This is a genomic window from Bacillus sp. G16, from assembly GCF_021282335.1.
GTDB lineage: Bacteria > Bacillota > Bacilli > Bacillales > Bacillaceae > Bacillus > Bacillus inaquosorum.
Window position 1 is genome coordinate 1 of record NZ_JAJSOZ010000001.1, and the last position, 115,343, is coordinate 115,343.

At 43.0% G+C, this 115,343-nt stretch carries 112 protein-coding genes (1 of these 112 running past the window's edge); 92 read left to right on the plus strand and 20 right to left on the minus strand.

The annotated features are described in order from the left end of the window. From LWH95_RS00005 to tagH, 3 genes are all read left to right on the plus strand, one after another. On the plus strand, positions 1 to 1,323 hold a 1,323-nt coding region (locus LWH95_RS00005; protein WP_232918655.1), incomplete at its 5' end, for a CDP-glycerol glycerophosphotransferase family protein. 174 nt (positions 1,324 to 1,497) lie between these two features. Continuing rightward, positions 1,498 to 2,325: a teichoic acids export ABC transporter permease subunit TagG gene (gene tagG, locus LWH95_RS00010; RefSeq protein WP_232918656.1), complete on the plus strand. Its 828-nt coding sequence runs from the start codon at positions 1,498 to 1,500 to the stop codon at positions 2,323 to 2,325. 19 nt (positions 2,326 to 2,344) lie between these two features. Further along, positions 2,345 to 3,928: a teichoic acids export ABC transporter ATP-binding subunit TagH gene (gene tagH / locus LWH95_RS00015; protein WP_232918657.1), complete on the plus strand. Its 1,584-nt coding sequence runs from the start codon at positions 2,345 to 2,347 to the stop codon at positions 3,926 to 3,928. Between the two features lie 38 nt (positions 3,929 to 3,966). Here tagH and galU read toward each other — a convergent pair whose 3' ends face one another. Next, positions 3,967 to 4,845, minus strand: a complete 879-nt coding sequence (galU, locus tag LWH95_RS00020) for a UTP--glucose-1-phosphate uridylyltransferase GalU (RefSeq protein WP_029316912.1) — start codon at positions 4,843 to 4,845, stop codon at positions 3,967 to 3,969. Positions 4,846 to 5,048: 203 nt separating this feature from the next. Here galU and wecB point away from each other — a divergent pair, with 203 nt between their 5' ends. The 3 genes from wecB (at position 5,049) to LWH95_RS00035 (ending at position 8,502) form a co-directional block, all read left to right on the plus strand. Further along, the gene (gene wecB, locus LWH95_RS00025; protein ID WP_232918658.1) at positions 5,049 to 6,191 is read left to right on the plus strand and encodes a non-hydrolyzing UDP-N-acetylglucosamine 2-epimerase; all 1,143 of its coding nucleotides are present in this window, start codon (positions 5,049 to 5,051) and stop codon (positions 6,189 to 6,191) included. A gap of 236 nt (positions 6,192 to 6,427) precedes the next feature. Continuing rightward, positions 6,428 to 6,733: a CalY family protein gene (locus LWH95_RS00030; RefSeq protein ID WP_232918659.1), complete on the plus strand. Its 306-nt coding sequence runs from the start codon at positions 6,428 to 6,430 to the stop codon at positions 6,731 to 6,733. A 278-nt stretch (positions 6,734 to 7,011) separates the two neighbouring features. After that, positions 7,012 to 8,502, plus strand: a complete 1,491-nt coding sequence (locus LWH95_RS00035; RefSeq protein ID WP_003235498.1) for an N-acetylmuramoyl-L-alanine amidase — start codon at positions 7,012 to 7,014, stop codon at positions 8,500 to 8,502. A gap of 287 nt (positions 8,503 to 8,789) precedes the next feature. On the opposite strand, the gene tagU is transcribed toward LWH95_RS00035, so the two are convergent. Further along, positions 8,790 to 9,710, minus strand: a complete 921-nt coding sequence (gene tagU, locus LWH95_RS00040; protein WP_232918660.1) for a polyisoprenyl-teichoic acid--peptidoglycan teichoic acid transferase TagU — start codon at positions 9,708 to 9,710, stop codon at positions 8,790 to 8,792. Between the two features lie 495 nt (positions 9,711 to 10,205). On the opposite strand from tagU, the gene tarQ reads away from it, so the two are divergent. From tarQ to LWH95_RS00090, 10 genes are all read left to right on the plus strand, one after another. After that, positions 10,206 to 12,110 carry a (poly)ribitol-phosphate teichoic acid beta-D-glucosyltransferase TarQ gene (gene tarQ / locus LWH95_RS00045; protein WP_232918661.1) on the plus strand — a complete coding sequence of 635 codons (1,905 nt, stop codon included), beginning with the start codon at positions 10,206 to 10,208 and terminating at the stop codon, positions 12,108 to 12,110. Positions 12,111 to 12,344: 234 nt separating this feature from the next. Continuing rightward, complete coding sequence (locus LWH95_RS00050; protein ID WP_003235493.1) at positions 12,345 to 13,004, plus strand: sugar transferase; 660 nt, start codon at positions 12,345 to 12,347, stop codon at positions 13,002 to 13,004. Between the two features lie 55 nt (positions 13,005 to 13,059). Then, complete coding sequence (tuaB, locus tag LWH95_RS00055) at positions 13,060 to 14,511, plus strand: teichuronic acid biosynthesis protein TuaB (RefSeq protein ID WP_029316911.1); 1,452 nt, start codon at positions 13,060 to 13,062, stop codon at positions 14,509 to 14,511. Further along, positions 14,508 to 15,677 (plus strand): teichuronic acid biosynthesis protein TuaC, encoded by a 1,170-nt coding sequence (gene tuaC, locus LWH95_RS00060; RefSeq protein ID WP_232918662.1) that lies wholly within the window; start codon positions 14,508 to 14,510, stop codon positions 15,675 to 15,677. The genes tuaB and tuaC overlap by 4 nt, the downstream gene beginning before the upstream one ends. Before the next feature lie 61 nt (positions 15,678 to 15,738). Continuing rightward, positions 15,739 to 17,124, plus strand: a complete 1,386-nt coding sequence (tuaD, locus tag LWH95_RS00065; RefSeq protein ID WP_232918663.1) for a UDP-glucose 6-dehydrogenase TuaD — start codon at positions 15,739 to 15,741, stop codon at positions 17,122 to 17,124. Between the two features lie 85 nt (positions 17,125 to 17,209). Beyond that, the gene (gene tuaE, locus LWH95_RS00070) at positions 17,210 to 18,676 is read left to right on the plus strand and encodes a teichuronic acid biosynthesis protein TuaE (RefSeq protein ID WP_232918664.1); all 1,467 of its coding nucleotides are present in this window, start codon (positions 17,210 to 17,212) and stop codon (positions 18,674 to 18,676) included. Positions 18,677 to 18,704: 28 nt separating this feature from the next. Continuing rightward, positions 18,705 to 19,385: a teichuronic acid biosynthesis protein TuaF gene (gene tuaF, locus LWH95_RS00075; protein WP_060399605.1), complete on the plus strand. Its 681-nt coding sequence runs from the start codon at positions 18,705 to 18,707 to the stop codon at positions 19,383 to 19,385. A gap of 23 nt (positions 19,386 to 19,408) precedes the next feature. After that, positions 19,409 to 20,167: a teichuronic acid biosynthesis protein TuaG gene (tuaG, locus tag LWH95_RS00080; RefSeq protein WP_019259613.1), complete on the plus strand. Its 759-nt coding sequence runs from the start codon at positions 19,409 to 19,411 to the stop codon at positions 20,165 to 20,167. A 28-nt stretch (positions 20,168 to 20,195) separates the two neighbouring features. Then, positions 20,196 to 21,389, plus strand: a complete 1,194-nt coding sequence (tuaH, locus tag LWH95_RS00085; protein WP_003235476.1) for a teichuronic acid biosynthesis protein TuaH — start codon at positions 20,196 to 20,198, stop codon at positions 21,387 to 21,389. 144 nt (positions 21,390 to 21,533) lie between these two features. After that, positions 21,534 to 22,610 (plus strand): MraY family glycosyltransferase, encoded by a 1,077-nt coding sequence (locus LWH95_RS00090; RefSeq protein ID WP_003235474.1) that lies wholly within the window; start codon positions 21,534 to 21,536, stop codon positions 22,608 to 22,610. A 71-nt stretch (positions 22,611 to 22,681) separates the two neighbouring features. On the opposite strand, the gene LWH95_RS00095 is transcribed toward LWH95_RS00090, so the two are convergent. Beyond that, a complete protein-coding gene (locus LWH95_RS00095; protein WP_133485809.1) occupies positions 22,682 to 23,803 on the minus strand; it encodes an LCP family protein in 1,122 nt (373 codons plus the stop codon). Continuing rightward, positions 23,803 to 24,456 carry a YigZ family protein gene (locus tag LWH95_RS00100; protein ID WP_232918665.1) on the minus strand — a complete coding sequence of 218 codons (654 nt, stop codon included), beginning with the start codon at positions 24,454 to 24,456 and terminating at the stop codon, positions 23,803 to 23,805. Before LWH95_RS00100 ends, LWH95_RS00095 begins: the two co-directional genes overlap by 1 nt. Before the next feature lie 217 nt (positions 24,457 to 24,673). On the opposite strand from LWH95_RS00100, the gene degS reads away from it, so the two are divergent. From degS to minJ, 30 genes are all read left to right on the plus strand, one after another. Beyond that, complete coding sequence (degS, locus tag LWH95_RS00105; protein WP_003235467.1) at positions 24,674 to 25,831, plus strand: two-component sensor histidine kinase DegS; 1,158 nt, start codon at positions 24,674 to 24,676, stop codon at positions 25,829 to 25,831. A gap of 82 nt (positions 25,832 to 25,913) precedes the next feature. Then, a complete protein-coding gene (gene degU, locus LWH95_RS00110; protein WP_003219701.1) occupies positions 25,914 to 26,603 on the plus strand; it encodes a two-component system response regulator DegU in 690 nt (229 codons plus the stop codon). 97 nt (positions 26,604 to 26,700) lie between these two features. Continuing rightward, positions 26,701 to 27,546, plus strand: a complete 846-nt coding sequence (locus tag LWH95_RS00115; protein WP_232918666.1) for a DegV family protein — start codon at positions 26,701 to 26,703, stop codon at positions 27,544 to 27,546. 107 nt (positions 27,547 to 27,653) lie between these two features. Then, on the plus strand, positions 27,654 to 29,036 hold the full coding sequence (gene comFA, locus LWH95_RS00120) for an ATP-dependent helicase ComFA (protein WP_232918853.1): 1,383 nt from the start codon (positions 27,654 to 27,656) through the stop codon (positions 29,034 to 29,036). 68 nt (positions 29,037 to 29,104) lie between these two features. Next, positions 29,105 to 29,401 (plus strand): late competence protein ComFB, encoded by a 297-nt coding sequence (comFB, locus tag LWH95_RS00125; protein ID WP_232918667.1) that lies wholly within the window; start codon positions 29,105 to 29,107, stop codon positions 29,399 to 29,401. Further along, the gene (locus tag LWH95_RS00130; protein ID WP_232918668.1) at positions 29,365 to 30,087 is read left to right on the plus strand and encodes a ComF family protein; all 723 of its coding nucleotides are present in this window, start codon (positions 29,365 to 29,367) and stop codon (positions 30,085 to 30,087) included. The genes comFB and LWH95_RS00130 overlap by 37 nt, the downstream gene beginning before the upstream one ends. Positions 30,088 to 30,159: 72 nt before the next feature. After that, positions 30,160 to 30,579, plus strand: a complete 420-nt coding sequence (locus LWH95_RS00135; RefSeq protein WP_003235455.1) for a TIGR03826 family flagellar region protein — start codon at positions 30,160 to 30,162, stop codon at positions 30,577 to 30,579. Positions 30,580 to 30,658: 79 nt separating this feature from the next. After that, positions 30,659 to 30,925 carry a flagellar biosynthesis anti-sigma factor FlgM gene (flgM, locus tag LWH95_RS00140; protein ID WP_003235453.1) on the plus strand — a complete coding sequence of 89 codons (267 nt, stop codon included), beginning with the start codon at positions 30,659 to 30,661 and terminating at the stop codon, positions 30,923 to 30,925. Between the two features lie 15 nt (positions 30,926 to 30,940). Continuing rightward, entirely contained in the window at positions 30,941 to 31,423 is a 483-nt protein-coding gene (gene flgN, locus LWH95_RS00145; protein ID WP_232918669.1) for a flagellar protein FlgN, read from the plus strand. A gap of 18 nt (positions 31,424 to 31,441) precedes the next feature. Further along, positions 31,442 to 32,959 carry a flagellar hook-associated protein FlgK gene (flgK, locus tag LWH95_RS00150; RefSeq protein WP_133485813.1) on the plus strand — a complete coding sequence of 506 codons (1,518 nt, stop codon included), beginning with the start codon at positions 31,442 to 31,444 and terminating at the stop codon, positions 32,957 to 32,959. A 9-nt stretch (positions 32,960 to 32,968) separates the two neighbouring features. Next, positions 32,969 to 33,865, plus strand: a complete 897-nt coding sequence (gene flgL / locus LWH95_RS00155; RefSeq protein ID WP_232918671.1) for a flagellar hook-associated protein FlgL — start codon at positions 32,969 to 32,971, stop codon at positions 33,863 to 33,865. Positions 33,866 to 33,911: 46 nt separating this feature from the next. After that, entirely contained in the window at positions 33,912 to 34,475 is a 564-nt protein-coding gene (locus tag LWH95_RS00160; protein WP_232918672.1) for a DUF6470 family protein, read from the plus strand. Between the two features lie 31 nt (positions 34,476 to 34,506). Beyond that, positions 34,507 to 34,938, plus strand: a complete 432-nt coding sequence (gene fliW, locus LWH95_RS00165; RefSeq protein ID WP_014115344.1) for a flagellar assembly protein FliW — start codon at positions 34,507 to 34,509, stop codon at positions 34,936 to 34,938. Next, positions 34,932 to 35,156 (plus strand): carbon storage regulator CsrA, encoded by a 225-nt coding sequence (gene csrA, locus LWH95_RS00170; RefSeq protein WP_003235443.1) that lies wholly within the window; start codon positions 34,932 to 34,934, stop codon positions 35,154 to 35,156. The genes fliW and csrA overlap by 7 nt, the downstream gene beginning before the upstream one ends. Before the next feature lie 144 nt (positions 35,157 to 35,300). Further along, on the plus strand, positions 35,301 to 36,140 hold the full coding sequence (hag, locus tag LWH95_RS00175) for a flagellin Hag (protein WP_232918676.1): 840 nt from the start codon (positions 35,301 to 35,303) through the stop codon (positions 36,138 to 36,140). Positions 36,141 to 36,385: 245 nt separating this feature from the next. Further along, a complete protein-coding gene (gene flaG / locus LWH95_RS00180; protein WP_084995351.1) occupies positions 36,386 to 36,715 on the plus strand; it encodes a flagellar protein FlaG in 330 nt (109 codons plus the stop codon). A 17-nt stretch (positions 36,716 to 36,732) separates the two neighbouring features. Continuing rightward, positions 36,733 to 38,229: a flagellar hook-associated protein 2 gene (locus LWH95_RS00185; protein WP_232918677.1), complete on the plus strand. Its 1,497-nt coding sequence runs from the start codon at positions 36,733 to 36,735 to the stop codon at positions 38,227 to 38,229. A gap of 21 nt (positions 38,230 to 38,250) precedes the next feature. Beyond that, entirely contained in the window at positions 38,251 to 38,652 is a 402-nt protein-coding gene (gene fliS / locus LWH95_RS00190) for a flagellar export chaperone FliS (protein WP_003235439.1), read from the plus strand. Then, positions 38,649 to 38,990, plus strand: coding sequence for a flagellar protein FliT (locus LWH95_RS00195; RefSeq protein WP_003235438.1), 342 nt, complete (start codon positions 38,649 to 38,651; stop codon positions 38,988 to 38,990). The genes fliS and LWH95_RS00195 overlap by 4 nt, the downstream gene beginning before the upstream one ends. 9 nt (positions 38,991 to 38,999) lie before the next feature. Then, positions 39,000 to 39,377, plus strand: a complete 378-nt coding sequence (locus LWH95_RS00200) for a hypothetical protein (RefSeq protein ID WP_019259597.1) — start codon at positions 39,000 to 39,002, stop codon at positions 39,375 to 39,377. A gap of 189 nt (positions 39,378 to 39,566) precedes the next feature. Beyond that, entirely contained in the window at positions 39,567 to 40,136 is a 570-nt protein-coding gene (hpf, locus tag LWH95_RS00205) for a ribosome hibernation promotion factor (protein ID WP_003235436.1), read from the plus strand. Positions 40,137 to 40,304: 168 nt separating this feature from the next. Further along, positions 40,305 to 42,830 (plus strand): preprotein translocase subunit SecA, encoded by a 2,526-nt coding sequence (gene secA / locus LWH95_RS00210; protein ID WP_232918682.1) that lies wholly within the window; start codon positions 40,305 to 40,307, stop codon positions 42,828 to 42,830. Between the two features lie 68 nt (positions 42,831 to 42,898). Further along, positions 42,899 to 44,000 (plus strand): peptide chain release factor 2 gene (prfB, locus tag LWH95_RS00215; RefSeq protein WP_232918683.1). Its coding sequence is split into 2 segments (ribosomal slippage): positions 42,899 to 42,970 and positions 42,972 to 44,000, totalling 1,101 coding nucleotides; the frame shifts between segments, so codons are not numbered across the junction. Positions 44,001 to 44,165: 165 nt separating this feature from the next. Beyond that, positions 44,166 to 45,011, plus strand: a complete 846-nt coding sequence (locus tag LWH95_RS00220) for a YitT family protein (RefSeq protein ID WP_019259595.1) — start codon at positions 44,166 to 44,168, stop codon at positions 45,009 to 45,011. Between the two features lie 48 nt (positions 45,012 to 45,059). Next, complete coding sequence (gene cccB, locus LWH95_RS00225; protein WP_019259594.1) at positions 45,060 to 45,398, plus strand: cytochrome c551; 339 nt, start codon at positions 45,060 to 45,062, stop codon at positions 45,396 to 45,398. A 234-nt stretch (positions 45,399 to 45,632) separates the two neighbouring features. Then, on the plus strand, positions 45,633 to 46,319 hold the full coding sequence (gene ftsE / locus LWH95_RS00230; RefSeq protein ID WP_232918684.1) for a cell division ATP-binding protein FtsE: 687 nt from the start codon (positions 45,633 to 45,635) through the stop codon (positions 46,317 to 46,319). Further along, positions 46,312 to 47,202: a permease-like cell division protein FtsX gene (gene ftsX / locus LWH95_RS00235; protein ID WP_232918685.1), complete on the plus strand. Its 891-nt coding sequence runs from the start codon at positions 46,312 to 46,314 to the stop codon at positions 47,200 to 47,202. Before ftsE ends, ftsX begins: the two co-directional genes overlap by 8 nt. Positions 47,203 to 47,342: 140 nt before the next feature. Further along, the gene (ctpB, locus tag LWH95_RS00240) at positions 47,343 to 48,785 is read left to right on the plus strand and encodes a carboxy-terminal processing protease CtpB (protein ID WP_084995359.1); all 1,443 of its coding nucleotides are present in this window, start codon (positions 47,343 to 47,345) and stop codon (positions 48,783 to 48,785) included. 383 nt (positions 48,786 to 49,168) lie between these two features. Further along, positions 49,169 to 49,522 (plus strand): swarming motility protein SwrAA, encoded by a 354-nt coding sequence (gene swrA / locus LWH95_RS00245; protein ID WP_015251121.1) that lies wholly within the window; start codon positions 49,169 to 49,171, stop codon positions 49,520 to 49,522. A gap of 78 nt (positions 49,523 to 49,600) precedes the next feature. Further along, positions 49,601 to 50,797 carry a cell division topological determinant MinJ gene (gene minJ / locus LWH95_RS00250; protein WP_133485830.1) on the plus strand — a complete coding sequence of 399 codons (1,197 nt, stop codon included), beginning with the start codon at positions 49,601 to 49,603 and terminating at the stop codon, positions 50,795 to 50,797. Positions 50,798 to 50,844: 47 nt separating this feature from the next. On the opposite strand, the gene LWH95_RS00255 is transcribed toward minJ, so the two are convergent. The 4 genes from LWH95_RS00255 to LWH95_RS00270 form a co-directional block, all read right to left on the minus strand. After that, on the minus strand, positions 50,845 to 52,179 hold the full coding sequence (locus tag LWH95_RS00255; RefSeq protein WP_225514474.1) for an MFS transporter: 1,335 nt from the start codon (positions 52,177 to 52,179) through the stop codon (positions 50,845 to 50,847). A gap of 34 nt (positions 52,180 to 52,213) precedes the next feature. Continuing rightward, a complete protein-coding gene (locus LWH95_RS00260) occupies positions 52,214 to 52,777 on the minus strand; it encodes a TetR/AcrR family transcriptional regulator (RefSeq protein ID WP_232918686.1) in 564 nt (187 codons plus the stop codon). 76 nt (positions 52,778 to 52,853) lie between these two features. Further along, complete coding sequence (locus LWH95_RS00265; protein ID WP_232918687.1) at positions 52,854 to 55,349, minus strand: PEP/pyruvate-binding domain-containing protein; 2,496 nt, start codon at positions 55,347 to 55,349, stop codon at positions 52,854 to 52,856. Between the two features lie 299 nt (positions 55,350 to 55,648). Then, positions 55,649 to 56,092 carry a hypothetical protein gene (locus tag LWH95_RS00270; RefSeq protein ID WP_232918688.1) on the minus strand — a complete coding sequence of 148 codons (444 nt, stop codon included), beginning with the start codon at positions 56,090 to 56,092 and terminating at the stop codon, positions 55,649 to 55,651. A gap of 272 nt (positions 56,093 to 56,364) precedes the next feature. On the opposite strand from LWH95_RS00270, the gene LWH95_RS00275 reads away from it, so the two are divergent. The 4 genes from LWH95_RS00275 to hag (LWH95_RS00290) all read left to right on the plus strand — a co-directional run bounded on the left by LWH95_RS00275 (position 56,365) and on the right by hag (LWH95_RS00290) (position 62,872). Then, positions 56,365 to 56,595 carry a CsbA family protein gene (locus LWH95_RS00275; protein WP_003228053.1) on the plus strand — a complete coding sequence of 77 codons (231 nt, stop codon included), beginning with the start codon at positions 56,365 to 56,367 and terminating at the stop codon, positions 56,593 to 56,595. A 185-nt stretch (positions 56,596 to 56,780) separates the two neighbouring features. Continuing rightward, complete coding sequence (uvrB, locus tag LWH95_RS00280; RefSeq protein ID WP_003235422.1) at positions 56,781 to 58,766, plus strand: excinuclease ABC subunit UvrB; 1,986 nt, start codon at positions 56,781 to 56,783, stop codon at positions 58,764 to 58,766. Positions 58,767 to 58,773: 7 nt separating this feature from the next. Next, complete coding sequence (gene uvrA / locus LWH95_RS00285) at positions 58,774 to 61,647, plus strand: excinuclease ABC subunit UvrA (RefSeq protein ID WP_232918690.1); 2,874 nt, start codon at positions 58,774 to 58,776, stop codon at positions 61,645 to 61,647. A gap of 355 nt (positions 61,648 to 62,002) precedes the next feature. Then, positions 62,003 to 62,872 carry a flagellin Hag gene (hag, locus tag LWH95_RS00290; RefSeq protein ID WP_003235420.1) on the plus strand — a complete coding sequence of 290 codons (870 nt, stop codon included), beginning with the start codon at positions 62,003 to 62,005 and terminating at the stop codon, positions 62,870 to 62,872. A 206-nt stretch (positions 62,873 to 63,078) separates the two neighbouring features. Here hag (LWH95_RS00290) and LWH95_RS00295 read toward each other — a convergent pair whose 3' ends face one another. After that, positions 63,079 to 63,309 (minus strand): hypothetical protein, encoded by a 231-nt coding sequence (locus LWH95_RS00295; protein ID WP_003235419.1) that lies wholly within the window; start codon positions 63,307 to 63,309, stop codon positions 63,079 to 63,081. 217 nt (positions 63,310 to 63,526) lie between these two features. Here LWH95_RS00295 and yvlA point away from each other — a divergent pair, with 217 nt between their 5' ends. The 4 genes from yvlA to LWH95_RS00315 are packed head-to-tail and all read left to right on the plus strand — an operon-like array spanning position 63,527 to position 65,538. Beyond that, positions 63,527 to 63,853 carry a protein YvlA gene (yvlA, locus tag LWH95_RS00300; protein WP_232918691.1) on the plus strand — a complete coding sequence of 109 codons (327 nt, stop codon included), beginning with the start codon at positions 63,527 to 63,529 and terminating at the stop codon, positions 63,851 to 63,853. A 24-nt stretch (positions 63,854 to 63,877) separates the two neighbouring features. Then, positions 63,878 to 64,975 (plus strand): DUF4097 family beta strand repeat-containing protein, encoded by a 1,098-nt coding sequence (locus LWH95_RS00305; protein ID WP_003235417.1) that lies wholly within the window; start codon positions 63,878 to 63,880, stop codon positions 64,973 to 64,975. A gap of 4 nt (positions 64,976 to 64,979) precedes the next feature. Then, entirely contained in the window at positions 64,980 to 65,177 is a 198-nt protein-coding gene (locus LWH95_RS00310; RefSeq protein WP_003235416.1) for a PspC domain-containing protein, read from the plus strand. 1 nt (position 65,178) lies between these two features. Beyond that, the gene (locus LWH95_RS00315) at positions 65,179 to 65,538 is read left to right on the plus strand and encodes a phage holin family protein (protein ID WP_003228066.1); all 360 of its coding nucleotides are present in this window, start codon (positions 65,179 to 65,181) and stop codon (positions 65,536 to 65,538) included. A 29-nt stretch (positions 65,539 to 65,567) separates the two neighbouring features. Here the strand turns inward: LWH95_RS00315 and LWH95_RS00320 are convergent, their stop codons facing one another. After that, positions 65,568 to 66,779, minus strand: a complete 1,212-nt coding sequence (locus LWH95_RS00320; protein ID WP_232918692.1) for an MFS transporter — start codon at positions 66,777 to 66,779, stop codon at positions 65,568 to 65,570. Between the two features lie 21 nt (positions 66,780 to 66,800). Then, complete coding sequence (gene pchR, locus LWH95_RS00325) at positions 66,801 to 67,310, minus strand: pulcherriminic acid biosynthesis transcriptional regulator PchR (protein ID WP_232918693.1); 510 nt, start codon at positions 67,308 to 67,310, stop codon at positions 66,801 to 66,803. A gap of 430 nt (positions 67,311 to 67,740) precedes the next feature. Here pchR and pchC point away from each other — a divergent pair, with 430 nt between their 5' ends. Together pchC and cypX are read left to right on the plus strand one after the other, a co-directional pair. Beyond that, complete coding sequence (gene pchC / locus LWH95_RS00330) at positions 67,741 to 68,487, plus strand: cyclo(L-leucyl-L-leucyl) synthase (protein WP_232918696.1); 747 nt, start codon at positions 67,741 to 67,743, stop codon at positions 68,485 to 68,487. A gap of 14 nt (positions 68,488 to 68,501) precedes the next feature. Beyond that, complete coding sequence (gene cypX, locus LWH95_RS00335) at positions 68,502 to 69,722, plus strand: pulcherriminic acid synthase (protein ID WP_232918698.1); 1,221 nt, start codon at positions 68,502 to 68,504, stop codon at positions 69,720 to 69,722. Positions 69,723 to 69,757: 35 nt separating this feature from the next. On the opposite strand, the gene LWH95_RS00340 is transcribed toward cypX, so the two are convergent. Next, entirely contained in the window at positions 69,758 to 70,231 is a 474-nt protein-coding gene (locus LWH95_RS00340; RefSeq protein ID WP_232918699.1) for a MarR family transcriptional regulator, read from the minus strand. A 164-nt stretch (positions 70,232 to 70,395) separates the two neighbouring features. On the opposite strand from LWH95_RS00340, the gene LWH95_RS00345 reads away from it, so the two are divergent. Beyond that, positions 70,396 to 74,265 carry a metallophosphoesterase gene (locus tag LWH95_RS00345; RefSeq protein ID WP_232918700.1) on the plus strand — a complete coding sequence of 1,290 codons (3,870 nt, stop codon included), beginning with the start codon at positions 70,396 to 70,398 and terminating at the stop codon, positions 74,263 to 74,265. Positions 74,266 to 74,283: 18 nt separating this feature from the next. Here the strand turns inward: LWH95_RS00345 and nagR are convergent, their stop codons facing one another. From nagR to nagA, 3 genes are read right to left on the minus strand one after another with little or no spacing between them, the layout of a single operon-like run. Further along, positions 74,284 to 75,015, minus strand: a complete 732-nt coding sequence (gene nagR, locus LWH95_RS00350; RefSeq protein ID WP_003235409.1) for an N-acetylglucosamine utilization transcriptional regulator NagR — start codon at positions 75,013 to 75,015, stop codon at positions 74,284 to 74,286. 23 nt (positions 75,016 to 75,038) lie between these two features. Further along, a complete protein-coding gene (gene nagB / locus LWH95_RS00355) occupies positions 75,039 to 75,761 on the minus strand; it encodes a glucosamine-6-phosphate deaminase (RefSeq protein ID WP_232918701.1) in 723 nt (240 codons plus the stop codon). Further along, entirely contained in the window at positions 75,758 to 76,948 is a 1,191-nt protein-coding gene (nagA, locus tag LWH95_RS00360) for an N-acetylglucosamine-6-phosphate deacetylase (RefSeq protein WP_148982516.1), read from the minus strand. The genes nagB and nagA overlap by 4 nt, the downstream gene beginning before the upstream one ends. A 181-nt stretch (positions 76,949 to 77,129) precedes the next feature. Here nagA and hprK point away from each other — a divergent pair, with 181 nt between their 5' ends. From hprK to hprF, 5 genes are read left to right on the plus strand one after another with little or no spacing between them, the layout of a single operon-like run. Further along, the gene (gene hprK / locus LWH95_RS00365) at positions 77,130 to 78,062 is read left to right on the plus strand and encodes an HPr(Ser) kinase/phosphatase (protein WP_003235406.1); all 933 of its coding nucleotides are present in this window, start codon (positions 77,130 to 77,132) and stop codon (positions 78,060 to 78,062) included. Positions 78,063 to 78,075: 13 nt separating this feature from the next. Beyond that, the gene (gene lgt / locus LWH95_RS00370) at positions 78,076 to 78,885 is read left to right on the plus strand and encodes a prolipoprotein diacylglyceryl transferase (RefSeq protein ID WP_148982517.1); all 810 of its coding nucleotides are present in this window, start codon (positions 78,076 to 78,078) and stop codon (positions 78,883 to 78,885) included. A gap of 23 nt (positions 78,886 to 78,908) precedes the next feature. Then, positions 78,909 to 79,847, plus strand: a complete 939-nt coding sequence (locus tag LWH95_RS00375) for a nucleoside recognition domain-containing protein (protein ID WP_232918702.1) — start codon at positions 78,909 to 78,911, stop codon at positions 79,845 to 79,847. Next, complete coding sequence (ppaX, locus tag LWH95_RS00380) at positions 79,844 to 80,494, plus strand: pyrophosphatase PpaX (protein ID WP_019259575.1); 651 nt, start codon at positions 79,844 to 79,846, stop codon at positions 80,492 to 80,494. Before LWH95_RS00375 ends, ppaX begins: the two co-directional genes overlap by 4 nt. A 3-nt stretch (positions 80,495 to 80,497) precedes the next feature. Then, on the plus strand, positions 80,498 to 81,016 hold the full coding sequence (hprF, locus tag LWH95_RS00385; RefSeq protein WP_003235402.1) for a heptaprenylglyceryl phosphate O-acetyltransferase: 519 nt from the start codon (positions 80,498 to 80,500) through the stop codon (positions 81,014 to 81,016). 21 nt (positions 81,017 to 81,037) lie between these two features. Here hprF and pelC read toward each other — a convergent pair whose 3' ends face one another. Continuing rightward, complete coding sequence (gene pelC / locus LWH95_RS00390; protein WP_232918703.1) at positions 81,038 to 81,703, minus strand: pectate/pectin lyase PelC; 666 nt, start codon at positions 81,701 to 81,703, stop codon at positions 81,038 to 81,040. Between the two features lie 254 nt (positions 81,704 to 81,957). Continuing rightward, on the minus strand, positions 81,958 to 82,701 hold the full coding sequence (locus tag LWH95_RS00395; protein ID WP_148982520.1) for a C39 family peptidase: 744 nt from the start codon (positions 82,699 to 82,701) through the stop codon (positions 81,958 to 81,960). 250 nt (positions 82,702 to 82,951) lie between these two features. Here LWH95_RS00395 and LWH95_RS00400 point away from each other — a divergent pair, with 250 nt between their 5' ends. The 21 genes from LWH95_RS00400 (at position 82,952) to LWH95_RS00500 (ending at position 103,792) form a co-directional block, all read left to right on the plus strand. Then, positions 82,952 to 84,127 carry an ATP phosphoribosyltransferase regulatory subunit gene (locus LWH95_RS00400; protein WP_148982521.1) on the plus strand — a complete coding sequence of 392 codons (1,176 nt, stop codon included), beginning with the start codon at positions 82,952 to 82,954 and terminating at the stop codon, positions 84,125 to 84,127. Next, positions 84,120 to 84,761 carry an ATP phosphoribosyltransferase gene (gene hisG, locus LWH95_RS00405; RefSeq protein ID WP_003219799.1) on the plus strand — a complete coding sequence of 214 codons (642 nt, stop codon included), beginning with the start codon at positions 84,120 to 84,122 and terminating at the stop codon, positions 84,759 to 84,761. The genes LWH95_RS00400 and hisG overlap by 8 nt, the downstream gene beginning before the upstream one ends. Continuing rightward, positions 84,758 to 86,041, plus strand: coding sequence for a histidinol dehydrogenase (hisD, locus tag LWH95_RS00410; protein WP_232918706.1), 1,284 nt, complete (start codon positions 84,758 to 84,760; stop codon positions 86,039 to 86,041). Before hisG ends, hisD begins: the two co-directional genes overlap by 4 nt. Further along, complete coding sequence (gene hisB / locus LWH95_RS00415; protein ID WP_003235392.1) at positions 86,038 to 86,622, plus strand: imidazoleglycerol-phosphate dehydratase HisB; 585 nt, start codon at positions 86,038 to 86,040, stop codon at positions 86,620 to 86,622. Before hisD ends, hisB begins: the two co-directional genes overlap by 4 nt. Beyond that, a complete protein-coding gene (gene hisH, locus LWH95_RS00420) occupies positions 86,623 to 87,261 on the plus strand; it encodes an imidazole glycerol phosphate synthase subunit HisH (protein ID WP_232918709.1) in 639 nt (212 codons plus the stop codon). Further along, positions 87,258 to 87,995 (plus strand): 1-(5-phosphoribosyl)-5-[(5-phosphoribosylamino)methylideneamino]imidazole-4-carboxamide isomerase, encoded by a 738-nt coding sequence (hisA, locus tag LWH95_RS00425; RefSeq protein WP_232918711.1) that lies wholly within the window; start codon positions 87,258 to 87,260, stop codon positions 87,993 to 87,995. Before hisH ends, hisA begins: the two co-directional genes overlap by 4 nt. Then, on the plus strand, positions 87,992 to 88,750 hold the full coding sequence (hisF, locus tag LWH95_RS00430; protein ID WP_232918713.1) for an imidazole glycerol phosphate synthase subunit HisF: 759 nt from the start codon (positions 87,992 to 87,994) through the stop codon (positions 88,748 to 88,750). The genes hisA and hisF overlap by 4 nt, the downstream gene beginning before the upstream one ends. Continuing rightward, entirely contained in the window at positions 88,747 to 89,370 is a 624-nt protein-coding gene (gene hisIE, locus LWH95_RS00435) for a bifunctional phosphoribosyl-AMP cyclohydrolase/phosphoribosyl-ATP diphosphatase HisIE (protein ID WP_003235384.1), read from the plus strand. The genes hisF and hisIE overlap by 4 nt, the downstream gene beginning before the upstream one ends. Before the next feature lie 256 nt (positions 89,371 to 89,626). Then, positions 89,627 to 90,364 carry a lipoprotein YvcA gene (locus tag LWH95_RS00440; RefSeq protein ID WP_232918714.1) on the plus strand — a complete coding sequence of 246 codons (738 nt, stop codon included), beginning with the start codon at positions 89,627 to 89,629 and terminating at the stop codon, positions 90,362 to 90,364. Beyond that, the gene (locus LWH95_RS00445) at positions 90,354 to 92,258 is read left to right on the plus strand and encodes a DUF6792 domain-containing protein (RefSeq protein WP_232918716.1); all 1,905 of its coding nucleotides are present in this window, start codon (positions 90,354 to 90,356) and stop codon (positions 92,256 to 92,258) included. The genes LWH95_RS00440 and LWH95_RS00445 overlap by 11 nt, the downstream gene beginning before the upstream one ends. A 14-nt stretch (positions 92,259 to 92,272) precedes the next feature. After that, positions 92,273 to 92,632, plus strand: coding sequence for a hypothetical protein (locus LWH95_RS00450; RefSeq protein WP_232918717.1), 360 nt, complete (start codon positions 92,273 to 92,275; stop codon positions 92,630 to 92,632). A gap of 164 nt (positions 92,633 to 92,796) precedes the next feature. Beyond that, entirely contained in the window at positions 92,797 to 94,566 is a 1,770-nt protein-coding gene (gene bmrA, locus LWH95_RS00455) for a multidrug resistance ABC transporter ATP-binding protein/permease BmrA (RefSeq protein WP_003235379.1), read from the plus strand. A gap of 124 nt (positions 94,567 to 94,690) precedes the next feature. Beyond that, positions 94,691 to 96,145 (plus strand): tetratricopeptide repeat protein, encoded by a 1,455-nt coding sequence (locus tag LWH95_RS00460; RefSeq protein ID WP_232918718.1) that lies wholly within the window; start codon positions 94,691 to 94,693, stop codon positions 96,143 to 96,145. A gap of 379 nt (positions 96,146 to 96,524) precedes the next feature. Continuing rightward, on the plus strand, positions 96,525 to 97,937 hold the full coding sequence (gene cwlO, locus LWH95_RS00465; protein WP_232918724.1) for a peptidoglycan DL-endopeptidase CwlO: 1,413 nt from the start codon (positions 96,525 to 96,527) through the stop codon (positions 97,935 to 97,937). Positions 97,938 to 98,157: 220 nt separating this feature from the next. Beyond that, entirely contained in the window at positions 98,158 to 99,108 is a 951-nt protein-coding gene (gene trxB, locus LWH95_RS00470; protein ID WP_003228139.1) for a thioredoxin-disulfide reductase, read from the plus strand. Between the two features lie 320 nt (positions 99,109 to 99,428). After that, the gene (locus LWH95_RS00475) at positions 99,429 to 99,905 is read left to right on the plus strand and encodes an 8-oxo-dGTP diphosphatase (RefSeq protein WP_014481002.1); all 477 of its coding nucleotides are present in this window, start codon (positions 99,429 to 99,431) and stop codon (positions 99,903 to 99,905) included. A gap of 24 nt (positions 99,906 to 99,929) precedes the next feature. Then, positions 99,930 to 100,817, plus strand: coding sequence for an RNase adapter RapZ (rapZ, locus tag LWH95_RS00480; protein ID WP_003235371.1), 888 nt, complete (start codon positions 99,930 to 99,932; stop codon positions 100,815 to 100,817). Between the two features lies 1 nt (position 100,818). Continuing rightward, positions 100,819 to 101,772, plus strand: coding sequence for a gluconeogenesis morphogenetic factor (gene mgfK / locus LWH95_RS00485; protein ID WP_232918854.1), 954 nt, complete (start codon positions 100,819 to 100,821; stop codon positions 101,770 to 101,772). Positions 101,773 to 101,795: 23 nt separating this feature from the next. Next, positions 101,796 to 102,746 (plus strand): DNA-binding protein WhiA, encoded by a 951-nt coding sequence (gene whiA / locus LWH95_RS00490; protein WP_232918726.1) that lies wholly within the window; start codon positions 101,796 to 101,798, stop codon positions 102,744 to 102,746. Between the two features lie 23 nt (positions 102,747 to 102,769). Continuing rightward, the gene (locus tag LWH95_RS00495) at positions 102,770 to 103,027 is read left to right on the plus strand and encodes an HPr family phosphocarrier protein (RefSeq protein WP_003219835.1); all 258 of its coding nucleotides are present in this window, start codon (positions 102,770 to 102,772) and stop codon (positions 103,025 to 103,027) included. After that, complete coding sequence (locus tag LWH95_RS00500) at positions 103,028 to 103,792, plus strand: arylamine N-acetyltransferase family protein (protein ID WP_232918728.1); 765 nt, start codon at positions 103,028 to 103,030, stop codon at positions 103,790 to 103,792. 35 nt (positions 103,793 to 103,827) lie between these two features. On the opposite strand, the gene LWH95_RS00505 is transcribed toward LWH95_RS00500, so the two are convergent. After that, the gene (locus tag LWH95_RS00505; protein ID WP_060399563.1) at positions 103,828 to 104,037 is read right to left on the minus strand and encodes a hypothetical protein; all 210 of its coding nucleotides are present in this window, start codon (positions 104,035 to 104,037) and stop codon (positions 103,828 to 103,830) included. Positions 104,038 to 104,181: 144 nt separating this feature from the next. Between LWH95_RS00505 and psdR the strand changes: the two genes are divergently transcribed. From psdR to psdB, 4 genes are all read left to right on the plus strand, one after another. Further along, positions 104,182 to 104,895 carry a two-component system response regulator PsdR gene (gene psdR, locus LWH95_RS00510; protein ID WP_060399562.1) on the plus strand — a complete coding sequence of 238 codons (714 nt, stop codon included), beginning with the start codon at positions 104,182 to 104,184 and terminating at the stop codon, positions 104,893 to 104,895. Then, complete coding sequence (locus LWH95_RS00515; RefSeq protein WP_232918730.1) at positions 104,889 to 105,959, plus strand: HAMP domain-containing histidine kinase; 1,071 nt, start codon at positions 104,889 to 104,891, stop codon at positions 105,957 to 105,959. The genes psdR and LWH95_RS00515 overlap by 7 nt, the downstream gene beginning before the upstream one ends. Before the next feature lie 82 nt (positions 105,960 to 106,041). Next, the gene (gene psdA / locus LWH95_RS00520; RefSeq protein WP_084993518.1) at positions 106,042 to 106,821 is read left to right on the plus strand and encodes a lantibiotic ABC transporter ATP-binding protein PsdA; all 780 of its coding nucleotides are present in this window, start codon (positions 106,042 to 106,044) and stop codon (positions 106,819 to 106,821) included. Then, positions 106,796 to 108,736: a lantibiotic ABC transporter permease PsdB gene (gene psdB, locus LWH95_RS00525; protein ID WP_232918732.1), complete on the plus strand. Its 1,941-nt coding sequence runs from the start codon at positions 106,796 to 106,798 to the stop codon at positions 108,734 to 108,736. Before psdA ends, psdB begins: the two co-directional genes overlap by 26 nt. A gap of 36 nt (positions 108,737 to 108,772) precedes the next feature. On the opposite strand, the gene LWH95_RS00530 is transcribed toward psdB, so the two are convergent. Beyond that, the gene (locus LWH95_RS00530) at positions 108,773 to 109,750 is read right to left on the minus strand and encodes a 2-hydroxyacid dehydrogenase (protein WP_232918733.1); all 978 of its coding nucleotides are present in this window, start codon (positions 109,748 to 109,750) and stop codon (positions 108,773 to 108,775) included. 393 nt (positions 109,751 to 110,143) lie between these two features. On the opposite strand from LWH95_RS00530, the gene LWH95_RS00535 reads away from it, so the two are divergent. Continuing rightward, positions 110,144 to 110,737: a beta-class carbonic anhydrase gene (locus tag LWH95_RS00535; protein WP_080010878.1), complete on the plus strand. Its 594-nt coding sequence runs from the start codon at positions 110,144 to 110,146 to the stop codon at positions 110,735 to 110,737. Between the two features lie 18 nt (positions 110,738 to 110,755). After that, positions 110,756 to 112,348, plus strand: coding sequence for a SulP family inorganic anion transporter (locus tag LWH95_RS00540; RefSeq protein ID WP_232918736.1), 1,593 nt, complete (start codon positions 110,756 to 110,758; stop codon positions 112,346 to 112,348). 27 nt (positions 112,349 to 112,375) lie between these two features. On the opposite strand, the gene LWH95_RS00545 is transcribed toward LWH95_RS00540, so the two are convergent. After that, positions 112,376 to 112,696, minus strand: coding sequence for a MazG-like family protein (locus LWH95_RS00545; protein ID WP_232918855.1), 321 nt, complete (start codon positions 112,694 to 112,696; stop codon positions 112,376 to 112,378). Positions 112,697 to 112,813: 117 nt separating this feature from the next. Here LWH95_RS00545 and LWH95_RS00550 point away from each other — a divergent pair, with 117 nt between their 5' ends. The 3 genes from LWH95_RS00550 to LWH95_RS00560 all read left to right on the plus strand — a co-directional run. Next, complete coding sequence (locus tag LWH95_RS00550; RefSeq protein ID WP_232918738.1) at positions 112,814 to 113,389, plus strand: TIGR00730 family Rossman fold protein; 576 nt, start codon at positions 112,814 to 112,816, stop codon at positions 113,387 to 113,389. 254 nt (positions 113,390 to 113,643) lie between these two features. Beyond that, complete coding sequence (locus tag LWH95_RS00555) at positions 113,644 to 114,594, plus strand: LacI family DNA-binding transcriptional regulator (protein ID WP_003235345.1); 951 nt, start codon at positions 113,644 to 113,646, stop codon at positions 114,592 to 114,594. 112 nt (positions 114,595 to 114,706) lie between these two features. After that, on the plus strand, positions 114,707 to 115,343 hold the 5' portion of the coding sequence (locus tag LWH95_RS00560; protein ID WP_232918740.1) for a glycoside hydrolase family 13 protein. It continues 1,133 nt past the right edge of the window; the window shows 637 of its 1,770 coding nt (coding positions 1–637); the start codon lies at positions 114,707 to 114,709; its stop codon lies off the right edge, out of view.

The window sequence follows — 115,343 nt, forward strand, 5'->3', positions numbered from 1 at the left end:
GATCTATATCATTCTTATGCAGCTAAAAAAGATTATATCTTTTATTATAATTATAAAAAATTAATGTTCGAAAAAAATAATGTTAAAAATAGATTTATAAAAGAGTTGCGTTTCTTAAATTCCCTTCATAAATCAGGGGGTAAATCAAAGAAACGAAAATCAGCTATTAAGAAAGCTATGCTGGCAAGAATGGCACACCATGTTTTCACTATTCTTAATAGAAAACCAGTGTGGTTATTCATAGATAGACAAGATAAAGCTGATGATAATGCCGAGCACCTCTTTAAATATGCAATCAATAAGAATGATGGTGTAAAAAAATACTTTATAATAAAAAAAGATAGCAAGGATTACGACAGAATTAAAAAATACGGAAAGGTTATACCATACAGATCTTTTAGACATAAAATTTTAACCTTATCCTCTTCCAAGGTAATATCGACACATGCAGATATATGGGTTGTAAATCCATTTTTCAATATGGAGATTTATTTTAGAGATTTATTTAATTTTGAGTTTGTCTTTTTACAGCATGGAATAACAATGGCGGATCATTCTGAATGGTTAAACAAATACAGCAAGAATATCAAATTATTAGTCACTTCGGCGAAACCTGAATATCGGTCTATTGTGAAAGGGAATTACAATTATAAAAAAGAAAATATCTTTTTGGGTGGATTTCCGAGATACGATAATCTTAAGAAGAGTGAAGGGGAAAAGCAGCTTCTAATAATGCCTACATGGAGAAAAGATATTGTATTACCTAAAGATCAGGCAAAAGGAGTAAGACCGTACAATCCGAAATTTAAAGAAAGTGAATACTTTGCTAGGTATAATGCCTTGATTAATGACGAACGGCTAATCGAATTTGCTAGGAATAATAATTATAAGATAACCTTTTTCCCGCACCCGGACATTCAACAACAGATGGTAGATTTTGAAAAGCATGAGTATGTAGAGTTTGCAGATTATAATAGCAGCTATCAAATGTTATTTAATTCTTCTAATATAATGATTACTGATTTTTCATCTGTTGCATTTGATTTTGCATACAAGAAAAAACCTGTGATCTATTATCAATACGAAAAGTCATACCATTTTAAACTTGATTACTATGATTATAAGAAAATGGGCTTTGGTGATGTAATAGAAGATCATAATAGTTTAGTTGATAAAGTTATCTATTATATGAAAAATAATAGTCGTATGGAAGATAAGTATAGAAAAAGAGTAAATAACTTTTTTGCATATACTGATAAAAATAATAGGGATCGTATTTATAATGCTATTTTGCAATTAGACAATAGTAAAGTTGCTAAATGAGTTTGGCTTTGCTCTATATTGACACTTCAAAATGTTGGGAGAAGTTCTGTGGGACTTCTCCCAACATTTTAAAAGTGAAAAAAAACTCAACATCTGTTACAATATTCACCGGTGCTTTCAAATTTCTTTAACCGAAAGATCCAAAAAATCATTTAAGTCTAAGGAAGATAAACAATGAATGCATTAGTAAGAATCGTAAAAGAGCAAGTGACATCGTTTCCTTTAATTTTGCGCTTGGCTTCGTATGAGACAAAGTCTCAGTATCAGATGAATTATCTTGGTGTATTATGGCAGTTTTTAAATCCTCTCATTCAAATGCTGGCGTACTGGTTTGTATTTGGAATGGGGATTCGCAACAGCAAGCCGATCATAACAGGTATCGGAGAAGTGCCTTTTATTGTTTGGATGCTGGCCGGGTTGATTCCGTGGTTCTTTATTAGCCCGACCATTCTTGATGGATCAAACAGTGTGTTTAAACGGATCAATATGGTCGCTAAAATGAATTTTCCGATAAGTTCACTTCCTTCTGTCGTGATTGCTTCAAATTTATTTAGTTATTTTGTAATGATGGGTGTTTATGTCATTGTCCTTTTAGCAAGCGGTATTTACCCTAGCTTGCATTGGATACAATATATTTACTATTTGATCTGCATGATTGTATTTATGTTTTCATTTAGTTTGTTTAACTCTACAATCAGTGTGCTTGTCAGAGATTATCAATTTCTGCTGCAGGCCGTAACCAGATTATTGTTCTTTTTACTTCCGATTTTTTGGAATATCTCAGAGCAGCTCGGGAAAAATCACCCGAACCTTCTGCCTGTGCTTAAGCTGAATCCAATTTATTATCTGATAGATGGATTCCGGAACAGCTTCTTAGACGGAAAATGGTTTTTCCAAGACATGAAGTACACGTTGTACTTTTGGCTGTTCACATTCCTTTTATTGTTAGTAGGTTCTATCCTGCATATGAAATTCAGAGATAAGTTTGTTGACTTTCTTTAATACGTAAGGAGATTGTACGATGAAACTAAAAGTTTCGTTTCGAAATGTTTCAAAGCAGTATCATTTGTATAAAAAACAATCGGACAAGATTAAAGGATTGTTTTTTCCGGCTAAGGATAATGGTTTTTTTGCTGTGCGGAATGTCTCCTTTGACGTGTATGAGGGAGAGACAATCGGCTTTGTAGGGATAAATGGGTCAGGGAAATCGACCATGTCTAACCTGCTGGCTAAAATTATTCCGCCGACCAGCGGTGAAATTGAAATGAACGGCCAGCCGTCGCTGATTGCGATTGCTGCCGGTTTAAATAATCAACTGACGGGCCGGGACAATGTCCGGCTCAAGTGTTTGATGATGGGGTTAACCAATAAAGAAATTGATGACATGTATGACAGTATCGTTGAATTTGCAGAGATTGGCGATTTTATTAATCAGCCGGTTAAAAACTATTCCAGCGGTATGAAATCGCGACTCGGTTTCGCGATTTCCGTTCATATTGACCCTGACATTTTAATTATTGACGAAGCGCTCTCCGTAGGGGACCAAACGTTTTATCAGAAGTGTGTAGACAGAATAAATGAGTTTAAAAAGCAAGGAAAAACCATATTTTTTGTCAGCCACTCCATCGGCCAGATTGAAAAGATGTGTGACCGCGTCGCTTGGATGCACTACGGCGAGCTTCGTATGTTTGATGAGACAAAAACTGTTGTCAAAGAGTACAAAGCGTTTATTGACTGGTTTAATAAGCTGTCGAAAAAAGAAAAAGAAACATATAAAAAAGAGCAAACGGAAGAGCGGAAGAAAGAAGATCCTGAAGCGTTTGCCCGTTTCCGCAAAAAGAAGAAACAGCCGAAATCACTGGCTAATGCTGTTCAAATTGCTATTTTGTCTATTCTGACAGTCTTCATGGCGGGAACGATGTTCTTTAATGCCCCGCTTCGTACAATTGCTTCGTTTGGCGCGATTCCGCAAAATGAAGTGAAGAAGCATCATGGCGATGCAAAGGGCAAGACAGAGGAACAATTAACCGCAGTCAATAAGCAAGGCTTTATAGCAGATGAAAAAGTGACTGTTTATAAGGGCCAGGATTTGAAACAGAAAGCTGGCGTTACACTGCCATTCGGTACCGAGGTGACGGTAGCTGCAAAAGGCAAAAAAGCAGCGAAAATAAAGTTTGACGGGCAGTCTTATTTTGTGAAACAGAGCGCTGTTGCAACAAACGTGAAACATGCTGAATTGCAGGCTGCGGCCTTTACGCCTTATGTTCCGCAAACAGCAGCGTCTTCCTATGAATACTTCCTGAAATTCCTGGCAGACAGCAGCGGCAGCATTCAATCGAAATTGAATGGATATACTGAAGGAGATACAGCTGACGGCAGAAAAACGTTGGATTTTGGTTATGAAAAAATCAGCTATGTGCTGGAGAATGATAAAGCATCAGAGCTTATCTTTCATAACATTTCTCCCGTTACTCCGGTGTCACTATCTTTAAGTGACAGCGATGTATTGTATGACAGCAGCAAGAATCGTTTTCTTGTAAATACAGCTGATCTGGTTTTTGCAGTTGATAATGAAGAGCATACGCTGACCTTGATGTCGAAATAAGAAAAGGCTATTGGATGAATCTCCAATAGCCTTTTTGTTTAGATTTCTTCTTTGTTTAGTAAACCTTCCATAAATGGAACGAGCTGCTCGCGAAGCTCTTTATCCTGCATCGCAAATTCAAGAGTTGTTGTGATAAAGCCGAGCTTTTCGCCAACATCATAACGCTTGCCTTCAAAATCGTAAGCAAACACTCTTTGAATTTCATTCAGTTTTTGGATGGCGTCTGTCAGCTGAATTTCACCGCCGGCGCCAACCTGCTGCTCCTCTAAGTACATGAAGATCTCAGGTGTGAATACGTAACGGCCTAAGATGGCAAGGTTAGAAGGTGCAGTGCCTTTAGGCGGCTTCTCAACGAAATTTTTCACCTGGTAACGGCGGCCCTCACTTGTCAGCGGGTCGATAATGCCGTAGCGGTGTGTTTCATCTTCAGGCACTTGCTGAACACCGATAATAGAAGAAAGTGTTCTTTCGTATTCATCCATTAATTGGCGCAACCCTGGTGTTTCTGCCTGTACAATATCGTCTCCAAGCAGAACAGCAAACGGCTCATCACCGATAAAGTTGCGTGCGCACCAGACAGCGTGTCCGAGTCCTTTAGGCTCTTTTTGGCGGATATAGTGAATGTCAGCCAGGTTAGAAGCTTTTTTCACTTTTTCAAGAAGTTCAGTTTTTCCTTTTTCTTCTAGGTTTCTTTCAAGCTCAGGAGAGTAATCAAAATGATCCTCAATCGCACGCTTGCTTTTTCCTGTTACGATAATAATATCCTCAATACCGGCTTCAACAGCTTCTTCAATTATGTATTGAATGGTAGGCTTATCAACGATAGGAAGCATTTCTTTCGGCATTGCTTTCGTAGCCGGAAGAAAACGTGTTCCTAAGCCTGCTGCTGGAATTATGGCTTTACGTACTTTTTTCAATGTCAAAGCACCTTCCTTATCAATAAATTTATAATTAATTTCTCTTTACCCGGAAATATAATTTTCACACATTTAATCATATAGGATAAGGCATTTTTAAACAAGTTTAAACGCAAATAGTAATTTTCAATTTAAACGGGATCTAATTTAATGTAGAATCGTATCTATACAATTAAAATTTTAGAGGATACAGGTGAATAATAATGAAAAGAATAAAGGTTATGACAATTTTCGGGACCAGGCCGGAAGCGATCAAGATGGCACCGCTTGTGCTTGAATTGAGAAAATATCCTGAAATAGATTCCTATGTGACGGTCACTGCACAGCACAGACAAATGCTCGATCAGGTTTTAGATGCGTTTCACATAAAGCCTGATTTCGATTTGAACATTATGAAGGAGCGGCAGACGCTGGCAGAGATTACGTCCAACGCGCTTGTGAAATTGGATGAGCTGTTTAAAGACATCAAGCCCGATATTGTGCTTGTCCATGGTGATACGACGACGACATTTGCCGGAAGCCTAGCCGCTTTTTATCATCAAATTGCTGTTGGCCATGTGGAGGCTGGGCTTCGTACGGGGAATAAGTATTCCCCATTTCCGGAAGAGCTCAACCGCCAGATGACCGGTGCGATTGCTAATTTGCATTTTGCGCCGACAGGCCAGGCGAAAGACAATTTATTAAAAGAAAATAAAAAGACAGACTCCATTTTTGTAACGGGCAATACAGCGATTGACGCACTCCGCACAACGGTAAGGGACGGCTATTCACATCCTGTCCTCGATCAGGTGGGCGAGGATAAAATGATTCTGCTGACCGCGCATCGCCGAGAAAATCTAGGTGAGCCAATGGAAAACATGTTCAAGGCCATCCGCAGAATTGTTGAGGAATTTAAAGATGTACAGGTCGTTTACCCTGTGCACCTGAATCCTGTTGTCCGGGAAGCGGCTCAGAAGCATTTTGGGGATTCTGACAGAGTGCATCTGATTGAACCTTTAGAAGTTATTGATTTCCATAACTTTGCGGCAAAATCCCATTTCATTTTGACAGATTCTGGCGGCGTGCAGGAGGAAGCACCATCTCTCGGGAAACCGGTGCTTGTGCTGCGTGATACGACGGAACGGCCTGAAGGAGTGGAAGCGGGGACGCTGAAGCTTGCGGGGACGGATGAGGAAAACATTTATCAGCTGGCAAAACAGCTGTTAACTGATGATGATGAGTACCAGAAAATGTCCTACGCTTCTAATCCGTACGGAGATGGAGAGGCTTCGCGCCGGATCGTGGAAGAATTGCTGTTTCATTACGGATATCGGCAAGACCATCCGGACTCATTTACAGGAAAATAAAAAAGAAGCTTTGCACACTGTGCGAAGCTTTTTTTTATTAAATTTTTTATATTTCCTTCAAACTTTTTTAAAATATCATAAAGGGCGCTTCAATTAGCTTGTAGAGTATTAAGGATTATTTATAACCTTTTTAATTAAGAAATAAATTTTGGGATAGTCGATTGAGCTTTGAAAAAGTTTTACTATGTTCTCAATTTTTCTTTAGATTGTGACGATAAAGACATTGAGGTGAAAAAATGAAAAATTGGATTGTTTTAATGTTCTTTATATTGCTACTTGCAGGTTGTGGGACTAATAATCAAAACCAAGGAGAAGATGTGTCAGAGCAGAGTAACATCGTGACAAAAGAAGGTGTTTTTGTGGGTTTAGCAGATACTCACACTATTGAAGTGATCGTAGATAGCGAACCTATTAGTCTGAATATTACTGACGAATCGATAAGTGATGTAAGTAATCTAGATAGTGGTGATGAAGTCACTGTTAAATACGAAAAAAATAATAAGGGTCAGCTTTTATTAAAAAAGATTCAACAAACTCATTAACTTTGATATTATTTTAAACTTTAAAGTCATATCAATTAATGAGTTTGTTTGCTGTGAAAAATAAAGCAACAAACTTAAATATTGCATACTAAAGAAAGCTCATAGATAAACTCTCATTATCGATACGTGTTTAAAAAAGAATTCAAGTCTTAAATTTATAGAATACACTTGCGATTGATGTTCCAGTTACTTGATTTAGATGATATTTAATAAAGTAGCTGTTTTCAATCTGCGGGATTGTTTTTTGCCTATTAAGGGCATTTAAGGAGGAGAATAAATTGCGTTCTTATATAAAAGTCCTGTCAATGTGTTTTTTCGGACTCATTCTTTTTGTGCCAATAGCATTGGCTGATAACTCGGTTAAAAGAGTCGGAGGAAACAGTAGATATGGGACTGCGGTTGAAATATCAAAGCAGACTTACTCAACAGCCAGTACTGCAGTAATTGTCAGTGGCAATGCATATGCAGATGCGATAGTAGCGGCACCTCTAGCTTATCAGAAGAATGCACCGCTTTTGTACACAACTACTGACAAACTTTCATATGAAACAAAAACAAGGTTAAAAGATATGCGTACAAAAAATGTAATTATAGTAGGTGGGACACCAGTTGTTTCTTCTAATACTGCAAATCAGATTAAAAGAATGGGAATTAGTATCAAACGTATAGCAGGAAGCAATCGGTTTGAAACATCTGCAAGAGTGGCAAAAGCAATGACCGCACCTTCAAAGGTTATTATTTTAAATGGATTCTTATATGAAGATGCTCCAGCAATTATCCCTTACGCAGCGAAAAATGGTTTTCCAATTCTTTTTACAAACAAAACTTATATAAACAGTGCAACAACAGCAGTGATCAAGGATAAGAAGATCAGAAGTTCTATAATTGTCGGAAGTACCAAAAGTATTAGCAACTCGGTAAATAAAAAATTGCCCTCTCCAACAAGGATCAGCGGATCAAATAGATACGAGCTGGCTGCAAATATTGTACAGAAGCTTAATTTGTCAACGAGCAAGGTATACGTAAGTAACGGATACAGTTATTCTGACGCCATCGTAGGGGCTCTATTAGCAGCTATGAATAAACAATCTCTTATTGTTACAGATGGTCAAAATTTATCTGTCGGGACTCGCAAAATCATAGGAAGTGAAAATGCGTCTAATTTTACAGTTATAGGAACCCCCCCCGCTATTAGCACTAAAGTTTTTAATCAGTTGAAGAATCCTGTTGTGGGTGAAACTATTTTTATCGATCCTGGTCACGGTGACCAAGATTCAGGTGCAGTCGCAAACGGTCTTCTCGAGAAAGAAATTAACCTTGATATAGCGAAAAGAGTCAATATGAAACTGAATGCTTCTGGTGCTCTTTCGGTAATGTCGAGGTCTAATGATACTTTTTATTCTCTACAAGAAAGAGTTAGTAAGGCTGCCTCTACTCAAGCAGATTTATTTATCAGTATTCATGGAAATGCAAATGATAGTTCATCTCCTAATGGAAGTGAGACGTTTTACGATACAACTTATCAGGCAACGAAAAGCAAAAGATTAGCTGATCAAATTCAGCCTAAACTTGCAACTTATCTTAAAACAAGGAACCGTGGAGTGAAACGAGCTGGTTTCTATGTTATTAAATATTCTAGAATGCCAAGTGTTTTAGTTGAAACTGCTTTTATTACAAACTCATCCGATGCAAGTAAACTAAAACAGTCGGTTTATAAGGATAAAGCTGCCCAAGCTATATATGACGGCACAGTTTCTTACTATAAATAAAAGCTTATGTGAAAAAACTCAAAAGCTTTATTTTTATTAGAATATATATCTTCTTATTATTATAGAGAGATTTCAAAGAAACGTTCTATATCTACCGCTTCTAACATCAACTTTTCTATTTGCAAAGATGAATTTGTTTTACGTGACCATTCGTTGAAGAAGATTGCAGATATCGAATTTAAACAGGTATATAGAGGAGAATTTTTCTGGTTTTAACTACGTGAAACAGTCAAGAAAACTAAAACAAAAAGAAGCTTTGCACACACTGTGCGAAGCTTCTTTTTGTTTTAATTTTCGAGGCTTTCCTTCAGCTCTTTTGTGATATTGGAAAGTGCGCTTTCATCAGCCTGGTAGTAGTAAATTCCGTTGATTTTCGTGCCTGTACCTTTTAGTTCGTGCTGTTTAATCTTTTTACGCGCGTCTTTGTAGTCGGACTGGATATCCCACATGTCATCGAAGGTCAAGTTCGTTTTCACATTATCTTCAACGACTTTAAACATATCTCCAAATTTCGTGATAGAAGAAATATTTGCGCCTTTATTAATGATTCCTTCGATCACTTGGCGCTGGCGATCCTGGCGGCCGAAATCGCCTCTCGGATCTTCTTTTCTCATCCGGGTATAGGCGAGCGCTTCTTTTCCGTTCAGCGTGATTTCTCCTTTGCCGAACGAATAACCGTCATAGCTGAACGCGAATGTACTGTTTACTGTGATGCCACCAAGTGTATCAACAACGTCTCTAAAGCTTTCCATGTTCACTTTCACAAAATAATCAACCGGAACATCGAGGAAGTTTTCAACCGTGTCAACCGTCATCTGCGTACCGCCGAATGCGTATGAATGGTTGATTTTATCTATTGTGCCTTTCCCGATAATTTTTGTATATGTGTCACGCGGAATGCTGACCATGTCAGTTGTATTCGTTTTTGGGTTAACGGTCATATAAATGAGCGTGTCGGCACGGCCTTTATCGCCGTCGCGTTCATCCACACCCATGATTAAGACGGAAAACGGATCTTTTTTATTGATGTTGACCTCAGTATCCCTCTTTTTAGATTTATCAATACTTTCATGAATACTTGCCACGGTTGAAGCTGCTTTATGCCATAAGTAGTATGCGTAGCCGCCTGTTCCGAGCACAAATACGGCCACAATGGCTAAAATGACAAGTAACGCTTTTCTTTTTTTCTTTCTTTTTTCAGCTCTCATATAAAGTCCTCGCTTTTTTGTAATCTAGTAAGATTATAAGTTTCTTAATATTTGAAAACAACTAAAATTTGTCTGATTCTTTACAATAGACGGCTGCTTGTAACAAATGTTTCGGTATTTTAAGAAAATCCGCAAAAATTTTTCGTTGTTTTGAAAAAAGTTTTAAAATACACTTGAAAGATTAGATAGGAAATTAAAATCGATAATTCGATGACCTACATGCTGTAAGTTTGTTAGTGTATACTAAATAGCTGAAAACTGATTAAGTTCAAAGACAAAAGTGGACAGAAGGAAATAGGCGAATGAAGAAAATAGGAAAATTGCCGGTGAAAATACAATTGTAGTAAAGAGACATTGATAGGAAAAATTTAAAACTACACATGCTATGTAAAAGTTTAACAAAATTTAAGGTCAGGCCTATTCTTATTGACAGATGTTTTTGATATAATTATCAGGCAAAAATATAACCGAACCATTAGGGTAGTGAGGTAATCGATGAAAATAAGCATTGTTATCCCTGTATATAATTCAGAAGATCTTATTTCCGAATGTCTTGACAGCTTAGTTAATCAAACGATGCCAAAAGAGGATTATGAGATTATATGTGTCGATGATAAATCTACAGATTCATCTTTAGACATTTTGAATCAATATAAAAAGAAATATGACAATATTGTTGTTGTTGAAAGAACGGTAAATTCAGGTGGTCCAGGTGCTCCGAGAAATGATGCAATAAAAATTGCCCAGGGTGAATACATTCTATTTGTTGATTCCGATGACTATATAGGCAATGAAGCATTGTTAAGGTGGTATAATTTCTCAAAAGAGAATCAATCAGATATTACTTTAGGAAAGTTAAAAGGGATAAACGGCAGAGGTGTTCCCAAATCAATGTTTAAGGAAACGAACCCGGATGTTGATTTGGTCGATTCCAAAATTGTTTTTACATTGGGACCCCAAAAACTGTTTAAAGCCTCACTTTTAAAGGAAAATCAAATAACCTTCCCTACTCACATAAAAGCAGCGGAAGATCAAGTCTTCACAATGAACGCTTATTTGAAAGCAAAGAAGATTTCTGTTTCAGCTGACTATGATTATTACTATCTGGTCAAAAGAGACGGTGAACATATGAGTGTTGCTTATGTTCCTCCAGAGAACTTTTATGGAGCAATGGAAGATATTATCTCTGCTATCAAGGCAAGTGAACTGGAAGAAGCGAGAAAAATTAAGCTGATGGCAGTATTTTTAAACAGGCATTTTGATTTTTCCCGGACAAAAAATGTTACGATTAAAATGAAAACCGACGAAGAAAGAGCTGAATGGTTTAAATACTTGTCATCATTTATTCATGCAGTACCTGAAGAGGCTGATCAATTTGTGCTTCCGCATATCAAATTGCGGCTGCTGTTTATTCGGAATAATGATTTGCAAGGATTAACCCAGTTTGAGCGGGAGGAACAGGACATTAAAAAGTTCTGTACTGTAAGTAATGGGGAGTTAATTGCACGTTATCCGAGCTTGGAGCGGTATCCAATTTCTGAAGAACTGTTAAAAGTGAATTATAAAAATAAGCTTGAACATTATCTGCAGAATATTGAATTTAGCGATAACAGCCTCAACATTCAAGGAACCATTAAACACAAATTGGTCAATGATGAAACGAATAATAATCAATCTCTGACGGGAGTATTTGTTCATCGCGATACAAAGGCGGAAAAGTACATTTCGCCGGCATCATATGAAAATTCAACATTTACATTTGAGTGCAAGTTTGATGAACTGGCATCTGCTGAAGAAGATTTAGGCGTGTGGGATTTCTTTATTGAATCGTCAATAGACGGCTATAAATTAAGGGCAAGAATAGGAAACAAGCGTGCTGCGTACAAGTATTCAACAAATACGGTGTATTTAGGGCATAACGCTTTGTTTGTCTACAGTGCCAGACCATACTTCACAATGAACTATGATAATCTTTCGATTGATATAAAGAAACATGCATATACAGAAGCTGAACTTTCTTATGAAACAGAATCAAAAGATTTATCATTTATTTTTAAAGATAAGCAAATCTGTTTGCCGAATGAATCAAAAATCATTGTGAATACCGGACAGTCTGAAATCTCATTACCGGTAAAACGCATTGATTTAGAGCCTAATTGTACGAAATTGACGGTAAACATGCAGAGTTTGCTTGAACAGCTAGCTCATGTAAAGAAAGAGCGATTAATTGATTTTGCGATAAACACTTCTCAAAATAAAATCAGTGCAAAAGTGGATAATCAAGCAATTATCCTGGACACAAAGAGCGTGGAACGAAAATCCATGTTATTCTTTAGTAAAACGGTTGAGGTTCAATATAAGCTGTTAACATCTAAATCAAAATTTTATTTTCAATATTAAATGCCTCGCAGCGAAAAGAGACAAATCTGTAAAATGGTTTGTCTCTTTTTTTATACAATATGCTTAATTTTTAAAAAAAGTGTCTAAAACAATAAAAAGTTTACGATTAAATGTCAGAAAAAATAACAAATTCACACTTCTTAACATACCATTTACATCCAATTAACATCCGTCTGCTAAACTGACTGGCATAGGTCATCATAACATCCCAAACAAATCGTGAGGTGTGTGTCAGTGAGTGCAGAGAAAAGCATGAATGTGAGTCGTGAATTCTCAGTTCAGCAAATAAATTCTTTTACATTATCTGAAAAGACGACTCGTTATTTGGCAGTAAAGCGCGTAATGGATATTTGGTTTGCGCTCATTGGATTGGCGATTGCGCTGCCAATGATTGCGGTATTTTCAATATTGATTTGTTTGGAGACGCCGGGGCCTGCCATTTATACGCAGGAACGCGTAGGGAAAGGCGGAAAACCATTTAAGCTTTATAAGCTTCGTTCCATGAAAATAGATGCCGAGAAGTCCGGGGCTGTTTGGGCGCAGAAGCAAGATCCGCGGGTGACAAGGATCGGAGCTTTTATCAGAAGAACGAGAATTGACGAGCTTCCTCAGCTATTTAATGTGCTGAAAGGCGATATGAGTATGATTGGCCCTCGTCCGGAACGTCCCGTGTTTACGGAAAAATTCCAGAATGAAATTCCAGGCTTTACACAGCGTCTGGCTGTTAAACCGGGATTGAGCGGCTGGGCTCAGGTGAACGGCGGTTACGATATGACGCCGAAGGAAAAGCTGATATTTGATTTATATTACATTCGCAATCTGACTTTCACTTTAGAATTAAAAATTATGTTAAAAACTTGTAAAGTAGTCTGGACAGGTGATGGTGCAAGATAAAACTGAATGCCTGCATTCACCATCAATCTGAGCTTAAAAAGAAGTAGGGAATATGATGCCAAGTATTACAAAACAAATCATGAGCGGGGCAAAGTGGACAAGTATTTCAACCATGTGTATTACAATCATACAAATTGTTCAGTTTGCTCTGCTAGGAAATATGATGACCTTAACGGAATTTGGACTCGTCGGCATGATCACAACGGTTACAGTATTCGCCCAGATTGTGCTTGATATGGGTTTTGGCGCAGCGTTAATTCAGAGAGATGATGCGACGGAGCGACAACTGTCAACACTGTATTGGCTTAATATTATGACCGGCGTTTTGCTGTTTGTTCTTTTATATGTGAGCAGTCCCGTCATTGCGGGATTTTATCAAAGGGAAGAGCTGGTGTTTCTGATTCGGATTTTGGCGATTATGTTTTTAATTGCGCCAATCGGACAGCAGTATCAGTATATGCTGCAAAAGCAGCTGCATTTTAATACGTTAAGTAAAATTGAGATTTTTTCAAATGTATTGTCCTTCGGATATTTAGCGATAGCGGTTTTTATGATGGATGCGATTTTGGCATACGTCATTTCTCAAGTGCTGCTGCAGTCCAGTAAAGGGCTTTTATATTGGGCCGTATACCGGAAAAAATGGCACCCCGCTTTTGTTTTTGACTTGAGGGGAATGAAGGAGTTCTTTTCCTTTGGAGCCTTTCAGCTTTCATCCCGTCTTGTGAACAGGCTGGGAGCGAATATCGATATGATTTTGATCGGACGGTTTATCGGTGCTGAAGCGTTGGGGATTTATAACCTTGCTTACCAGATTGTTACCATTCCGGTTTTGAAGATCAATCCGATTGTGACACGGGTGGCATTCCCTGTTTTCGCAAAAAACAAATATGAAAACAGCGTGATCAGAGAAGGATTTTTGAATATGACAAAAATGCTGGCGCTAGTGTCGTTTCCTCTGTTAATCGGGCTTGTGTCTGTGTCAGACGCCTTTATCGCAGCGGTATTTGGAGAAAAATGGCTTGCTGCTGTTCCGGTTCTAAATGTTTTGGCCATTGTCGGGATACTTCGAGTACTCATGAATCCAAATGGATCTGTACTTCTTGCTAAAGGAAGAGCGGATTTAGCGTTTTATTGGGATTCCGGTGTGCTGCTGCTTTACGGTTTGTCACTGTTTGCAGCTGTACAAACGGGAAATCTGCAGACAGTCGCATGGGTATATGCCATCATCAGCGTTTTCAATTTCCTGATCGGGCGCTGGCTCCTGTCATATGTCATTAAGCTTAACCTTTCGGCTTATTTCCAGTCTATTATGAAGCCGTTTCTGATCACAGCCGCGATGGGTATCATCGCGTTTGGTGTAAGTCTAGGTACAGAACACTTCAGTCTGCAGGCAGAAATGCGACTGGCCATTTCAGTGGCGGCCGGGGCGCTGTGCTATCTCTTTCTTTTGGTAAAAGCGTACCCTCAAACGAAAAGCAAACTACTAAGAAAAGGACGTTTGTCATGAAGATTTTGTGGATCACAAGCGTATATCCGAGCAGTCTGAAACCCGGTGAGGGTGTGTTTCATGAGACACAGGTGCAAGAGCTGCAAAAACTCGGGCTAGATATCACCGTGATATGCCCAAGGCCTTTTCATTCGGCCCCTGTCCGCACGCTGAAAAAGGCATATCGAAAAAAGGATGCCAGACCGGAGTATGAGATTAGGAAGGGGGTACCGGTTCACCGGCCTTTCTATCGAGCAGTTCCCGGCCAGCTGAAGTGGGCTCAGCCTCACCGGAGAATCGCATCAGCCGTTTTAAAAACGATGAAACAGCGCGACATCCATCCGGATCTGATCCATGCGCATTTTGCCATGCCATCGGGCGGGGCTGCGGCAGTCGTGTCGGAGTCAGAGCGAATTCCTTATGTTCTGACCTTGCACGGCAGTGATGTGAATGTCTATCCGCATTACAGCAAAGGGGCGTTTAAAGCCTTCAATCGTGCGGTTGGTTCCGCGTCAGCCGTTTTAGCAGTCAGCCACAAGCTCCAGGAAGAAACCAAAACGCTTTCCGGCTTTGACAGCTCGGTTCTGCCGATCGGCATACAGCTGAGCCGCTTTCAGGAGAATGAGCAAACAAAAGAAGAAATCAGAAAAAAACTCGGGCTTCCGCTCGATCAGCGTCTGGCGGTCTATGTAGGACGGCTCGTCAGGGAGAAAGGCATTTTTGAACTGTCTGAAGCCATCGAGTCGTTGAAGGAACCTCCTAAGGCAGTCTTTGTCGGGGATGGTCCTGCAAAATCATTGCTGATCCAGAAGGGACATATCGTCACAGGTCAAGTGCCCAATCATAAGGTAAGAGACTATTTGCTTGCGGCAGACATGTTCGTGCTTCCTTCTTACAGTGAGGGGATGCCGACTGTCGTGATTGAGGCGCTGGCACTAAGAGTTCCTGTCATCTGTACAGATGTTGGCGGTGTGGCATCATTATTCGGAAAGCATCAGCATTTGCTGATTAAACCGAAATCTGCTCAAGCCTTGGCGGAAGCGATCACTCTGTACGAACATGAGCAAATATGGAAACCGGAAGTTGCAGATGATTTGTATGAAATCGTGCAGGCGCAATTTGACGCCGGAAAAAATGCCAAGGCCTTGCATCATCAGTATCAGACGGTCATGAAAACGTCCGTTTAATCGTAAGAAACTGCGACCAATATAAATAAGAAGGTAATTTTACAGGAGAGGGATGAGCGCTGTGAAAAAAATAGCTGTAATTGGAACAGGTTATGTAGGACTCGTGTCAGGCACTTGCTTTGCGGAGATCGGCAATAAAGTTGTTTGCTGTGATATCGATGAATCAAAAATCAGAAGTCTGAAAAATGGAGTAATCCCGATCTATGAGCCAGGGCTTGCAGACTTAGTTGAAAAAAATGTGATGGATCAGCGTCTGTCCTTTACTAATGATATCCCGTCCGCCATTCGGGCGTCAGACATTATTTATATTGCAGTCGGAACTCCGATGTCCAAAACAGGTGAAGCTGATTTAACGTACGTCAAAGCGGCGGCGAAAACAATCGGTGAGCACCTCAACGGCTACAAAATTATCGTAAATAAAAGCACAGTCCCGGTCGGAACAGGAAAACTGGTTCAATCAATCGTTCAAAAAGCTTCAAAGGGAAGATACTCATTTGATGTTGTATCTAATCCTGAATTCCTTCGGGAGGGCTCAGCGATTCATGACACGATGAATATGGAGCGTGCCGTGATTGGCTCAACAAGTCATAAAGCCGCTGCCATCATTGAGGATCTGCACCAGCCTTTCCACGCTCCTGTCATTAAAACAAACCTAGAAAGTGCAGAAATGATTAAATATGCCGCGAATGCGTTTCTGGCGACAAAGATTTCCTTTATCAACGATATCGCAAACATTTGTGAGCGAGTCGGCGCAGATGTTTCAAAAGTTGCTGATGGCGTGGGGCTTGACAGCCGTATCGGCAGAAAGTTTCTAAAAGCGGGTATTGGGTTTGGCGGCTCCTGTTTTCCTAAGGATACAACCGCACTGCTTCAAATCGCAAAATCGGCCGGCTATCCATTTAAGCTTATAGAAGCTGTCATTGAAACGAACGAAAAGCAGCGCGTTCACATTGTAGATAAACTCTTAACTGTTATGGGAAGCATCAAAGGAAGAACCATTTCCGTTCTCGGATTGGCCTTCAAGCCGAATACAAACGATGTGAGATCCGCTCCTGCTCTAGATATTATCCCGATGCTGCAGCAGCTGGGCGCACATGTAAAAGCATACGATCCGATTGCTATTCCTGAAGCCTCAGCGATCCTTGGCGAACAGGTCGAGTATTATACAGATGTGTATGATGCGATTGAGGACACTGATGCATGCCTGATCTTAACGGATTGGCCGGAAGTGAAAGAAATGGAGCTTGTAAAAGTGAAAACCCTCTTAAAACAGCCAATCATCATCGACGGCAGAAATTTATTTTCACTTGAAGAGATGCAGGCAGCCGGATACATTTATCACTCCATCGGCCGTCCTGCTGTTCGGGGAGCGGAGCCTTCTGACAAGTATTTTCCGGGCTTGCCGCTCGAGGAATTGGCTAAAGACTTGGGGAGCGTCAACCTATAAAAAGAAAAAGTGTTACTTGGTTAAAGCTGCTGGCTGCTTAGGCTCGGCCGCCGGCTCCTGAAACATCAGGAAAGGGGTTAAACATGTGAGTATCAAACGTTCAGCGGTCCATACGCTTCCGTTACTGGCCGCTGCCATATTTGGAGTCGTCCTATTGCTGGGAGCCATCCGTACAGATATAGGTTTAATACAGATGGCTGCCGTGCTTGCGGTGTTGGCAATTGGTCTGTTTGTACTGACGCTTGCAACCGCATTTACAACAAAAGAACGGCTCTTTATGGCTGTAATCTATATTTTGATCGCCTGCACTTTTTTAAATAATGCATTTTTCGCGATTCATCTTGGATTTTTCAGTTTGTTTCTTTACAGGCTTCTGCTCATTGCAGCGGGGTGCCTCCATGTGATCGGTGTGGTGCGGAATCGAACACATATTGAAAGATGGAACGGACTGCAAGTGAAAGGGATTTTGCTCTTTTTCGCTTTTTGGTTTATATACGGCCTTGTTTCTCTGCTGTGGGCCAAATCGGTGACAGCCGGCATCAAATATTTGGCCTTGTTGGCAATGGGAATTTTCTTCATTTACCTCATTGTCATGTACGTGCAAAAAATGGAGCGGCTCATGGTTGTTTATACCATTTGGCTGGTGATGACAGTATTCCTGATGATCATTGGTTTTTACAATCATATGACCCATCATCATCTCCCGAGTTCAACGCTATACAGCGGACCGGAATATAAGCAGCATTATCCGACATCGGTCTTTTTTAATCAAAATGACTTTGCAACATTTTTATCGATCAGCTTCTTTTTTTACATTACATTGATGAAAAACATAAAGAATGGATACATCAAGGCGATTGGCCTTTTGCTCTCGCTCTGTGCGTTGTATTTAATTTTTGCTACCGGTTCAAGAGCCAGCCTTCTGGGCATTTTTGCCGGCGCTGCTGTCTACATCTTCATTGTATTGCCGCCTGTTCTAAAGAAAATGGCCATTTGGCTGTCTGCGGCAGGAATCACCATTTTTGCAGTTCTCTTCGCTGGCCGAATTTATTCAAAGTTTTGGGAGCTGTTTCTGGCACCGCAGACGCTGCATTCATTTCATGACATGCTTCCGTCAAATGTGGCCCGGGCCAATCTGCTGAAAAACGCATGGCACTTTTTCCTTGATTCATACGGATTCGGAGTCGGAGCAGGGAATGTATCCTATTATCTTGAGCATCATGCTTTATATGATACTGACAACGTGACAGAGGTGCACAACTGGCTTGTTGAAATCCTTGCTAACTTTGGCTTGTTCATCATGCTGGGATATCTGGCCGTTTATGCTTACCTCATTTGGGTGCTTTACAAATTTTATGAAAGAAAATTGGGAAATCAGTCAAAACTGATCACAGAAGGGCTTATTACGGCATTGGTCAGTTTCCTGGTATCCAGTATCAGCCCAAGTTCTGTTTCAAATTTATTTTTCCATTGGGTGTTTCTGGCGCTCGTCATCGCCGCCGTGAATGTGTTAAGGCGATCCAGACAGATGCCTGAACCGCTGTACAGATAAACTGACTACAAAAAGCAGGGAGACTTATATGAACGATATATTGATAAGAATAGCCCGGCGTATTAAAAAAAATATCATTTGGATCATAGCAGTGCCAATTATATTAGGTGCGGCCGGTTATATCCTGCCGTCACAGATCGCTGATCAAAAGAGCTATACAGCCGAGGACACTTTGGCCGTGGGGAGCTATGATCATCCGGTTTATAACAGTACAGAGGAGATTCCGCTTCTGCTCAAGAGTGACTCTTTTTTGAAGGAGGCGCTTCCTGACGAAAAGGATGAAGATTTGGCAGAGATCAAAGAGAAGCTTACCATCAAAACGGAATCTAAATCTTTACTGACCTTGAGCTATAGCGACGAGGATAAGGATAGAACGGAATCCATCTTAAACGGCATTACCTCCGCCTTTCTCAAAAACGATCAAAAGCTATATTCAGAAAGAGAAGCCGTCATCCGCCGCAGCATAGATGCACTCGAAGGTGAGACGGTAAGCGAGGATTCCAAAGTGGATAAAGAGAGATTTTTGTATGAGCTGAAAAACACGCAGCTTAATCTGAAACCGGCCAGTGTTACTGATTCTGAAACCGTAAGTGAGGCAGCAGGCGGCGGAATGTCCCCGAAAAAGAAAGCGGTTCTTGGCGTTATGATCGGCCTCACGATTGCCTTTATGTTCGTTGTCATTCCTGAATTTTTCAGGGAATCCTTTTAAAATCATACGATGGAGATGTGATCATGACCAATTGGAAACCTCTCGTATCTGTCATTACACCTTCTTATAATGCGCGTGACTATATTGAAGACACGATTCATTCAGTGTTAGATCAGAGCCATTCTCATTGGGAAATGATTATCGTGGATGATTGCTCAACGGACGGGACACGCGACATTTTAAAGCAGTATGAAAAAATAGATGAAAGAATTCATGTCGTGTATCTGGAAGAGAACAGCGGAGCTGCGGTTGCTCGAAACAAAGCATTGGAGCGCGCTCAAGGACGTTATGTAGCATTTTTGGACAGTGATGACAAATGGAAAAAAGACAAACTGGAAAAGCAGCTTGATTTTATGATGGAGCGTTCCTGTGCGTTTTCTTTTACAGGCTACAGCTTAATGGCGCAGGACGGAACCCCGCTCGATAAATTTATTCATGCACCGGAAAGTCTGACGTACGATGACGCTCTGAAAAATACGATTATCGGCTGCTTGACCGTGATGATTGACAGGGAGCAAACGGGACAGATCCAAATGCCGAATATTAGAACGAGACAGGACTTGGCCACATGGCTGTCTCTTTTGAAAAAAGGATTTACCGCCTATGGAATGAATGAATGTCTAGCTGAATATCGGCTTGTAGATAACTCGATATCCAGCAACAAATGGAAGGCTGCGAAAAAAACGTGGTTTGTCTACAGGGAGATCGAACGGCTTCATTTCATCAAAGCCACATGGTGTTTTGTTCAATATGCAAAAAACGCGGTGAAAAAAAGATTATAGCCGCAGACAGAGAGAAAAGGTGATGAAGGTGGAAACAAAAGAAGCAATCATTCATGTCATCGTTGCCACTGCTGAATGGGGAAAAGACCAATTGAGATACAGAAGGCACCGGCTGGCGGAATTTTTAGCCGCTCAAGAGGAAACGAAGGAAGTCATTTGGGTGTGTCCGGCTCCGCGCCCCCAAGGAAATGAATTTCAGCAAGTTCATTCAGGCATCAGGCAATTTGCTGTCAAAGACCTGCTGGAGAAAAAAATGTTTCGTTTCGGACGATATACAGATGTCTTTTACAGGCATAAGCTCAAACCTTTACTTGATGAGCTGACATCTGCTTCTGCAAACGGTGAACGCTGCTGTTTATGGTACACGTTCCCTGGATTCCCGCTGCTGTCTTCGCTGTATCCCTGGGATCAGGTCATTTATGATTGCAGTGATTTATGGGCAGCGCCGATCAGCGGCCGTTCAAATCTGCTGTCTGAGTTCCGGCGAAAAGTCATTAAATCGGCGGAGCTGAGAATTATAGACCGTGCAGATTCCATTACCTGCTCATCGGATTATCTTCACAAAGAAGTAGACAAAAAACTGACAGCAGGACGAGAAAAGGTTCATACAGTCGAAAACGGTGTTGAATATGAGCTGTTTTCTGCAAATAAACAAGCTCCCGATCGCAGCATATTGCAGGGAAGAGAAGGAACAGTATTAGGTTTTATCGGCGGGATCAAACCTAAACTCGATTTTAAAATGATTGAAGAAGCTGCGCTGCAAAAGCCTGATTGGACATTTTTATGGGTTGGTCCGGATGCCACCAACGGCGATGTCTCGTTTCAAGAGCTTTTGAGGCTTCCCAATGTCATATGGACCGGCCCGGCAGATCCAAAAGAAGTTCCGCATTATATGGAGCTTATCGATATCGGTATCATGCCATATAAAAAATCATCGTATAATCAAGCTGTGTTTCCGCTGAAACTATTTGAATTTTTGGCGGCTGGAAAGCCTGTCGTCGGCTCTAATCTTCCGTCAACCTCAAAAATGAAACAGCCGTATGTATACGAATATGTAGAAGGCGATCATCCGATTGATTTTATAGTCGCTTGCGAAAAAGTGCTCAGTCAAAACGAAGATGAAACGTATAAAGAAATGCGCCGAAACATTGCCCGCGCGCAAGATTGGAATTGCTTATTTAAACAAATCATGAAATATACAGGGATTCAAAAACATGCGTAGTCCTATAAATTGGGATGCGCGTTTTTTGATTATACGTGTTTCTTTTTGATGAAGCTTGTTATAATAACTAAGGAGAAGGTATAATGGAAGGAACGGTTCTCTATATAAATAAAGACTTCATTTAATTCCAAAGGAGACTTCTTTATGCTTGACGAACGCATGATTCGCATTGTTGTTGCGTTTATTGTCTCGCTGCTTACAGTTTTAATCATAACCCCAATCGTAAAAAGGATTGCGATTAAAATAGGTGCAGTTGACCAGCCCAGCAATCGAAAAGTACATGACAAAATCATGCCCCGGATGGGCGGGCTGGCCATATTTATCGGGGTGGTTGCAGGCGTGCTTGCATCCGGGATATACACAGAAACAAGAATGACGGCTATTACAGTCGGGGCATTCATCATTATTGTGTTGGGTATTCTTGACGATAAATATCAATTAAGTGCAAAAGTTAAGTTTTTGATTCAATTAGGTGTAGCCATTATGGTTGTAAGCACTGGTTTAAAAATGGACTTTTTCTCAGTACCTTTTTTAACAGAACGATTTGAGTTAGGATGGATGGCTTATCCGCTGACAGTTTTATGGATTGTCGGCATCACAAACGCGATTAATCTGATTGACGGATTAGATGGTCTTGCCGCAGGTCTCTCTGTTATCGGCCTGTCAACGATCGCCGTCATGGCGCTATCGGGCGGAAAAGTACTGATTCTGTCACTTTCATTGGTTGTGATCGCCAGTACGCTTGGATTTTTGTTTTACAACTTCCACCCGGCAAAAATCTTTATGGGTGATACAGGATCACTTTTTTTAGGGTATAGTATTTCGATTCTTTCATTATTAGGCTTGTATAAAAGCGTAACATTGTTCAGTATCGTTATCCCGATTATTATATTGGGCGTACCGATTTTTGATACAACATTTGCAATCATCAGGAGAATATTAAACAAACAGCCCATTTCGGCGCCAGATAAGTCGCATATCCACCACAGACTGATGGCCTTTGGCCTTTCACATCGGATGTCGGTCATTGTGATTTATCTAATTGGATTTATTTTCAGCATAAGTGCAATTGTACTTAAAAGTGCCACAATCTGGCTTTCTTTGTTTATTATCTTCATTTTAATTATTTTTATGCAGATTATTGCAGAAGTGACAGGACTTGTGAATGAAAAATTTAAGCCGTTTACGAAATTTTATAAACGGCTGTTGAAAAGGAATTAAAAACTCCGGCTGAATTGCCGGAGTTTTTTTCTGCACAAAAAAGCCCGATCCTCTAAAGGACCGGGCTTTTTTTAATAGGATGAATCAGTTGTTGAATTCGTTGTACTGTTTGAGCTTGTGCTGCTGTCATTCGAATAGCTGCTTCCGCTCGTCGTACCGTCTGTTGTGCTTTCTTCCGTGCCAGTGCTGCTTGTATCTGGAGTATAATCTAAATGCTCTTGGAGCGTTTGTCTGACTTTCTCCAGATTTGTGGCATCCGGTTCAAAATAATACGTGTTGCTAGGCCCTAAATACAAATCAGATCCTGTAATGCTCAAAGTGTCGATTTTCTTGCTGGTAAAGCCGCTGTAAATCTGCTGCAGCGCTAAACCTTCAGTAATGCGAATATTGGTTTCAACGTTCTCGCTGGCTTTTTCTGCGATTTTATCAATCTTAGCAATGTTGCTCGCACTTGACATTCGGTCAATCAGTGCATTTAAAATTTGTTTCTGTCTGTCATTACGACCGAAGTCTCCGCGTTTATCCTGTTTTCTCATACGGGCATACGCCAAGGCTTCTTCGCCGTTTAAGTGCATCTCGCCTTTTTTGAAGTAGATCCGTTTGCTTTCGTCTACGTCACTTTTTTCATCGAAATCGAAAGGCACATCTACATCAATACCGCCAACTTCATTAATTACATCTTTAAATCCGTCAAAATCAACTGTGACATATTTATCGATCGGGATTTGCAAGAAGTTTTCAACGGTTTCAACTGTCTCATCTTTTCCGCCTTTGCTGTAAGCGGCATTAATCTTTGTTTTGCTTCCGGTTGTGTCACTGGCTAATTGCACCCGTGTATCACGCGGAATGCTCAGCATTTTCATGGTTTTATTTTTGGGATCAAGGGTAACTACAATAAGAGAGTCTGATCTCCCTTTTTGTCCTTTGGTCGCGTAATCCTCTATTCCCATAAATAAAATAGAAAACGGTTTTTTCTTCATATCTACAACTTCGCTGCGAAGATTTGATTTATTTCCGCGGGAAAGAGCATCGTATGAATCATCCGCAGCGCTAATGGTTTTATAAAGTTTATATCCTCCAAGCCCAACGACTACCAATAATGCAAGGGCGAACAATAACACAATTCTTTTTAAGATTTTCCTGCGTTTGCTCTTTTTCTTTTTTCGCACACGCACTCTAACGCGTTCAGCCATTATTCAGTCTCCTTTAAGTGATTGACGGCTTTTTCAAGATACGTCAACTCTCCCTCTTTAATATCACTTTTTCCATTTGTCAGTTCTGTCATCCACTCAGAAAATGCGTTTGTATCTTTTTCTTCCACGTATGTTTCGAATTCAACATTTTCCGCATAATGGATTTCCTTTAACAGAAATTGTGATTCTCTTAATTCATTTTCAATCTTGCCAAGCCAAGTGTAATCTGCGGAAGTATGCATGACCCGCATAAGTTTCCGTTCTACAACACCTATATGATTTAATCCTTCAGACACTGATTTCCCATAAGCGCGAATTAATCCGCCGGCCCCAAGTTTAATGCCTCCGAAGTATCGTGTAACGACGGCGCAAGTGTCCTTAAGTCCGCGTTTTTTTAATACCTCGAGCATCGGCACTCCCGCTGTACCGCTTGGTTCTCCATCATCATTGGCTTTTTGGATATGATCGTTCTCGCCAATTACGTAAGCCGAGCAATTATGAGTCGCATTCCAGTGCTGTTTCTTTATGTTCTGTATAAATTCCTGTGCCTCTTGTTCGGTAGAAACACGGCTTAAATGACAGATAAAACGCGATTTTTCTATAACAATCTCGTGTTCTCCTGCTTCTTTCACAGTAAAATAGCTGTGCAGCATGCTTGCTGACCCTCCTGCTAAGCATAAAAGACTGTCTATACAAATTCGTACAGTCTTTAGAATTTTTGTGCGTATTTTGTTATCATAAAGAGTAAGAAGGTATATAAAATTGTTTTTTTCTAGAATATACGCATTCTTTCATTATAATTCGACACAATTTGCAGATCAATTACATTTATAATAAAAATATATGACAACGCCGTGACGGAGGGAAATTATGAATAAAACAAAGATGGATTCCAAAGTGCTGGATTCTATTCTGATGAAGATGCTGAAAACCGTTGACGGGAGCAAAGACGAGGTTTTTCAAATCGGGGAGCAGTCACGCCAGCAGTATGAACAGCTGGTTGAAGAACTGAAACAAATTAAACAGCAGGTGTATGAAGTTATCGAGCTTGGCGATAAACTTGAAGTGCAAACCCGCCATGCGAGAAACCGTTTATCTGAGGTCAGCCGCAATTTTCATAGATTCAGTGAAGAAGAAATCCGCAATGCTTACGAAAAAGCCCATAAGCTGCAGGTAGAATTGACGATGATCCAGCAGCGTGAGAAGCAACTGCGAGAACGCCGGGATGATTTAGAACGCAGATTGTTAGGCCTTCAGGAAATCATTGAGCGTTCTGAATCATTAGTAAGCCAAATTACAGTCGTGCTCAACTACTTGAATCAGGATTTGCGCGAGGTGGGACTGCTGCTTGCTGATGCTCAGGCAAAACAGGATTTCGGCTTAAGAATTATTGAGGCGCAGGAAGAAGAGCGAAAAAGAGTCTCCAGAGAAATTCATGACGGGCCTGCTCAAATGCTGGCAAATGTTATGATGAGATCGGAATTAATTGAGCGGATTTTCCGTGACCGGGGTGCTGAGGACGGATTCCAAGAAATTAAAAATCTCCGTCAAAATGTGCGGAATGCCCTTTACGAAGTGAGAAGGATTATATATGATTTAAGACCGATGGCCCTTGATGACCTAGGCCTAATTCCAACTTTAAGAAAATATCTATATACAACCGAGGAATATAACGGGAAGGTCAAAATACATTTTCAATGCATTGGTGAAACAGAGGATAAGCGCCTAGCGCCCCAGTTTGAAGTTGCGCTCTTCAGGCTCGCACAGGAAGCTGTGTCTAATGCGCTAAAGCATTCTGAATCTGAAGAAATTACAGTCAAAGTTGAGATCACAAAGGATTTTGTGATTTTAATGATTAAAGATAACGGCAAAGGGTTCGACCTGAAGGAAGCGAAAGAGAAGAAAAACAAATCATTCGGTTTGCTGGGCATGAAAGAAAGAGTAGATTTATTGGAAGGAACCATGACAATAGATTCGAAAATAGGTCTTGGGACATTTATTATGATTAAGGTTCCGTTATCTCTTTGACTATGATTTGTAAAATAGAGCCAAAAGGCATATTGACTGAATGATAGAGTATATAGAACAATAATACAAGGAGGCGTGGCTTGTGACTAAAGTAAACATTGTTATTATCGACGACCATCAGTTATTTCGTGAAGGTGTAAAACGGATATTGGATTTTGAACCTACCTTTGAAGTGGTAGCCGAAGGTGACGACGGAGACGAAGCGGCTCGTATTGTAGAGCACTATCATCCTGATGTTGTGATCATGGATATCAATATGCCAAACGTAAATGGCGTGGAAGCTACAAAACAGCTTGTAGAGCTGTATCCTGAATCTAAAGTAATTATTCTATCAATTCACGATGACGAAAATTATGTAACACATGCCCTGAAAACAGGCGCAAGAGGTTATCTGCTGAAAGAGATGGATGCTGATACATTAATTGAAGCGGTTAAAGTAGTTGCCGAGGGCGGTTCTTACCTTCATCCGAAGGTTACTCACAACCTCGTTAACGAATTCCGCCGTCTTGCAACAAGCGGAGTTTCTGCACATCCTCAGCATGAGGTTTACCCTGAAATCCGCAGACCATTACATATTTTAACTAGGCGGGAATGTGAAGTGCTGCAGATGCTTGCAGACGGAAAAAGCAACCGCGGTATTGGTGAATCATTGTTTATCAGTGAGAAAACCGTGAAAAACCATGTGAGCAATATTTTACAAAAAATGAATGTGAACGACCGGACGCAAGCTGTTGTGGTCGCCATTAAAAATGGCTGGGTAGAAATGAGATAGTATAAAATGAGACTTGCCTTTTACTAGGCAGGTCTTTTTTTAGGTCGCTGTTTCCCTTACAATAGAGTTATAAAGCAATAAGGCAGGTATCGAAGCTATGAATATTGCAGTAGTAACAGACAGCACAGCATATATTCCGAAAGAAATGCGTGAACAACATCAGATACATATGATCCCCCTTCAGGTTGTTTTTGGGGAAGAAACTTACCGTGAAGAAATCGAACTGGACTGGAAAAGCTTTTACGAAGAAGTTAAAAAACATAATGAGCTTCCGACGACTTCTCAGCCGCCAATCGGCGAGCTGGTTGCTTTGTATGAAGAGCTTGGCAAGACTTATGATGCGGTCATCAGTATCCATCTTTCCAGCGGAATCAGCGGTACGTTCAGCAGTGCAGCAACGGCTGACACTATGGTCGACAATATTGACGTGTATCCATTTGACTCAGAGATCAGCTGTTTGGCTCAAGGCTTTTATGCTCTTAAAGCTGCTGAATTAATCAAAAATGGAGCATCATCGCCGGAAGATATTATAAAAGAACTGGAAGAAATGAAAAAAACAGTTCGGGCATATTTTATGGTAGATGATTTAGCCCACCTTCAGCGGGGCGGACGATTAAGCAGCGCTCAAGCCTTCATTGGGAGTCTTCTAAAGGTAAAGCCTATTCTTCATTTTGACAATAAGGTAATTGTGCCTTTTGAGAAGATTCGCACACGTAAAAAAGCAATTTCGCGAATTTATGAGCTTTTAGACGAAGATGCGAGTAAAGGATTGCCTATGCGTGCTGCTGTTATCCACGCTAATCGAGAAGAAGAAGCAGCGAAAATCATTGAAGAGCTTTCTGCTAAATATCCTCATGTTGAATTTTATAACAGCTATTTTGGCGCGGTAATTGGCACTCATTTGGGTGAGGGCGCGCTAGGAATTTGCTGGTGTTTTAAATAATGCAAAATCTCCGTTTTAGCAGCGGAGATTTTTTTATATTCTTATTTTGATTGCTGGACAGAAAATATTCATTCAGGCATACTGTCTCGAAAGGAGGCGGTGCTATGCTGATTGTGCCAGCTGAAAAGAACATTTCTTTCTCAAAAGAATTGCAGCAGACGCTTCAAAGCCGTCAGTTGCTCAGAACTGAACTCCCATTTTCCGATGAGATGATTGAATGGCATATCAAAAATGGCTATATCGCCGCTCAAAACTCTATATCCATAAATAAACGGGGGTATAGGTGTAATAGGTGCGGCCAAAATGACCAGCGGTATTTTTCTTTTTATCATTCATCTGGAAAGAATCAGCTGTATTGCCGTTCTTGTGTCATGATGGGCAGAGTGAGTGAAGATGTTCCTTTATATTCATGGATAGAGGAGGATGAGCCCAATTGGCAGCCTATCAAGCTTACGTGGAATGGCCAGCTCTCAAGCGGACAGCAAAAAACTGCCAATGTCTTAATTGAGGCCATATCAAAAAAAGAAGAGCTCCTCATCTGGGCGGTTTGCGGCGCTGGCAAAACAGAGATGCTATTCCCCGGTATAGAATCCGCGTTAAATCAAGGACTGCGTGTTTGTATTGCCACACCCCGCACCGATGTTGTATTAGAGCTAGCTCCGAGACTCAAGGCTGCCTTTCAGGGTGCTGACATTTCAGCGCTTTATGGAGGAAGCGAGGACAAAGGGCGGTTATCTCCGCTTATGATTTCCACTACACATCAACTCTTGCGATATAAAGACGCATTCGACGTCATGATCGTTGATGAAGTTGATGCTTTTCCGTATTCTGCTGATCAAACTCTTCAATTCGCTGTTCAAAAAGCAAGAAAGAAAAACAGCACTCTTGTTTACCTAAGTGCAACACCCCCTAAAGAATTAAAAAGAAAAACACTGAACGGACAGTTACACTCAGTTCGGATTCCAGCAAGACACCACAAAAAACCTTTGCCAGAACCGCGCTTTGTATGGTGCGGAAACTGGAAAAAGAAATTAAACCGAAACAAAGTTCCGTTAGCGGTAAAAAGATGGATAGCGTTTCATGTGAAAGAAGGGAGGCCTGTTTTTTTATTTGTTCCCTCCGTTTCTGTTCTGAAAAAGGCAGGTGCATGCTTTAAAGATGTTAATTGCAGAATTGCGACTGTACATGCGGAAGATAAGCAAAGAAAAGAGAAAGTACAGCAATTCAGAGACGGCCAGCTTGATCTCTTACTCACAACAACAATACTAGAAAGAGGCGTCACGGTCCCCGAGGTGCAGACAGGTGTATTAGGGGCAGAATCACCTATCTTTACGGAAAGCGCACTTGTTCAAATTGCAGGAAGAACCGGGCGGCATAAAGAGCATGCGGATGGTGATGTCATTTTCTTTCACTACGGAAAAACAAAGAGTATGCTGGATGCAAGAAGGCATATAAAAGAAATGAATGACTTGGCAGCAAAAAATGAATGAACAGACTAGCCATTATTTGAAAACATGGTACAGTATACTCATATAACCGATGATGAGGAGCTGTAAAAATGCTTGTCAATTCAAAAGAAATCGTAATGAAAGAACTGCTCGACCGATATATGGACCAGCTTCATATGACTTGCACTTGCCAAGTATGTATAAACGATGTATTGGCACTTTCTTTAAACAAAGTAAAGCCATCCTATGTCACTGATCTTAAAAAGATCGCATATACGAAAGCTGAGCTGGTAGATAAACAAAAAAACACGGCTATGCTTGTAATTTTGGCTGAATCTGCTGCTGTGGTATCAGAGAGTCCAAGCGATTTATGCCAAACAAAGCAGGAGGAGGTATTCATAAACTGATCTGTCTATTGTGCGATTCACAATTTTCTCAAGCTGTTACATGGAGCGCCCTTTTTTTATTAAAGCCGGACGAAAAGGTCTGTCATTCCTGCAGAAGCAAATTTAAGAAAATCACAGGACAAATCTGCACCTTGTGCGGCAGACCTCAATCCGTTCATGCGGTATGCAGAGATTGCGAGGTGTGGAAATCAAGGGTCAGTGACAGTTTGCTGCTCCGCCAAAACCGTTCAGTTTACACATATAATGAAATGATGAAAGAAACGCTCTCCCGTTTTAAATTTAGAGGAGATGCAGAAATCATAAATGCATTTAAAAGTGATTTTTCTTCAGCCTTCTCAGAGGTTTACCCCGATAAGCATTTTGTTCTCGTTCCTATTCCGCTGAGCAAGGAACGGGAAGAAGAGCGTGGATTTAACCAGGCGCAGCTCCTGGCAGAATGCTTAGACCGTCCTATCCACCATCCCCTCATCCGCCTGAATAATGAGAAACAGTCTAAGAAAAAGAAAACAGAACGCCTGCTTTCGGAGCGTATTTTTGATACAAAAAACAACTCAGCCGAAGGTATGAATATCATTTTAATAGACGATCTTTATACAACAGGCGCCACTTTGAATTTTGCAGCCCGCTGTTTATTAGAGAAAGGAAAAGCCCGTTCAGTGGCATCTTTTACCTTGATCAGAAGCTAAATGATCCTGTTTTTATGCCGATATAATCACTAGAAATTAACACAGGCATATTATCGAATAAGGAGAAAAAAGATGGGAGAACTGGCGAATTGTCCGAAATGCAATGCTTTATTTTTAAAAACAAAGCTGCAAACCGTATGTCAGGCGTGTATTAAGGAAGAAGAAAAATCATTTGAGATTGTATATAAGTTTTTAAGGAAACAGGAAAACCGGCAATCAACTTTGAGTCGCATAACCGAGGAAACAGGTGTAGAAGAAGAGCTGATATTGAAATTCATCAGGCAAAAACGCATTCAAATCACTCATCTTCCCAATTTGGCATACCCTTGTGAAAGGTGCGGGACATCGATTCGGGAAGGCAAGTTCTGCAAGGCTTGTCAGTCCGATTTAAAGGCTCAAATGGATCATTTGGACCACGAGGACGCACTGAAAACAGAGAGAGAAAATAGTAAAAAAGACACATACTATGCCTATAATACCAAAAACAATTGATTCCCTAAACTAACTGAAAACGCAGTCGATAAAAGGGTTAGATTGTTTAAAGACTGCAACGGAAAGCGAGAGGAATCCTATGAAAATCAATCAATTTGGAACACAATCCGTTAATCCATACCAAAAAAATTATGAAAAGCAAGCGGTGCAAAAAACTGCTGCACAGCCTCAAGATAAAATTGAAATTTCATCACAGGCTAAAGAAATGCAAAATGCATCCGACGCAGTCACTGGTTCACGCCAGGAAAAAATTGCGCAGCTTAAAGCGCAAATTGAAAACGGGTCATACAAAGTAGACGCAAATCATGTAGCGAAAAATATGATTAATTTTTATAAAAAGCAATAAAAAAGGAGAAAGCCCATGTCAGCAAAGCCAATTATTGAACAATTGAAGCGACTTTGCGTTCTGCATGAGCACCTGCTCACGCTGTCTGAGGAAAAGACGGAAGCGCTCAAAGGCGGCAAAACAAAAGAGCTTTCTAACATTTTGACAAAAGAGCAAAAATATATTCAAGCTATCGGGCAGACAGAAGATGACCGTATCAAAGCAACTTCTGCCTTTCTCGGATACAGCGAAAATAACACCATTTCCGCATGTATCGCCAAAACCTCTGGCAGTGAAAAGGAAGAGCTGGAACAACTATATGAAGCTCTTTCTAAAGTTCTCGGACGACTGAAAGAAGTGAATGAGATGAATAGGCAGCTAACGAGAGACGCGCTGCAATTCATCTCTATTTCATACGATACGCTGGTTCCTAAGGAAAACAACTTCAATTATAGCAAATCAATTAAAGCTGAGCTTCCGAAGAGCAGCCGAATGAAACTATTTGATTCAAAAGCTTAGCAGAAAGGAATTCAGAATATGACATCTACCTTTATGGGGCTTGAAACTGCAAGGCGGGCGTTAAGCGCTCAGCAGGCAGCGTTAAGCACTACTGCAAATAACGTGGCAAATGCCAATACTGATGGTTATACAAGACAGCGAGTCTCATTGGAAGCAACCGACTATTTCCCTGCTGTATCCAAAAACGCAGAAAAAACCGCAGGACAAATGGGAACCGGTGTTCAAGGGAAGTCAGTTGAGAGAATAAGAGATATCTTTCTTGACTACCAATACCGTCTTCAAAACAACAGTGCCGGATACTACGACACGAAAGCTAAAGCTCTGTCCCAAATGGAAGGCATCTTAAATGAGACGGATGACAGCGGCTTAAACAGTGTGCTCAATTCGTTTTGGAATTCCCTGCAGGAATTATCGAATAATACAAACGAAGACAGCGCGCGTTCTGTTGTTGCTCAAAAAGGGAAAGCTGTAGCAGAAACGTTTAATTATATTTCTGAATCACTTACAAATGTTCAATCGAACTTAAAAGCAGAGCTAGATACGACTGTGTTGGATGTCAATTCTCTGCTTTCTCAATTAAACAGTTTAAATAAACAAATTGCACAAGTAGAACCGGTCGGGCTTCTTCCGAATGGTTTATATGATCAGCGAGATTTGCTGATAGATAAATTATCCTCAATGGTTGATATCAAGGTCAGCTACAACAAATCAGGCGGGAATGCGCTTGCTTCTGCTGAAGGGACTGTTTCCATTGAAATCCTTGATAAGAATAAACAGTCTCTGGGAACTGTTTTGGACGGTAAAAATTACGAGGTTTCAGAACTTGCAGCCAACTATGATAATGAAACTGGGTTAGTATCAAGTATTTCAATCGGAGACACTGCTGTACAGGCTGAGTCATTCAGCAGTAAGGGATCCCTTTTAGGATTTATAGAGTCTTACGGGTATGTAACAGCAGACGGCCAAGAAAAGGGCATATACCCGGACATGCTTTCTGACCTTGATAATATGGCGCTTGAATTCGCAAAAGCTTTTAATGAGGTGCACAGAAATGGTTTGACCAAGAGCGGAGAACAAGGCGGGGACTTTTTTGACTTTACCAACGGTGAAACTGCAAAAGGAGCAGCAGGCAAGATTAAAGTTGCTGACAGCATATTAGATTCAAAAGGCGCAAACATTGCTTTCTCACTGACTGGCGCAGCCAACGATAATTCAAATGCAACAAATTTAGCGAATGTTTTAACCGGTGATATAACCATTAATGGTAAAAAAACAAGTGTGTTAGATTACTATGCAGGACTGATTGGCGAGCTTGGAATTAAAGCACAAGAAGCTAATCGCCTGGCGTCTAATACAGAAACACAGCTTAATGACGCTGACATAAACCGTCAGCAAATGAGCGCAGTTTCTTTAGACGAAGAAATGACGAATATGATTCAATTCCAACACGCATACAATGCTGCTGCGAGAATGGTCACTTTACAAGACGAAATACTCGATAAAGTGATCAATGGCATGGGTGTCGGAGGAAGGTAGGTAGATCAAATGAGAGTAACACAAGGCATGATTCAGCAAAACTCATTGAGATATATCGGTTCAAGCTACTCGAAGCTGGATAAACTTCAATCACAGATTTCATCAGGGAAAAAAATCTCAAAAGCGTCCGACGATCCTGTAGTAGCAATGAAAAGCTTAAAATATAATGCGCAATTGTCTCAAGTGCAGCAATATCAAAATAATGCTTCTCAAGCCTTTACCTGGCTCGAAAACACAGAGACGAACATTACTGAAGGAATTGACATATTAACAAAAGTCAAAGAATTAGCTGTTCAAGCTCAAAATGACACAAATGGTAAAGCGGAACGGCAAGCAATTGGCGTAGAAGTGAAGCAGTTAAAGGAACAGCTTTTAAATATTGCGAATACACAAGTGAACGGCAGATATATCTTTAATGGCACAAACTCAGACAAGCCTCCCGTTACAGATAACGGAGACGGAACTTTTACAATCTCTGATACTGCTGATGTCATTGTCAATATCTCTAATAATATGACATTAAAAGTGAATTCAGATCCAAAGTCAGCTTTTGGGGGCACTTCTGAAAGCGGACAGAATGTGTTTGAAATGCTTGACTCATTTGAGAAAGCACTTAGTTCAGGTTCACTAGATGGCATGGATAGCGTTTTAAATGATATTGATCAATTTTCTGAGGGCATGAGTGCTGAACGTTCTGATCTTGGAGCGAGGTATAATCGTCTTGAACTGATTAATACAAGACTCTCAGCTCAGGAAGAAACAGCTACAAAAGTGTTATCAGACAATGAAGATGTAGAACTGGAAGAAGTAATAACGGAATTTATTGCGCAGCAAAGCGTGCATAGGGCTACTTTGGCTGTAAATGCGCAAATTGTTCAGCCTACATTGATTGACTTTTTAAAGTAAGCGGCTCTCAGGAGTTCGCTTTTTTTATAGTTTAGGAGGTAGAGTGATGCAAATTCCCAGATTGATTATGCATAGTGTTCAAGGGAAAATTGGTTTAACAACGACGCCTGCCAGCTTAAAAATGGAGCAGCCGCAAGCCGATTTAGATATCGAACAGCCAAGCGCGGAAATGGAAATATCGGTGACACCTAGAAAACTCACGATTGACCAAACGCAAGCATGGGAAGAATTAGACAGAAAACATATATTCAAAAGAATCGAAGAAGCCGCCCAGCAAGGACATGAGGATGTCATGGAGGGAATAGCCCGCACTGCAGAAGAAGGGGACGAGCTTATGAGAATTGAAAATAAGGGGAACCCAATCGCTTCACAAGCAAAGAGGAACTCTGAGATGCACCAAATTCAATTAGGCGAAAATTATGCTCCTTCTCTTTCAAGGGTGAAAATACAATATACCCCGTCACAGCTTGATATCCAGATTACGCCGCGAAAGCCTGTTATTCAGGCTGAACCGCATAAACCAATTGTTGAATATACGCCGGGGAACGTTAAGGTTGACATGCTCCAATACCCTGATTTAAATATAGATGTAGAATACCCGAAAGAATAACTCGAAAAGTAAAAGAAAAGGATCGTGAACAATGATCATTCATACTAAGTACCATGGCCAAATGAACGTAAAAGAAGAACAAATCATTCTTTTTGAAAACGGGATTCCAGGCTTTTTAGAAGAAAAACAGTTCGTCATTCTTCCGCTTTCAGAAGACTCTCCATTCGTGGCACTGCAGTCCGTCACTTCAGAAAATCTTGCGTTCATCGTTGTAAGTCCGTTCATCTTTTTTAAGAATTATGAGTTTGACCTTGATGAATCAACTGCTGAACTTTTGGATATCGATAATATTGAAGACGTAGAAGTCATGACAATCTTGACCATGGCAGAGCCATTCGAAAAATCTACTGCCAATTTATTGGCCCCCATTATTGTGAATCGCAAGAACATGATGGCTAAGCAAGTCGTTTTACACGACTCCTCATATACGACAAAACATCCGATTGGAGGAGAATCATGCTAGTTTTATCGCGGAAAATAAATGAAGCGATTCAAATAGGTGCTGATATTGAAGTAAAAGTGATTGCGGTTGAGGGTGATCAAGTGAAACTTGGAATTGAAGCCCCAAAGCATATTGATATTCACAGGAAAGAAATTTACTTGACCATTCAGGAAGAAAATAACCGTGCAGCAGCGTTATCCAGCGATGTGATCTCCGCATTATCCTCACAAAAAAAGTGAGGATTTTTTTATTTTTGTATTAACAAAATCAGAGACAATCCGATATTAATGATGTAGCCGGAAGGAGACGCAAATACTCCGCCAGTTACAAAAAAATGTGGCACAAGGACGTGCCTAAAAACATATTCAGGGAGGAACAAAACAATGAGAATTAACCACAATATTGCAGCGCTTAACACACTAAACCGCTTGTCTTCAAACAACGGTGCAGCACAAAAGAACATGGAGAAACTTTCTTCAGGTCTTCGTATCAACCGTGCCGGAGATGACGCAGCTGGTCTCGCGATCTCTGAAAAAATGAGAGGACAAATCAGAGGTCTTGATATGGCTTCTAAAAACTCTCAAGACGGAATCTCTCTTATCCAAACAGCTGAGGGTGCATTGACTGAAACTCACTCAATTCTTCAACGTGTTCGTGAGTTAACTGTTCAAGCGGGTAACACTGGTACTCAAGATGCAACGACAGACCTTCAAGCAATTCAGGATGAAATTGATAACCTTCTTGATGAGGTAGATGGAATTTCTCAACGAACAGCTTTTAACGGTAAAAACCTTCTTGATGGTACGCAGACAAATGGATTCACTTTCCAAATCGGTGCCAACAAAGGTCAACAATTAACAGTTAGCATTGGGGATATGAGTACTGCTGCTACTGGTCTTGACATGTTAAAAGCAGATTACAAAGTAACAACAGCTACGGCAGCTAACACAGATGCGCTTTTAACTAAAGTAGATTCTGCAATTAACAAAGTATCTTCTGAGCGTGGTAAACTTGGTGCAGTACAAAACCGTTTAGAGCACACAATTAACAACCTTGGTGCTTCTTCTGAAAACTTAACTGCTGCTGAGTCTCGTATCCGTGACGTTGACATGGCTAAAGAGATGAGCGAGTTCACAAAGAACAACATTCTTTCTCAAGCTTCTCAAGCGATGCTTGCTCAAGCAAACCAACAGCCACAAAACGTACTTCAATTGTTACGTTAATTTTAAAGAAGACCTTGGCGTTGCCAAGGTCTTTTATTTTATATTTCTAACTCCGAATCATTCCCCTTGCTGTCTCTAACCTTTCGTTAGCTCATGATATAATAATCGAATTCTCCACCTGCTTTATAAATGTATTTTCCAAACAAGAAATCTAAAACGGATGAGTTTTTTTCCAAAAATATATGTAATCTTATCTCGACTTAGTCGATATAAACGATAGATTGGGGCATAGGGGATGTGATCAATTGAATATTGAAAGGCTCACTACGTTACAACCTGTTTGGGATCGTTATGATACTCAAATACATAATCAGAAAGATCATGAGAGTGAGGTTCCTGTTCATCAAGTTTCATATACCCATCTTGCTGAAATGGTAGGGGAAATGAACAAGCTTTTGGAACCTTCGCAAGTTCATCTGAAGTTTGAGCTCCATGAAAAGTTAAATGAATACTATGTAAAGGTAATAGAGGACTCTACAAATGAAGTCATCCGCGAAATTCCGCCGAAACGGTGGCTTGATTTTTATGCGGCTATGACTGAATTTCTTGGGTTATTTGTAGATGAAAAAAAGTAGATTAGGAGTGGTTTGAAATGGTCACGAGAATAACAGGTCTGGCGTCAGGAATGGATATAGATGATATCGTATCAAAGCTGATGCAGACAGAAAAAGCACCGCTTGATAGGCTGAAGCAAAAAAAACAGACTCTTGAATGGCAGCGTGACAGCTATCGTGAAGTAAACTCAAAAATAAAAGAATTGCAAGATTATATGTCTAAAAATACGTTGACATATCCGAGTACGTATCAGAGCAAGACTGTGACAAGCTCAAACGAATCTGTGTTAACTGCTACAGGAAGCGCAAGTGCGCCAAACTCTTCTTCTACTGTTGAAGTAGCGAGTTTGGCAACCGCAGCGACGTATAAGGCAAATAATTATACGGGATATACACAAGGCGATTATAATTTGGCATTTAATGTTGTGGCGCCTGGCGAGACAACGGCAAAAACAGTAAACATCAGTGTGACGAGTGCTGATACGATTGATAATGTGATTTCTAAAATTAACAGCTCAGATCTAGGAGTATCAGCATTTAAAGATAAAATTTGGAATGGTACAGAGTATGTAGAAACGATAGCGTTTTCTTCTAAATCAACAGGCGCAGGAGGCAGCATACAGGCAGCAGACTCTGCTACAGCAGGTTTTATGACAGGTCAGCTTGGTTTTTCTTTGGACGCTGATAATAAGCTCACTGCTTACAAAGAAGGAACAAATGCAAAAGTCACTATTAATGGCTTTGAAATGGAGAAGCTGACAAACAATTTCACGGTTAATGGCGTTACCTACTCAATTAAAAATACAACTGCAGCCACAGGCCCTGTTACAACATCTGTTTCGACTGATGTTGACGGGATTTACAACCAAATTAAAGAGTTTGTAGATAAATACAATGAATTGGTTGACAGCCTAAATGAAAAGCTGCAAGAAGAAAAATACAGAGACTATACGCCGCTGACTAGTGAACAAAAAGAAGCAATGTCCGATAAAGAGGTAGAACTCTGGGAAGAGAAGGCAAAAAGCGGTTTGCTGAGAAATGATACCAGCATCAGCACCGGTACGAACCAAATGCGGACGGATTTTTATACTCAAGTAAATGTTGATGGTAAAAACTATCAATTAACTGAATTTGGTATCACAACCTCAAGTGCGTACCAATTGCGAGGACATTTGGAGATTAATGAAGACAAACTGAAAGCCAAAATACAAGAAGATCCGCAAAGTGTCGCCGCTTTATTTACAAGCGGAACGAACAGCAGCGCATATAGTGATAAAGGGATTATGAAACGCATCGGTGACACACTGAAAAGTACAGTGAAAAGCATTGAAGCGAAAGCCGGCAACTCAACAATGGGCGCCGATAACTACTCGATCGGTAAAAATTTAAATACGATCAGCACTGATATCATCAAAATGCAGGACCGGTTGAACTCGATAGAAAACCGCTACTATACAAAATTCAGTGCAATGGATTCTGCGATTCAAAAGATGAACGAACAAGCGTCCTATTTATCACAGCTTCTTGTACAATAAATGTAATTTGGAGGATGACACATGGCGATCCAAAATCCTTATACAGCCTATCAGCAAAATTCAGTAAATACCGCTACACCCGGTGAACTGACGCTTATGCTATATAATGGCTGTTTGAAATTTATAAGACTTGCATCTCAGGCGATTGAGAATGATGATATGGAACGTAAAAATGAAAATCTGATTAAAGCGCAAAATATCATTCAGGAATTAAATTTTACACTTAACCGTAACATAGAGCTTTCCGGTTCCATGGGTGCGATGTACGATTATATGTATCGAAGATTGGTACAGGCAAATATCAAAAATGATACGAGTATGCTGGCTGAGGTTGAAGGTTATGTAACAGATTTTCGTGATGCTTGGAAACAAGCTATGCAAAGTGAACGGAAGGACCGGCACGGATCAGGCGGGATCGCATGAAAAACATAGATCAACTATACACTGAGACGAAGAGTATGCTGTCACACATACAAGATACACCGGAAAGCGATGAACTTTTAAAGCAAATTGAAGACTTTGTTGCTAAAAGGTCTGAACTTATTCAGGAGATATCTCTGCCGCTTTCAGAAGAGGAACAAAAGCAGATGAAGCTAGTCCTGACATGGGATCAGCAAATTGTGAAGGAAATGGAGAGACTGAAGCAGTCAATCGCAGCAGAACTCCAGCAGGTAAAAAGAAAACGTGCGATGCATACGACGTATTTAAATCCTTATAACAACATCACGATTGACGGCAGATATTATGACAAGCGTAAATAGGTGAGTGCCTTGAAAAGCATTGAAGATTATACGCTTTTATCAGCTTATTATCATCTTCTTTTTACCATTGAGGAAGGGCTGTGTTATTTGATAGAGGCTGAACAGAATTTATCAAAAACAGAAGGGGATCGGATCTACCAAGATCTGATCCAAGCCTTTTTTCATTTGGATTCAACACATTCAACACTTCTCTTTGTTATGAATACGCGGTGCGCTGAAATTTGCGTTAAAGCATTTGACGAAATTTTTGCGGAGTTTGATCAATTGGTTTCTTTCTCTTTTCCCTCCCATGAGTTCTGTGAGTATTTAAAAGAACATTTTTTGATTCATTATAGAAAATGGATGATGTCCATTCATAAATGCATGGAGCCCTTTGTAATCAATTAGGCGAGGGTGAGGTATTTGTTTCGTACCATCAGCATATACATATACCTCCGAACCGCTGATATAGCAGCAAATACAACACAATTCGACAAAGTTCACTGAATTTTCACAAAAGGTTTACGTTTCAGCAGGAATTGTGAAGGGTAAAGGAGAAATAGATACATATCCTTAATAAAAGGGAGGCGTTCTTTGATGAACTATAACATCAGAGGAGAAAATATTGAAGTGACACCCGCGTTAAAGGATCATGTCGAGAAGAAGATCGGCAAGCTGGAGCGTTATTTTGACCATAGCGTGAATGCCGATGTGAACGTCAACTTGAAGTTTTACAATGACAAGGAGTCTAAAGTTGAGGTTACGATTCCGATGACAGATCTGGCGCTTCGGTCCGAGGTGCATAACGAGGATATGTACAACGCAATTGATCTCGCAACAAACAAACTGGAACGTCAAATTCGTAAGCATAAAACGAAAGTAAACCGTAAATTCCGTGAGCAGGGCTCTCCAAAATATTTATTGGCAAACGGCCTTGACTCTGATACAGATATTGCGGTTCAGGATGAAATAGAAGAGGATGAGAGCTTGGACATTGTCCGTCAGAAACGCTTTAATTTAAAGCCGATGGATAGTGAAGAAGCGATCTTGCAAATGAATATGCTCGGCCATAATTTCTTTGTTTTCACAAATGCGGAAACAAACCTTACAAATGTCGTGTACCGCAGAAATGATGGAAAATATGGCTTGATTGAACCGACTGAATAATGAAGAGCAGCCTTCCGTGATGTCCGCGGAAGGTTTTTGTTTTTCTTATTTGCAAATTCTTTGGAAATAACAAAAGGTATGATATGATAATGAGAGGTATACATGGACTAGTAAATTATTTATACATGCCTGCAAAAACAGGCATGTGAAGATAGAGGAGCGTTATAAATGCTTGGAATTTTAAATAAAATGTTTGATCCAACAAAACGTACGCTGAATAGATACGAAAAAATAGCTAACGATATTGATGCGATTCGCGGAGACTATGAAAATCTCTCTGACGACGCGCTGAAACATAAAACAATTGAATTTAAAGAGCGCCTTGAAAAAGGGGCGACAACTGATGATCTTCTTGTGGAAGCATTTGCTGTTGTTCGGGAAGCTTCGCGCCGCGTAACCGGCATGTTTCCGTTCAAAGTCCAGCTCATGGGGGGCGTGGCGCTTCATGACGGAAATATCGCGGAAATGAAAACAGGGGAAGGGAAAACGTTAACGTCTACTCTGCCTGTTTATTTAAATGCGTTAACAGGTAAAGGCGTACACGTCGTGACTGTCAACGAATATTTGGCAAGCCGTGATGCTGAGCAGATGGGGAAAATTTTCGAGTTTCTCGGTTTGACAGTCGGCTTGAATTTAAACTCAATGTCAAAAGACGAAAAACGGGAAGCTTATGCTGCTGACATTACTTACTCCACTAACAACGAGCTTGGCTTCGATTATTTGCGTGACAATATGGTTCTTTATAAAGAGCAGATGGTTCAGCGCCCTCTTCATTTTGCGGTAATAGATGAAGTTGACTCTATTTTAGTCGATGAAGCGAGAACACCGCTTATCATTTCTGGACAAGCTGCGAAATCCACTAAGCTGTACGTGCAGGCAAATGCTTTTGTCCGCACGTTAAAAGCAGAGAAGGATTATACGTATGATATCAAAACAAAAGCTGTTCAGCTTACTGAAGAAGGAATGACGAAGGCGGAAAAAGCATTCGGCATCGATAACCTGTTTGATGTGAAGCATGTCGCGCTCAACCACCATATCAACCAGTCCTTAAAAGCTCACGTTGCGATGCAAAAGGACGTTGACTATGTAGTGGAAGACGGACAGGTTGTTATTGTTGATTCCTTCACGGGACGTCTGATGAAAGGCCGCCGCTACAGTGAGGGGCTTCACCAGGCGATTGAAGCGAAGGAAGGGCTTGAAATTCAAAATGAGAGCATGACCTTGGCGACGATTACGTTCCAAAACTACTTCCGGATGTACGAAAAGCTTGCCGGTATGACGGGTACAGCTAAGACAGAGGAAGAGGAATTCCGCAACATCTACAACATGCAGGTTGTCACAATTCCTACTAACCAGCCTGTTGTCCGTGACGACCGTCCGGATTTAATTTACCGTACGATGGAAGGAAAGTTTAAGGCGGTTGCGGAGGATGTCGCACAGCGCTATATGACAGGGCAGCCTGTTCTTGTCGGTACGGTTGCGGTTGAGACGTCTGAGCTGATCTCTAAGCTGCTCAAAAACAAAGGGATCCCGCATCAAGTGTTAAACGCCAAAAACCATGAGCGTGAAGCGCAAATCATTGAAGAGGCCGGCCAAAAAGGCGCAGTAACGATTGCGACAAACATGGCGGGGCGCGGAACGGACATTAAGCTTGGCGAAGGTGTAAAAGAGCTTGGAGGCCTAGCTGTTGTCGGAACGGAACGCCATGAATCACGCCGGATTGACAACCAGCTCCGGGGACGTTCTGGACGTCAGGGAGACCCGGGGATCACTCAATTTTATCTTTCTATGGAAGATGAATTGATGCGCAGATTCGGAGCTGAGCGGACAATGGCGATGCTTGACCGCTTTGGTATGGATGATTCCACTCCGATTCAAAGCAAAATGGTATCCCGCGCGGTTGAATCGTCTCAAAAACGCGTGGAAGGAAATAACTTCGATTCACGTAAACAGCTTCTGCAATATGATGACGTTCTCCGCCAGCAGCGCGAGGTCATTTATAAGCAGCGCTTTGAAGTCATCGACTCTGAAAACCTGCGTGAAATCGTTGAAAATATGATCAAGTCTTCTCTCGAACGGGCAATTGCTGCCTATACGCCAAGAGAAGAGCTTCCTGAGGAGTGGAAGCTTGACGGTCTTGTTGAGCTTGTCAACGCGACTTATCTTGATGAAGGCGCGCTTGAGAAGAGTGACATCTTCGGCAAAGAACCGGATGAAATGCATGAACTCATCATGGATCGCATCATGACCAAATATGATGAAAAAGAAGAAAAATTCGGCGAAGAACAAATGCGCGAATTCGAGAAAGTCATCGTCCTTCGCGCCGTCGATTCAAAATGGATGGACCATATCGATGCGATGGATCAGCTTCGCCAAGGGATTCACCTTCGTGCTTACGCGCAAACGAACCCGCTGCGTGAGTATCAAATGGAAGGCTTTGCGATGTTTGAGCATATGATTGAATCAATTGAGGACGAAGTCGCAAAATTTGTGATGAAAGCTGAGATTGAAAACAATCTGGAGCGCGAACAGGTTGTACAAGGCCAAACGACGGCTCATCAGCCTCAGGAAGGCGATGAAAACAAAAAAGCGAAGAAAGCACCGGTTCGCAAAGTGGTTGATATCGGCAGAAATGCCCCATGCCACTGCGGAAGCGGGAAAAAATATAAAAATTGCTGCGGCCGGACTGAATAGTTCGCTCAGGCAAGGGTACTGAACGCGGCGCCTGTGGCGCCCGCGGATCTTTTAATGAGGTGAATGGAATGGAATTATCAGAAATTAGAGCAGAGCTCGAAAATATGGCTTCTCGTTTAGCGGACTTTAGGGGGTCTCTTTGACCTCGAATCAAAGGAGGCCCGCATTGCTGAGCTAGATGAACAAATGGCTGATCCGGAATTCTGGAATGATCAGCAGAAAGCCCAAACGGTCATAAATGAAGCGAATGGTTTAAAGGATTATGTCAATTCCTATAAAAAATTGAATGAATCCCATGAAGAATTGCAAATGACTCATGACCTTCTGAAAGAAGAGCCGGATCAGGATCTCCAGCTAGAGCTTGAGAAAGAGCTAAAGGCATTAACTAAGGAGTTCAACGAATTTGAGCTTCAGCTTCTTCTCAGTGAACCGTATGATAAAAACAACGCCATTTTGGAGCTGCACCCGGGTGCGGGCGGTACAGAGTCACAGGATTGGGGCTCTATGCTTCTCAGAATGTACACTAGATGGGCTGAGCGCCGCGGTTTTAAAGTGGAAACACTCGATTACCTTCCAGGTGATGAGGCCGGAATTAAGTCAGTCACATTGCTGATTAAAGGCCACAACGCTTACGGATATATCAAGGCGGAAAAAGGCGTTCATCGTCTTGTGCGGATTTCCCCGTTTGATTCTTCAGGCCGCCGCCATACATCATTCGTATCGTGTGAAGTCATGCCTGAATTTGACGATGAGATCGATATTGATATCCGTACGGAGGATATTAAAGTTGATACGTACCGTGCAAGCGGAGCGGGCGGACAGCACGTCAATACGACGGATTCAGCCGTTCGGATTACTCACTTACCGACGAATGTGGTTGTGACGTGCCAAACGGAGCGCTCACAAATTAAAAACCGTGAAAGAGCCATGAAAATGCTGAAGGCCAAGCTGTATCAGCGCAGAATTGAAGAACAGCAGGCAGAGCTGGATGAAATCCGCGGTGAACAAAAAGAAATCGGCTGGGGCAGCCAAATCCGTTCTTACGTATTCCATCCGTATTCCATGGTAAAAGACCATCGGACCAATACAGAAATGGGTAACGTTCAAGCGGTAATGGACGGAGACATTGATACATTTATTGATGCCTACCTGCGTTCTAAGCTTTCATAAGCAGAAAACACACCTGATGTATACAGGTGTGTTTTTTAATTCCTTCATATCCTTGATTTCACTGCTGCTTTAGCATATTACCACTGTGTTTGGGTGTTATTTACATCTAATCAGGGAAGGATTAAAATGCTATCGGAGAGCATTGGAAGAAACGGAGGATATATGATGGATGTACGGAATCAAACACTTCGGGTTTTGCGGGATTATGTATACATATTAATAGGAGCAGCGATTACAGCCGTGTCCTTTAATGTATTTTTGCTTCCAAACAAGATTGCAGCCGGCGGTGTCAGCGGAATCAGTACGATTTTGCAGTCATATGGTTTTGAAGCAGCGTTTGTACAGTGGATTATTAATATTCCTTTATTTATTGCCGGTGTCATTTTGCTCGGCGGTAAATTTGGGCTTAAGACGCTTGCGGGTTCTGTTTTTTTGCCCCTTGTTGTGTTTTTGACAAGGGATATTCAGCCCGCCACCCATCATGAGCTCCTTGCAGCGATTTTTGGCGGTGTCGGCATTGGTGTGGGAATTGGCATTGTGTACTTAGGAAAAGGCTCAACGGGAGGAACGGCCTTGGCTGCACAGATCATTCATAAGTACTCCGGTCTGTCGCTGGGGACGTGTCTCGCAATCATTGACGGATTGATTGTCGTTACGGCTATGATCGTATTTAATATTGAGCAGGGCTTATATGCCATGCTTGGCGTCTTTGTGTCCAGCAAAACCATTGATGTCGTTCAAGTCGGCTTCAATCGTTCAAAAATGGCGCTCATTATTACAAAGCAGGAGCAGGCTGTCAAGGAAGCCGTTTTACAGAAGATTGACAGAGGCGTGACGAAAATTTCCGCGGTCGGCGGATATACTGACGATGACCGCCCAATTTTAATGTGCGTGGTTGGGCAAACTGAATTCACCAAATTGAAACAAATCGTCAAACAGATTGATGAGTCAGCTTTTGTGATTGTAGCGGATGCGAGTGAGGTGCTGGGCGAGGGTTTCAAACGTGCTTAAACGAGGTTATAATATGGAAGAGATCGTAAAGGAGTTGTGCTTCTCAACATGAAATCAAAGTTATCGATACTAATGCTTGTATTTACACTTTCTGTTCTGTTGGCTGCCTGCGGTTCAAACGATGCAAAAGAAGAGAAGACAGACACAGGCAGCAAGACTGAAGCCTCTGCATCTGAAGGGGAAGAATTATATCAGCAAAGCTGCGTAGGCTGCCACGGCAAGGATTTAGAAGGTGTGTCAGGGCCTAATCTTCAAGAGGTCGGAGGCAAATACGACGAAGACAAAATTGAAAGCATTATTAAAAACGGCCGCGGTAATATGCCGAAGGGGCTTGTAGATGATAAGGAAGCCGCCGTTATTGCCAAATGGCTGTCAGACAAAAAGTAAGATAAGAAAATCTTTGCCGCAGTGCAGGCAAGGATTTTTTTATGCCATGACAATATGAATGAAAAGAAACTGTAATAGTATTATGTCTAAATTTGACGTATAATGAAGTGTATTGAAAAATGAAACTTTCAGATTTTTCATCTTTTAACAAATGAGTGGGTCATAAATTGTCGAATGCATTCGAAGAGTATGACCGTGTGATACATAAAATGATATAAAAGATTAGGTGATTTCATGATAGAGATGAAAGAAGTATACAAAGCCTATCCGAACGGCGTAAAAGCGCTTAATGGGATTTCTGTTGCCATTCATCCCGGCGAGTTTGTTTATGTTGTCGGTCCGAGCGGAGCGGGTAAGTCTACTTTTATTAAAATGATATACAGAGAAGAAAAGCCGACAAAAGGACAAATTTTACTTAATTATAAAGATCTCGCTACAATTAAAGAAAAAGAGATTCCTTTTGTGCGCCGTAAAATAGGCGTTGTCTTCCAGGATTTCAAACTTCTGCCGAAACTTACTGTTTTTGAAAATGTAGCATTTGCCCTTGAAGTGATTGGAGAACAGCCGTCTGTCATTAAGAAACGGGTGCTTGAAGTGCTTGATCTCGTGCAGCTGAAGCATAAAGCGAGACAATTTCCTGACCAGCTTTCAGGCGGGGAGCAGCAGCGTGTATCTATTGCCAGATCAATTGTGAACAACCCTGATGTTGTCATTGCTGATGAACCTACAGGAAACCTTGATCCCGATACGTCCTGGGAAGTCATGAAGACGCTGGAGGAAATTAATAACCGCGGGACAACAGTCGTGATGGCGACACATAATAAAGAAATCGTAAACACCATTAAGAAACGTGTCATTGCAATCGAAGATGGTATCATTGTGCGTGATGAGTCAAGAGGGGAGTATGGTTCATATGATTAAAATTCTCGGGCGCCACTTGCGTGAGAGTTTTAAATCTCTCGGGAGAAACACATGGATGACGTTTGCATCCATTAGTGCTGTAACCGTTACGCTGATTTTAGTCGGCGTGTTTTTAGTGATTATGCTGAATTTGAATAACATGGCCACGAATGCTGAAAAACAAGTCGAAATCAAAGTTTTGATTGATCTGACTGCAGATCAGAAGGCACAGGACAAGCTGCAGAACGATATTAAGGAATTGAATGGCATTCAGAGTGTCACTTTTTCTTCAAAAGAAAAAGAGCTTGACCAGCTGGTTGACAGTTTTGGTGACAGCGGTAAATCCCTAACGATGCAGGATCAGGAAAACCCGCTTAATGATGCGTTTGTCGTTAAAACGACAGATCCGCATGATACGCCGAACGTGGCCAAAAAGATTGAAAAAATGGATCATGTGTATAAAGTCACTTACGGAAAAGAAGAGGTCAGCCGTTTATTTAAAGTGGTCGGCGTTTCCCGCAACATTGGAATCGCGTTAATTATCGGCTTGGTATTTACGGCGATGTTCTTAATTTCCAACACCATTAAAATTACGATTTTCGCAAGAAGAAAAGAAATTGAAATCATGAAGCTTGTCGGCGCGACGAACTGGTTTATCCGCTGGCCGTTTTTCCTTGAAGGATTACTGCTTGGCGTATTCGGTTCTGTGATTCCGATCGCACTGGTGCTGAGCACTTATCAATACGTCATCGGATGGGTCGTTCCAAAGGTTCAAGGATCATTTGTCTCTCTTCTTCCTTATAATCCATTTGTATTCCAAGTTTCGTTAGTGCTGGTTGCAATCGGCGCAGTAATTGGAGTATGGGGAAGTCTGACTTCCATCCGCAAGTTTCTGCGAGTATAAAGAGAAAAAAGCCGTCCCGCTTCCGGGGCGGCTTTTCTTTTGCCTTCTTTTTCTTCTATGATTACATGAAATCTCCATCCTTTACATATACTATCTCTAGGTTTTGATAAAGACAGTCTGGCATACAGGAGGAGTAAAGGATGAATCAAAAGATAATGGCTGTGATCGCAGCGGGGAGCATGCTGTTCGGAGGCGCCGGTGTATATGCGGGAATGAACCTGCTTGAGATGGATAAGCCCCAGACTGCAGCTGTTCCCGCGACGGCACAAGCTGACTCTGAACGGCATAAGGCTATGGACAAAATCGAAAAAGCGTATGAGTTAATTTCGAATGAGTACGTAGAAAAAGTTGATAGAGAAAAGCTGCTCGAGGGAGCCATCCAAGGAATGCTGTCTACGCTAAATGATCCTTATTCTGTCTATATGGACAAGCAGACGGCTAAGCAATTTTCTGATTCTCTTGATTCCTCGTTTGAAGGCATCGGGGCTGAGGTTGGAATGGAAGACGGCAAAATTATTATTGTTTCTCCATTTAAACAATCACCAGCCGAAAAAGCAGGGCTCAAGCCCAATGATGAAATTATCAGCATCAATGGAGAATCGATGGCTGGCAAGGATTTAAACCAAGCGGTGTTAAAAATAAGAGGAAAGAAAGGGTCCAGCGTTTCAATAAAGATTCAGCGGCCTGGGACGAAGAAGCAGCTGTCATTCCGGATCAAGAGAGCTGAGATTCCGCTCGAAACGGTTTTTGCTTCAGAGAAAAAAGTACAGGGGCATTCTGTCGGGTATATCGCCATCTCTACTTTTTCTGAGCGTACAGCAGAGGATTTTGCAAAAGCGCTGGGGAATCTTGAGAAAAAAGGAATAGAAGGACTCGTCATAGATGTACGCGGCAACCCGGGCGGATATCTTCAAAGTGTGGAAGAAATTCTCAAGCACTTCGTCACAAAGGATCAGCCGTATATTCAGATTGCTGAACGCAATGGAGATAAAAAACGGTATTTTTCAACATTGACCCATAAAAAAGCGTATCCTGTCAATGTGATCACGGATAAAGGGAGTGCCTCCGCATCGGAAATCCTTGCTGGCGCATTAAAAGAAGCAGGGCATTATGATGTTGTAGGCGATACGTCTTTTGGTAAGGGAACGGTTCAACAAGCTGTTCCGATGGGAGACGGCAGCAACATCAAATTAACGCTTTACAAGTGGCTGACGCCAAATGGGAACTGGATTCATAAGAAAGGAATTGAGCCGACCATTGCAATTAAGCAGCCTGATTATTTTTCCGCCGGGCCCTTGCAGCTTAAGGAACCGCTTAAAGTGGATATGAACAATGAAGACGTCAAGCATGCACAGGTATTATTAAAAGGTCTCAGCTTTGATCCTGGACGTGACGATGGCTATTTCAGCAAAGACATGAAAAAAGCGGTTATGGCCTTTCAGGATCAAAACAAGCTGGATAAAACGGGTGTAATCGACACTCGCACTGCAGAGGCATTAAATCAGCAGGTAGAAAAGAAAAAATCCGATGAAAAAAATGACTTGCAGCTTCAAACAGCGCTGAAATCATTATTTGTCAATTAAAGGAGATGGTATTCCATCTCCTGTTTCTTTATGCTTAAAGAGAAAATGGATCATAAGTCACATAAAAATTGAGTTTTTGACAAGAAATTAAAAAAATTTTCACAAATAAACATTTATAAAGGACTGTGATTACCCGATATCAATATATGAGAGAGACTTTCTAACGAGATAATATGCATTTAAAATGAAACTTTTGCAAGTTGCCTAGTCTTTGTTTACTTCATACAATATAAGAAGGTTCTAAAAAGAACAGTAATCAGGTTTATGGCAGCTGAACGACAGGTATTTAAAGAGTAACGTTAGCGAGAATGCTTGTTAGCACTCCAGTACTGCTGCTTATACTGGCCCGTGCTTATCTGTATAAAGAAAATGGGGGTTCACAATTGAAGAGGGCAAGTATTGTGCGTGAAAAAAAATATTATGAATTAGTGGAACAATTAAAAGACAGAACACAAGACGTAACATTTTCGGCTACAAAAGCACTAAGTCTTCTTATGCTATTCAGCAGGTATTTGGTCAATTACACCAATGTCGAATCAGTAAATGACATCAATGAAGAATGTGCCAAACATTATTTTAATTACTTAATGAAAAACCATAAGCGATTAGGAATCAATCTGACAGATATAAAAAGGTCGATGCATCTGATCAGCGGGCTATTGGATGTGGATGTAAACCATTATTTAAAGGATTTTTCACTATCGAATGTCACGCTGTGGATGACGCAAGAGAGATAAACCCTCCTGAGGATATCCAAGCCATTTAATATTTGATAGAATATGAGTAACATGTTTGGCTTGAGGCGGTGAAAGATAGTGTCTGTTCAATGGGGAATTGAACTGTTAAAAGGTGCGGGCCTGTTCTTCTTACACCCGCTTTTCTGGTTTTTTATCATCATAAGCCTGGCTTTTGGCTATGTAAGAATCAAACGGGAACGAAAAACCTTTCATACAAGAATAGCAGATATTTATGATGAACTGAAATTTACTTATACTAAGGGACTGATCCCTGGTCTCCTTTTGTCAGTTGTTGTAGGCGTACTCGGGATCTCGATTCCTCTCGGTATACTTGCGGTTATTGCCGTTATCACTGCAGCGGCAGCGCTTACTCTTCGCGCAAACTGGATGTCTGCTGCATATATCGTCAGTGTGAGTATGCTGATAGGTTTTGGACTGCAAATGAGTCAGGCGGAACCCCTCCTTGAGAGATTCCCGCAAGGATTTGCAGTCGTTTGGCCGGCTATGGCCGTGTTTTTAGGCTTGCTGATTATCATTGAAGGAGCGGTTGCTTATCGCTCTGCACATGTAAGAACATCACCGGCACTTGTCGTGAGCAGCCGCGGTTTGCCGATCGGCCAGCAGCTGGCAAACCGGATATGGCTTTTGCCGCTGTTCCTTCTCGTACCCGGTAACGGATTAGAATCGCACTTCAGCTGGTGGCCTGTGTTTACTGTTCCCGGCGGGTCATTCCATTTTCTATGGATTCCTTACTTTGTCGGATTCGGGCAAAGGGTGCAGGGGTCGCTGCCTGAAACGAGCATAAGGATCACAGCGAAACGCGTTTGTATTCTCGGCCTTGTCGTCACAGCTCTCGGTGCAGCAAGCTTACTGTGGACGCCGCTTGCGGGTGCAGCCGTTTGTGTGGCTTTATTAGGACGTATTTTTCTATCCATTAAGCAAAGGGTAAATGATAATGCGGCTCCGTTTTATTTCTCGAAACGTGATCAGGGCTTAATGGTGCTTGGTATTATACCAAATACGCCAGCTGAGGACCTGGAATTGAAAATCGGGGAAATCATTACGAAAGTCAATGGCATACCCGTTAAGAACGTATCTGATTTTTATGAAGCGCTCCAGCATAACCGTGCATATGTAAAGCTTGAAATTATCGGTTTGAATGGAGAAATTCGCTTTGATCAGCGAGCTTCGTATGAGGGAGAACACCATGAATTGGGTATCCTTTTCGTAAAGGATGACCGTGAAGACGAAGCAGCCGCTTTGTCCGGATCATAAAAGACAGCCCGGCACCGCAAGAAGATGTGGTGCCGGGCTGTTTTGTGTTACGCTGAGTTTTTTTCCATTCGTGCGGTTTCATCAGATTTGATGCCCAATGAAACAAAAACGCCAATGATGGATACAGCAAAGAGAATCATAAATAGGGTGTGATATCCTGAAATCAGGCCGATTAAGGCTGATGAAATGATGCTTCCGAAATAACGGAAGGTCGAGAAAATGCCGGACGCGACTCCTGACATGCCGGGGTCTACTGTGGCAAGGGACGATACCTGCATGCTGGTCAGTCCGACTCCGGATGCGAGCCCTCCCAGGATGAGAGAAATCATCAGGAATAAGACCGAGTGAGAGCTGCTTAAGAACAAAAATAATAGATTCGCTCCAGCCATCATCGCAAATGAAAGAAAAATGATTTTCTTTGCTCCCCATTTGTGATGGAGCTGTGCGCCCACCCAGTTGCTGGCCGACATAAAGATCGAAAATACAGAAAGCGCCATGCCGCTGTTAGACGTATTCAGCCCAAATTGGTTCGTCATGAATAACGGCATGATCAATAAGACGGCATACATCATCAGATTGCTTAATAAGACTGATAGATTGGCATTTGTAAAGGTTGAGCTTTTAAATAGTGTAAAGTCAATGATTGGGTGCTGTGTACGCTTTTCTCTTCTGAAAAAAAGCGGGACAAAAAGAAGTATCAATACACTGTATACTGCATAGCCCCATGAAGCCTCATTTTTCGTCAGCAGGATAATCGAAACGATACTGCCTGCAAGCAAGAGAGAGCCGATGATATCCAGCGGCGCGTTAGATTTGTTTTCTTTATATTGAGGGAACATCGTTAATGCCGTAAATAAAGCAATGGCGAGAAACGGGATGTTGACCCAAAAAATTGAATGCCAGCTGAAGCTGTCAATCAGCATAGAGCCGATGAAAGGTCCGAGTGCTGCGCCAAGTCCTGCGCCAAGTCCGAAAAATCCAAACACTTTCGGAAGGCGTTTTTCAGAAACAACGTGACGGATAATGGCAATGCTGTTTGGCGTAAGCAGTGCGCCGCCGACAGCCTGCAATGCCCGAAAGACAATCAACAGCACCAGGCTCGGTGAGAGTGCGCAGCCTAAGGATGCGATAAGAAAAAGGCCGACGCCCCATAAGTACATTGTTTTATTGCCGTACATGTCACCGAGTTTTCCGGCAATCGGCTGTGTGACTGCCATCACGATTAAATAAACGGTAACCACCCAAGTGATGCTTGCGATGGACTCGTTATACGTATGGGATATAGATGAGAGCGCGACCGCGATCATCGTTGAGTTAATGGGAACCAGGATGGCCCCCAATAATAGCGAGACGATCAGCGCCCATTCTTTTCTTGAGCTCATTGGGATCCTCCTTTTTGTTATGCCAAGGAGATCATCAAGAAATTCCTTTGACAAATAGAGCGGTGCTATGCTCCAGCATTTTTTCCTGGGGCATTGAAATCACACGGTTTCCTAAATGGAGACGGTGAATAAAATAACCGAAAATGATCGACATGAACACATCGGCATGCTCCGCTTCATCTCCTGTCTGAATAACCCCTTTTTCGCCCATCGTTTTGAGATAATCAACCAATAGCTGTTTCATAGATTGGGGATATTCAGTTACGTGGTTGATGACATCCTGAAACATGGCCGGTTCACGAAAGCTGATTTTAATCATATCTTTTCTTTGTTCGAGCTCCTCCAAGAGACAGGTACCGATATGAAGCAGGTCTTTGTACAAATCGCCTTCTGTTTGTTCCAAAATGCTGCTTCTGTTTGGAGGATGCTGAGAAAGCAAAGCCTCAACTAGTCCCTGTTTGTTTTTGAAATTCCTGAAAATCGTCGCTTCACTTACATTTGCTTTTTCTGCGATTTCTTTTGTAGTCGTTGCGCGATATCCTTTTTTGACGAGCAGCTGCATGGCAGCGTCAAGGATTCGCTTGTTTGTCGGTCTCAATACGTTTCACCTCACGAATATACTGGCAGGACAAGTATACACCTGCCCCGCTTGTATAAGAAAGAGGCAGGATGCATCAGGCCCGGCTGACAACTGTGATTTTACCGCTGCTTCCGTCAACAGTGATGATGTCTCCGTCCTGAAGTCTTTCTGTTGCTGTACGTGTGCCGAGAACGGCGGGAATGCCATATTCGCGAGCAATAATCGCAGCGTGAGACAAAATGCCGCCCGTATCTGTAATAATCGCTTTGGCGTCTTGAAACAGGCTGGTCCATAGCGGTGTGGTCATTTTGCAAACGAGGACTTCCCCAGGCGCGAATTGAGAAAATTCACTGGCGTCCCGAATGATTTTAACCGGACCTGTTGCAATGCCGCTTGATGCCGCGATGCCATAAATTTGATTCTCCGTGTTTTTTTCATCCTCTATGACAGCGCCGACAATTTCTTCAGCAGCTTTGAGCTGTTCTTTTGTCGGAGTGCCGAGATAGGCAGGGGCTTGGGCCAGCTCATACTCGTGAAAGATCTGTCTGCGTTTTTCAGCCTTTTCTTGCAGGGATACAGGGTGAAGAAGCGCGTCTTCCACTTCATCATCATATAAGAACCAAAGGTCTTCACGATCCTGAATGACACCGCTGTCCGCCAGCAGTTCACCTACCTTCAGCAGAAAGATTCTTGCCTTGGCATCCAGCATGGCGTCAATATAAAAGTGATGATCATCCTTTATATTTGCAGCGCTCAGCGTCCACTGATAGTAACGGTCAAATTCTTTACGCAAAGCGGGATCTTCTATGTTTTCCAAGAACTCGTTGTATAATTTCTCTCGTTTTTCTCTCGTGTTCTGAAATTCATTGTCAAAATGATAGCCATTGCGGACATAATTTTGAATATTGGCCAGTGCAAAATACGGATTTTCTGCCCAGATCTGTTCAATCAGGTCATGGCTCTTAACAGATCTCCACCCGTATTCCTGTAAAAATTCATGAATGTTCTTCAGGAAGTGTCTGCCCACATCTGTTTGTTCCAATTTCTCCTGCAGCTGTTCTGGCTTGGTGTTTTCAAAAATCGCCAGCAGATTCGGGTTTTCCCGAACTTCAACGGAAAATAGCCACAGACAGCGGTCTGTTTCCAGTGATTTGTTCATTTTTCCTGTCAGCATCTCGTAAAAATGAGCGTTTTCGGACTCTCCTTGAATATGCTGATACATCGCTTGCAGTTTGTTTGTTAGAAGGATTTGCGGGAAAACGATATTGAAGTGTTCCTCATAAGCCGTGAGATAAAAGGCTTTTAATTTTTGAAAAGCATCCAGTGCGCTTTCTGCGGTATGTTCAGTTTGTGCGAGCTGATCCAGCTTCCTGTAAAACGGGAGGTATGTGTGATTGATGATGTCATACATACGCTCCGATAATATCGGAAAAAGCTCTTTGCCGCAGTCTTCAGAAGGTGGCTGTTGTCCGCCTTGGTTTTTGGAATAAATGTGCCCGCGATAAAGTTTTACTTCGTCAACAACTACGCCAATCGGGAACTTTTGCATGCTTTTCTTCAAGCCGTATTCCAGTGCCGGCACAATGAACGATGAAAATAACGGGCTCACCGGACCTTCAATATTTGACTCCATGTTGAGCCAGAAATCATTCATATCAGCGTCTGTAATCATGAAGCTGCGTTCTTCTTCTGCCGCTTTTTTGTCCTGTTCAATGGTTGTAATTGGGCGGGCCTGCAGAAGGTATACTTGATGATCAGCAATTCCGAATTCTATATCGACTGGATATCCGTACAGGTCTTCGGTTTTTTTCGTGATTTCAGTCAGTTCAATCACTTGTTCGTCTGTAAGGCAAAAACGGCTGCGCATGTCTTCGCTCGTTTCTTTTTCAGCAATTCCTTCTGCCGCGGACTCCATGTAAATTTCCTTTGCACCTATTTCTTTCTGAATCTCAAACGAAGATTTATTGACTATAAATGTGTCTGGGGTGACACTTCCTGATACGACAGCTTCCCCCAAACCGTAGCTGGCGCTGATTAATAGCTCTCTATCATCATGGGTAACAGGATTGCGACTGAAAATAACGCCTGATATTTCAGAATCGATCAGGCCTTGAACGACAACCCCCATTAACGGCTCTGCGATTTGATTGTTCATTTTTTTCTTATAGCTGCTGACTCGGCCTGAGAAAAATGAGGCCCAGCATTCTTTCACTTTAGCTAGAAACTCTTCCTCTGTTTTGATATTTAAGTAGGTTTCATATTGACCCGCGAATGAAGCGCCTTCTAAATCTTCCGAGGCAGATGAAGAACGCACGGCAACAGAGCGGTATGATTCTCTCAGCTTGTAAAAGGAATTTGTCAGCTCATGTTTCAGTTCATCTGAAAATGCTCCGGCGATGATCTCGCTCTCAATGCTTTCGCTTGTATCATGAATCTGGTTGTCCTCCATAAAACGGGCGAGTGCATTCGTCTGAATAATAAACCCGTCCGGAACAGGAAGACCGTGTTTGGTCAGTTTGATCAAATTCATGCCTTTTGCTCCAGCCAGCTGGCTGGACTCTTCTGCCTGGCGAAATAAAACAGAATACATATTTGAAACCCCTCTTTCCTTCATTTTGTTTTCTCTCTAGTTTTTTATGACGGAGCCTGTGTTCAAAAAATGATAGTGAACACTATCGTTCAATTGTAGGTTTTCAGGAAAATGCTGTCAAACTCAGAAAGTCCTAAATTAAATGAATAGTTAAGTTGGTTATATTATCATGAAAAATGCAGTTGAACTGGTGCTGTATGCCTATTTTCTTTTATTCTTGTAATCTGGCGGCGGGCATGCATTCATAAAAAAGTGCCGCTGATTGGACCAGCGGCACTCATGTAAATTAATATATGTTCTTACTTTATAGAATAAGTGAAATCATAGTTGCTTGTTGTGCTGTAGTCACCATCATGGGATTTCAGCCTCATGTACACACTTTCTCCGGGCTTAATCGAGGTGAGGTGAATGGAGTCCGTTCCCCCTTGGTCATGATCTTCAGCTTTGATAACGATTGTCTTCTCGGGGGTCACATATTGTACTTCAAGATCGTAGTTTTTTCCGCTTGGAGAAGTAAACGAAGCGGACACATCATGCTCGTCAGCCGTTTTGTTTTTCCAAAGGAACCAATCTTCATCGGCAGCCGTCTGGAGCTTCCATCTAAAATGATTATCCGGAAGAACTTCAAGTGCTGAATTTTTATTATCAGCTAAACCCGTGATTGCAGAAGCGGGGTGTGTTGCCATAAGGAGACCGGATAGTACAGCTGCTGTTGAAACATATGTAACGAAATTGAACTTCATATTTGTCACGCCCTGTCTATTTTTGTTTTAAACTGACAAGTTCTTACAACCATAATATAACTCTGCTTGTATATCTTGTAAATCATTCCATTCTATTATATCATTGTTTGATCTATTGATGTTTCTGTTGGACTGGTCCAAAGTGCAGATATGATGGTTGATTTAGGCTGAAAAAGGGTATGGTGTAGAAAGAGGGAACGATGCACGATTGTCCGATTCTTCATTTTTTACTATAATCAGATCAGATGAAGAATCCTTGAGGAGGGTTTTTGTTGATTACAAAAGCCGTTTTTGCATTGTTTTTCCCTTTTATGCTTGTTGTCCTTTTTACAAGAGTCACCTTTAATCATTATGTGGCGATCGCTCTAACAGCTGCATTGCTGTTTGCCTCTTATTTGAAAGGCTATACAGAAACGTATTTTATTGTAGGATTGGATGTTGTGTCTCTTGTGGCTGGCGGACTGTATATGGCCAAAAAAGCTGCTGAGAAAAAAGAAGAATAAAATCGGACATAATGAATATAACGACTGAATTCCTGCTTTTACGTTTTAAAAGCAGGTTTTTTATACATGAAAACAGCTGGAAATAAAAAACCACCGAACTTTAGTTCGTATTTTTAGTGATTTTGCATTCCATTGTGTTAGTATATCTATAGGAAGATTTCGTTAAAGAAACGGAGGCTTATTTTGTGAAAGATCGCTTTGAGTTAGTCTCGAAATATCAGCCCCAGGGAGATCAGCCGAAAGCCATTGAAAAACTTGTAAAAGGAATTCAGGAGGGCAAGAAGCATCAGACTCTGCTGGGTGCGACAGGAACGGGCAAAACATTTACGGTGTCCAATTTGATTAAAGAAGTCAATAAGCCGACTCTCGTGATAGCCCATAACAAAACCCTCGCCGGACAGCTTTACAGTGAGTTCAAGGAATTTTTTCCGAACAACGCTGTCGAGTATTTTGTCAGCTACTATGATTATTATCAGCCGGAGGCGTATGTGCCTCAAACGGATACGTTTATAGAGAAGGACGCAAGTATTAATGATGAAATTGATAAACTGAGACACTCCGCTACATCTTCTTTGTTTGAGCGGAGAGATGTCATTATCATCGCGAGTGTGTCTTGTATATATGGCCTCGGTTCGCCTGAAGAATACCGGGAAATGGTCGTGTCACTGCGGCCTGAAATGGAAATCGAGCGCAACGAGCTGCTCAGAAAGCTTGTAGACATCCAATATGCCCGCAATGATATCGACTTTCAGCGCGGTACATTTCGTGTGCGCGGAGACGTCGTGGAAATCTTCCCGGCATCTCGTGATGAACACTGTGTAAGAGTCGAGTTTTTCGGAGATGAAATTGAACGGATCCGGGAAGTGGACGCCCTGACAGGAGAAATTCTCGGCGACCGCGACCATGTCGCGATTTTTCCGGCGTCCCACTTCGTAACGCGGGCCGAGAAAATGGAGAAAGCGATTCAAAATATCGAGAAGGAGCTTGAGGAGCAGCTGAAGGTCATGCATGAAAACGGCAAGCTGCTTGAAGCGCAGCGTTTAGAGCAGCGGACAAGATATGACCTTGAAATGATGCGGGAAATGGGTTTCTGCTCCGGCATTGAGAACTATTCAAGACATCTGACGCTTCGGCCTCCGGGTTCAACGCCGTATACGCTTCTCGATTATTTCCCAGACGATTTTATGATCGTGGTAGATGAGTCGCATGTGACGATTCCTCAGGTGCGCGGCATGTTTAATGGAGACCAGGCGCGGAAACAGGTGCTCGTGGATCACGGCTTCCGGCTTCCGTCAGCGCTTGATAACCGTCCGCTCCGTTTTGAAGAGTTTGAAAAGCATATGCACAACATCGTGTATGTATCAGCAACGCCAGGGCCGTATGAGATTGAGCATACGGATGAAATGATCGAACAGATTATCCGTCCGACGGGGCTTCTTGACCCGCTTATTGATGTGCGCCCGATCGAAGGCCAGATTGATGACTTGATCGGCGAAATTCAAGCAAGAATCGAGCGGGATGAACGGGTGCTCGTGACAACCTTGACGAAGAAAATGTCAGAGGATCTCACCGATTATTTAAAGGAAATTGGCATTAAAGTTAACTATCTGCATTCAGAGATTAAGACGCTTGAACGGATTGAAATTATCCGCGACCTGCGCCTCGGCAAGCATGATGTGCTTATCGGCATCAACCTGCTGAGGGAAGGCCTCGATATACCCGAAGTATCCCTCGTTGCGATTTTGGATGCGGATAAGGAAGGCTTCCTTCGTTCGGAGCGTTCGCTTATCCAGACCATCGGACGGGCAGCAAGGAACTCTGAAGGCCGCGTCATTATGTATGCCGATAAAATAACGAAGTCTATGGAAATTGCGATTAATGAAACAAAACGCCGCCGCGAGCAGCAGGAGCGGTTTAATGAAGAGCACGGCATTACGCCGAAAACAATAAATAAAGAAATTCGCGATGTCATTCGTGCCACAGTAGCAGCTGAGGACAAAGCGGAATACAAAACAAAAGCCGCGCCGAAGCTGTCGAAAATGACGAAGAAAGAACGCCAGAAAGTCGTTGAACAGATGGAGCACGAAATGAAAGAAGCCGCCAAGGCGCTTGACTTTGAAAGAGCCGCGGAGCTTCGCGATTTACTTTTAGAGCTAAAAGCGGAAGGATGATGAACAAATGGCTATGGATCGGATAGAGGTGAAGGGAGCCAGGGCGCATAACCTGAAAAATATAGATGTAACAATTCCGAGAGATCAGCTTGTCGTTGTCACTGGTTTGTCCGGATCAGGGAAATCCTCCCTTGCCTTTGACACCATATATGCAGAAGGACAGCGACGATATGTTGAGTCTTTGTCTGCCTATGCCCGCCAGTTTTTAGGGCAAATGGATAAGCCGGATGTTGATGCGATTGAGGGGCTGTCTCCCGCCATCAGCATTGATCAGAAAACAACGAGCCGCAATCCGAGGTCTACAGTCGGTACGGTAACTGAGATTTATGATTATCTGCGTCTTTTGTATGCGAGAGTAGGGAAGCCTCATTGTCCGGAGCACGGAATTGAGATTACATCGCAGACCATCGAGCAAATGGTGGACAGAATTCTGGAATATCCGGAACGGACAAAGCTTCAGGTACTGGCTCCGATTGTCTCGGGCCGAAAAGGCGCTCATGTCAAGGTGCTTGAACAGATCAGAAAACAAGGCTATGTCAGAGTCAGAATTGACGGCGAAATGGCTGAGCTTTCTGATGATATTGAATTAGAAAAGAATAAAAAGCATTCGATTGAGGTTGTCATTGACCGAATTGTGGTGAAAGAAGGCGTGGCAGCCCGTCTGTCAGATTCATTGGAAACAGCCCTCCGTTTAGGTGAAGGAAGGGTCATGATTGATGTCATCGGTGAGGAAGAGTTGATGTTCAGTGAGCATCATGCCTGCCCGCACTGCGGATTTTCAATCGGCGAACTTGAGCCGCGGCTGTTTTCATTCAACAGCCCATTCGGAGCGTGTCCGACGTGTGACGGTCTCGGAATGAAGCTTGAAGTGGATGCGGATCTCGTCATCCCCAATCAAGATTTGTCATTGAAGGAGAATGCGGTCGCCCCTTGGACACCGATCAGCTCACAATATTATCCGCAGCTGCTTGAGGCGGTCTGCACCCACTACGGGATTGATATGGACGTGCCTGTAAAAGATCTGCCGAAGCATCAGCTGGATAAAGTGCTGTACGGCAGCGGAGATGATTTGATTTATTTCCGTTATGAAAATGACTTTGGGCAAATACGTGAAGGCGAAATTCAATTTGAAGGCGTATTGCGCAATATTGAAAGACGCTATAAGGAGACAAGCTCTGATTTTATCCGTGAACAAATGGAGCAGTATATGTCTCAGAAGTCTTGTCCTACGTGCAAAGGCTATCGGTTAAAGAAAGAGGCGCTTGCTGTACTGATTGACGGACGCCACATCGGAACAATTACCGAGCTGTCTGTCGGCAATGCACTTGCTTTCTTCAAAGGCCTTACCCTTTCTGAGAAGGATATGAAGATTGCCGATATGATCTTGCGCGAAATTGTGGAGCGCTTAAGCTTTCTGGACAAAGTCGGCCTTGATTACCTGACACTGAGCAGGGCCGCGGGAACATTGTCCGGGGGAGAGGCGCAGCGCATCAGGCTGGCGACGCAAATCGGCTCGCGCTTATCCGGTGTGCTTTATATTTTAGATGAGCCGTCTATCGGCCTGCATCAGCGTGATAACGACCGCTTAATCAGCGCCCTGAAAAACATGAGAGACCTTGGGAACACGCTGATTGTTGTCGAACACGATGAGGACACGATGATGGCAGCCGATTATTTAATTGATATTGGGCCCGGAGCTGGCATTCACGGCGGACAGGTGACATCTGCGGGCACGCCGGAAGAAGTGATGGGAGATCCAAACTCATTAACGGGCAGCTATTTATCAGGGAAAAAGTTCATCCCATTGCCTCCTGAAAGAAGAAAGCCGGACGGCCGTTACATTGAGATTAAAGGCGCTACAGAAAACAACCTGAAAAAAGCAAATGCCAAGTTCCCGCTTGGAACGTTCACAGCGGTTACAGGGGTTTCCGGATCAGGAAAGAGTACCCTCGTTAATGAAATTTTGCACAAGGCGCTGGCGCAAAAGCTTCATAAAGCGAAAGCGAAGCCCGGCAGCCACAAAGAAATTAAAGGCTTGGATCATTTAGACAAAGTCATTGACATTGACCAGGCGCCAATCGGAAGAACGCCGAGATCCAATCCTGCGACATACACCGGTGTGTTTGATGACATTCGTGATGTATTTGCACAGACAAATGAAGCAAAGGTACGCGGCTATAAAAAAGGCCGTTTCAGCTTTAACGTGAAGGGCGGGCGATGTGAAGCCTGCCGCGGAGACGGGATTATAAAAATTGAAATGCACTTCCTTCCTGACGTATACGTTCCGTGCGAGGTGTGCCACGGCAAACGCTATAACCGGGAAACGCTTGAAGTGACGTACAAAGGAAAAAGCATCTCTGATGTGCTTGATATGACGGTTGAAGATGCTCTTTCTTTCTTTGAAAATATCCCAAAAATCAAGCGTAAGCTCCAAACCCTTTATGATGTCGGTTTAGGTTATATTACGCTCGGCCAGCCGGCAACGACCTTGTCGGGCGGAGAAGCGCAGCGCGTGAAGCTCGCATCGGAGCTGCACAAACGGTCAACAGGGCGCACGCTCTACATTTTAGATGAACCGACGACAGGTTTGCACGTCGACGATATCGCCAGACTTCTTGTCGTGCTTCAGCGTTTGGTGGACAATGGAGATACAGTACTCGTCATTGAGCATAATCTAGATATCATTAAGACGGCAGATTATATTGTGGATCTGGGGCCAGAAGGCGGAGCCGGAGGCGGAACCATTGTCGCGTCGGGAACGCCTGAGGAAATCACTGAAGTGGAAGAATCGTATACAGGCCGTTATTTGAAGCCTGTTATGGAGCGTGACAAAAAACGCATGAAATCGCTCTTAGAAGCGAAAGAAACGGCTACATCTTAAAACCATCTATTTAGAGAGAGTTCAGCTTGTCAGCAAGTCCATCCTTGGGCTTAGCAGGCAAGCTTTTCTTATGGCATAACGGAAAAAGATAATATTTGTGTGATCGTTTCAATTTTTAATGGGTAAAATTTCTTTGGAAAAACACCTAAACATTTACAAAGCGCTGTCGATATATGAATTGAGGGGCGGATGATGTTTTCCATATTGAGCAAAAAAGCCCTATTAAGGGATTTGAAGGTATCCTTATAACAGGGTCTACATAAGTTAGAAGCTTTACTGGAATCGCAGTCGCCAGAAATCAAAGAAAAGGAAGTCTTTGATTTCAAAAACATATACACATGGAGGTATTTTACACATGAGAATTAACCACAATATCGCAGCGCTTAACACACTAAACCGTTTGTCTTCAAACAACAACGCGAGCTCAAAAAACATGGAGAAACTTTCTTCAGGTCTTCGTATTAACCGTGCAGGAGATGACGCAGCGGGTCTTGCGATCTCTGAAAAAATGAGAGGACAAATCAGAGGTCTTGAAATGGCTTCTAAAAACTCTCAAGACGGAATCTCTCTTATCCAAACAGCTGAGGGTGCATTAACTGAAACTCATGCGATCCTTCAACGTATGCGTGAACTTACTGTTCAAGCAGGAAACACAGGTACGCAAGATGCTACTGACCTTCAAGCGATCCAAGACGAAATGGACTCTTTAATTGAAGAGATCGGTGGGCAAGATGGAAGTAAAGGTATTGCGGACCGTACGCAATTTAACGGTAAAAACCTGTTAGACGGTTCTTTTTCAGAAGCAAGCGGTAAAAAGCTTACATTCCAAATTGGAGCGAATGGCGGACAGCAGTTAAGTGTAAACATTGAGAGCATGAAAGCTGCTGACATAGGTTCAGACACTATTAAAATCAAAGATATTAAAGTAACAGATTTCACAACTAATTCATTTGACGATCAACTTGGAGCTATCGACGCAGCAACGAATCAAGTATCTGCTCAACGTGCTAAACTTGGTGCGGTACAAAACCGTCTAGAGCACACAATCAACAACCTTGGTGCTTCTTCTGAAAACTTAACAGCTGCTGAGTCTCGTATCCGTGACGTTGACATGGCTAAAGAGATGAGCGAGTTCACAAAGAACAATATTCTTTCTCAAGCTTCTCAAGCGATGCTTGCTCAAGCGAACCAACAGCCTCAAAACGTACTTCAATTGTTACGTTAATTTCTGAACGGCTATCGTTCTTTCTGGTAGTCACAGCTTGCCGACAGAGTCCATTAGTTGGATATGCCGGCAGGCTTTTTTTGTTACAATCATTGTGTGATGGCGGGGGAATCTTCTTTGCGTTTTCTTCAAAACAAAAAAGGCGAGATATTGTCATCTAACCTTTAGCTTTGTGTCAGTTATAATGAATGTAACTTTTTCCACAATTACAAAGTCTTCTTATACAGCTGCTTGCTTACACTCATTAAATCTTGAACAATGTGCGTATTGCTGCTGTCGAGCAGCACTTTTATATATTGAATATCGTGAGAGATCGGAAAAGGTCCGTGAATCTGTTCTAGCTCGGCGATCATTTCACGATTCATTCTTTTTTGTTCATGAATCAGCTTTAACACCGATTCTTGTGTTACTGTATAGTCACTGGGATCTTTCTCCATTGCTTGTCCAGCCTCCTTGATTGCCGTAAGCTTTTTACATATTGTAATCGGTACAGCGGAAAGATTCTACTTCTAAAACTTTTTAAAATCCAATTTCCGTAAATCGGAGCATGTCTAAAGAATGAATTTGAAACCTTCAACAGGTTTTAAACGTATGAATAAGTAAAATGTCCCTGATCTTTTGTCATGGGCAATTACAATAGGAGTGTGGAATGAATTGAACCGTAATCAAGCTATTATTGCATCACTTTGTTATTTTAGTGTGTTCATTGCGCCAATCATTGTGCCGATCGTCGCTTATTTTGTTGTAAATGAGAAAGAAACTAAACGCCATGCGATACGTTCTCTTATTTCTCACATTGTTCCTTTTGTCGGCTGGCTGGTCCTTTTTATTGCTTTTCTTGGCGGAGCCGTAGCGATTGATGGAGACAGCCTGCTGCCTGTATTTGTGATCATAACGGGAGCGGTTATTTATTTCTTAGTTGTTATTGGCATTATCATTTGGAATGTGATTCAGGGTATTAAGGTACTGCGTGCAGCATAAGTAGACAATGGGGAGGAGATCGCAATGAAGCAAGAAAAGGAACGAATCCTTAAGCTCGTGGAGGAAGGAAAGCTTACAGCACAAGAGGCTTTGACACTGATTGAAAAGCTTGACAGCGACTACAAGGAAAAGGAAGAAAAAATCACAGCGCTCTCAGTTCATGTACATGACGAGGAAGAGCCGTTTTCAGCAGCAAAAAAAGAAAGCAGCAAGCCGTCTTTAGGAGCCAAGCTGTTTGACTGGATTGATTCTGCTGTGAAAAAGGTCAAGGAAGTTGACCTTGATTTGAACTTTGGCCATGCGTATGATGTTCAGCACATCTTTCAATTTAAAGATACTGACTTTTCAAGTGTCGAACTTCAGATCGCCAACGGCAGTGTGAATATCGTCCCTTGGGAAGACGAGGATATCAGAGCGGAATGCCAGGCGAAGGTATATCGTGCTGACAGCCAGGATGCGGCGAGACATGCATTTCTTCAGCATATTGAATGTGAAATCAAAGGAAATAAGTTTTTTATCCGTACTGAGAAGAAAACGATGAAAACCAATGTGACTTTGTATATTCCTCAGAAGGAGTATGATAAGATTCGGGTGAAGCTGTTTAATGGCCCGGTCAGAGGGGAACATTTACATGTAAAAGAGTTCTCGGCGAAAACGACAAACGGCGTGCTGTCGTTCTCGCATTTAACAGCTGAAAAAGCCATAGCTGAAACAGCCAACGGGCAAATTAAGCTTGCCGGCCACAGCTGCGGCACGATAGAAGCGGAAACCATTAACGGATTGATTGATCTCCGCGGGAGAAGCGAATCCATTGACGTTCAAAGCTTTAACGGAAATATTGCGATTAACGTAACAGAATCGGACTGCCGCTCCATTTATACCAAAACGACGACTGGAAATGTAGAGCTTGCGATTCCGGACGATCTTGCAGTGAAGGCGGAACTCAAAAGCAATCTGGGTTCGCTGTCCCATGAATTAATGGATGTTGAGATGCTGAAAGAAAAAAATGATACCATTCAAAAAGAAATGATGTTCACTTCAAATCAGGCACATGATCAAAACATCACCGTCTTCTCAGAATCATTAACAGGCGCCATCAAACTAAAGTACTCACAGAGGTGATCGAATGAATAGGCTTTATCGTTCAGAAAAAAACAAGAAAATGGCCGGCGTCATCGGCGGTCTTGCGGAATATTTCAACTGGGACGCATCGCTCCTCAGAGTCATAACTGTCATTTTAGCTGTTATGACAAGTGTTATCCCTGTTTTGCTTATTTATATCATTTGGATTTTTATCGTCCCGTCAGAAAGGGATATGAAATGACATGGTAAAATGGGCAGTCAGCATTTTGGTAAATGCATTGTTATTAATCGTTATCGATGGATACATTGACTCCATCCATATCAGCAGCATCGGGGCAGCGATTATCGCCAGCCTCATTTTATCAATCTTAAACGTGCTGATTAAACCGCTTTTGATTATCTTTACACTGCCAGTCACGATGGTGACGCTTGGTCTCTTCTTGTTTGTGATTAACGCCATCACGCTGATGATGACCGCGTCCATTATGGGTGACAGTTTTCAAATTGACGGCTTTGGCACAGCGATATGGGCATCCGTCATCCTGTCGGTGTTCCATTTGCTGATTCAAAAAGGCATTTTAGAGCCGCTGCGAAAGAAATAAAAAAGCTGCCATACAGAAGGCAGCTTTTTTTACATGTGGTGTTTTTTTTGTTTAACGCGCTTCTGCGGCGGATACATTTGAGGCAGAAGGCAAAAGCCCAATGCGGCAAATACAAGGCCTAAGAGGCCAAAGGACATGGCAGACGGCATCATGGTGAGCAGATAGGCAGATATCATCGGACCTGCCGCCATGCCTGTGTATCTGATAAAGTTGAAAATTCCGATTGCACTCCCTCTGTTGTGTTCAAATTCATTGGTGATCATTGTGGAGTACAAGGGAGGAATGACCCCCATCGAGATGCCAAACAGTGCCAGTGTAAGAGCCATGAGAACGAGAGAAACGGAATGTGTAACGGCGAACAACATGATACTGCAGGCCGCGACCGCATTGCTGCCGATAAACAATGTGTTCAGCGAGATTTTTGCCTGTATTCTTTTAAACAAAAACGTACCTGCGATCGTGCTTAGCGCCAGTGGCAAATATAACAATCCTGCTATGCTCACATCAATATGATAATGCTCCGTCAGTAATATCGGGAGGTAGACGATCACCGCAAAATAAATGAAAAAGAGGACAAAACTTAAGGCCAAAATGACGTTTCCTGTTCGATTTGTAAATATTGATTTGTAATGAGTGAACACATTGCCTTTGGTTTGCTGCTTAGATCCTGCGGGAGAGTCCTTAGGAAAAATCATGCTGTTTGCAACCAGCATAACGACAGAGATGGCCGTGAGCATCCAGAAGATCCCTTCGTATCCGGCTGCTCCGCCTATGAATCCGCCGAGGACAGGGGCGACAGCCGGCGCGGCGGAAAGGAGCATTTGATACGTTCCCATCGCACTCCCGCGTTCACTGCCTGTAAAAAGCTGTCCGATCGTTGTGGCAGCAATGAGAGGCAGTGCTGCGGACCCGGCAGCCTGTATCATTCTGAATATCAGAAACAAAGTAAAGTCAGTGGTCACCGCACAGCCGATGCTGGCTGCTGCCGTTGCCAGAATTCCGGCAATCAAGACAAACCGCGCGCCTTTAAAATCGATGATGGTCCCTAATATAATTTGCATAATCGCTGTCACAATCATAAAGACGGAGACTGACAGATTCACCATTGCTGCAGAAACATGGAACGATTCTTTAATGATCGGGATTATAGGTGAATAAATGTTTTGGCTTAAAGATGCAAAAAATGCGCTGAAGCAAACAATGTATAAGATCAATACCGCTTTTGATTTCATTTGAGCCATAAAGAATACACCGCCTTTTGTTTACTTTACAGGTTTGTCCGGAGTCCCATCGGTTTGTTCTGCTTCAAGTGTAGACGTCAGCTGCTCTAAAAATTTCAATACAGCATTTTGCTCATCTTGTGAAAACGAATCGAGGAATTGGTAAAAGGCCAGCTCCTTTTTTTTATGCAGTTTCTCATGCAAGTCGAAAATCCGTTTGCCTTTACGGGTTAATTTGAAATACACTTCTTTTTTGTTATTTGTCAGCTGATAGCTGTTAATGAATTCTTCCGTGATCAATTTTGTGCTGATTTTCGTTACATTCGCTTTTGATAAGTTCATTTTTTTTGCGATCCCCGCATTGTTAATGGGCTCATGCTTGCCGATGCAGTCAATGACATGAATGCTTGTCATGTTTTTAGGGATATCGATCACATCCTCTTCTGCGGCCTCCTTAAAAAATTGCTGAAGTGAAGTGTTCGCTTTTTGTTCATTAAGGTGCAGCAGTCTCACATATATGTCGTATATCATCTGCTTTGTCAAATCAGACATAGGCTACCTTCTTTCTGAGGAATAATAGTTTACGATGAAACAATAAATAAAATTGTTTACTGGTGAACGATTTAATTTTATCTTTTCTTACTTTCGTTGTCAATTGCTGGAGTTTAAACTTTATCTGGTGTTATGTCATGCTGAACAGGAGTGTAAAAAGTGTGTGAAAAATGTGACATTTACATTTATTTCAAAAAAATAGGTACTATTCATATTGACGGGTGGAACGATAAGGGATAAAATGACTAATGTTTACTAGTAAACATTTATCATGATATGAATAATGAAAAAGAAGTTTTAAATCTTAAAATAATTCACTTAGAAACTTTAAGTGCTGCCTGCCATTCGTCTTGTTCAGTTGTGCCAGTTATTCTATCTCATTTTTGAGGGTGATGACTTAAAGCGGGATAAGTTTTTAGAGGTGAATGAGATGACCGAAATGGTGACGGAAAGAAAGCCTGTAGATTTTACTGCTGAGTCACTGACACAAAACTGCAGAGAAATATTTGAACGGCGCCGGCATGTTTTGGTGGGGATCAGCCCATTTAATAGCAGGTTTTCTGAGGATTATATTTACAGATTGATTGGATGGGCAACGGCTGAATTTAAAAACGTTTCCGTTTTGCTTGCGGGGCATGAGGCGGCTAATCTTCTTGAAGCGCTCGGAACTCCCAGAGGCAAAGCTGAGCGAAAAGTAAGAAAAGAGGTATCACGAAACAGAAGATTTGCAGAAAGGGCTCTTGCGGCTCATGGCGGGGACTCAAAGGCGATTCACACATTTTCTGATTTCGCGGAAAACAATGCCTATCAGCTGTTGAGACAAGAAGTTGAACATGCGTTTTTTGAGCAGCCTCATTTTCGGCATGCTTGTTTGGACATGTCTCGTGAAGCGATGATCGGGCGTGCACGCGGCATCAGTTTGATGATGGAAGAAGTCAGTGAGGATATGCTGAATTTAGCTGTGGAATATGTCATTGCTGAGCTGCCGTTTTTTATCGGAGCTCCGGATATTCTTGAGGTGGAAGAGACGCTCCTTGCTTATCATCGTCCGTGGAAGCTCGGTGAGAAAATCAGTAACCATGAATTTTCTATTCGTATGCGGCCTAATCAAGGGTATCTCATTGTGCAGGAAACGGCGCAGATGCTTTCTGAAACACGGATCACATCTGAAGGATGATAGGGGGAGTAAACATGAATCAATCAATTAAGTTGTTTAGTGTGCTTTCTGATCAATTTCAAGAAAATCCATATGCTTATTTTTCACAGCTGCGGGAGGAAGATCCTGTTCATTATGAAGAGTCGATAGACAGTTATTTTATCAGCCGCTATCACGATGTCCGCTATATCCTTCAGCATCCGGATATTTTTACGACAAAATCACTTGTTGAGCGTGCTGAACCGGTCATGCGCGGCCCTGTGCTGGCCCAAATGCATGGGAAAGAACACTCCGCAAAAAGAAGAATTGTAGTGAGAAGCTTTGTCGGGGACGCATTGGATCATCTGTCTCCATTCATTAAGCAAAATGCAGAAAACTTATTAGATCCTTATCTAGAAAAAGGGAGAATCGATCTCGTCAATGATTTTGGAAAGACGTTTGCGGTGTGTGTCACGATGGACATGCTCGGGCTGGATAAAAGAGATCATGAAAAAATCGCTGAGTGGCACAGCGGAGTTGCCGATTTTATTACGAGTATCTTTCAGACTCCTGAAGCGCGGGCGCATTCTTTATGGTGCAGCGAACAGCTTTCCGATTACTTGATGCCGGTCATCGAGGAACGCCGCGTCAATCCGGGATCAGATTTAATTTCCATCCTGTGTACGTCTGAATATGAAGGCATGGCGATGTCGGACAAGGATATATTGGCACTGATTCTCAATGTGCTGTTAGCCGCAACGGAACCGGCAGATAAGACACTGGCGCTGATGATATATCATTTGCTCAACAATCCCGAGCAGATGAATGATGTTTTGGCTGACCGTTCGTTGGTGCCGAGAGTCATTGCGGAGACGTTGCGTTATAAACCGCCGGTTCAGCTGATTCCGCGGCAGCTGTCCCAAGATACGGTGGTCGGCGGTATGGAAATCAAAAAAGATACGATTGTTTTTTGTATGATCGGAGCAGCTAACCGGGACCCGGAAGCGTTTGAACATCCTGACGTGTTTAATATTCATCGGGAAGATCTCGGCATCAAGAGCGCTTTTAGCGGCGCAGCCCGGCATCTCGCTTTCGGATCTGGCATCCATAACTGTGTAGGAGCAGCTTTTGCCAAAACCGAAATCGAAATTGTAGCCAATATTGTGCTGGATAAGATGCGGAATATCAGGTTAGAGGAAGGTTTTCGTTATGCTGAGTCCGGTCTGTATACACGCGGACCCGTCTCACTTCATATTGCGTTTGACAGGGCTCAATAAGATTGAAAGGTCTCTCCCATCGGGTGAGGCTTTTTTTACATATGTTTGACCCACAAGTTTAAAAACGCAGTCACCGTTTTTAAATCATCAATTGAAAATTCATTGAAGAGCTGTTTGTATTGCTCCTTTGCTTTTTCATGAAGCTGTTCATGTAATGCCGCCAGTTCTCTGCCGCTTTCAGTTAACGTATAAAAAATTTCTTTTTTGTTGCCGGGCTTTTTTGTCACTGTGATGATATTGTGATTCAACAAAGCTTGAACTGCTTTTGAAACAGCTGCTTTTGAGATGTGTAAGCGGGATGCCAAGGAGCTGTTGTTCACATTTTGGCTGGTATGTATACAGGAAACAATGTGAAGCTGGGTCAATGTCCAGTCTTTTTTGAGGTGTTCGAGATGTGTTGAGGACATGCCGCGGGATGGTATGTGCACCTTTTGCCAGACGCGTTTATCCCTTTTTAATGCGAATTGTTGTATAGCTTGAAATAATTCATCATGAATACTGTTGTCCATCAATCTGCCTCTCTGATTTAATTGTTAACTGGTTAACTATCCTCAGTTTACTGGGTAATAGTGGAATTTTCAAGAGGCAGACGCTTTTTTGTTCTTTTTGCACAAAAATAAACTCATAAGCTTCCCTATTCAGACGCAAAATACGTGAAAAGGGAGGTGTTTTGATGAGGAAATACACAGTTATCGCTTCTTTGTTCTTGTCTTTTCTTTCAGTTTTGTCTGGCGGCCATCATGAATCGAAAGCTTTCCCTGTTATAAAGCAGGAACCATTCCAAACGCCTCATTACATACCCTTGCTTGAAAATCCTCCTCAAATCGATGTGAAAGCTGAAATGAAAAGCAATCTGATGATTGAGGCTCAAGTGCGTGACAATGAGTATCAAGCATTTTCTGCCTTTCTTTTTTATAAACAAAGTAATGAGCTGGGCTACAAAATGGTGCCGATGGACCCGACACCCGGAGCGATTCACAAGTTTTTGGCGCAAATTCCGAAACGATTGATTTGGAACAGCGAGCTTGAGTATTACATTGTGATTTCCAATGGGAAGCAGCGGGTCGAGTCGGAGACGAAGAAACTGAAGCTTGAAGGATATCAGGCTGATCTCGCCCATATTCCGGAGCTTCTGATCACAGAGTTAGCGGTTGATACGAAGAACACGGGACGTGCAGACGGTTATGAATTTATTGAGATTTATAATACGACTGACAGAACGATTGATTTTAAAGACTATCATATCCGTTACCGCTATCCGAAAGAAGGGCCTGACTCCGATCTGATTTGGAGACCGGATGAAAGGATCACCATTCCATCCGGCGAAACTTTTGTGGTTTGGCTGAAGCCTGCCGGGCATCCAGAATTGACGGCGGAGGATTTCAATCGATATTACCAGACACAATTAACGGAAGGGAAAAATCTCGCGGTATTAGAAGAGACAGAGGGGATGGCCAATACTAGGCCGCGGTCAGTTGTGATATCAACGAATACAGGAAAAGATATTTCGGTCGCGCATTATCGGAAACATGCGCTGCGCCGGCTGTCATCTGTGCTTTACAAGTATCCGCTGGACGGAACTGCAGAACTTCTCAATATCTCAATCGGAGAAAAAAATCCGTCCCCGGGAACGGTATTACAGGCGCAAGTTCCTGAGCAGAAACGAAAAATTAAGCTTGATAAAGAAAAGCCGGTCATTGAGGATTTGACTGACCGCAAGCCTGTTCGCCCTGCCGAAAGCATTGAGCTGCGGGCTGATATACGGGACCGCAGTCTTGTGAAAACAGCGGCCTTCTACTATCGGACAGATGAAAACAAACCGTTTAAGCGCATTCTCGCTGAAAAAGACCGCAACGACAATCTCTACCATTATATTGTGTATTCGCCTGAACTGATCGGGAAGGATCAGCTTGAGTATTACGTGGCAGCAGGGGACGGAATCAATGAGGCGAGAACGCCGGTCAAAATGATTGATATTAAACAAACAAGCAAATCGCACGGTTTGCGGATGAACATTGAAAACAGAGACACGCTGTCGGGAACTCAGTTTCTCAAAGCGACGACAGACGGGCGCACTGACAGCATTAAACTGTGGATAGACGGAAAAAAACAAGTGACAGAGCCCGCTATGGAAAAAGAAGTGTATTTTGCGTTCGATACGAGAAAAACGAATCTTTACTTTAAAAACGCGGTAACGATGGAAGGCAAAGTGTTAAAGGTATTTGATGATACAACAAATAAATACCGCACCTATTCTGTTCCCTTACCAGAGTTGCTGCTCCGTAAAGGGAAGCAGCTGCAGCGTATTACGATACGATCAGGTTCAAAGGTGTCTCCATTTGATACGGCTGAAAACCGTGATGATTTCTTAGTCAAAAACGCCCGATTGGTGTTATCGGATGGGACGGTGATCAGGGATCAGAGGGTTTCTCCTGAGAAGGAACTCTTTATTGGAGATAATCAGCGCTCGAATAAAAGCTGGCAATTTCAATTCAATCTTCCTGACGGACTGTTTACGTCACAGTTGCTGAAGTGGGATACATCAAAGCTTTCTGAAGGCGCTCACCATATTCAAGCAAGCGACGGCAAGGAAAATGTAAGCTTGGTTGTGCGTGTAGATAATTCGGGGCCGCATATCGAGCCGAATATCACCGAGGGACAAACGTACAAAGGAAACCTCATCCTGCAGGCGGATATGTATGATAAATGGAGCAAAATTGAGGAAGCGGAGGCGTCTTTAGATGGTGAGAGCATTACACTTCCCTACCATACGTCATCTTCTGAACTTTTGCCGGGAAAACATTCTCTAAAAATAACCGCAACGGACCTCGCGGGCAATAAAACAATCATTGAGCGGACGTTTAAAACAGAACGTGAGCATCCGGATCAGCCGGAGGTCATAGACAGCGAAGCCGATACACATAGGGCTAAGCTTTCTGTGCGGGTGAAGGATCCGACGGATGACCCCATGGATGTCGCTTTTTATAGAGGATTTCAATATACAGCACGAAACAATGTGAAAATATTCAAGCACGCGTCACTGACTGAACCGCCGAAAAGCTTTGTGCCGGAAAGCGAGACCCCCTTTACGAATAAAGAATTGGAGCGGGTATCTGCTGCTGACGGAAATACAGTATCGACAGAAAAGAAGGAGCTTTTCCCTTATCATCGCTTTGAAGTGACGGTTGATCCGTCAGTTGATGAGAATGACTTGGCGGAAGCGGTCTGGAAGGGAAGTTCTTTGCCGGGAAGAAAGGTGACGATGTATGCTTGGAATTACCGGACAAACGAGTGGCAGCCGGTTGACAGCTTCGTTGCCAAAGATCACAAACCGTTTACGCTGAAGGCGTCAGTAATCGCCTCCAATTTTGTGCGGAAGTCGAAGATGAATGTGATTGTCCAGGATGAAATTCCTCCTGCGAAGGATATGTACACATTTGCCTGGATGTCCGATACGCAGTATTACGCGGAAAGCTATCCGCATATTTTTGATAAACAGACCGCATGGATCAAAAATAATCAAAAGCAGCTCAATATCAAATATGTGTTTCACACGGGTGATATTGTAGATGATTCTGCCGATATCAGACAGTGGAAAAACGCTGATCGGTCAATGTCTGTTCTGGATAAAAGCGGGATTCCTTACGGCGTGCTGGCAGGTAACCACGATGTCGGGCATAAGGACGGCTCCTACAGGGCGTTTGGCAAATACTTTGGCAGTCATCGTTTTGATAAAAAATTGCATTATGGCGGTTCTTATAAAAATAACCGCGGACATTATGACTTAATTTCGAGCAACGGCAATGATTATATCATGCTGTACATGGGATGGGGCATTACGGATGAAGACATCGCGTGGATGAATCAAGTGCTAAAGAAGCATCCTGACCGGATGGCTGTTTTAGCTTTTCATGAGTATTTGCTGGTCAGCGGAAACAGAAGCCCGATCGGAGAGAAGATATTCAAAAAAGTCGTGAAGCCGAATCCGAATGTGGTGATGGTGTTAAGCGGGCATTATCATAGTGCGATGAGAAAAACTGATGAGCTGGATGATGATGGTGATGGAAAACCGGATCGCCTCGTGCATCAAATGCTGGCCGATTATCAGGGCGGGCCAGAAGGCGGACAAGGGTATTTGCGTTTGCTGCAGTTTGACCAGGCGAATGATATGGTGCATGTGTCGACGTACTCTCCGCATTTACAAGATAAAAACTACTATGATACGGATACCTACGGCAACAAGGATGAGTTTTCGCTTTCGCTTGATTTGAAGCCGAGGGTCAAAAAGGTGGAAACCGATTATTTTGAATGTAATGTATATACCAATGAAGAGCTCGGAAAACGGGAGCAAGTGAAGAGCGGGGATACCGCTGAATTCCGCTGGGATGATCTTGAACCGCACTCTGTTTATTATTGGTACACCATTGTGGAAGACAGCTTTAACGGCAAAACGAAATCACCGATCTGGAAGTTCAAGACGAAAAAAGAGACATATCGTCCGTCGCCAGACCAGTTTGATTTTCGCCATGTCTCCAATCCTTAAAAAGGGTTGGAGATTTTTTTATGAAAGCCGGTCCATATAGTGGACAAATGTATAACGGTCGCCTCTGTATACTGATTTTGCATGTTCAAAAGCAGTTCCGTTCTGTAAATACGTTGTTCGTTTGATTAACAGGACAGGCGCCCCTTTTTGAATGCCAAGAATGCTTGCTTCTTTCGATGTTGCAGCGCTTGGTTCAAGCTCCTGTTTTGCACGGGAAATCGGGATGCTGTTGTACTTTTCAATATGCTCGTAAATCGACGACTGAAAATGCGATTCGTTTAATTCACCCGCAAGCTCAAACGGAATATGCGAGGATTCAATCGCCATTGGAATATCATTTGCCAGCCGCACTCGAGTGATTTTATGGATAGGAGAGGGATGCCCGCAGCCTAATAAAGCTGCGAGCTCCTCAGTTGACTCAATTAGCTGATAGTCAATGAGCCTGCTGCCTGGTGTCATCCCGCGGCTTTTCATATCCTCGGTAAAGCTTGTAAGCCCTTGGAGTGCTTGTTCCATTTTTGGCTTGCTGACAAAGGTGCCCCGTCCTTTCAGGCGATAAAGAAAGCCTTCATTGACTAAATTAGAAAGCGCCTGGCGAACCGTCATCCGGCTGATTCCGAATTGTTCGGCATATTCACGCTCGGAGGGAAGAGGCATATCCGGCTGCAGCTCTCCGCTCTTAATTTGGGCTTTTAATTGCTCCATAATCTGATAATAAATCGGAATAGGCGATTGTTTATCGATATTCATAAGTCAGCATGTTCCTTTCAAGGTCATAATGCCGCGGCTTCACGATCAATCAAAATCGTAACATCGGGGTGCAGGTGCAAAGCCGATGCTGGGAAATCTTCGCTTACGTCTCCTTCTAACAGCTTTCTCGCAGCTTCCGCTTTGCTTTTTCCAGAAATAAGCAGCAGAATGCGCTTGCTTGAGAGAATCGTCTGGATTCCCATTGTGAGTGCTTTTTTCGGCACACTGTCTATTGAAGAAAAATATCTGGCATTCGCCTGGCGGGTTTGTTCATTTAATGTCACAACGTGTGTTCGCGACTTGAAAGGCGTTCCCGGTTCGTTGAAGCCGATATGTCCATTTCGGCCGATGCCGAGAAGCTGAATGTCAGTGCCGCCAATGGATTCGACTAGTTGTTCGTACCGCCTGCATTCGGCTTCCAGGTCGTCTGCATTTCCATTGGGAATAAAATGCCGGCTTGGCTGGCTGTCGATATGCTGAAAAAAACGAGAATTCATATAGTAGTGATAGCTGTTCGGATCATCGCTTGAAAGTCCGGCGTATTCATCCAAATTAACCGTGGTGACGTTTTTAAATGAAAGATTCTCAGTTTGGTGCAGGCGGATCAGCTCGCGATACGTGCCTTCCGGTGTGCCGCCTGTTGCTAAACCGAGAACGGCGTCAGGTTTTTCCTTGATTGTGTCTGCGGCTATTCTGGCTGCTTTTTGGCTTAGCTCTTCATATGTTTGACATTCAACTACTTTCATATCTGGTCAGCCTCCTTGGATATAAATGCAATGTTTCCGCGGCAGATGGTGAGAATCACCTTGCAATCACTGCTAACAATCACAAGATCCGCATCTTTTCCCTCTGTCACACTGCCTTTTCGGTCAAAGATACCCAGCTGTTTGGCTGCGTTTGCAGAAGTTATATTAGCTATATCCGTCCAAGAGCAATTTGTAAACTCACGCATATGCCGTGCGCCTTCGTTCATTTTGAGGATCGACCCGGCAAGTGTTCCGTCGGAAAGAAGAGCTGTCTTTCCTCTTACCGTCACACTTTGGCCGCCGAACTCGTATACACCATCTTTCAGGCCTTTTGCCCTCATGGAATCGGTAATTAAAATGAGCTTGCTGCTGCCTTTTGCCAAAAAAGCAAGCTTTGCCGCTAAAGGATGGGAGTGGATGCCGTCAGCGATAAGCTCTGTCACAAACCCATCATGGGCTAGCGCCGTTCCGATCACTCCGGGCTCTCGGTGATGAAACGGGCTCATCGCGTTGTAAAGATGGGTCATATGGCTCGCGCCTGCTTTCGCGGCCTCCGACAGTAATGCGGAGTCGGCATCTGTGTGCCCCATCGACGCGATAATCGATTCGTCTTTTAAATAGCGGATCAGTTCAAAATGCTGATCCTCCTCCGGCGCAAGTGTGACGATTTTGATCAGTCCGCCCGCCTCCTGCTGCCACTTTTTGAAAAGCGCAACATCCGAAGGCCTGATCCATTCCTTTGGCTGTGCTCCGGCTCTTTTAGGTGAAACAAAGGGCCCCTCCAAATGAATGCCGAGCAGTTCCGCGCCTAATAATGAGGATTCTTCAGCTGCTTTCCAATCTCTTGCATTCACCAAAGCTTGGGAAATGTGCCCATGTTCCTGGGTAATGGTTGTTGCTAAAAAGCTCGTCGTGCCTTCTTCTGGAAGTCTTGAGGACATGGTGTCGAGAGCGGAAAAGCTTGCATCCATCGTATCTGCGCCATAGCCGCCGTGAATATGAATGTCAATCATCCCGGGAAGCAAAACGGAATCTGCCGGTGCTTGAATCTCTTTTGAGTAAGACTCTTTAGGCCGTTCTGTTGAAACTGTGCTGATTTTTCCGCCATTGATTCCGACATAGCCATTTTTGATTACTTCATTTTCTGTCACGATCGCGATGCCTTTGATAAGAAGACTTTCTGCCATAGGTGATCCGCCTTTCTGGAATATGAATACATTTATTTTACCCCTTTTCAGACTAGTGATCTAGACCAGCTGAGGTGTTTTCCCGTCTTTTATAAAATCTGTTTTAGGTTCAAGCCCGAAAGTGATAAAATGAAAGTATTGTGAGCAAGCTCGGGGCAGCCCGGAACAGGAGGAACATATCGTGGCAAAGGTTCGCACAAAAGACGTAATGGAACAGTTCAATTTGGAATTAATCAGCGGAGAAGAAGGGGTTAACCGCCCGATTACAATGAGTGACTTATCAAGACCAGGCATTGAAATTGCCGGATATTTTACATATTATCCGAGAGAGCGCGTGCAGCTTCTCGGAAAAACAGAGCTTTCTTTCTTTGAACAGCTGCCGGAAGAGGATAAAAAGCAGCGAATGGATTCTCTGTGCACTGATGTAACACCAGCTATTATTCTTTCCAGAGATATGCCTATCCCGCAGGAGCTGATTGACGCTTCCGAGAAAAACGGCGTGCCTGTCCTCAGATCGCCGCTGAAAACGACAAGGCTGTCAAGCCGTTTAACCAATTTTCTTGAGAGCCGTCTGGCGCCTACTACAGCGATTCATGGCGTTCTTGTCGATATTTACGGTGTCGGCGTGCTGATTACGGGAAAAAGCGGCGTCGGGAAAAGTGAAACCGCACTGGAGCTTGTGAAAAGGGGGCACCGCCTCGTTGCCGATGATTGCGTTGAAATTCGTCAGGAGGATCAGGATACCCTTGTCGGAAACGCGCCTGAATTAATTGAGCATCTCCTTGAAATCAGGGGGCTTGGCATTATCAACGTGATGACGCTGTTTGGTGCCGGCGCGGTCAGAAGCAATAAACGAATTACGATTGTCATGAATCTTGAACTCTGGGAGCAGGGCAAGCAATACGACCGTCTCGGACTTGAGGAAGAAACCATGAAAATCATTGATACAGAAATTACAAAACTGACGATTCCCGTCCGTCCGGGCCGAAATCTCGCAGTCATTATCGAGGTGGCAGCGATGAACTTCAGATTGAAGCGGATGGGTCTGAACGCCGCTGAGCAATTTACAAACAAGCTGGCGGACGTCATTGAAGACGGCGAACAAGACGAATAGGAGTTGGCGTTAAATGAATGAAGCGATAGAACCACTCAATCCGATAGCTTTTCAGCTGGGGCCGTTAGCCGTCCATTGGTACGGAATCATTATCGGTCTCGGCGCTTTGCTAGGGCTTTGGATTGCGATGAGGGAAAGTGAGAAACGGGGGCTGCAGAAAGACACGTTTATCGATCTTGTCCTGTTTGCCATTCCGATTGCGATTATTTGCGCACGAATTTATTACGTTGCATTTGAATGGGATTATTATGCAGCACATCCGGGAGAAATCATTAAGATTTGGAAGGGCGGCATTGCCATACACGGCGGGTTAATCGGCGCCATTTTAACAGGTTATGTATTTTCAAGAGTGAAAAATCTTTCGTTCTGGAAGCTTGCGGATATTGCCGCACCAAGCATTTTGCTCGGCCAGGCGATCGGCCGATGGGGAAACTTCATGAACCAGGAAGCGCACGGCGAGGCAGTCAGCAGAGCCTTTTTAGAAAGCCTGCACCTGCCTGAATTTATCATCAATCAAATGTACATCAACGGGCAATATTATCACCCTACTTTTTTATATGAATCACTGTGGAGCCTTGTCGGCGTCATCGCTTTGCTGCTCCTGCGCAGAGCGAATTTGCGGAGAGGCGAGCTTTTCTTGATCTATATCATTTGGTATTCAATTGGAAGATACTTTATTGAAGGAATGAGGACTGACAGCTTAATGCTGACTGATGCACTTCGCATCGCTCAGGTGATTTCAATTGTATTGATTGTTTTGGCTGTGGCAGCCATCATCTTCAGACGCGTGAAGGGGTACTCAAAGGAGCGGTACGCGGAGTAGACGTCAACAAAGGGGGATGAGGGATGAAGAAAATCTTTCTGACTGGTCTTGCGGCAGGTCTTCAAACAACATGGACGCTCGGTAAAGTCATTTTCCCGGTAACACTATTGGTCACTTTGCTTCAGCATACGCCTGTCATGGATTGGCTGGTACGGCTGATCACACCGGTTATGGGCCTGTTCGGCCTTTCAGGTGAAGCGGCTATTCCGCTTGTGCTGGGAAATATGCTGAATCTGTACGCTGGAATTGCCGGGATTTTGACATTGGATTTATCTGTGAAGGAAGTTTTTATTTTAGCTGTTATGCTTTCATTCTGTCATAACTTGATCATCGAATCGACAGTTGCCGCAAAGGTTGGCATCAGAATTGGCGTTATTTTGGCGGTGCGCATCGGTTTGGCCGCTGTGTCAGCAATCGTCATTAATCTCATTTGGCATGGCGGACAGGAAACGGCGCAGTACGGTTTTATCGCTGCAAAGAGTGCAGCGCCAGACGGCTGGCTGGCAATGCTAGCCGAGGGTTTAACGAAAGCCGGACTTGGTGTTTTGCAGCTCGCGGCAATTGTGATCCCGCTGATGATCATCATTCAGTTTTTAAGAGATTTAGGCTGGCTGCATCGTTTTTCCAGGTGGCTGTCTCCGTTTACGCAGCTGCTTGGCATGAATAAAAATACGTCCATGACGATGGTCGCGGGATTGACGATCGGTCTGGCCTACGGAGCGGGTGTTATGATCAAAGCTGTCGAGGATGACGGCGTGAGCAGACGGGATATGACATTGGCGTTTATTTTTCTTGTTGCCTGCCACGCGGTCGTGGAAGATACACTTGTCTTTATTCCGCTCGGCATACCGGTATGGCCTCTTCTTCTGATACGTGTCACCACAGCAGTGCTGCTGACAATGATTATTGCGCATACATGGAAAAAATGGAAACCCTCAGCGGTTGGAAAGGAAGCAATATGAGTGACAAACAAGTAACGACAATTCTGTTTGATTTAGACGGAACGCTTATTAATACGAATGAATTAATTATCGCGTCCTTTTTGCATACACTGGAGCATTATTACCCGAGCAAGTATAAACGAGAGGATGTCCTTGCGTTTATCGGGCCGTCTCTTTTTGAAACATTCTCCTCGATGGATGCTGATAAATGCGATGATATGATCGCCATGTACAGAGCGTACAATCATGACATGCATGATTCACTCGTAACCGAATATGAAACAGTGTATGAAACCCTGGATGCATTGAAAAAGGCCGGCTTTAAATTAGGGATTGTAACAACGAAATTAAGAGATACTGTCAATATGGGCCTCAAGCTGACGGGGATCGGTGAATTTTTTGAAACGGTCGTCACCCTCGATGATGTGTCGATGGCAAAGCCTGATCCCGAGCCGGTTCTTTTAGCGCTGAAACAGCTTGGAAGCGAGCCTGGGGAAGCCATTATGGTCGGAGATAATTACCACGATGTGCTGGCAGGGAAAAACGCCGGAACAAAAACGGCAGGAGTCGCATGGACGATTAAAGGGCCGGAAATGCTGGCGAAGCATGAGCCTGATTATATGCTTGAGAAAATGAGTGATCTATTACAAATCGTTGGAGTGAAGTAATCTGTGAGAAAAACAGATCGCCATCCGGTCTCGGGGGCTAACTCACTATGGCATGTCTATCAAACGGTGCCTTTTGTAAAGGTTGTCAAAAATTTTATCGTCATTCAAATTGCGAGATATACACCGTTTATAGGGATGAAAAACTGGCTGTACCGTACATTTCTGCGGATGAAGGTTGGAAATCAGACATCCTTTGCCCTCATGGTGATGCCGGATATTATGTTTCCGGAAAAGATCTCAGTCGGAACAAATACAATTATCGGGTACAATACGACCATTTTGGCCCATGAGTATTTGATTCATGAATACCGGATCGGCAAAGTCCTGATCGGAGACGAAGTGATGATCGGTGCGAACACGACCATTCTGCCAGGTGTGGAAATAGGGGATGGTGCGGTTGTGTCAGCCGGAACGCTTGTCCATAAAGACGTGCCTGCCGGGGCATTTGTCGGCGGAAATCCGATGAGGATCATCTATACGAAGGAAGAAATGCAAGCAAGATTGAAAAGTCCCGCTGAATAAACTTCAGCGGGATTTTTCATTTTAAAATTGAGTATTATTGTTTTCGTAAATATGCTGAACGCCAATCCATTTTTGGCCGACATTGGAGTAGCGTGTATTTGTCATTCTGACCGTGCTTGTTTTGCTGTCTGTCCGGAATATCGCTTCTTTCATGTTCGTGATGGTACACTTGTCGATGATCACATCAACGTGGAAGGTTGAACCGCCAAGCTGTCTAATGAACTTTCCGCCATTGTCCGCCGTGAAGTTTTTCACTGTGAAGGTGCTCGCTTTATTGATTTGGAAAATCTTATCTGACGCTTTTTGGGCAGAGCCGCCATCGATGGTCACTTTTCCTTCCTTCTTCACCGTTAACGCATCCTCACCAACATCTTCCCACTTCACATTCTGAATGTTAACGTTTCCATAAGTGTGCACGCCATCAGCAGCAGGTGTGCCGAGCACCACATTTTTCAGAGTTGCTCCATCCTCTACACGAAAAACAGGTTCCTGATTTTCGGACTGGCTTCCGTCACCTAATTCTTTCCCTGCTACAAACCGCTGTCCCTTCCCGTCATATGTTGTATTTTTTGGTACGATAATTGTTTCGTGAACCACTTTGTCAGCTGCAAAAGCAGTTAATGATTGAAACTGGCTGAAACCCATAACCAAACTGAACATAAATAGGATAGACACGATTTTTTTCAATGATAAAATCCTCCCCGGATATCTTTAATTTTTGTAAGAGAAGCCTCAGCGTCTTGCACCGGCTTCTCTAACATAGATCGGGGCAAGGCTGAATCTGCTTTAATCATAAAAACAGACAGCCTGAAAGTAAAGACAATTTTGGATGATAAATGGAAAATGAATCGATATTACGGATTGAAACAAAAAGCATGAATATTGTCGTATTTGCTCAGGGTAGAGCATAGGCACTGTGAAAGCGAACAGTTTTCAGCAGTTTACCTTTGAATAACGATGGCTTGGCTGCCCATTTGTTCCCACGCTTTTTCAAAGCTGGTTCTGTCGGTTTTTCTGTTTTTGTAGCCATACGGATCATTGAGATACACGTATTTTTCATCATATCCTGTAACGGCGACACTGTGTTCGCTGTACGTGATATCTATTGTTCCGTTTGGCGTTTTCCATGTCTGCATGTTGTCAACCGGCGTAAAGTTGGCGGTCGTAATGACCCAAACAGGATTGCCTTTCTCAAGCTGTTCATAAACAGCGGAAATGCTTTTTCCAGTCAGGTCAGACACTTTGTTGCCGGCATAGGTTTTCGCCAGCTTATAGATCGGTCCGTGGTAGACGCCGAGACCCGGGCCATTCGCCATATCCCCGACAAATCCGTCATTCGGATCACCTTTTAATCCGCTGCTGTATGTCAAAGGCACTATGGCAATCTGGTCTGCCAGTGTGTTTTTTGTTACGTCGTATCCCGCGTAATTCAGCACCATCGCAAGGCTTGTTACTTCACAGCCGTTATAGAGCCGAGGCGCGTCCATCTGGTTATAAAGGATGACATCCAGCGGTTCGGCGCTTCCCTTCAGCTCCTTTTTGCTGTTGGCTGCCGATTCTTTTTCAGCCTCTTTTTTATCGCTATTGAAAAAAGGAATATCTATATCTTTTGCATTTATTTTAAGTCCGAAAAAAATGACGCCTGAAAGTATGATCAGTATACATAGAGTTCGCAGTGTTTTCATCTTTATCTCCTTGTTCTCTATTTGATTTGTATTATAGCATGCCAAACATAAAGAATTTGAGATATTACGTACCTTTAATTATTTATTCATGATTTTTTCATAATTAGGAGGAGGGCATCTGAATGAAAAATATCCTAGCTAAAGTTAAGCATTGATTTTCATTCTTTCATCTGCTAACATATTATCATATTAACGAACTAAAGGATTCGGAATTTTCCTTCAAACAATGGCAACGGAGGTGCTCGGGTTGATGTTTATGTTTGAAAAACCGCACGGCATGAGAGATACACTGCCCGGTTTATACGAAACGAAAAAAAAGGTGAGACAATCGTTAACCGATTTGATAGATAAATGGGGATATCAATTTATGGAAACGCCGACGCTGGAGTTTTACGATACCGTTGGCGTGCAGTCAGCGATTGAAGAGCAGCAGCTGTTCAAGCTTCTTGATCAGGACGGCAAGACATTGGTGCTTCGCCCGGATATGACAGGACCGATTGCAAGGGTGGCGGCATCAAAGCTTCTGAAACACGATCATCCGCTCAGAGTCGGCTATGCGGCAAATGTGTTCAGGGCTCAGGAACGCGAAGGCGGACGCCCTGCCGAATTCGAGCAGGTCGGAGTGGAATTAATCGGTGACGGTACGACAAGCGCGGATGCGGAGGTCATTGCTTTAGTAATCGGTGCGTTAAAAAGCGCCGGGCTGTCTTCCTTTAAAATTGCCATCGGCCATGCCGGCATTGCGGATGCCCTGTTTGTTGAGGTGCTCGGAAACGTTGAGCGTGCTGATGTGCTGCGGAGGTTTTTATACGAGAAGAACTATGTCGGCTACAGAGAACATGTCAAGTCTCTCCCGCTTTCCTCCATTGATAAAAGAAGGCTGCTTGAGCTTCTTGAATTGCGGGGCGGCATAGAAGTATGCGGACGTGCTGAGGAAATCGTCGATTCTGAGCAAGGAAAAAGCGTGGTTGATGAGCTGAAGGCGCTGTGGGACATTCTTGAGGATTACGGATGTACGGAAAATGTCCGCCTTGATCTGAATATGGTCAGCCACATGAGCTATTACACAGGGATTTTATTTGAAGTGTACGCCGAAAATGTCGGTTTTGTCATTGGAAGCGGCGGCCGTTATAACAAGCTTCTGGGCCATTTTGATTCGCCCGCGCCGGCAACAGGCTTCGGGCTTCGGATCGACCGGCTGATTGAAGCGCTTCATATGAAAGACGAACCTTGTGAAATAGACGCTGTTATTTTCAGCAAAGAGCAGCGGGTGCAAGCCATCGCTTATGCGAATGAAGAACGTATGAAGGGGAACAAAGTGGTTCTTCAAGATTTATCAGGAATTGAAAATATCGATCAGATGACAAAATCTTTTGCAAATGTCACCTATTTTATCGGTGCCAGAAAGGAAGAGCAAAATGGGTAAGTTACTCACAATGGCGATGCCGAAGGGCCGGATATTTGAAGAAGCGGCAGGGCTGCTGCGGCAGGCTGGCTACAAGCTCCCTGAGGAGTTTGAAGATTCAAGAAAACTGATCATTGATGTGCCGGAGGAAAATCTCCGTTTCATATTAGCTAAACCGATGGACGTGACCACATATGTGGAGCATGGCGTTGCAGATGTCGGAATTGCAGGCAAGGATGTCATGCTGGAGGAAGAGCGCGATGTGTATGAGGTGCTGGATTTGAAAATCAGCAAATGCCACTTGGCAGTCGCCGGACTTCCGAATACAGACTGGAGCGGCGTAGCACCGAGAATCGCGACAAAGTATCCGAATGTGGCCTCCAGTTATTTTAGAGAGCAGGGGGAACAAGTCGAAATCATTAAGCTCAACGGTTCAATCGAGCTGGCCCCGCTCATCGGCCTTGCAGACAGGATTGTGGATATCGTTTCCACAGGACAGACGCTGAAAGAAAACGGGCTTGTTGAAACGGAGCACATTTGTGACATTACTTCCCGCTTTATCGTAAACCCGGTAAGCTATCGCATGAAAGACGATGTGATTGACGAAATGGCATCCCGCTTATCTCTCGTTGTGGAAGGAGAAACGGCAAAATGAAGATCAAAACCATCAGCGGCGCAGAACGGTTTTCTCTTAAGCGGTCCATAGATGCCGGAACGGATGAGCAAAGAAAAACGGTCCGATCGATTATTGAAGATGTAAAAGCAAACGGTGATCAGGCGGTCCGCAGCTACACGGCGAGATTTGACGGCATCGAAATAGACAGCCCGCTGGTCACAAAAGAAGAAATTGAAAAAGCATACACCTCGCTGGATTCACAGCTGCTTCAGGTGATGAGGCAGGCAATCGAAAATATTAGGGAATATCATGAGAGACAGCTGCAATCCTCCTGGTTTTATCACAGAAAAGACGGCACCATGCTGGGGCAGAAAGTGACGGCGCTTGATTCCGCCGGTGTATATGTGCCGGGGGGAACGGCGGCATATCCTTCATCTGTTTTAATGAATGTCATCCCGGCGCTGACAGCGGGTGTGGAAAGAATCGTTCTTGTGACGCCTCCGGGAAAAGACGGACAGCTGTCCCCAGGGGTCTTAGTCGCTGCTGCTGAGCTAGGCATAAAAGACATTTACAAAATGGGCGGCGCTCAGGCGATTGCGGCGCTGGCGTACGGAACAGAAACCATTGAGCCGGTGGATAAAATCACAGGCCCGGGAAATATTTATGTCGCGCTTGCCAAACGAGAGGTGTTCGGCGATGTCGATATCGATATGATTGCCGGACCGAGTGAAATAGTCGTCCTGGCTGATGAAACAGCGATACCGAGGGAAATTGCGGCCGACCTGCTGTCACAGGCGGAACACGATAAGCTCAGCTCAAGTGTATTTGTCACAGATTCCATGACGCTGGGCGAGGCGGTTTCAGCCGAAGTGAACGAGCAGTTGAAAACCTTGCCGCGAAGAGAAATAGCGGAAGCTGCAGTGAACGATTACGGGTGTATATATGTGGCGGAAACAATGGATGAAGCCATTGATACTGTCAATACACTCGCACCGGAGCATTTAGAAATCATCACACAGTCTCCCGAAGCTTTGCTTGGCAGAATCAAACATGCGGGTGCGATTTTCTTAGGCAGATACAGCCCTGAGCCTGTCGGAGATTACTTTGCCGGACCGAACCATGTGCTTCCGACAAACGGAACAGCCAGATTTTCAAGTCCATTAAACGTAACCGATTTTCAAAAGAGATCGAGCATTATTTCTTACAGTCAATCGGCCTTTGAAGAACATGCCGAAAGCATCGCGGCTTTTGCCAGACTTGAAGGATTAGAAGCGCATGCCAGATCAATTGAAGCGAGAGAACGGAGGAATTCAAAATGAGAAAAGCGGAACGCGCCAGAAAAACAAACGAAACAGATATTGAGCTGGCATTCGCAATAGACGGCGAGGGACAAGCGGATATCAAAACAGACGTGCCGTTTATGACACACATGCTGGATTTATTCACGAAACACGGACAATTTGATCTTTCCATTAACGCGAAAGGTGATGTTGATATAGATGATCACCACACGACTGAAGATATCGGCATTTGCCTAGGGCAGGCGCTGCTTGAAGCCTTAGGCGATAAAAAAGGAATTAAACGCTACGGATCAGCGTTTGTACCGATGGATGAGGCGCTTGCTCAAGTCGTGATTGATTTAAGCAACCGCCCGCACTTGGAAATGCGCGCGGACTTCCCGGCGGCTAAAGTCGGAACATTTGATACGGAGCTTGTACATGAATTTTTGTGGAAGCTGGCGCTTGAAGCTCGGATGAACCTGCACGTTATCGTTCATTACGGCACAAACACTCACCACATGATTGAAGCTGTTTTTAAAGCGCTCGGACGTGCGCTTGATGAAGCAACAGCGATTGATCCGCGTGTTAAAGGAATACCATCAACGAAAGGGATGCTGTAAATGATCGGCGTGATAGATTACGGAATGGGCAATTTATACAGTGTCTCAAAGGCGCTTGAGCGTGTCGGCGTGCCGTACTTTGTTTCTGAAAAGCCGGAGGAGCTGAGAGAAGCCGATGCCTTCATTTTGCCGGGAGTCGGTTCATTTGGAGACGCGATGGACAATTTGCGCAACGCGAAGCTCGATCAATTGATTCACGATATGGTCTCAGAGGGAAGACTGTTTCTCGGGATTTGCCTCGGCATGCAGCTTTTATTTGATGAAAGCGAAGAAAACGGTACCGCGTCAGGCCTCGGGCTGTTAAAAGGAAAAGCAGTCAGGCTGAAAGCAAAAGATGAGAAAGGAAACAAGCTGAAGGTTCCGCATATGGGCTGGAACCGCCTTTCCTTTCATAACGAATCTCCGCTGCTGGCTGAAGCAGAAGAAGGCTACGCTTATTTCGTGCATTCTTATTACATTGACGGGGTGGAGGAGGACGCGCTTCTGGCAAGCGCTGATTATGGTGTGCGAGTGCCTGCTGTAGTTGGAAAAAGGAACGTCTTCGGCGCCCAATTTCACCCGGAAAAAAGCAGCACGGTCGGAATGTCTATCTTAACCCAATTCACGAAAATGGCAGCAGAACAGAAGGTGAAAAAATGAGGGCTTTTACATTATATCCGGCAATTGATATGAGAAACGGCAAATGTGTCCGCCTTGTTCAAGGAGATTATAATAAGGAAACGATATACGGCGATTCACCTTACGACATGGCCGCGTTATTTGCGAGTGAGGGTGCCGAATGGATCCATCTCGTTGATCTCGACGGCGCAAAAGAAGGGAAAAGGGTAAATGACCGCCATGTGATCGAGATTGCCCAAAAGCTGGACCTGAAAGTCGAAATTGGCGGCGGGATCCGTTCCGAAAGTGACGTCTATGAATACTTATCAGCAGGAGTCGATCGGGTGATCCTGGGGAGCTCAGCTGTCTCTAACCCACCGTTTGTAAAAAAAATGCTGAAACAATATGGCGAGAAAATTGCTATCGGACTGGATGCGAGAAACGGCTTTGTTTCAACAGAGGGATGGCTGGAAACATCAACTCTTAAGGCAACCGAACTAGGCAAAGAGCTTGCCAATGAAGGTGCGGAAGTCTTTATTTTTACTGACATCGCGACAGACGGAATGCTGTCAGGCCCCAATATTGAAAGCACTGTCGAGCTTGCGAAGGAAACGGGGAAATCTGTGATCGCTTCCGGCGGAGTCAGCTCCGTCGCGGACCTCGAAGCCCTCGCCCGCTATCAGGCGGACGGCGTTTCTGGAGCGATCATCGGAAAAGCGCTGTATACCAATCAGTTTACGCTGAGCGAGGCGCTTGAAAGGGTGAAGCGGAAATGATTACAAAACGGATTATTCCATGTCTTGATGTTAAAGAAGGACGCGTTGTCAAAGGAATTCAATTTCTTGAATTGAAGGATGCCGGTGACCCAGTTGAACTGGCGGAAGTGTACGACCAGGAAGGCGCGGATGAACTCGTTTTTCTTGATATTTCTGCCTCGCATGAAGGACGCAAAACGATGGTTGACGTTGTGGAGCAGGTTGCCGCGAAGCTCGCGATTCCGTTTACAGTCGGCGGCGGCATCAATCAGCTCAGCGATATGAAAACGATTCTGCGTGCCGGAGCGGACAAAGTTTCGGTTAACACGGCAGCTGTTCTCCGCCCTGAGCTGATTACAGAAGGAGCCGAGTTTTTCGGTTCTCAATGCATCGTCCTTGCCATCGATGCCAAGTATGACCAAGAATCTGACACATATAAGGTCTACACGCACGGCGGCAGAAAGAAAACAGATTGGGAAGTCACAGCATGGGCAAAAGAAGGCGTCAAACGCGGAGCCGGAGAAATATTGCTGACAAGTATGGACTCCGACGGTGAGAAAAAAGGCTTTGACCACAGGCTGACAAAACTTGTTTCTGAAGCTGTCACCGTACCTGTTATCGCATCGGGAGGAGCGGGAAACGCGCAGCATATGCTTGAGGCTTTTACAAAAGGAGAAGCCGACGCGGCACTTGCCGCCTCTATTTTTCATTATAAAGAAACATCGATTAAAGAAGTGAAATCATACTTGAAAGAGCACGGGGTGAATGTGAGATGAAACAGGCAGATGAACTGCGTTTTAACGAGGACGGATTAATTCCTGCCATCGTACAGGATGCGGCAAGTAAAGAAGTGCTGACACTTGCCTATATGAACAAGGAATCGTACGAAAAAACGCTGGAAACAAAAGAAACATGGTTTTACAGCCGCTCGCGCCAAGCGTTATGGCATAAAGGGGAAACCTCAGGGAACACGCAAGCCGTCAAAGGTATCCGGTATGACTGCGACCAGGACGCGCTGATCGTACTCGTAGAACCGTCCGGCCCAGCATGCCACACTGGCAGCTACAGCTGTTTTACAAAGGAACAATCAGAAGAACAGGCTGCGGGCCGATTCGGCATCATTAACGAACTGGAGCGCGTGATCGCGGAACGCCAAGCGGAAATGCCTGAAGGAGCTTACACCACTTACCTTTTCCGAGAAGGTGTTGATAAGATTTTGAAAAAAGTCGGTGAAGAAGCATCCGAAGTCATCATCGCCGCGAAGAACCGAGACCACGAGGAACTCAAATGGGAAGCGGCAGACCTGCTGTATCACCTGCTTGTCCTGCTCAGAGAGCAAGCTCTGCCGCTGGATGATGTGCTAGATGTATTGAAAAAACGCCATTCTGAAAAGTAAGAGGATGGGAGCTGTCTTATATGGCAGCTCCTTTTTTTATGCATCTTTATGACTGATCCATCGTGTTATTGATAGGAGGGATCTTTATCCTATTTCATTAGTCCTCCTTCTGTGAATCCAGGTGAAACCCAGTCTAATTTCCTATTTATCTAATTTTATCCATGTTGTAACATAAACGAGGATAAAATAATCACTTTGTAACAGGGTCATTAGTATGATTTTGATAAATCAGTTTAAAAACCCGTGGAGGTTCGTAATGAAAAAGATCATCTTTATTTGCTTCAGCTTATTACTTGCCCTGACAGGAGGATGCAGTATGAACGACAATGATAAAAACAACACAAATGACAATAAAACAGAAGCCCCAAAACCAAAAGACATGGATCCAAAAGACCTGCCGCAAGTTCCCGCGTTTCAGGACGAGAAAACGAGGGAGTATATGGTGTCAACGAAAGAAGAGGAGCCGGGGTATTATTTGCTGGAATCTAAGCTGAAAGGGTTTAGGATGTTGTTTCCGGCGGATGGTGAGTATCTTCCTGATTATTCTACTTCAAATGGAAAAAATAGCGAATCGATTGGATTTGAAAGCTACAATGAAAAATCAAATATTCTCTTAGATGCGCAAATAAGCTACTATAACAAATCTTCATTTATTAATGATCCAGAGACAATGCTGGATCAAATTAGTAATGAGAATGGTTACAAAGGCAATTTTATAAAGCAAAAAACTGACGGAAAAGTAGTTTACGCAGCATCAAAAAAAAGCAATTTTAAAAACAGTGATCGTAAATACAATTTTTCCTTTCGTTATTTTGGATATATAAAATCCAATGAAGAAGAGTACCTGGGGATAGTATATTCTTTTATAGTCCGCTGTAAAAAAGATGATAAACCTTGTACTTTGGATGAAGATCAAGCAAAAGAAAAAACTGGCACTCTAATTAATTCTATAACCTTTTTAAGAAATAAAAAGGAGGGTAGAGATGGACAATAAGAATGTTTTCGTAAATGAAAATGTAAAGCTCCGTTTAATTAACTTAGAGTATGCCTATAAAGAAAAGTTTGCATCGAACAATCCGGAAAAAGTAAAAAAAGCCAAGGAAGAGTTTGAAGCTGAAATACGGAGGATCTATAAAGAAGAAACTAACTCGGAGCTTCCAAAAGAAATAGAGATATATACTTCATATGAACTTATTCAAGAAAATAAGAACATAGATAAACAGATTAAAGATTCTGGTTATGATGGTACAGCGATTTATATAAAGGAAAAGAAAAATGATATAGAGCAGCTCCATGTTATTTCTGAGGGGAGTGCTGATAACGCAGATTGGTCTTATAATTTTTTTGGTTTGTTTTTAGGTATTGATGATAACCAATACAGAGCTACTAGAGAGTTTGTAAAGAATTCAAAGAAAAAAGCAGGTAATTCCGAGGAATTGAGAACATTTGCGCTTGGTCATTCTCTTGCTAATAATAACCAAGTATTAGCTCAGTTAATTGATGGAGAATTTGATGAAGTATATGGTGTGAATGGAGCACAAATAAGTATCGACCAAATATTGTTAGCTGATAGAAATTTGGTAGATTTCCTATTGAATAAATATGATCTTAGTCGCCAAGAGCTTAAAGAGCTTCCACGAGAACAGCTAAAAAAAGCAGTTATCAAGTACTACAATGACAAAGGCGTAACAGCAAACATCACCCAACGCATTTCCAAGGATGACCCGCTCTATGGCGTCAGCGGAAAGGCTGATTTTATTACATTTGGCAATGTAAAGATGAAAGATACAAACACGGATGTCAAAGGAATCAGAAGCATTATAGATAAGATTCCCGATGAGGATGTCCGCTCTATCCAAAACTTTTTGCGAAAGTATTCGGATGACTATAAAAAAGATGGTCTAAACGGCTTTATCTTGGCTTCAACCGGTATAGATGCAGAGCTTGTCGGCAGTATATTTAGTGCTGAAGGAAATGTGGCGAAAGGGAAAATAGTGAAAAATCGGTTTGGGGATATAAAGGTAATGGTTAAAAATATCGGTGACAAAATGCCAACCTTTATCGAATTCGTCCATACTATTTTGAATAATAGCGGGACAGTTGTGGATCAGCTTGAAGAGAATGGGTATATTGATGAGGCACAAAAGAAGAGTATCAAAAAACAGTTGAAAATCGTTAATAATAAGATAGGTGATATAGAAATTCAGTACCAACAGCTAAAATCTGCACTTTCTACTAATAATGTAGTTGCAATTGTTTATTATGTCTGTGAGTTAGTAGGAAGTGTTAATGAATTAAAGGCTGCATTTGAAACACTCGACAAAGAAACAAAAGACGCATTAAAACTCATCGTTGACGGCCACAGCATTGTTCAAATGCTGAACGCATTATCAAAGGAAAAAGGCTTCAGCTATAAAGGCTCCGATATTTATTTTACAGGGAAGAGCGGCTCGGGAGAAACGATTAAAGTTAATATCTCATCCGCTGTCAGAATCTATCAAAACGGTATGAAGATCGTTGAAGATATGGAAGATGCGATTTCTAAGTACCAGAAGGTTTACAGTCAGGAAATCGATGAAGACTTTATAGACAAAAAACAGGCGATCACCACGGCTATTCATCATATGGAAGAAAATCCTTCGCATTATGCCTTCGATCTTCAATTCCGGCTTGCAGCTGGTTTCAGCCACACATTCGATAAATTAGAGAAAATCTCAGTTCATGAATCGTTCCACACAGGTGCGCTGCCTGCTAATGATGGAATTGTTGCTGAATTAAAAAAACAGACAACAGAAAAAAGAGATTTTATCAAAAACATCCGCGAAAGTATTGAAAAGCTGTTTGAAAAAGAAGAAATGATTTCTCAGTTATTTGATTTTCAGCCTTAGGAGGAAAATGAAGAGTGACTTCCTTATTTTCAGAAAGTGAAACAGAAATTGTATCAACCACCTATAGGTTTCTAACCTATGACGAAATGAAGGGGAAAGCAGGCAGCCTCAATAAACCGATCAATGACATTCTCAGCCTGACAAAGAAATTTGAGTCTTCTTTAAAAGAGGAAATCAAAGGTCAAAAAGGGTTGATCGTAAAAAAAATAAAAGAAGAGCTAGAATCAAAAAGCGAAAGTAGAAAAGCTGCACTTCAAATGATAAAAGAAGAACATACTGCAAAAGTTGACCGGTATAAAATGATAATTGAAGACGTGCGACAGCAGGATGTGACATTGACTTATAGAAAAAAGAAGCCTGTTCAAGATGGATAATATAAAATCTCCTATTCAACCATGAGTGGGAGATTTTTATTTTCATCACGGCAAAAATATACTGAAAAAGTCTCTCTCCATTGATATGATTGAGAAAGAGTAAAAATCATCCTTTTGAAATGCTATTTCACCTTTCTGAACGCTGAAACAGGAGGAATAATAATATGCCAAACCAGCAACAAAAATCTAAAAGTAAATTAAAACCCTTTTTTGCATTAGTAAAGCAGACCAATCCTTCTTATGGAAAGCTTGCTTTTGCGTTAATTCTCAGTATTGTGACCACACTGGTCAGCCTGCTGATTCCATTATTAACGAAGCAGCTTGTCGATGGCTTTTCAATGTCAGCCCTGTCAGGAACACAAATCGGGCTGATCGCGCTTGTTTTTCTCGTTCAGGCCGGTTTAAGCGCTTATGCCACCTATGCGCTGAACTATAACGGACAAAAAATCATCTCCGGGCTGAGGGATCTATTATGGAAGAAATTAATTAAGCTCCCTGTCTCCTATTTTGATACAAACGCTTCCGGAGAAACAGTCAGCCGTGTAACGAATGATACGATGGTGGTCAAAGAACTGATTACAACCCATATCAGCGGATTTATTACAGGTATCATTTCTGTCATTGGATCACTGTCTATCTTGTTTATTATGAACTGGAAGCTGACACTGCTTGTGTTAGTGGTCGTTCCTCTGGCCGCTCTTATCTTAATGCCGATAGGCCGGAAGATGTTTTCGATTTCCCGGGAAACGCAAGATGAAACAGCCCGTTTTACAGGCCTGCTGAATCAAATTCTTCCGGAAATTAGGCTCGTCAAGGCTTCAAATGCGGAGGATGTTGAATATGGGCGCGGAAAGATGGGGATTTCTTCCTTATTTAAACTTGGAGTTCGTGAAGCCAAGGTTCAGTCGCTTGTCAGCCCGCTCATCTCACTTGTATTAATGGCAGCTCTCGTAGCAGTCATCGGATACGGCGGCATGCAGGTCTCATCAGGCGAGTTGACCGCCGGAGCGCTCGTGGCATTTATTTTATATTTGTTTCAAATTATTATGCCGATGGGCCAAATTACAACGTTCTTTACACAGCTGCAAAAATCAATCGGTGCAACAGAACGGATGATTGAGATTTTGGCAGAGGAAGAGGAAGATACAGTTACAGGAAAACAAATTGAAAACGCGCATCTGCCTATTCAGCTTGACCATGTATCTTTTGGCTATAAGCCGGATCAGCTGATCTTGAAAGAGATCAGCGCCGTCATTGAGGCAGGGAAAGTAACAGCGATTGTCGGTCCGAGCGGCGGCGGGAAAACGACGCTGTTTAAGCTGCTTGAACGTTTTTATTCGCCGACTGCAGGGACCATTCGGCTGGGGGACGAGCCGGTTGATACTTACTCGCTTGAATCGTGGCGGGAGCACATCGGGTATGTATCACAGGAAAGCCCGTTAATGTCGGGAACGATTAGAGAAAATATTTGCTACGGGTTAGAACGTGATGTAACAGATGCCGAGATCGAAAAAGCCGCGGAGATGGCATATGCACTCAATTTTATAAAGGAGCTGCCAAATCAGCTTGATACTGAGGTGGGCGAACGCGGCATTATGCTGTCAGGCGGACAGAGGCAAAGAATCGCGATTGCGAGAGCGCTTCTCCGTGATCCGAGTATTCTAATGCTTGATGAAGCCACTTCAAGCCTCGACAGCCAATCTGAAAAATCAGTCCAGCAGGCGCTTGAGGTGCTGATGGAGGGCCGTACAACGATTGTCATCGCACACCGCTTATCCACTGTTGTAGACGCGGACCAGCTTTTGTTTGTTGAAAAAGGAGAAATCACCGGACGGGGCACACATCATGAATTAATGGCTTCCCATGATCTATATAGAGATTTTGCTGAACAGCAGCTGAAAATGAACGCGGATTTAGAGAACAAAGCCGGGTAAATTTTGGTCGAATCAGCCAGTAAAAAAGCGGAGGGATTTTCCCAATCCTTCCTTTTGAACTATTGAGGGGCTTGCGATTTATGGTATACTACTGACGGTACATTGTATAAAACGGAGGGTAGTTGTGGGAAAACACACTTCTGAACATAAAAATCACGCACAAATTGTCCAGCTGCTTCAAGATGGACAATATTTTTTTCATAAAGGCTTGAAAGCGTATAAAGAGCGCAATCTGAAACGGGCAAGCAAACTGATTCAGCGCGCGGTTCATTTGGAGCCGGAGGATTCAGAGATGCTTTCGCAGCTTGCGGTCATTTATTCAGAAATGGGCCAATATCAGGAGTCGAACGATCTTCTTGATTATATCATGGCAAATCTGGAGGCCGAAATGCCGGAGTGCCATTACTTTAAAGCGAATAACTTTGCCCATCTGGGGCTCTTTCAAGAAGCTTATAAAGAAGCGGCCGCTTATTCAGATGCGGATCCGGACGGTGAATTCGCCGAAGAAAACGAAAGTCTGCTTGAATTGCTCGATTTAGGAGACGGCGGGCCGGAGGATTCTTTGTATGATCAGGATGAATTGCTGATGAAACAGGATCGGGCAAAGTCACTGCTGGAAAGCGGTCAGCTTGCCGAAGCGGTTGCGGCGCTTGAGGAAATCACAGCCGATTATCCGGAGCTTTGGTCAGCATACAATAATCTGGCGCTTGCCTATTTCTATTCAGGCAACATCGTAAAAGCGAAGCAAACCGCTTACCAAGTGCTCAGTCATAATGAAGGAAACCTACACGCCTTATGCAATCTTCTCGTTTTCTACTATTATGAAAGAGAAGACGAAAAAGTGGCGGAACTGAGTGATCAGCTTTCTAACGTATACCCGATGCTATTGGAACAGCGCTATAAACTGGGAGCCACTTTGGCGCTTGTCGGCCGTTATGAGATCGGATATAAATGGCTCAAATCATTATATAAAAGCGGCTTTGAAGGTGACGACACATTCTTTTACTGGCTCTCGTGCTCCGCTTATTTTACGGGACATACTGATTTTGCCGAGACGATCTGGAGAAAAGTCGAGTCGCAATATCCCGGAGAAGACCGCCCGGCTCCATGGATTGAGCGGAGGGAAGCACTTCCTTCATCTGTAGAACAGCGTCTCGCAGCCTATTATATCAGCAGCACAAAGGGAGAAACGGAGCATCTTGAAGCGGTGATACGCTCGAAGAGAATTACCGCTCCTTTCGAAAATCATTTTGTTAAGCTGCTTTTGAATGGAGATTCCGTGGCAGCTGAAGTATCAGAGGATGCGCTTTTCGCCTATCAAACCGTCAAATTATTGGAGCATGCTGAAAAAGAAGAGATGAAAACAGAAGTCATGAGCTGCTGGGTGTTCCATGTCATCCAGCAAATCCGCGCAGCCGCTCCGTTGAAAAATGAGAGGGGCTGGGCAGCGGCAATCTGTTATATTTGGAAAGAAGCTCACGGCAAACATGATACGAAAAAAGACACAGCGGCCCGATTCGGCATCTCTCCGGCAACTTTGACGAAATATATGAAATATATTGATGATATTCTAGAATAGAATATTTTGAAGAGTCGATTTGTAGAATCGACTCTTTTTTTATTTAGTAGATTATATTAATAAAATAATATCGACAGCTTTTTTACTCATTTAAGAAAAATGACAAACGATGGGCGACTTGACATCTGTTTGAAACACAAATGTAATAAAATTTATCGCTAATTTGTCGAAACTTGATGGTATAATGATTCTCGTACATAAGGAATTAGTGTTTTTTACATATGATGTGAAATAAACGCTATACAACCAGAATAAGAGATGCACAGAATAATTAACCATAAACAACCATCATTCCTCGTAGAGTATGAGGAACGAAACTTGATGTTTAAAATACGATTCCAAATGAGGACAGGTTCACAGTAAAAGGGAGGATATAAAAGTGAGAAAGAGTTTATTGACACTTGGTTTGGCTTCCGTCATCGGGACAAGCAGTTTTTTGATCCCATTTACAAGTAAAACTGCATCGGCGGAAACATTAGATGAAAAGAAACAAAAAATCGAAAGCAAGCAATCTGAGGTTGCTTCCAGCATCGAAGCGAAGGAAAAAGAATTAACTGAGCTTCAGGCAAATCAATCAAAGATTGAAAAAGAACTGAAAGACATTAACGCTAAGGCGCTTGATACAAGCAACAAGATCGAAGATAAAAAAGAAGAAAACGATAAAACAAAAGAAGAAATCAAAAAACTGAAAAAAGAGATTAAAGAGACAGAAGCCCGCATCGAAAAACGCAACGAAATCCTGAAAAAACGCGTTCGTTCTTTACAGGAAAGCGGCGGATCTCAAGGATACATAGATGTTCTTTTAGGATCAACAAGCTTTGGTGACTTTATCTCTCGCGCGACTGCGGTTTCATCTATTGTGGATGCAGACAAAGATTTAATCAAGCAGCAAGAGCAGGATAAAGCGAAGCTTGAAGATTCTGAAGCGGATTTGAATGACAAGCTGAAAGAAGTTCAAGCTGCATTGGCTAAATTAGAAACAATGCAAAAAGACCTTGATAAACAGCTTGATGAAAAAGACAAGCTTTTCGATGAAGCAAAAGCAAGCCAGAAGAAAACGGCTGATGCGATTTCTGAATTAAAATCAGAAGCATCTGAACTTGCAAACCAAAAAGCAGATACTGAAGCTGAACAAGCACGTATCAAAAAAGAACAAGAAGCTGCGGCTGCCTTGATCAAAAAGCAGGAAGAAGCACAAAAAGCATCTGATGAGACACAAACAGATGACAGCCAAACGGCTACAACTGAAACAGCAAAAGCAAGCTCATCTGATGATGATTCTTCAGACAACTCTTCTAACGGTTCATCAAACAGTTCGTCTAACGGCTCATCTTCTAAGAAGAGCAGCGGCTCAAACAGCAACTCAGGCGGCACTGTTATCAGCAATTCAGGCGGAATTGAAGGTGCGATCAGCGTTGGTTCAAGCATTGTAGGACAATCTCCGTACAAATTTGGCGGCGGACGCACTCAGTCTGATATCAACAACCGTATTTTTGACTGCTCATCATTCGTACGCTGGGCATACGCTTCTGCAGGTGTGAACCTTGGACCTGTAGGCGGAACAACAACTGATACGTTAGTTGCAAGAGGACAAGCTGTCAGCGCGTCTGAAATGAAACGCGGAGACTTAGTTTTCTTTGACACATACAAAACAAACGGTCACGTTGGAATTTACTTAGGAAACGGTACTTTCCTAAACGACAATACATCTCATGGTGTATCTGTTGACTCAATGAGCAACGTTTACTGGAAAAAAGCATTTAAAGGCGTTGTAAGACGTGTTGTTCAATAATAAATAAGACAAGGGCCTTCTATGAACAGAAGGCTCTTTCTTTATTAACATATATACCCTTTTAAAATACATTTAATCGTGATGAGAAAAAATATGAGCAAAAAAATAGCGTATCACCTTGAGATTTTATAGGATATGGGTAAGGAATACGTTTGATGGGGATTCTAATCTTATTAGAAAAAGCCCCCAACTTGAAAAGACGGTTTAAGGAGTGAATAGTGTGTCAGAAGAGAAAATTTATGACGTGATTATTATCGGCGCGGGCCCTGCTGGGATGACGGCCGCTGTATACACATCAAGAGCAAATTTATCGACATTAATGATTGAAAGAGGAATTCCCGGCGGGCAAATGGCCAATACGGAAGATGTAGAAAACTATCCTGGATTCGAAAGCATCCTCGGACCTGAGCTTTCCAACAAAATGTTCGAACACGCGAAAAAATTCGGCGCTGAATACGCTTATGGTGATATTAAAGAAGTCGTTGATGGCAAAGAGTACAAAGTGGTTAAAGCCGGTTCAAAAGAATATAAAGCACGCGCTGTGATCATTGCCGCGGGTGCGGAGTATAAAAAAATCGGCGTGCCTGGCGAAAAAGAATTGGGCGGCCGCGGTGTGTCTTATTGTGCGGTATGTGACGGTGCTTTCTTTAAAGGCAAAGAGCTTGTCGTTGTCGGCGGCGGAGATTCTGCTGTTGAAGAAGGTGTGTACCTGACACGTTTCGCTTCAAAAGTAACGATCGTTCACAGACGTGATAAACTCCGTGCGCAAAGCATTCTTCAAGCGAGAGCATTTGATAATGAAAAAGTTGACTTCCTATGGAATAAAACCGTGAAGGAAATTCATGAGGAAAACGGCAAAGTCGGTAACGTAACGCTTGTCGATACGGTAACCGGTGAAGAAAGTGAATTCAAAACAGACGGCGTATTCATTTACATCGGCATGCTTCCTCTGTCTAAACCGTTTGAAAATCTGGGCATTACGAATGAAGAAGGCTACATCGAAACAAACGACCGAATGGAAACAAAGGTTGAAGGTATTTTCGCTGCCGGAGACATTCGCGAAAAATCACTGCGCCAAATCGTAACGGCTACAGGAGACGGAAGTATTGCGGCACAAAGCGTACAGCATTATGTCGAAGAGCTCCAAGAAACGCTGAAAACCTTAAAATAAAAAGGGCTGTCATACGAGCTTCACATAACGTTACTGGGTTTTAATTCCGCTGTAACAGTTGTGTAATGCTTTTCGGTTATGATTAATAAAGTAATTGACCCCCTTTTTATAATGAATACACTTTTTTGGCACGGATTCTCCAGTTATCCGTGTCCTTTTTTTGTCCAAAAATAAAAGACGGATGCCTGTTACAGCAAAATCATCTGAACCCAGGGATGAATATGCTGTAAAATAGAAGAAAAGATTGTCAATGTCTCTTCATTGTGGGAGGCATCTTGAAGCGGTATAATAAAGAGACGATGACAGGACGAGAAGGTTAGGTGACGTACTTGCAAAGAGTGACAAATTGTGTGCTTCAGACGGATGACAAGGTTCTTTTGCTTCAAAAGCCGAGACGCGGCTGGTGGGTCGCGCCGGGAGGCAAGATGGAGAGCGGAGAATCAGTCAGAGACTCCGTCATCAGAGAGTACAGAGAAGAGACTGGTATCTATATCATAAATCCTCAGTTAAAAGGCGTTTTTACCTTTATTATTAAAGACGGTGACCACATTGTCTCTGAGTGGATGATGTTTACGTTTGTCGCTGATTCTTATACAGGACAAAATGTATCTGAATCAGAGGAGGGCAAGCTGCAGTGGCACGATGTCAATGACATACAAAACCTGCCTATGGCCCCGGGAGACGGCCATATCCTTGATTTTATGATGAAGGGACAAGGGCTGCTGCACGGCACATTTACGTATACACCGGACTTTGAGCTGCTTAGTTATCGATTAGACCCGCAGCATATCAAATAGAAAGACAAGTCAGGGGGGAGAAAGATGAGTGTTAGTGAATCACATGATATTCAGCTTGTCATTATAACCGGAATGTCGGGCGCGGGGAAAACTGTCGCCATTCAAAGCTTTGAAGATCTCGGCTATTTCTGCGTCGATAATCTTCCGCCATCATTGCTTCCTAAATTTTTAGAGCTGATGAAGGAATCAAATTCGAAAATGAGCAAGGTTGCGCTCGTTATGGATTTGCGCGGGCGTGAATTTTTTGACCGGCTGATCGAAGCGCTTGATGAAATGGCGGAAAATCCGTGGATAACACCGCGAATTTTATTCTTGGACGCGAAGGATTCCATTCTTGTCACGAGATATAAAGAAACGAGACGTTCGCATCCGCTGGCAGCGACTGGCCTGCCGCTTGAAGGCATCGCGCTGGAACGTGAGCTGCTTGAGGAATTAAAAGGCCGCTCTCAAATCATTTATGATACGTCGGACATGAAGCCGCGTGATTTACGCGAAAAAATCGTAAAGCACTTTGCGTCAAACCAAGGGGAGACATTTACCGTGAATGTCATGTCATTTGGTTTTAAATACGGTATCCCGATTGACGCAGATCTCGTCTTTGATGTCAGATTTTTGCCGAATCCTTATTATATCGAAAGCATGCGGCCGCTGACTGGCAAGGATGAAGAGGTATCCTCTTACGTCATGAAGTGGAATGAAACGCAAAAGTTCAATGAAAAATTAATCGATCTGCTGAGCTTTATGCTTCCATCTTACAAAAGAGAAGGAAAAAGCCAGGTCGTTATTGCGATCGGCTGCACAGGGGGCCAGCACCGCTCTGTGACACTTGCCGAAAATTTAGCTGATTATTTCAAAAAGGATTACTATACTCATGTTACTCACCGGGACATTGAAAAGAGAAGCCGGAAATAAGATGGGACAAAAGCCGAAAATTGCAATCTTTGGCGGCGGTACGGGTCTTTCTGTATTACTTCGGGGCTTAAAGCATAAACCTGTTGACATTACGGCCATTGTGACAGTTGCCGATGATGGGGGAAGCTCTGGCCGTCTGCGGGATGAATTGCAAATTCCGCCTCCCGGAGACATCAGAAATGTGCTTGCCGCTTTATCCGATGTGGAGCCGCTTGTTGAAGATCTCTTTCAGCACCGCTTCAATAAGGGGAATGATTTAACAGGCCATTCTCTCGGGAATTTGATTTTGGCAGCGATGACAAATATAACCGGTGATTTTTTTCACGCTGTCACAGAAATGAGCAAGGTACTGAATGTAAGTGGAAAGGTTTTGCCAGCTGCCAATGCCAGTGTCGTTCTGCATGCTGAGATGGAAGACGGCCGCGTGGTCTCAGGCGAGTCCACGATCCCGGCGTACGGGCAGCGCATTAAGCGTGTTTTTCTCACGCCTGAACATATTGATCCGCTGCCGGAAACGATAGACGTGATCAGGGAAGCGGATTTGATTATTATCGGCCCGGGAAGCCTCTATACAAGCATTCTTCCCAATTTGCTCGTCCCAAAGATCGGGGAAGAAGTGGTGAAGGCGACGGCGAAAAAAGTATACATTTGCAATGTGATGACTCAGCCCGGCGAAACGCTCCATTACACCGCTGCTGATCACGTGAAAGCGCTCAATCAGCATATGGGCTGCGGTTTTATTGATACGATATTAGTCAACAGCGAAGACATTCCTGACGAAATAAAACGTAAGTACGAAATGGAATCGGCGCGTCCTGTAGATTTTGATATCGAAGAGCTGAAAGCGATGGGGCTTGAAGTCATCAGAGATCAAATCGTAACGTATAAAAATGACGTAATTCGTCACGATACACATAAAGTGGCCTCTCTTCTTGTTGATTTATTGAAAGAATGAAGCCTTGAAATGAGGTGGCTAATATGTCATTTGCATCAGAAACAAAAAAAGAATTAACGAATCTGGAAGTGAAAAACTGCTGCATTAAGGCGGAGCTGTCTGCACTAATCCGGATGAATGGAGCTTTATCATTTACAAACCGCCATCTCGTACTTGACGTTCAAACCGAAAATGCGGCGATTGCCCGCCGCATTTATACATTGCTGAAAAAACAATATGATGTATCGGTCGAGCTGCTGGTCAGAAAGAAAATGCGGCTGAAAAAGAACAACGTCTATATTGTGCGATTTTCAGAAAATGCAAAAGCGATCTTAGAGGATTTAAAAATACTCGGAGAGAATTTTGTGTTTGAACGAAGTATTTCGGAAGAGCTGGTCAAAAAGAGATGCTGCAAGCGTTCTTATATGAGAGGGGCATTTTTAGCGGGAGGTTCGGTCAATAACCCGGAAACCTCCTCGTATCATTTAGAAATCTTCTCTCTTTATAAGGAGCATAACGATTCATTATGCGACCTGCTAAATGAGTTTCAGCTAAACAGCAAAACGCTCGAACGGAAAAAAGGCTATATCACTTATTTAAAAGAGGCGGAAAAGATTACTGAGTTTCTGAACGTGATCGGCGCCCACAATTCGCTTCTGCGATTTGAGGATGTCAGAATCGTCAGGGATATGAGAAATTCAGTCAACCGCCTCGTCAATTGTGAAACAGCCAACTTAAACAAAACGATCGGCGCTTCGCTCAGACAGGTGGAAAATATTAAATACATCGATGAAAGAATCGGCCTGGATGCGCTTCCTGAAAAACTTCGGGAAATCGCGCAGCTGCGGATTGATTATCAGGAAGTGACGCTGAAAGAGCTGGGGGAAATGGTAGCAAGCGGGAAAATCAGCAAATCAGGAATCAACCACAGGCTGAGAAAACTTGACGAAATCGCAGAACAGCTGCGGACAGGGCAAACCGTCACTTTAAAATAACCGTAAAGAAAAGGGGAGATCTTATGGTTCAACAGAAAGTGGAAGTTCGATTAAAGACAGGACTGCAGGCGCGTCCTGCTGCTTTGTTTGTACAAGAAGCAAACCGGTTTACGTCAGATGTGTTTCTTGAGAAGGATGGGAAAAAAGTAAACGCAAAAAGCATCATGGGGCTGATGAGCCTTGCGGTCAGCACAGGTACTGAGGTTACCTTGATCGCCCAGGGAGAAGACGAACAGGAGGCGCTGGAAAAGCTGGCTGCTTATGTTCAAGAAGAAGTTTAGGTGATAAAGATGAATGACTTTCTAAAAGACTGCTTTCAGAAAATCGGCTGGGAGAAAGACCATGTCAGCTTCGTTGATCTCCCCCTTTTTCTCAAATCAATGGCATACCGTTTTCCATTTGAAAACCGTGCCGTACTCTCAAAAGAGAATTACAACATAACAAAAGAAGAGCTATGGCGCCGCCTGGTCAAAGAACAGCACGGCGGCCTGTGCTACGATTTAAATGGTTTTCTTTATTTTGTCTTGCGTGAGGCCGGATTTCATGTGAAGCTTATTCGGGGAACGGTTTATGCAGGACAACAAGAAGAATGGGCATTAGAAGGAACGCATGCTGCTGTATTGCTGTCTGCGGAAAAAGGCGATTATATCGTTGATATTGGATTTGGCATCAACCTGGCGCTCCAGCCGATACCGCTTTCTGGAGAAACGGTACAATCTCCTGTCGGGTCATTCCGAATCAAAGAGGAAGAGACAGAAAAGGGCAGCCATGTTCTGTTGATGGACAAAGGGGAAGGCTGGCAAATCGGTTACGCCTTTACTCTTGAAGAGAGTGATCCCGGTGATTTAGGTGACATGAAGGACATGATTCATTCTCATGAAAAATCTCCTTTTAACAAATCACTTCTTGCCTCAAAACTGACACCGAACGGGCGGATGGTCATGTCAGACCGCCATTTTACGATTCATGAAAACGGCGGTGAGGCTCAAAAAAGTGACATCGCCCCTTCAGAGTTTGAAGAGAAATTAAATACCCATTTTTTGTAACGAGAAAAGCTTGCAGCGTGTCTGCAAGCTTTTTCTTATGAACAAGTATTGATTACTGTATCAAATGCATCTTCTGGGATATACAGTTTTCCCTTTTCATATTGATAAGGAATGTGATTCTCTTTAAAGCACTCTTTGGTGTATTCAGTTAGTGAATCCCCAATTTCTATGTATTTCCCGGTATAGTTCGGCTGACATGCTGAAAGAATTGACGTAGTTGTTAGAAGCAGCATGATTTTCTTCATCGCGACACCTGCTTTTTATGAAATTTTTCCCTTTTATATTCTATCATAACGAATAGAAAAAGACCGATGTACGATTCTCTACATGCTATAATAATTTTGGAATCTTCTAGAAAAATCATCGTGCAGAATATAAGGGGGATAAACGTGTATCGAATTTTGCTTGTGGAAGATGATGACCGGATTGCTTCTTTGCTGGGCGGTCATCTTCAAAAATACGGATATGAAGTGAAAATTGCTGAACAGCTGAATGATATAAAATTGGAATTTGCAGAAATGAAGCCGGATCTTGTGCTGCTTGATATCAACCTGCCTTTTTTTGACGGGTTTTATTGGTGCAGGCAAATCCGTACCATTTCCAATGCACCGATTATCTTTATATCAGCACGGACTGATGAGCTGAATCAGGTGATGGCGATTGAAAATGGCGGCGATGATTATATCACGAAGCCGTTCCATTTAGAGGTAGTGATGGCCAAAATCAAAAGCGTCCTGCGCCGCACCTATGGAGAATACTCGCCTTCTTTGTCACAGGAATCAAGAATAGTGGAGCTTGGCGGGCTGACGATTTATCCTGATCAGAATGAGGCCGAGTGGAACAGCACCCGCATCTTGTTTTCACAAAAAGAATTTCAGCTCCTATCGATTTTCGTGAGGGAGCATAAAAAAATCGTCTCCCGTGATGAACTATTGGAGGCTTTATGGGATGACATTGATTTTGTCGATGATAATACGTTAACGGTCAATGTCAATCGGCTGCGGAGAAAACTGGAGAATGCCGGACTGAAAGATTGCATTTCAACGATAAGAGGACAAGGCTATCAATTTCAAGTCAATCGGAAGGATGAACCGGAGTGTTAAAGACTTATCTCATCGACCGCTTAGCCATTATTCTATTTTCATTATTAGGGATAGGGACCGCCATGTTGATTGCGTATTTAAGCATCATAGAGAGCGGCGCAGAGCCTTCCGCCGAAAATATGATGTACATATGGATTTTGCCCGGTGCTCTTTTAGCTGCCGGTTTTGCTGCTGATTACATCCGGCAATTTTCCTTTCTCACATATATTAAAAAGCTTGCAGAACAAGCCTCTTCTTCGAATGACATTGGACCGTCTTTGAAAGCCCGAAAGCCAAGAACACGAGAGCAAGCTCTTTGGACGAAAATGATCAACGCACTCGGGCAGCAATACGAGGGCAGGCTCTTACAATATATGAATCAGCAAAAACAGCATTATACCTTCACCAATCAATGGGTCCACCATATGAAAACACCGGTATCTGTTATTTCCTTAATGATTCAGGAAGGAAAAAACGGAACCGCTTCTTCTTTTCCGACGTTTTTAGAGGAGCTGGAGAGTGAAAATGAGAGATTTCGCCATGGTCTTGATATGATGCTGCAAACGGCACGGCTGGAGGAATTTGCGTTCGATGTAAGGCCGCAAACCTTTGATTTGACCGAGCTTGTCCGTTCACTTATTAATCAGGAAAAACGGCAGTTTATCAAACGGCGCCTTTTTCCTAAATTGCATGTGCCGGCAAACGCCGTTCAGATTTCCAGTGATCAAAAGTGGCTTTCCTTTGTGGTTGAGCAGCTTCTTTTCAACGCTTTGAAATATTCAAAGCAAGGTGCGGGTGACCATATTACAATCCGGATTGAAACAGAGGGACATGAGACGCGCCTGTCGCTTGCTGATGAAGGCATCGGCATACCGCCGCAGGATCTGCCGCGGATTTTTGACGCGTTTTTTACCGGGGAAAACGGGCGAAGTATGACAGAAGCAACGGGAATGGGTCTTTATTTAGCAAAACAGGTGTGCAGCCGGCTTGGCCATAAGCTTTATGCGGAATCAAAAGAAGGGACTGGCACTGTGATGACCATCGTGTTTTCAAGTGATACCCTGGTGAATGTGACAGCATTGTAAGGTTGGAGAGCAGATTTGAAAGAAAGTTCGATGGGAGGCTGCTGACTTCCTTTTTATAATAAAGAAAAAGGAGGAGCAGAACATGAACGTGTTACAAACAACGAACCTGTCAAAAACGTACTATTCAAATAAAGGAACGATATCATACCAAGCGCTCAGCGACTTTGATCTCAGTGTGGCGAAAGGAGAATTTGTCGGGATTATGGGGCCGTCGGGAAGCGGAAAAACCACGCTCCTGAATTTGCTGGCCACCATTGATAAGCCGACTCAGGGCGAGATGATGATCAACGGCATTCAGCCGAAAACGTTAAAGGATCAAGACCTGGCTCTGTTTCGCAGAAGAGAACTCGGCTTCGTCTTTCAGGATTTTAATCTGCTTGATACGCTGACGATTCGGGAAAATATTTTGCTGCCGCTCGCATTGGACAAGGTAAAGCTGAGAGAAATGGAAGCCCGCTTGGAAGAACTGGCGGATACGCTGCAAATCAAGCATATTCTCGACCACCGGACATACGAGGTGTCGGGCGGACAGCAGCAGCGCGCGGCCTGTGCCAGAGCGATTATTCACAATCCGGCGCTCATTCTTGCCGATGAACCGACAGGAAACCTTGATTCAAAATCGGCTAAACAAGTAATGAACACGCTGGCTCAGCTGAATGAAGAAAAGGAAGCGACCATTTTATTGGTCACGCATGATGCCACAGCGGCAAGCTTCTGTAAACGGATTGTGTTTATTAAAGACGGCCGTTTCTTTTCAGAAATTCACAGAGGGACAAACCGGCAGGTGTTTTATCAAAGTATATTGGATACCTTGAGTGTGTTGGGAGGCGATTTTCATGAATTTGAGAACCGTCGCCCGTAAAAACATTCTTGGGAATCTGCAAAGATATGTCGCCTACTTTTTAAGCTGTGTGTTTGCCGTTTCGGTGTTTTTTGTCTTCACATCTTTTATTTTTCACCCTGATGTCAATGAAGACAATATATATGGCGGAAGCCTTGTCAAAACGTGCTTGAGCGCAGCTCTTGTCGTCATCATTGTGTTTTGTATATTTTTCATCTCATATTCGAACTCTGCATTTTTGCAGGCGAGAAAGAAAGAGTTTGGGCTGCTGACGCTGTTCGGAACATCAAAGCAGCAGCTTCGCAAAATGATTTATTATGAGCAGTCCCTCATTTCTCTTGCGGCGATTGCCGCAGGCATTGGAGCAGGGCTGTTATTTTCAAAACTGTTTTTTATGATTATGACATGGATGCTCAGCGTGAAAGTGCCGATTTCGTTTGCCATTGTGCCGAAAGCGTTTGTGATGACTGTTGCGGGCTTTCTCATCCTGTTTCAGACGCTGCTCATTTTATCGCTGGGCCGGATTCGCAAGCTGGAAATCATTGAGCTAATTAAATCGGCCCGAAAGCCGAAAAGCTTGCCGGCTTATTCAAAGTGGCTCACTGTGCTGTCCTTGCTTTGTCTGGCTGGCGGTTATTATTTGTCTGCCACGGCGAATGCGATTGATATGGTATTTCGTGTCTTTCCGATTTTAATTTTAGTGTTAATCGGGACGTATTTCTTTTTTACACAAAGCAGTGTGGCGTTTTTCCGCATGCTGTACAGAAAGAAACACAGCTTTTATAAAGGAACGAATATCATTGTCCGTTCCAACATGATCTTCCGGCTGAAGGATCATGCACGAATGCTGTTTTTAACCTCTGTCATTACGGCGGTCATTTTAACCGCTACAGGTGTTATCTATATGTTTTATGCTGATTTAGAAAGACAAGAGGAGCAAAGCATTCCCCAATCTGTTGCCTGGGTAGAAAAAGACGCTTCCAGCTTTCAGGTGATGAAGCCTGAGACGGCTGAGAATACATTGAAAAAAGCTGATGCTGACATCAAGTATAAGGTAAATGCCACAGGAATTCCTGTCACTTTTCAATCAGACTCGCCATATGGGAACAGGAAAGCGGAAGCCGAGGCCTTGCTGATTTCAGAGAAAATCTATAATCAAGTCGCAAAGGAAAAAGGTTTCCCTGTTATTCATTTACAAGAAAATGAAGCGTTTATCAATGTTCCTTTTCAAATGATGGTGAAAGATACATTTGGAGAAGGGGAAACAGCAGCATTTCATATGAAGTCAGGAAAAACACTTTCCTACGTCATGAAAAAGCAGCAGAACAAAGGGATATTGATGTCAGTCGAGGGAGTCAGCCGTTTATTGGTTGTCAGTGAAAAGAGCTTTGACAGCCTGACACATGATGTGCCGCTGAAGGAACAGATGAGAGTGGTAGGTTATGAGCTTGAGCATTGGCAGGAGGCGGTGGATGTCTCTGAAAAGCTTGAAAACATGGTGCCGAAAGAACATACATCTGATTTTCAAACGCGTGCTCCCAGTTATCAAATTGTGAAGCAGGGAGTCGCATTAATGCTGTTTATCGGTCTGTTTGTCAGCGTGCTGTTTTTTATCGTGCAAGGAAGTATGCTGTATTTGCGGATGTTTACTGAAATAGAAGATACGAGAGTGCAAGTTTTAGCATTAAAGAGAATGGGGATTACGGACAAAGAGATTCACTCCATCCTCGGAAAACAAATTGGATTTTTGTTCTTCATCCCATTTATCGCGGGCACCATTCACGCCGGTTTTGCGTATGCGGCGTTAAGCAACATGCTGAATTCCAACTTATTTCTTGAGGCCGTGATTGTCATCTTCATTTATTTTGTGTTCCAGGCTGTTTATTATATCGTGACTCGTCATATTTATAAGCGCGCTGTTCTCCAGCATATGTAATATGAAATCCGGTCTGGATCAGACCGGATTTTTGATTTATTGAAATTCTCTTGTCAGATTTTTCGGTGTATTCCCTTGGATGGCCGCGACCATGTTTTCGGCAGCCTGTTTACACATATTGAAGCGTACTTTCGCTGTTGCTGAGCCGATATGCGGCAGTAAAGTCACATTATCTAGCTTCAAAAGGGGGTTGTTTTTTGCGACAGGTTCTTCCTCGTACACGTCTAAGCCGGCTCCCCTAATCCAGCCTTCCTGAAGGGCGCGAATCAGTGCTTTTTCATCAACCGTCTTTCCCCGGGAAATATTGACGAAAATTGCTGAATCCTTCATCTTCTTAAATTCGCGTTCCCCTATCATGTGATATGTTTCATCAGTCAGCGGTGTGATGAGCAGAATAAAATCAGATTGTTCGAGCAATGTATCAAGCTCAGCGTACTTGACGCCGATGCTGTCTTCAATTTCTTGTTTGCGATGGCGGTTATGATAAAGCACGTCCATATCGAAGCCGAATTTGGCGCGTCTTGCTGCTTGTTCGCCGATTCTGCCCATGCCGATAATGCCTAACGTCTGATGATGAACATCAATACCGAAAAGCGCTTCCTCTTCAACGGTTCCCCATTTTCCGGCTCTGACGAAACGGTCCAGTTCGGCAACACGTCTGGCGGAAGATAGAATCAGAGAAAAGGCCAGATCCGCAACTGTGTCATCCAGTGTATAAGGTGTATGAGTGCCGACGACACTTCTTTCTTTCATGGCTTCTATATCGAAGTTATCATACCCAACGGATTGATTGCTGACCACTTTGAGCTTAGGCGCATGTTCAAGCAGTTCACGATTGATTGACGGTCCGGATGTTCCTGAAGTTAAAAGCCCTTCAGCATCTTTTAATTTTTCAAAAAGCACGTCATTCGGAAGCGTATCCTCCTGCCATATTTCATAACGGCAATGTTCACCGATGAATGCTTCTATCTCTTCAGGAATCGGTTTTGTGATAAATACAAATGGTTTCAACAAGGCTCCCCCTTTATGGCTGTTGTCTCTTTCATTATATCGGAAATAAATAGATGTTAAAAATATAGCTACGTTCATTTGAATTTCTGGTTCTTTTGAACTTAAAATGGATATAAAAATTGAACGAGTAGCTAAAATCGCTTAAAAAAGTTTTTTAATTATCTGAATTCACCTATATTTTTTGTCAGACAAATCATCAATATGCGAGCTGCATCCAGATTATAGGATTCATTAAATATAAATTTTATTATCTTTGAAAGATATAAATTTTTATGTTTTGATTCTACAGTCCAATTATAGTGTCTTTTTTTGAAAGCCTTTTCGCGGCGTATTCCTATGCTATAATTCCTTACTGTAAGCTGGGTAAGAAGGCTTGCAAAATCATATGGATGGGAGATGAATCAAATGGTTTCTTTAACATCAATTTTGGAACACAATCAGCGATTTGTCAGAGAGAAGAAGTATGAACCGTACAAAACGACAAAATTTCCTTCAAAAAAGCTCGTCATTGTCACCTGTATGGATACAAGGCTCACAGAACTTCTTCCGCAAGCAATGGGACTTAAAAACGGTGATGCTAAAATTGTGAAAAACGCGGGAGCCATCGTTTCTCACCCATTTGGAAGTGTGATGCGAAGCATACTGGTAGCGATTTATGAATTGCAGGCTGAAGAGGTATGCATTGTCGGCCACCATGAATGCGGGATGTCAGGACTGAATGCGTCTTCGATTCTCGAGAAAGCGAAGGAACGCGGGGTGGAAGAAAGCTGCCTGAATTTGCTGTCGAGCGCCGGACTTGATTTGAAATCATGGCTGACCGGTTTTCACAGCGTAGAAGAAAGCGTTTCCCACAGTGTAAACATGATCAAGAACCATCCGTTGCTGCCGAAAAAGGTTCCGGTTCACGGGCTTGTCATTCATCCTGAAACAGGAAAACTTGATGTCGTCATTAACGGTTATGAAACTGAGCTCATAAACACACATTTATAAGGGAGGTTATAACAAAATATGCGATTCTCAGGGAGATTCAAGGGATACAATTTGCAGAAATTTCAGAAAGACCTGATTGCAGGTATCGTAGTAGGTGTCGTGGCAATTCCTTTAGGGATGGCATTTGCCATTGCCTCGGGAGTCGAGCCTGAATACGGGCTGTACACTGTTGTGGTGGCAGGGATTTGTATTTCCTTGTTTGGGGGATCCAAATATCAAATTGGCGGTCCGACAGGCGCCTTTGTCCCGATTCTATTCGGCATTGTGATGCAGTACGGCTTGGAGAACCTGCTGATTGCAGGGTTTATGGCAGGAGTGATGCTGGTGCTGTTCGGGCTGTTTAAGCTCGGAAAAATTATGAAATTCGTGCCGAAGCCCGTTATCGTCGGTTTTACAGCCGGAATTGCCGTGCTCATCTTCACGGAGCAAATCGCTAATTTTCTCGGTTTGAGAAATGTTGAAAAACATGAGAATTTTCATCACAACATGTTTGAAATTGCACAGAAGCTCGGCACCTTTAATATGTATGCCATTTTGACAGCAGTGATCGGGCTCGTCATTTTGCTTGTATCCGCCAAAGTGATGCCTAAAGTACCGGGCGCTTTATTGGCTCTTCTGATTTCCACACTGGTCGCGGTTGTATTTTTCCCTGATCGCATGGCAACGATCGGGTCAACATATGGAGAAATTCCCCGCCATTTGCCGGAATTTCAGTTCCCGGAGCTTACATTGGATAAAATGGTCATGCTGTTTCCGGCAGCGCTTGTCATCGCGCTTCTTGGCGGCCTTGAGTCGATTTTGTCCGCAATGGTCGCTGATAACATGAAGGGCTCAAAGCATGACAGCAACAAGGAGCTTGTCGGCCAGGGAATTGCGAATATGGCTGCGCCGCTGTTCGGCGGAATTCCGGCAACAGGAGCGATCGCCAGAACGGCAACCAATATTAAAAACGGAGCGGTTTCACCTGTTTCCGGGGTCGTTCACGGTGTAGTCGTTCTGCTTGTACTGATCGTATTTGCGCCTTATGCATCCCATGTACCGCTTGCCAGTATGGCGCCGATTCTCATGGTTGTCGCATGGAATATGAGTGAGCGGAAGGAAGTCGCAAACATGCTGAGACTGAAAAACGCTGATTCCTTTATTTTGGCGGCGACCTTTGTTCTTACGGTTCTGTTTGATCTAATCGTCGGTGTGGCAACCGGCTTGCTGCTCGCATTTGTCTTCTTCATCAGAAGAATGAGCGAAGCGACCCGCATCCACAATCAGGAATCGCATCCTGTTCTGGCGAAGAGAGAAGATCCATCTGTCAGCATGTATGCGATAGAAGGGCCGCTGTTTTTCGGGTCAATTGATTCTCTTGAATCTTCACTGCTGGAGCATGTGCAGAAAAAGCCTAAGACCCTCATTCTGCTCATGAATAAGGTGCACTACATGGATACGTCAGCTGAAGCAGTGCTTGGCAACATTATGAATAGAATTAAACGCCACAACGGAAAGCTGATGATTGTAGGACTGCAATCGCAGCCGAAGGAGCTGCTGCATAAAACAGGCCTATTTCACAAAATAGGGAAGCAGCATTTCTTTGATCACCATGATGAAATCACAGGTTAAAAAAAGCGGCCAATGCGGCCGCTTTTTTTATGCATGCTCAAATCGTTTTGTCAGTTTTTCTTGGTGGGCCTTCATCACGTCTTCTAAGGAGACACCGTACATATCAGCAAGAATGGCGATATTTCCGATGACATCTCCCATTTCTTCAATCAATTCTTGTTTTTGCTCAGCTCGTGTCGATTCCTTCTCACCCGGCCGGTCTCTGCCGATCTCATATGCCCTGACAGCCCGGGCCAGTTCTCCGGCTTCCTCCATTAAAAAGCCGACTCGAATAAACGGTCCGTATTCTGTCCAGCCTCTTTTTTCGTAAAACTCCTTCATCCATTTTTCTGCATCAGCCAGCTGCAACATCATCACTCCTGCATTCTTTATGTATTTCATATTGATATTATCACATGAAGGTGGGACAATATATAGTGTGTTTTTTGAATATTTAACACGATATATAGATGCGGAGATGACAAGATGAAAACAATTTGTGTATTTGCGGGGTCAAACCCGGGGGGAAATGAAGCGTATAAAAGAAAAGCGGCAGAGCTTGGCGCGTACATGGCTGAGCAGGGAATCGGCCTTGTCTATGGAGGCTCCCGCGTAGGCTTGATGGGCGCCATTGCTGACGCGATTATGGAAAACGGCGGAACTGCAATCGGGGTCATGCCGAGCGGTTTGTTCAGCGGGGAGGTTGTCCATCAAAATCTGACTGAACTGATTGAAGTAAACGGGATGCATGAACGAAAGGCTAAAATGAGCGAGCTGGCAGATGGTTTTATCGCTATGCCGGGCGGCTTCGGTACATATGAAGAATTATTTGAAGTGCTTTGCTGGGCGCAGATCGGCATCCACCAAAAGCCGATCGGACTGTACAATGTGAACGGATATTTTGAACCGATGATGAAAATGATCAAATACAGCATTCAAGAAGGGTTTTCTAACGATTCACACCTTAAGCTGATCCACAGTGCTTCACGCCCTGATGAGTTAATTGAGCAAATGCAGAACTACTCTTATCCGATTTTAGAGAAAAAGTGGACGGAGATCTAAAAAAGAGCCTTCTTCAGGGAAGGAGAGTTAGTGAGTGAGCCGCCTATCGTATTCGGTCAACGGCCGTTGATTCACTATATTCCGGGGCAGTAATCCAGGTGGAGAATCAACTAAAAATCGAGTTTTTTGACAATGTGAGATTTCCTAAAGGAAATCTCTTTTTTAAATTTCTTTTTGCTGCATCGTATATTCAGTTGTAATAAAGGACTTTTTCACTAGTTTGGATAATAAGCACAGGTAAGGAGGGGATGAAAATGGCAACATTGTCAGATGTGGCAAAAAAGGCAAATGTTTCGAAAATGACGGTATCACGAGTGATTAATCATCCTGAGACGGTGACAGATGAATTGAAAAAGCTTGTTCATTCTGCAATGAAAGAGCTGAATTACATCCCTAATTATGCGGCAAGAGCGCTTGTGCAAAACAGAACACAGGTTGTCAAACTGTTGATTCTTGAGGAAATGGATACGACAGAACCATATTACATGAACCTGCTGACCGGAATCAGCCGGGAGCTGGATCGCAATCATTATGCTCTGCAGCTTGTGACAAGAAACTCTCTCAATATTGGCCAATGCGACGGCATTATTGCTACCGGCTTGAGAAAGACCGATTTTGAAGGTGTGATCAAAGCCTTTGAAAAGCCGCTGGTCGTATTTGGGGAAAATGAAATGGGCTATGACTTTATTGATGTGAATAACGAGAAAGGCACTTTTATGGCAACCCGCCACGTTATAGGACTGGGGGAGCGGGAAGTTGTCTTTTTTGGCATTGATTTAGATGAGCCTTTTGAACGTTCCAGAGAACAGGGGTATATTCGGGCGATGAATGAAAGCTTTAGAAAAACGAATATTTTCCGGATCGACAACAGTTCTAAAAAAAGTGAATGCCTTGCAAAAGAAGTGCTGAAATCCCTGGACAATCAGGCCGCATTTGTCTGTGCATCCGATCGAATCGCGCTCGGCGTCATTCGTGCGGTGCAATCGCTTGGGAAACGAATTCCTGAAGACGTTGCTGTGACCGGGAATGACGGCGTTTTTCTTGATCGTATCTCCTCGCCTCGGCTGACTACGGTCAGACAGCCTGTTGTTGAAATGGGGGAAGCCTGTGCGAGGATGCTTTTGAAAAAAATGAATGAAGACGGTGCTGCCCAAGGAAATCTATTTTTTGAGCCAGAGTTAATTGTACGTGAATCAACTCTGTAAGAGCCTTATTCTGTTATCGGTAACAAGGTAAAAAGGATTGTTCCAGCTATTTCATCATGATACTTTCAAACTAAGAGCCGGCCTAAATAAAACGGAAATCAAAGGGGGAGACATGATGGAATATGCAGCGATTCATCATCAGCCGTTCTGTTCTGATGCTTATTCTTATGACGGGCGGACAGTGCATATCAAGATTCGGACGAAAAAAGGTGATGCAAATCAGATTTCATTAATTTGGGGCGATCCTTATGAGTACAACGTCGGCAGGTGGTCGGCAAACGAGCTGCCGATGAGGAAAATTGCCGCAACAGAAATGCATGATTATTGGTTTGCTGAAGTGGTGCCGCCATTTAGGCGTTTGCAATATGCGTTTGTTGTAACAGACCATCAGGAAGACATCTTTTTCGGAAGTTCAGGTGTATGCCCTTATAACGAAAAAACGCTGGAGACGATCCATTATTATTTTAAACTTCCATTTGTTCACGAGGCCGATACATTCCAAGCGCCTGAGTGGGTCAAATCAACGGTTTGGTATCAAATTTTTCCGGAGCGTTTTGCTAATGGAAGAGAAGACTTATCGCCGGAGAATGTATTACCGTGGGGGAGCAAGGATCCGGACGTCAATGATTTTTTTGGAGGAGATTTGCAAGGAATTGTTGACAAGCTTGATTATTTAGAGGATTTAGGGGTGAACGGAATTTATGTAACTCCGATCTTTTCCGCGCCTTCTAATCATAAATACGACACGC

What these genes read in the sequence shown, in the direction of transcription:
- tagG (WP_232918656.1), top strand. Translation starts at nt 1,498, where the DNA reads ATGAATGCATTAGTAAGAATCGTAAAAGAGCAAGTGACATCGTTTCCT.
- tagH (WP_232918657.1), top strand. Translation starts at nt 2,345, where the DNA reads ATGAAACTAAAAGTTTCGTTTCGAAATGTTTCAAAGCAGTATCATTTG.
- wecB (WP_232918658.1), top strand. Translation starts at nt 5,049, where the DNA reads ATGAAAAGAATAAAGGTTATGACAATTTTCGGGACCAGGCCGGAAGCG.
- LWH95_RS00030 (WP_232918659.1), top strand. Translation starts at nt 6,428, where the DNA reads ATGAAAAATTGGATTGTTTTAATGTTCTTTATATTGCTACTTGCAGGT.
- tagU (WP_232918660.1), bottom strand. Translation starts at nt 9,710, where the DNA reads ATGAGAGCTGAAAAAAGAAAGAAAAAAAGAAAAGCGTTACTTGTCATT.
- tarQ (WP_232918661.1), top strand. Translation starts at nt 10,206, where the DNA reads ATGAAAATAAGCATTGTTATCCCTGTATATAATTCAGAAGATCTTATT.
- tuaB (WP_029316911.1), top strand. Translation starts at nt 13,060, where the DNA reads ATGCCAAGTATTACAAAACAAATCATGAGCGGGGCAAAGTGGACAAGT.
- tuaC (WP_232918662.1), top strand. Translation starts at nt 14,508, where the DNA reads ATGAAGATTTTGTGGATCACAAGCGTATATCCGAGCAGTCTGAAACCC.
- tuaF (WP_060399605.1), top strand. Translation starts at nt 18,705, where the DNA reads ATGAACGATATATTGATAAGAATAGCCCGGCGTATTAAAAAAAATATC.
- tuaG (WP_019259613.1), top strand. Translation starts at nt 19,409, where the DNA reads ATGACCAATTGGAAACCTCTCGTATCTGTCATTACACCTTCTTATAAT.
- LWH95_RS00090 (WP_003235474.1), top strand. Translation starts at nt 21,534, where the DNA reads ATGCTTGACGAACGCATGATTCGCATTGTTGTTGCGTTTATTGTCTCG.
- LWH95_RS00095 (WP_133485809.1), bottom strand. Translation starts at nt 23,803, where the DNA reads ATGGCTGAACGCGTTAGAGTGCGTGTGCGAAAAAAGAAAAAGAGCAAA.
- LWH95_RS00100 (WP_232918665.1), bottom strand. Translation starts at nt 24,456, where the DNA reads ATGCTGCACAGCTATTTTACTGTGAAAGAAGCAGGAGAACACGAGATT.
- degS (WP_003235467.1), top strand. Translation starts at nt 24,674, where the DNA reads ATGAATAAAACAAAGATGGATTCCAAAGTGCTGGATTCTATTCTGATG.
- LWH95_RS00115 (WP_232918666.1), top strand. Translation starts at nt 26,701, where the DNA reads ATGAATATTGCAGTAGTAACAGACAGCACAGCATATATTCCGAAAGAA.
- comFB (WP_232918667.1), top strand. Translation starts at nt 29,105, where the DNA reads ATGCTTGTCAATTCAAAAGAAATCGTAATGAAAGAACTGCTCGACCGA.
- LWH95_RS00130 (WP_232918668.1), top strand. Translation starts at nt 29,365, where the DNA reads ATGCCAAACAAAGCAGGAGGAGGTATTCATAAACTGATCTGTCTATTG.
- LWH95_RS00135 (WP_003235455.1), top strand. Translation starts at nt 30,160, where the DNA reads ATGGGAGAACTGGCGAATTGTCCGAAATGCAATGCTTTATTTTTAAAA.
- flgM (WP_003235453.1), top strand. Translation starts at nt 30,659, where the DNA reads ATGAAAATCAATCAATTTGGAACACAATCCGTTAATCCATACCAAAAA.
- flgN (WP_232918669.1), top strand. Translation starts at nt 30,941, where the DNA reads ATGTCAGCAAAGCCAATTATTGAACAATTGAAGCGACTTTGCGTTCTG.
- flgK (WP_133485813.1), top strand. Translation starts at nt 31,442, where the DNA reads ATGACATCTACCTTTATGGGGCTTGAAACTGCAAGGCGGGCGTTAAGC.
- flgL (WP_232918671.1), top strand. Translation starts at nt 32,969, where the DNA reads ATGAGAGTAACACAAGGCATGATTCAGCAAAACTCATTGAGATATATC.
- LWH95_RS00160 (WP_232918672.1), top strand. Translation starts at nt 33,912, where the DNA reads ATGCAAATTCCCAGATTGATTATGCATAGTGTTCAAGGGAAAATTGGT.
- fliW (WP_014115344.1), top strand. Translation starts at nt 34,507, where the DNA reads ATGATCATTCATACTAAGTACCATGGCCAAATGAACGTAAAAGAAGAA.
- csrA (WP_003235443.1), top strand. Translation starts at nt 34,932, where the DNA reads ATGCTAGTTTTATCGCGGAAAATAAATGAAGCGATTCAAATAGGTGCT.
- hag (WP_232918676.1), top strand. Translation starts at nt 35,301, where the DNA reads ATGAGAATTAACCACAATATTGCAGCGCTTAACACACTAAACCGCTTG.
- LWH95_RS00185 (WP_232918677.1), top strand. Translation starts at nt 36,733, where the DNA reads ATGGTCACGAGAATAACAGGTCTGGCGTCAGGAATGGATATAGATGAT.
- fliS (WP_003235439.1), top strand. Translation starts at nt 38,251, where the DNA reads ATGGCGATCCAAAATCCTTATACAGCCTATCAGCAAAATTCAGTAAAT.
- LWH95_RS00195 (WP_003235438.1), top strand. Translation starts at nt 38,649, where the DNA reads ATGAAAAACATAGATCAACTATACACTGAGACGAAGAGTATGCTGTCA.
- hpf (WP_003235436.1), top strand. Translation starts at nt 39,567, where the DNA reads ATGAACTATAACATCAGAGGAGAAAATATTGAAGTGACACCCGCGTTA.
- secA (WP_232918682.1), top strand. Translation starts at nt 40,305, where the DNA reads ATGCTTGGAATTTTAAATAAAATGTTTGATCCAACAAAACGTACGCTG.
- LWH95_RS00220 (WP_019259595.1), top strand. Translation starts at nt 44,166, where the DNA reads ATGGATGTACGGAATCAAACACTTCGGGTTTTGCGGGATTATGTATAC.
- cccB (WP_019259594.1), top strand. Translation starts at nt 45,060, where the DNA reads ATGAAATCAAAGTTATCGATACTAATGCTTGTATTTACACTTTCTGTT.
- ftsE (WP_232918684.1), top strand. Translation starts at nt 45,633, where the DNA reads ATGATAGAGATGAAAGAAGTATACAAAGCCTATCCGAACGGCGTAAAA.
- ftsX (WP_232918685.1), top strand. Translation starts at nt 46,312, where the DNA reads ATGATTAAAATTCTCGGGCGCCACTTGCGTGAGAGTTTTAAATCTCTC.
- ctpB (WP_084995359.1), top strand. Translation starts at nt 47,343, where the DNA reads ATGAATCAAAAGATAATGGCTGTGATCGCAGCGGGGAGCATGCTGTTC.
- LWH95_RS00255 (WP_225514474.1), bottom strand. Translation starts at nt 52,179, where the DNA reads ATGAGCTCAAGAAAAGAATGGGCGCTGATCGTCTCGCTATTATTGGGG.
- LWH95_RS00265 (WP_232918687.1), bottom strand. Translation starts at nt 55,349, where the DNA reads ATGTATTCTGTTTTATTTCGCCAGGCAGAAGAGTCCAGCCAGCTGGCT.
- LWH95_RS00270 (WP_232918688.1), bottom strand. Translation starts at nt 56,092, where the DNA reads ATGAAGTTCAATTTCGTTACATATGTTTCAACAGCAGCTGTACTATCC.
- uvrA (WP_232918690.1), top strand. Translation starts at nt 58,774, where the DNA reads ATGGCTATGGATCGGATAGAGGTGAAGGGAGCCAGGGCGCATAACCTG.
- hag (WP_003235420.1), top strand. Translation starts at nt 62,003, where the DNA reads ATGAGAATTAACCACAATATCGCAGCGCTTAACACACTAAACCGTTTG.
- LWH95_RS00295 (WP_003235419.1), bottom strand. Translation starts at nt 63,309, where the DNA reads ATGGAGAAAGATCCCAGTGACTATACAGTAACACAAGAATCGGTGTTA.
- LWH95_RS00305 (WP_003235417.1), top strand. Translation starts at nt 63,878, where the DNA reads ATGAAGCAAGAAAAGGAACGAATCCTTAAGCTCGTGGAGGAAGGAAAG.
- LWH95_RS00310 (WP_003235416.1), top strand. Translation starts at nt 64,980, where the DNA reads ATGAATAGGCTTTATCGTTCAGAAAAAAACAAGAAAATGGCCGGCGTC.
- LWH95_RS00315 (WP_003228066.1), top strand. Translation starts at nt 65,179, where the DNA reads ATGGTAAAATGGGCAGTCAGCATTTTGGTAAATGCATTGTTATTAATC.
- LWH95_RS00320 (WP_232918692.1), bottom strand. Translation starts at nt 66,779, where the DNA reads ATGGCTCAAATGAAATCAAAAGCGGTATTGATCTTATACATTGTTTGC.
- pchR (WP_232918693.1), bottom strand. Translation starts at nt 67,310, where the DNA reads ATGTCTGATTTGACAAAGCAGATGATATACGACATATATGTGAGACTG.
- pchC (WP_232918696.1), top strand. Translation starts at nt 67,741, where the DNA reads ATGACCGAAATGGTGACGGAAAGAAAGCCTGTAGATTTTACTGCTGAG.
- cypX (WP_232918698.1), top strand. Translation starts at nt 68,502, where the DNA reads ATGAATCAATCAATTAAGTTGTTTAGTGTGCTTTCTGATCAATTTCAA.
- LWH95_RS00340 (WP_232918699.1), bottom strand. Translation starts at nt 70,231, where the DNA reads ATGGACAACAGTATTCATGATGAATTATTTCAAGCTATACAACAATTC.
- LWH95_RS00345 (WP_232918700.1), top strand. Translation starts at nt 70,396, where the DNA reads ATGAGGAAATACACAGTTATCGCTTCTTTGTTCTTGTCTTTTCTTTCA.
- nagR (WP_003235409.1), bottom strand. Translation starts at nt 75,015, where the DNA reads ATGAATATCGATAAACAATCGCCTATTCCGATTTATTATCAGATTATG.
- nagB (WP_232918701.1), bottom strand. Translation starts at nt 75,761, where the DNA reads ATGAAAGTAGTTGAATGTCAAACATATGAAGAGCTAAGCCAAAAAGCA.
- nagA (WP_148982516.1), bottom strand. Translation starts at nt 76,948, where the DNA reads ATGGCAGAAAGTCTTCTTATCAAAGGCATCGCGATCGTGACAGAAAAT.
- lgt (WP_148982517.1), top strand. Translation starts at nt 78,076, where the DNA reads ATGAATGAAGCGATAGAACCACTCAATCCGATAGCTTTTCAGCTGGGG.
- LWH95_RS00375 (WP_232918702.1), top strand. Translation starts at nt 78,909, where the DNA reads ATGAAGAAAATCTTTCTGACTGGTCTTGCGGCAGGTCTTCAAACAACA.
- ppaX (WP_019259575.1), top strand. Translation starts at nt 79,844, where the DNA reads ATGAGTGACAAACAAGTAACGACAATTCTGTTTGATTTAGACGGAACG.
- LWH95_RS00395 (WP_148982520.1), bottom strand. Translation starts at nt 82,701, where the DNA reads ATGAAAACACTGCGAACTCTATGTATACTGATCATACTTTCAGGCGTC.
- LWH95_RS00400 (WP_148982521.1), top strand. Translation starts at nt 82,952, where the DNA reads ATGTTTATGTTTGAAAAACCGCACGGCATGAGAGATACACTGCCCGGT.
- hisG (WP_003219799.1), top strand. Translation starts at nt 84,120, where the DNA reads ATGGGTAAGTTACTCACAATGGCGATGCCGAAGGGCCGGATATTTGAA.
- hisD (WP_232918706.1), top strand. Translation starts at nt 84,758, where the DNA reads ATGAAGATCAAAACCATCAGCGGCGCAGAACGGTTTTCTCTTAAGCGG.
- hisB (WP_003235392.1), top strand. Translation starts at nt 86,038, where the DNA reads ATGAGAAAAGCGGAACGCGCCAGAAAAACAAACGAAACAGATATTGAG.
- hisH (WP_232918709.1), top strand. Translation starts at nt 86,623, where the DNA reads ATGATCGGCGTGATAGATTACGGAATGGGCAATTTATACAGTGTCTCA.
- hisA (WP_232918711.1), top strand. Translation starts at nt 87,258, where the DNA reads ATGAGGGCTTTTACATTATATCCGGCAATTGATATGAGAAACGGCAAA.
- hisF (WP_232918713.1), top strand. Translation starts at nt 87,992, where the DNA reads ATGATTACAAAACGGATTATTCCATGTCTTGATGTTAAAGAAGGACGC.
- hisIE (WP_003235384.1), top strand. Translation starts at nt 88,747, where the DNA reads ATGAAACAGGCAGATGAACTGCGTTTTAACGAGGACGGATTAATTCCT.
- LWH95_RS00440 (WP_232918714.1), top strand. Translation starts at nt 89,627, where the DNA reads ATGAAAAAGATCATCTTTATTTGCTTCAGCTTATTACTTGCCCTGACA.
- LWH95_RS00445 (WP_232918716.1), top strand. Translation starts at nt 90,354, where the DNA reads ATGGACAATAAGAATGTTTTCGTAAATGAAAATGTAAAGCTCCGTTTA.
- bmrA (WP_003235379.1), top strand. Translation starts at nt 92,797, where the DNA reads ATGCCAAACCAGCAACAAAAATCTAAAAGTAAATTAAAACCCTTTTTT.
- rapZ (WP_003235371.1), top strand. Translation starts at nt 99,930, where the DNA reads ATGAGTGTTAGTGAATCACATGATATTCAGCTTGTCATTATAACCGGA.
- mgfK (WP_232918854.1), top strand. Translation starts at nt 100,819, where the DNA reads ATGGGACAAAAGCCGAAAATTGCAATCTTTGGCGGCGGTACGGGTCTT.
- whiA (WP_232918726.1), top strand. Translation starts at nt 101,796, where the DNA reads ATGTCATTTGCATCAGAAACAAAAAAAGAATTAACGAATCTGGAAGTG.
- LWH95_RS00495 (WP_003219835.1), top strand. Translation starts at nt 102,770, where the DNA reads ATGGTTCAACAGAAAGTGGAAGTTCGATTAAAGACAGGACTGCAGGCG.
- LWH95_RS00505 (WP_060399563.1), bottom strand. Translation starts at nt 104,037, where the DNA reads ATGAAGAAAATCATGCTGCTTCTAACAACTACGTCAATTCTTTCAGCA.
- psdA (WP_084993518.1), top strand. Translation starts at nt 106,042, where the DNA reads ATGAACGTGTTACAAACAACGAACCTGTCAAAAACGTACTATTCAAAT.
- psdB (WP_232918732.1), top strand. Translation starts at nt 106,796, where the DNA reads ATGAATTTGAGAACCGTCGCCCGTAAAAACATTCTTGGGAATCTGCAA.
- LWH95_RS00535 (WP_080010878.1), top strand. Translation starts at nt 110,144, where the DNA reads ATGAATCAAATGGTTTCTTTAACATCAATTTTGGAACACAATCAGCGA.
- LWH95_RS00540 (WP_232918736.1), top strand. Translation starts at nt 110,756, where the DNA reads ATGCGATTCTCAGGGAGATTCAAGGGATACAATTTGCAGAAATTTCAG.
- LWH95_RS00550 (WP_232918738.1), top strand. Translation starts at nt 112,814, where the DNA reads ATGAAAACAATTTGTGTATTTGCGGGGTCAAACCCGGGGGGAAATGAA.
- LWH95_RS00555 (WP_003235345.1), top strand. Translation starts at nt 113,644, where the DNA reads ATGGCAACATTGTCAGATGTGGCAAAAAAGGCAAATGTTTCGAAAATG.